The sequence below is a fragment of the Micromonospora sp. CPCC 205539 genome (genome assembly GCF_036906815.1).
Classification (GTDB): Bacteria; Actinomycetota; Actinomycetes; order Mycobacteriales; family Micromonosporaceae; genus Micromonospora.
In genome coordinates, this window is record NZ_JBAKHW010000021.1 from 56,523 (window position 1) to 141,486 (window position 84,964).

Here is an 84,964-nt window from a genome sequence, read left to right on the forward strand (position 1 = left end):
TTGGTCGCGGACGGCTTTCCGGGCGCCGTCGCCTACGGTCGTGTCGACCGCCGGCGGTGGCAGGTGGCGGCGGGAGTGGCCGACCGGGCCACCGGGGCAGGGGCCCGGCCGGACGACCGGTTCCGGATCGCCAGCAACACCAAGGCTTTCGTGTCGACCGTGCTGCTGCAACTGGTCGGCGAGAGCCGGCTCACCCTCGACGACCCGGTCGAGCGGTGGCTGCCCGGAGTCGTACGGGGCAATGAGAACGACGGTTCGACGATCACTGTCCGGCAGTTGCTGAACCACACCAGCGGCATCTGGGACCCGACCGGCGAGCGGAGCTTCTGGGCTCCGTACCTGGACGATCACGACTGGGACCGGGTGATCCCACCGCGCGCGGTGATCGCCGCGGCGATGGCGCACCGGCCGGACTTCGCCCCCGGCACCTCGTGGGGCTACTCGAACACCAACTACCTGTTGGCCGGCCTGGTCATCGAGGCGGTCACCGGCCGGGACGCGGCAGGCGAGGTACGGCGGCGGATCATCGGCCCGCTCGGCCTGAGTCAGACCTCGTTCCCGGTGACCGACCCGGAGATTCACGGCCGGCACCTGCACGGCTACGACCTGACCGGCCGGGATGTAACCCGGTTCAGTCCGTCCTACGACTGGACCGCCGGGGCGATGATCTCGACGGCGGCCGACCTGGCGCGGTTCCACCGGGCACTGTTCGACGGACGGCTCCTCGCGCCGGCACAGCAGCGGGAGCTGGAGACCGTGGTGCCGACCGGCGACTCGCCGGTCAGGTACGGCCTGGGCGTTCAACGGTTGGAAGTGCCCTGCGAGTCGGGAGAGACGCCGGTGTGGGTGACCGACGGCGGTGGACCCGGCTTCACCAGCATCGCCGCGACCAGCCTGGACGACTCCCGGCAACTCGTCCTCGCCGTCAACGTGTACGACATCGACCGGGACGTCCGGGGGCAGCTCCCGGTGCCGGCGAGCGCTGGCTTCCCGGCCGCCCTGCAATCGGTCTTCTGCGCCAACTGATCAGTAGCGCACGGCGATCCGGCGTTCGACGGCGTCGACCCGGATCTCGCCGCCGTACGGAATGATCAACTGGGGGTCGGTGTGCCCCAGGTCGACGTCGAACACCACCACCGCGTCCGGGGCGTACGTGGCGAGCGCCCGGGTGATCGCCTCCCGCTGGGCAACGGCCCACGCCAGCCGCTCCGGCACCGGGAGCGGCTTGCCGAAGTCCCAGGCCTTGGGGCGGCCGACGACGATCGCCGGGAAGCCGGCGAGCAGCCCCCGCTCCCCCAGGTTCCGCACGATCCGGAAGACCTCGGTCGCGGTGGGCAGCTCGTTCGAGGTCTCGAAGACCAGGATCGACCCGGCCAGCTCCTCGGCCGAGGGCACCCGGTCGGTGGCCAGCAGCCAGTGCAGGATCTCCAGGCAGCCGCCCCAGGTACGGCCCTGCACCACCCGCGCCGGCCCCTGCCAGCGCCAGCCCTCGCCGGGCAGCATCTCCGGCTCGTACGCCAGCGTCTCCGGCTCGGCCCACGGGTTCGGTCGGTCACCCCACTCCGGGGCCGGCGTCAGCTCGTACCAGTCGGAGGTGAAGAGAGCCGCGCGGAGCGAGTCGAAGGTCAGCGGGTGCGGCCGGCCGGGTCGTCCGAGGTGCACCAGGACCGAGCCGCCGTGGTACGCCACGATCCCCAGCCGGTACAGGTGGTTGAGCACGTTGGTGTTGTCCGAGTAGCCGAAGTAGGGCTTGGGGTTGGCTCGCAGCACCGCGTCGTCCAGGTGCGGGGTGACCGTGATCAGGTCGTCGCCGCCCACCGTGGCCAGCACGGCGGTGATCGTCGGGTCGGCGAAGGCCGCGGTCAGGTCGCGCGCCCGGTCGCGGGGGTCGGCGCCGGAGATCCGGGTGGTCGGATACTCCACCGGCTCCAGGTCGAACTCCTCGCGCAGCCGGCGCAGGCCCAGCTCGTACACGTGGGGGAAGAGAGCCGGCAGACCGGCGGAGGGTGACACGACGGCGACCCGGTCGCCCGGCTTCGGCTTTCGGGGGTACTGCGGCACGTCCATGATCGAACGTTAGCCGCCCCCACCAGCGGTTTTTTGGGTCGGCGAAACGCTCCAAACCCGGCAAATGCGGCCCTAGGCTGGCCTGGTGGACGAGGAGGCGGAGGCCCGGGTACGCGACTGGCTGCCCCGCACCGCCGGCCTGCTGCTCGGCACGCTGGCGCTGGCCACCGCGTTCATCGCCGCCTATGTCGGCGCGCTGCACCAGCCCACACCCCGGGACGTGCCGGTCGGGGTGGCGGTGAGCGACCAGCGCGCGCGGGCCGTCCTGGCCGGTGTCCGCGACCGGACCGACAAGATCAAAGCCATCGAGTACGACGACCCGGGCGCCGCCGACGACGGCCTGACCAGCCGCGAGGTGTACGCGGTGCTCGGCTCCACCCCCGACGGCGGGCTCGTCCTGACCACCGCCAGCGCCAGCGCCCCGGCCGCCAGCGAACTGGTCGTCCAGGTGCTCACCCCCGCCGCCCAGCAGGCCCGGTTGCCGCTGCGGGTGACCGACGAGGTGCCGGTGGCCGACACCGACCCGCGCGGCCTGGTGCCGTTCTACCTGGCCATCGGGTACGTCCTCGGCGGCTACCTGGCCTCGACCGCGCTCGGCCTCTCCCTCGGCACCACCCCGCGTAGCCTGCGCCGCGCCGGTCTGCGGATCGGCGCGCTCGCGGTGTACAGCGTGGTGCTCGGCATCGTCGGCGCGGTGCTCGTCGGCCCGGTACTCGACGTCTGGAACCACGATCTGCCGGCCATCGCCGCCACCGGGATGCTGGGCGCCTTCGCCGCCGCGATGGTCGCCGCCGCGGTTCAGGGCTGGCTGGGCGTGCTCGGCACGGGGCTGGTCATCCTGCTGCTGGTGGTGCTCGGCAATCCGGGCTCCGGCGGCATCTACGCCCCCGAGTTCCTGCCCACCTGGCTACGGGGGATGCACCGGTGGAACGTGCCGGGGCTGACCACCGACCTGATCAAGTCAGCGGTGTACTTCGACCGGCGCTCGATCGGTTGGCCGCTCACCGGGCTGGCCCTCTGGGCGGTGCTCGGGCTGGCCGCGTTGGTCGGCGCGACGCTGGTACGGGGCCACCGGGCGAACGCCCGCGCCGGCCGCTGAGTGATCTACTGGGTGTTCCGCGTCACGGCAGACCGTCTGGAGAGCCCCTCCTGCCATCCGGTCCGGCGCGGATACCATCCAGGGAGTCGGACAGCGCTGTCCTTCGTACTCACGTAAGGAGCGCATCGTGACCGACCAGCACGACCACGACGGCCCGGACGCCGCGCTACGCGCAGACATCCGCCGACTCGGCACCCTGCTCGGGCAGACTCTCGCCCGCCAGGAGGGCCGGCCGCTGCTCGACCTGGTCGAGGAGATCCGCGCCCAGGTCCGCACCGACGTCCCGGCAGCCGCCCAGCGGCTCGGCGGACTGGACGTGACCACCGGCACCAAGCTGGCCCGCGCCTTCTCCACCTACTTCCACCTGGCCAACATCACCGAGCAGGTGCACCGGGCCCGCGACCTGCGCCGCCGCCGCGCCGTGCAGGGCGGCTGGCTGGACCAGGCGGCCAAGATGATCGCCGAGCGCGGGGTGCCGGCCGAGGAGATCGCCAACGCCGCCCGCCGGCTCGCGGTCCGACCGGTCTTCACCGCCCACCCGACCGAGGCGGCCCGCCGCTCGATCCTGTCCAAGTTGCGGGCCATCGCCGACGAGTTGGACACCGAGACCGCCAACGCGATCCTCTACGGCGCCAGCGACGAGGGCCCAGCCAACCGCCGCCTGGCCGAGCTGCTGGACCTGATGTGGCAGACCGACGAGCTGCGGCTGGACCGGCCGGACCCGACCGACGAGGCCCGCAACGCCATCTACTACCTGCGCGACCTGTACGCCGAGGCCGCACCTCAGGTGCTCGACGACCTGGCCGACACGCTGCGCACCCTCGGCGTGGAGACCTCGCCGACGGCCCGCCCACTGAGCTTCGGCACCTGGATCGGTGGCGACCGCGACGGCAACCCGTTCGTCACCCCGGCGGTCACCCGCGACGTGCTGGCGATCCAGCACGAGCACGGCATCGCGGCCACCGAGAAGGCGATGGACCACCTGATCAACGAGGTCTCGGTCTCCCGCCGGCTGCGCGGGGTGTCGCTGGACCTCTCCGCCAGCCTCGCCGCCGACCTGGACGCGCTGCCCGAGGTGGCGCCCCGGTTCCGCCGGGTCAACGCCGAGGAGCCGTACCGGCTCAAGGCGCGCTGCGTGAAGGCGAAGCTGGCCAACACCAGGCTGCGGCTGCGGCAGGGCACGGCGCACGTGCCGGGCCGGGACTACCGAGGCTCCGCCGAGCTGATCGCCGACCTGGAGCTGCTGCGCGCCTCGCTGGCGCGCAACTCCGGGCAGCTCACCGCCGTCGGCCGGCTGGCCTCCACCATCCGTACGGTGTCCGCGTTCGGCCTGCACCTGGCGACCATGGACGTCCGGGAGCACGCCGAGGCGCACCACGCGGTGCTCGACCAGCTCTACGGAGCCGTCGGGGAGGTCTCCGACTACCCGGCGCTGAGTCGACTGGAACGCACCAAGCTGCTCGCCGACGAGTTGACCGGCCGGCGGCCGCTGTCCACCCTGGACACGCCGCTCACCGAGCCGGCCCGCAAGACGTTCGACGTGTTCAGCACCATCCGCGAGGCGCAGGACCGGTTCGGCGCCGAGGTCATCGAGTCGTACATCATCTCGATGACCCTGGGCGTGGACGACGTGCTGGCCGCCGTGGTGCTCGCCCGCGAGGCCGGCCTGGTGGACGTGCACAGCGGGCGGGCTCGGGTCGGTTTCGTACCCCTGCTGGAGACCCCGGCCGAGCTGAACGCCGGCGGTGAACTCCTCGACGAGCTGCTGTCGCTGCCCGCGTACCGGTCACTGGTGGCCGCGCGGGGCGACGTACAGGAGGTCATGCTCGGCTACTCCGACTCCAACAAGGAGGCCGGGATCACCACCAGTCAGTGGTCGATCCACCGGGCGCAGCGCGCGCTGCGCGACGTGGCCGCCCGGCACGGGGTGCACCTGCGGCTGTTCCACGGCCGGGGCGGCACGGTCGGGCGCGGCGGCGGGCCGACGCACGAGGCGATCCTCGCCCAGCCGTACGGCACGATGGACGGCGCGATCAAGGTGACCGAGCAGGGTGAGGTCATCTCCGACAAGTACACCCTGCCGTCGCTGGCCCGGGAGAACCTGGAGCTGACCCTCGCCGCGGTGCTCCAGGCCACGCTGCTGCACACCGCGCCGCGCCAGCCCGCCGAGATGCTCGAGCGCTGGGACGCCACGATGGACGTGGTCTCCGAGTCGGCGTTCCGGTCGTACCGGTCGCTGGTCGAGGATCCGGACCTGCCGGCGTACTTCTGGGCTTCCACCCCCACCGAGCTGTTGGGCGCCTTGAACATCGGCTCCCGGCCGGCCAAGCGCCCGAACACCGGGGCTGGGCTGTCCGGGCTGCGGGCCATCCCGTGGGTGTTCGGCTGGACGCAGACCCGGCAGATCGTGCCGGGCTGGTTCGGCGTCGGCTCCGGTCTGGCCGCCGCCCGGGAGGCCGGGCTGGCCGACGTGCTGGCCGAGATGCACCGCAACTGGCACTTCTTCCGCACGTTCCTGTCGAACGTCGAGATGATGCTGACCAAGACCGACCTGAGCATCGCCCGCCGGTACGTCGAGACGCTGGTGCCGAAGAAGCTGCACCCGATCTTCGAACAGATCGAGCAGGAGTACGAGCTGACCAAGCGGGAGGTCCTGGCGGTGACCGCCTCGCCCGCCCTGCTGGAGAACTCACCGGTGCTCCAGCGCACCCTCGCGGTCCGGGACACCTACCTGGAGCCGCTGCACCACCTTCAGGTGGCGCTGCTGCGGCAGTACCGGGAATCCGGTGCCGCCGGCCGGGCGGTGGCCACCGCGCCGGGCGGCCGCCGCGCCCCGAGCGACGGTACGGCCCTGGAGCGGGCGCTGCTCACCACGGTGAACGGCATCGCCGCCGGAATGCGCAACACAGGCTGACACTCCCGTCCGACCCGGCTCCCTCGCTGCCCGGCCGGGTCGATCATGGAGTTGTGGTGCCGCGCGAACGGCGCGAACAGCGGCAAACCGGCCACCACAACTCCATGATCGACCGGCTCAGCGGGGGTTACCAGTCGCCGCCGCCGCCGAAGTCGCCGCCTCCGAAGTCGCCGCCACCGCCGAAGTCGCCACCGCCGAAGTCGCCGCCCGCGTAGTCGCCGCCGCCCTGGTCGCCGCCGCCGAAGTCCTGGTCGCCGCCCTGGTCGCCCTGGTCACCGCCGTCGCCGCCCTGGTCGGCACCGTCGCCGAAGCCCTCCTGGTAGCCGGCGTCGTAGCCGTACCCCGGGTCGGCGAAGGCCGGCGAGAACAGCGCGTCGGCGATCAGGATGCCGCCGAGCACGCCCGCGCCGGCACCCAGCGCCGTCTTCCACCACGGCGTCGAGTACCAGCCGGCCGGGACCGCCCGACCCTGGTACCGGCCACCGGGGTAGTAGTAGGGCGTCTCCCGACCGGGCTGCGGACCAGCCCGGAAGGTTTGCCCCTGCACGTCGACCTGGCGCTCCTTGGTGAGCTGCCCGACGCCACGCGCGGCGGCCAGCGGCGGCAGCTCGGGGCCGGGGTCGATACCCAGGGCCGTCCGGGCCGCGCGGATGTACGCCAAACCCTCCAGCGCGGTCTCCCGGGCCAGCCCGAACTGGTGTGCCGTCCGCGCCTGCTCCAACTGCGAGCCCGCCGCGTTGTACCGCTCACCGGCGTCGGCCAGCGCCTGACGGACGGCCGTCTCCTCGCCCTGCAGGTTCAGCAACTGGCCGCCGAGGCGCTCGTACCAGCGCTGCGCCTCCGCGCGGGCGTCCGAGAGTTCGTTGCCCCGGCGGGCGGTGGCCGACGAGCGGGCGATCACCGCGGCGATCAGCGCGCCGACCACCACGATGGCGAGGCACAGCACAAGTTCCATGTCTACGAACGTACTCCCGGCTGTCTCGTCGCATCGGTCTGGCAAGCTCCGGTGATGGACGTCTCGACGCTGTTCGTGGTGGTCGTGTGCCTTGGCGCCGGCGGGGCGGTGGGCTGGTTCGCGGCCCGGTCCCGGTCGGTGGCCGAGATCGCCCGGCTGGACGCCACCCTGGCCGCTACCCGGGAGGGCGAGGGGCGACTGGAGCAGTCCATGCGGGCGCTGAGCTACGAGGCCACCGCACAGTCGCAGGAGGCGGTGGCCCGAGCGGTGGCGCCGCTGCACGACACCCTGCGCCGCTACGAGCAGCGGGTGGCCGAGCTGGAGCACGACCGGGTGGACGCGTACGCCGAGCTACGTGAGCAGGTCCGCTCGATGAGCGCGGTGTCCGGCGAGTTGCGCACCGAGACCAAACAGCTCGTGGCGGCACTGCGCGCGCCGCAGGTGCGGGGCCGCTGGGGCGAGCACCAACTGCGCCGGATCGTCGAGGCGGCCGGCATGCTGGAGCACTGCGACTTCTCCGAGCAGGTCACCTCGGCCACCGACCAGCAGGTGGTCCGCCCGGACCTGGTGGTTCGGCTGCACGGCGGCCGGTCGGTCGTGGTGGACGCCAAGGCGCCCTTCGACGCGTACCTCACCGCGATGGAGGCCCGCGACGAGCGCGGCCGGGACACCTACCTCGACGCGCACGCCCGGCACCTGCGCGGGCACGTCGACGCCCTGGCCGCGAAGACCTACTGGGCCGCGTTCGACAACTCGCCGGAGTTCGTGGTGCTGTTCGTCCCCGCTGACCCGTTCCTCGACGTCGCGCTCCAGCGTGACCCGACGCTGCTGGAGCACGCCTTCACCCGCAACGTGGTGTTGGCCACACCGGCCACCCTGGTCGCCCTGCTGCGTACGGTGGCCTACTCGTGGCGCCAGGAGGCGCTGGCCCGTAACGCGCTGGCGGTGCACACGCTGGCCCGGGAGCTGTACGGCCGGCTCGCCACCCTCGGGGACCACGTGGGCAAGCTCGGGTCGTCGCTGGCCGGGGCGGTGACCGCGTACAACCGGGCGGTCGGCTCCCTGGAGGCCCGGGTGCTGGTGAGCGCCCGCAAGCTCGCCGAGCTGGGTGTCTCGGACGAGGAGCTGGCCAGCCCGGCCCAGGTCGAGCTGACGCCCCGCCAACCGCAGGCACCCGAGTTGCTGGACGACGTCGTGCCCGCCGACCGCGACCGCTGACCGCCTGGGTCAGCGGCCCCGGTCAGTTGCGGTGGGCACCCTCGACGACGAACGGGGTGCCCTGCTGGCAGGTGGTCATCATGCCCGGCTCCACGCGGCCGGTGACGGTGACGCGGGCGCCGGCGGCCAGTACGTCCCGGGGGCCGCCGAGCAGCAGGTAGCCGTCGAGCAGCAGACAGTTCGGCTCCACTCCGCTGGCGATCGTGCCGGTGATCTCGGTGGCCCCGACCTGCGGTGGGACGGAGGGACCACCGGGCTTGATCGTCGGGGAGGGTGTCGCCGCCGGTGGGCCGGGGGTCGTGGGGGCGGGCGCGGACGGGGTCGGTTGCCCGGTCACCGGGGACGAATCGCTCGGGGTGGGGGTGGCGGGGCCGTCCGTTCCGCCGCAGGCGCTGAGCGCGGCGCAGAGCAGCAGGGCGGGGACGACAAGCCGAAATGTCCTCATGCCGGGTTCGACGCGCCGGGGAGGCCCGGCGTTCCCTCCGGACCTCGACCGACGCCGCTCAACCGCGGGCCGCCGCGGCCTTCATGTCGCGCTTCAGCTCCTGCGGCAGCGAGAAGGTGAGCCGCTCGTTGGCGGTGGTGATCTCCTCGACGTCGGCGAAGCCCCGCGCGGCCAGGTGCGCCAGCACCTCCCGGACCAGCTCCTCCGGGACGCTCGCGCCGGACGTCACTCCGACCGTACGGGCGTCGGCCAGCCACGCGTCGTCGATCTCGGAGGCGAAGTCGATCAGGTGACCGGCGCGGGCGCCGGCGTCCAGGGCGACCTCGACCAGCCGGACCGAGTTGGAGGAGTTCGTCGAGCCAACCACGATCACCACGTCGCACTCCGCGGCGATCTCCTTGACCACGTGCTGCCGGTTGGAGGTGGCGTAGCAGATGTCGTCGCTCGGCGGGGACTGGAGCAGCGGCAGCCGCTGCTTGAGGCGGGCGACCGTCTCCAGCGTCTCGTCGACCGAGAGCGTGGTCTGGGAGAGCCAGACGACCTTCTCCGGATCGCGGACAGTGATCTTGTCGGCGCCGTCCGGCCCGTCGACCAGTTGGATGTGCGCGGGGGCCTCACCGGCGGTGCCGATGACCTCCTCGTGCCCCTCGTGGCCGATCAGCAGGATGTCGTAGTCCTCGGCGGCGAACCGCTTGGCCTCCTGGTGCACCTTGGTGACCAGGGGGCAGGTCGCGTCGATCGCCTTGAGGGAGCGCGCCTTGGCCTGCTCGTAGACCTCGGGGGCCACGCCGTGCGCGGAGAAGATGACGGTGGCGCCCTCCGGCACCTCCTCGTTCTCCTCCACGAAGATCGCGCCCTGGGACTCCAGGGTCTGCACGACGTGCTTGTTGTGCACGATCTGCTTGCGGACGTAGATCGGGGCGCCGTAGAGCTTCAACGCCTCCTCGACCGTCTGCACTGCGCGGTCGACGCCTGCGCAGTAGCCACGGGGCTTGGCCAGGAGCACGCGCTTGCCGGTCTGGGGAGTCGCCTGAGCCTCGGTCACGGGCCCATCGTACGTGCCTCCTTTCCGCTCGGCAGCGGCCGAGACCCGAACCACAACGCTCGGCCCAGTCGGGTTGATCAAGAGGTTTGCGTCAGAAACGCGCTCAAGAATGACGCGAACTTCTTGATCACCGCGGGAATCCGTAGGGTGGGCGGGTGAGTGACAGTGGGCGGGCCAGCAGCGCGGAGGAGCCGTGGCCGGTTCGGGTGGTCAGCCAGAAGGTGGGCGCCTGGATCGCGAAGCTCGGCTGGGTGTGGGTGGACGGGCAGGTGGCGCAGATCAGCCGCCGACCCGGTGCCAGCACGGTCTTCCTCACGCTGCGTGACCCGTCGGCCGATCTGAGCCTGACCGTCACCACCAACCGGGACGTGCTGGACGCGGGTGCCCCGGAGCTACGCGAGGGCGCCCGGGTGGTGCTGCACGCCAAGCCCGAGTTCTACGCCGCCCGGGGCACGCTGAGTTTGCGGGCCGACGAGATCCGCCAGGTGGGGCTCGGTGAGCTGCTGGCCCGGCTGGAGAAGCTCAAGAAGCTGCTCGCCGCCGAAGGGCTGTTCGACCGGGCCCGCAAGCGCCGGCTGCCGTTCCTGCCCGGGCGGATCGGTCTGATCACCGGCCGGGCGTCCGCTGCCGAACGGGACGTGCTCACCAACGCGCGGCGGCGCTGGCCCGCCGTGGAGTTCCGCACGGTCAACGTGGCCGTGCAGGGGCCGTCCGCGGTGCCGCAGATCATCGACGCGCTGAAGGTGCTGGACGCCGATCCGAGCATCGAAGTGATCATCATCGCCCGGGGCGGCGGCGGCATCGAGGACCTGCTGCCCTTCTCCGACGAGGCGCTCTGCCGTGCGGTGTTCGGCTGCCGTACCCCGGTGATCAGCGCGATCGGCCACGAGACCGACGCGCCGTTGATCGACTACGTCGCCGACGTCCGCGCCTCCACCCCGACCGACGCGGCCAAGCGGGTCGTCCCCGACCTCACCGAGGAGGTACGCCTCATCGGTCAGGCCCGGCACCGCCTCCAGCGGGCCGTACGCAACCTCGTCGACCGGGAGTCCCACCGGCTCGACGGGCTGCGCTCCCGCCCGGTGCTGGCCCGCCCCCAGGTGATGGTGGAGCAGCGAGCGACCGAGCTGGCAGCGCTGCGTCAGCGGGCCGGGCGCTGTCTGGATCACCGGCTCGCCGCGGCCGACGACGAGCTGCGGCACACCCTGGCCCGGTTGCGCGCCCTCTCGCCCGCCGCCACCCTCGAGCGGGGGTACGCGATCGTGCAGCGCGCGGACGGCCACGTGGTCCGGGCGGCCGCGGAGGTCGGCAAGGGTGACCCGCTGCGGGTCCGGTTGGCAGACGGCGAGCTGGCCGCGACGGTGGACAGCTGAGTGGCGGGCGCGGCGACTCGCGGGGCGGTGTGCTGAGATGGACGCGATGACTGACGACACGAAGGCCGGGCCGGACGAACGGCTCAGCTACGAGCAGGCGCGCGCCGAGCTGGCCTCGGTGGTGGAACGGCTGGAGGCCGGCGGCACGTCCCTGGAGGAGTCGCTCGCGCTCTGGGAACGCGGCGAGGCGCTGGCGGTGGTCTGCCAGCGCTGGCTGGACGGGGCCCGCGCGCGGATCGACTCCGCGCGGCAGGAGCCCACCTCCTGAGCGCCGGTGGGGCGACCGGAGTCGCCCCACCCGTGCGGCGCCGTCAGTTGAACAGGCTGTACAGCTCGGCCGGCGCCTCGACGACCTGGTCCGCCGGCGGCTTCTGCGCAGCGGTGGCGACGCCGTAGTCGGAGTACGTCATCCGGATCTCCTGGGCGGCGGTCTGCCCGGCGGCCGGCAACTGCAGCACCAGTTCGCTGAGCCGGCCCTGCGGGTCGACCTTCGCAGTGAACGGGACCGTCTTCGCCTGCGTGCCCAGCGCGGCGATCGTGGCGGCGTTCAGCGAGCCGGCCTCGGCCGCCTTCGAGACGTCGATGGTGCCGGCGTACGTGCCCGTGCCGGTGCTCCGGACCTCGGTGATGCCCTGGGTCAGCACCGCGCTGCCGGCGGGGTCGACCTTGTCGAAGTCGAAGCCGAGGCTCCGGTTGCCCTTGATGCGGGTCTGGTCCAGGTGCTGGTACTTGCCGAGGTTGAGCTGCTTGATGGCGGGCAGGCTGTTGGCGGTGGGGCCGGTCAGCTCCAGCTTCACCCAGCTGTCCGGCTTGAAGTGGATCACGTCGAGCTTCATCGCCAGGTCGGACGAGGGGCCGCCGATGGAGACCTTCATGGCCGCGCTCTGGCTCGGCTCGTGCACCTGCCCCTCGGCCGTCGACCCGGCGCCGGCCAGGGTGAACCGGAAGTTCCCGTTGCTGACCTCCTTGGTGGAGTCGAGCAGCGCCTGCTTGGCGTCGCCGGCGACGGGGGCGCCGGATGGGCCCGCCGTGCCGGAGGCGCTCGCCGTCGGGGACGCGGTCGATCCGGCGGTGCCGGTCCCGCTGGCGCAGGCGGCCAGGCCGGGCGTGAACAGGGCGGCGGCCACCAGACCGGCACTGAGTCGTCGAACAGTCATGCGTGTCTCCCCTGAGGGTCACCCGACAACCTGGACGGCGCCGGAACCGGGCGACGCGGCAGCACCGTCGGCCGCGCCGCGCGATCCGGGTCGAGCAGCGCACCCGGGTCGCTGTCTCTCTGTTCCCTGTCGACGGGTCGAACAATCACCCAATCTGCCCGGTTGTCCAGTCCCGGAGGACGCGACCGGTCAGCGCACCGACCCGGCGAGCTGACGCAGCTCGTTCTCCCGTGCGTCGCCCACGACGATCACCGTCCGGGTCGGCTCCAGCAGGACCAACGCCTGCTGGTTGCCCCGGGCGGTGTAGCGCTGCCAGTTGCGTCCGGCCAACTCCGTCGGGCCCTGCGGTTGGCTCTGGTCGGTCAACTCGGCCGGGATCAGCCGCTCCGCCGGCACGCTGCTCTGCAGCAGTTGGACACCCCGCCCCTCCGGCGACAGGTAACCGAGCCGCAAATTCGCGCCGCCCTCGACAGTCTGGTAGCGGGCGCTGACCGTGCGCCAATCGGAGCCGAGCCCCTCTGGCTGGCTGACCGGGAAGACGTTCGCCGAGCGGGCCTGCTCGATCGCCGGGGCCGGATCGACGGTGTTGGCCTGGTCGCCACCGAGGAAGCCCCGGTAGAACGCCAGCAGCAGCGCGATCGGGACCAACAACACCAGCAGCGAGATCGCCATGTCCTTCGGCGACCGCTCGGACTTGGCGGGCTCCGCCCGCGGCGGAGGGGCGAGCCGCTCGCCGGTCTCCGCGACGGGCTCGCCGCGTTCGGGTGAGTCGGCGCCGGCGACCAGGGCCGGCTCGGCGCCACTGGCCGGCGGGTTCGTCGGGCCGGTCACCGGGCCGGCGGGGAGGTCGGCCGGCGGTTGGCCGTCCGGCGGCGTGCGGTCGGTGGGTACGCGGTCGGCTGGCTGGGCGGGTTCCACCCTGACATCTTCGCAGCAGCCCGACCGGCGGTATCCGGGCCATCGCCGCCCCGGCCCGACTTCGGGTGGAGGATCGTGTGAGGATCAGCGACAGAGCCGGCAGCGGGGACCGCCCCACCGCCGGTCCACCCCGCACCGTCGCGAGGAGGAGCCGTCATGACGACCACCAGGACGCGGATCCCACAGGATCTCGACCGCAACCTTGCCCTCGACCTGGTCCGGGTCACCGAGGCCGCAGCAATGGCAGCCGGCCGATGGGTCGGCCGGGGCGACAAGGAGGGCGGCGACGGCGCCGCCGTCGACGCCATGCGCAAGCTGATCAACTCGATCCAGATGCGCGGCGTCGTGGTGATCGGCGAGGGCGAGAAGGACAACGCCCCGATGCTCTTCAACGGCGAACATGTCGGCGACGGCACCGGCCCGGAGGTGGATGTCGCCGTCGATCCGGTCGACGGCACCACGCTGATGAGCAAGGGCATGCCGAACGCGGTGGCGGTGCTCGCCGTCTCCGAGCGAGGTGCGATGTTCGACCCGAGCGCGGTCTTCTACATGGAGAAGCTCGCCGTGGGGCCGGCGTACGCCGACGTGGTGGACATCAACGCCGGCGTGGCCGACAACCTGCGCCGGATCGCCAAGGTCAAGGGCACCGACATCTCCGAGGTGACCGTCTGCGTGCTGGACCGCAGCCGCCACGAGGACCTGGTGGCACAGATCCGCCGGGCCGGTGCGGGCATCCGTTTCATCTCCGACGGCGACATCGCCGGCTCCATCGCGGCGGCTAGGGGCGAGTCGGACGTCGACGTGCTGATGGGCATCGGCGGCACTCCCGAGGGCATCATCTCCGCCTGTGCACTGAAGTGCATGGGCGGAGCCATGCAGGCCAAGCTCTGGCCGCGCGACGCCGAGGAACGGGAGAAGGCGCTCGCCGCCGGGCACGACCTGGATCGGGTGCTGGGCACCGACGACCTGGTCACCGGGGACAACTGCTTCTTCGTGGCGACCGGGGTCACCTCGGGCGACCTGCTGCGCGGGGTGCGGTACCGGGCTGGCGGCGCGTACACCCAGTCGATCGTGATGCGGTCGAAGAGCGGCACCATCCGGGTGATCGACTCGTACCACCGGCTGGAGAAGTTGGCGCTCTACTCGGCGGTCGACTTCGACGGTCGGCCGCTGGCCGAACAGGAGTGAGCGACGCCGGGACGCTGGCCCCACCGACCCTGTCGGCCGCCCGTCGGATCGCCGGTGTCGCACTGGCATCGGCGTCCGGGCTCGCGGTGGCGGTGCAGTCCCGGATCAACGGCGAGCTGGGGGTACGCCTGGCCGACGGGTTCGCCGCCGCGGTGATCTCGTTCGGGGTGGGCCTGCTGGTGCTGCTGGTGCTGGTGCCCGCCCTGCCCGGCGGTCGGCGGGGCCTGGTCGCGCTGCGGCGCGCGCTGGCGGCGGGCGCGCTGCGGCCGTGGCAGTGCCTGGGCGGCGTGTGCGGCGCCTTCCTGGTGGCCACCCAGGGGCTCACCATCGGCTCGTTGGGCGTGGCGGTCTTCACCGTGGCGGTGGTCGCCGGCCAGTCCGGCAGCAGCCTCGCGGTGGATCGGGCGGGCATCGGGCCGACGGGTCGGCAGCCGGTCACCCGGCAGCGGTTGGCCGGTGCGGTCCTCACCGTCCTGGCGGTCGGCCTGTCGGTCGCGGACCGGCTCGGCGACCCGGGCGCGCTGGCGCTGGCACTGCTGCCGCTGCTGGCGGGAGTGGGCATCGCCTGGCAGCAGGCGGTCAACGGCCGGGTCCGGATGGCTGCGGGCAGCGCGCTGACCGCGACACTGGTCAACTTCGTCGTGGGTACGGTCGCCCTGCTCATCGCCTTCGGGGTGGATGTCGCCGTACGCGGCGGCCCGACCGGGCACCTGCCGACCGAGCCGTGGCTCTACCTGGGTGGCCCGATCGGCATCGTGTTCATCGCGATCGCCGCGGCGATCGTGCGCTTCACCGGGGTGCTGCTGCTCGGCCTGGCCACCATCGCCGGCCAGATCGTGGGTGCCGTCCTGCTGGATGTGGCGCTGCCCACCGCGGCCTCGCATCCCGGTCCGGCCACCCTGCTCGGGGCGGCGCTGACCATGGTGGCGGTGCTCGTCGCCGCGCTCGCCCCGCCGGCCCGCCGCTGAGCCCGGCAACGGGCTGGCGGCGGGGACCGACAGGGTCAGCGGCGGAGGGCCTCGACGGTCTCCGTGAGGGCGTCGTCCAGCGAGGTCGGTTCGATCCCCAGGGCCGTCGTGGCGGCGGTCGAGTCCATCAGGAACGGCCGGTCGAACTGGTAGGCGGTCTCCCGCAGTTCGCGGGTGAACGGGCTGGCCAGGCCGCCCAGCCACAGCACCGGGTAGGGCATCCGGGTCAGCCTCGGCGCGGGTGCGCCGGCCAAGGTCGCCGCCCGGATGGCCAGTTCGCGCATCGGTGCGGCCGGCGCGCTGGGCACGTGCCAGGCCCGTCCCCAGGCCCGTGCGTCGCCGGCGGCGGCGACGAGGGTACGGGCGACGTCCGGGATGTACGTCCAGGTGTGCGGGGCGTCCCAGTCGACCGGCAGGAAGACCCGCTGCCCGGCGAGCACCCGGGGCAGCACCAGCATCGCCAGTGAGGTGCCGTCGGCACCGAGATAGTCGGAGCCGCGTACCTCGACGACCCGGGCTCGACCGGCGCGGTGGGCGGCGAGCGCGTCGGCCCACATCTGGTTGCGGACCCGCCCCTTGGTGCCGGTCGCGCCGGGCCGGGTCTGCTCGGTCATCGGGCCGTCGACCGGCCCGTACCCGTAGAGGTTGCCGACTGTGGCGAGCACCGCGCCGGACCGCTCGGCGGCGGTGAGCAGCGCGCCGGCCAGCGGCGGCCAGTCGATGGGCCAGCGGTGGTACGCCGGGTTCGCGCAGTTGTACAGCGCCTGCGCACCGCTGGTCAGCGTGCTGAGCCGGTCGGCGTCGGACGCGTCGGCGGCGATCCGTTCGATGGCCGGGTGCTCCGGCCCGGCACCACGGCGGCTGATGACCCGGACCTGCTCACCTCGGTCGGCGAGGAGCCGGGCCGTCGCGGTGCCGACCGGGCCGGTACCGACGATCACGTGCAGTGCCATGGGAAGCCTCCAAAGCAGGGGTACGAATCGAGAGCAGTGCTCTCGGCTGCCTCCCCAGCATGGCCCCGGATTGGCGCTCCGAAACGTGGCAGAGTGGTCCCATGCCCGCCCCCTCGATCCGCGCCCGCGTCCGCGCCGAGATGCTCGACGAGATCAAAGCGGTGGCCCTAAGGCATCTCGCCACCGACGGCGCCAACCTGTCTCTGCGGGCGGTGGCGCGGGACATGGGCATGGTCTCGTCGGCCATCTACCGCTACTTCCCCAGCCGGGACGACCTGCTCACCGCGCTGATCATCGAGGCGTACGACGCACTCGGCGAAGCGGTGGAGGCGGCCGCCGACGACCCCGACCTGCACGACCTACGCGCCCGCTGGATGGCGGCGTGCCGGGCGGCCCGGGGCTGGGCGCTCGCCCACCCCGCCGAGTACGCGCTGCTCTACGGCAGCCCGGTCCCCGGCTACGCCGCCCCGGACGACACCGTCGGCCCGGCCCAACGCCCCCCGCTGACCCTGGTCGGCCTGCTCCGCGACGGGCTGGCCGCGGGCCTGCTCAGCCCGCCGCCCGCCGGTGAGCTGACCGCGTCGCTGCACGACGACCTGACCGACCTGGCCGACGTCTTCTTCCCCGGGCTGCCGCCGGCCCTGCTGGCGAGGGGCATGGCCGGCTGGACCCAGCTCTTCGGGCTGATCAGTTTCGAGCTGTTCGGTCGACTCAACCGGACCATCGAGCACCGGGACGAGTACTTCGACCACCAGGTCGGACTGCTGGCCGACCTGATCGGCCTGCCCCCACCGCGGTGATCGCAACGGTCAGCCCGGCGGCGCCGGTGCCGTCGGCGGTGGATAGGGCGGATCGCCCCTTGGCGGGACGGGGTCCGGCGCTCGCGCGGCCCGCCACGCCAACACGAGACCTGGCACTGTTGCCGCCCCGGCCAGCAGCAACGCTGCCCGGCTATCCGGCGGTCTGCCGAACAACCAGCCGGTCAGCGGCAGGCCAACGAGGAGCAGGGTGAGCACGAACGCACCGAACCAACGAGCGGTCCACCGGTAGGTCGCATCCTTGCGCCACGCGACGACCAGCAGCGTGAACGCGGCCACCGCACCCAGCGGCAGCACGAATATCAGCACATCCAGCACAGTGCCGAAGTCGTCGTCGCGGGGCCAGGTCTTCGTCAACAGCACCCCGACGGCGAGTAGGGCCAGCCCACCGGCAAGGCCCCACCCAAGGCTGCCGCCCCGACGGCGGACGTGCAGGTGAGCGGCGACGACGGTGACCAGGAACCCGAGGGTGAGCGCCACCGCGACAGCGAGCAGCACGTCGGTCCGCCGCTGACCCGGCCCGCCATCGTTCGACACGGGCGGCCCCTCCCACAGCATGGCGCGGCCTTGAGCGGCCTCGCCTGGGAAGCCGTCACGCCGCCACTGACCGTCCGGTAGCCGGCGCACGAAGCCATCCCGGCCGTTCGCGACCAACACTCCGTGGCCACCGTTGGCGGTGGGGTAGACGATCAGCTCGCGGGAGGCGAAGTGCCGGTCGAGGTCACCCGGGCTCGAGTATTGACGGGCCAGTTTCTCCCGCTGCCCGTCGGACAGCTCCCAGGCCACCCGCCAACTCGCGCCGGCGTCGTCACTCTGCTCGACCCGTAGGTGGCCGACAACCACCCGGTAGCACCGCCGGGGCTCGGCCGCCACGCACGCCTGCCGGTACGACGTATCCGAGCCGGACAGTCGCCGCTGCTCACCATCGGTGGCGACCCGCCACGTGGTCGCTCCGTCGGTGCTGACCGTCCAGTGCCCGTCCGCCCGGCTGCCCGGCCAGTCCCGGGGGTTGTAGCCGTAGTCGATCGAGATTGCCGGCTGCTCGTCGAGCAGGGTGGCACCGACGGCGTAGGGGTAGTAGACCGCGCTGGTCGCCGTCACCGCCACCAGCGCCGGTGGCAGCACCACCAGCAGCCGGACGGTCCGCTCCAGCCGGTAACGCAACGGGCCCTGCCGGGCCCGCGTCCAGGTCCACCAGGCCAGGGCGAGTGCCGGCAGGACGAGCAGGTCAGTGCGGTCGGCCAGGACCAGCGACGGGCCGGCCGACGCGCTCCAGGCCGAGGACGCGAGCTCAGCGGCGTACCCGCTGGATTTGACGAGCGTGAACCCGGCGCCCACCGCGACCAGCCCGGCCACGACGGCGGCCCGGGCCGGCAGCCGCGGCACCAGGAGGGTCAGCAGCACCGCGACCAGCGGCGGCGTGAGGAGCAGGCCGGCGATGTCGCTCAACTTGCCGGTCAGTGGACCGGGGAAGGCCTGCTTCAGCAGATGGTCGTTGACCAGCAGCAGGACCAGAGCGAGCAGGGTGATCGGAGAGCAGAGCCAGGCCAACGTCGAGGGGGAACCGGCCCGCTGTACCTGGGGAACATTCACGCACCCAGGCTCCCGGGCCCGCGTCTCGGCACGGACTCAAGCCGGTCCGCATCCGGTATCGGCGATCGTCAACCGGCGTCGGAGGAGTGCCCGGGGAACAGGTGGGCGGTCGGATCGATGGCCACCGCCGCGTTGTTGACCGCCGTCGCGGCCTCACCGAAGCCCGTCGCGATCAGCCGGACCTTGCCCGGATATTCGGTGATGTCACCGGCCGCGAAGACCCGGGGCAGGTTCGTCGCCATCGCGCTGTCCACCAGGATGTGCCGGCGGTCCAGCCGCAGCCCCCACTCGGCGAGCGGGCCCAGGTCGGCGGTGAAGCCGAGCGCGGCGACCACGGTGTCCACCGGCAGCGTCTCGGTCGCGCCGCCACGTACGGTCACCTCGGCGCCGGTCACCGTGCCGTCCCCGAGCAGGCGGGTGACCTCGGCGTTGACCACCACCCGAACGGGCAACGCCAGCACCCGCGCGACTGTCGAGGCGTGCGCCCGGAACTTCTCCCTCCGGTGCACCAGGGTCACCGAGCGGGCGAGCGGGTGCAGCGCCAACGCCCAGTCGAAGGCGGAGTCGCCGCCGCCGACGATCAGCACGTCCCGGTCGGCCAGCTCGGCCGGCTCGGTGACGAAGTAGATGATCCCGGCACCCGGTGCCCCGTCGGCGCAGGGCAGCGGACGAGGGCTGAAGCTGCCCAGGCCACCGGTGACGACGACCGCGCCGCAGGCGAGCTGCGCGCCGTCGGCCAGGCCGAGCACCGGCCGGCCGTCGGCGTACGAGAGCTTCTCCGCCCGCATGCCGAGCAGGTAGAGCGGATTGAACGGGGCCGCCTGGGCGACCAGGTTGGCCACCAGATCGCGGCCCTTGACGGCGGGGAAGCCGGCCACGTCCAGGATCAGCTTCTCCGGGTACATGGCGGTGACCTGTCCGCCCGCCTCGGGTAGCGCGTCGATCACCGCGACCGACAGCCCCCGGAACCCGGCGTAGTACGCGGCGAAGAGACCGACCGGGCCGGCCCCGATCACGGCGACATCGATCTCACGCATGGCGTACCGTCGCTTTCCGCTCACGGATTAACGCGTGCTGATCACGACGGTAGGCTGGTGGCAGCGGTCCGGCAAGGACGTGCAAGGGGCGCGCCGAGGCTTTCCCTCAGGGCAGGCTCAACGTGGACCCGGAGTAGTCGGGGCCATCGACGACCGGCCGGCGACGACGGAACAGGATCGCGGCCACCACCCCGCCGAGCAACCCGAACAGGTGCCCCTGCCAGGAGATCCGCTCGTCGGTGGGGAGGATGCCGACCAGTTGCCAGCCGTAGAGCAGGCCGACCAGCAGGAAGACCGCGAAGTTCCACCAGCTGCGTTCGACGATGCCCCGGGTGAGCAGGATGCCCAGGTAGCCGAAGATCACCCCGCTGGCGCCGACCACCACCGAGTTGGGCGAGCCGGTGAACCACACGCCGAGACCGCTGACCAGGATGATGACCAGCGTCGACCAGAGGAACCGGCGGGCGCCGGCGGCCAGCACGAAGGTGCCCAGCAGGATCAGCGGGATGCTGTTGCTGTAGAGGTGGTCGAAGCCGTGGTGCAGGAACGGCGAGAAGAAGACCCCGTCCAGCCCGTCGATGCGGTGCGGAATGATGCCGGCGGTGGCGTCCAGACCGAACTCGAGCCCCTGGTCGACAGCCTCGATGAGAAAGAGGAACGGGACCACCGCGCACATCGCTACGAAGGCCCGGCCGAGCGCGGCGTAGAACGCCTCGGTGCCGAACCGGAAGGGGTCGCCGCTTCCAGGCTGGAGGGTCACCCCCCAACTGCTATCAGCAAACCGAGCTGACCGCCACTCGCATCCCGCCCGAACCCCCGGTACGCGCGACGGCGGGGCAGGTGGTCGCCCACCTGCCCCGCCATCAGAACCGTCAGTAGTGGCCGTTGTTCTGGAAGTAGCGCCAAGCCCCGCAGGGTGTGTCGTACTTGCCCTTGATGTAGCCCAACCCCCACTTGATCTGGGTGGCCGGGCTCGTCCGCCAGTCGCTGGCGACACTGCCCATCTTGCTGCCGGGCAGGGCCTGCGGAATCCCGTAGGCACCGGACGAGGAGTTGTTGGCCTTGTGGTTCCAGCCGCTCTCCTTGGTCCAGAGCTTCTCCAGGCAGGGGAACTCGGCGATGCCGAAACCCTTCTCCAGCATCAACGCGCAACCGATCTCCCGATTACCGCTGTACTCCTGGCAGGACTTCGGGATCGGCCCGTCGTACGGCTTGGTGGGCACGTTGGCGGTCTCGCGGTCGCGTTTGCGGGACGCCGCCGCGGCCTCGGCCTTGCGGGCCCGCTCGGCGGCTTCCTTGGCCGCCGCCGCCGCTCGCAGCTTGGCCTGGTACTCGGCGGCCCGCTGCTTGGCGAACTTGACCTGGTGGGCGGCCTGACGCTCCCGCTGGTAGGCGAGATCGGCACGGTCGACCTCGAGGCCGACCTGCGCGGTCAGGCCCTGTTGCTGGGTTTCCCGGTCTTCGCCCAGGTAGAAGCCACCGGCAACGCCCACGGAGAGCAGCGCGACAGCGGCCGTACGGGCACCCAACCGGCTCCACAGCCGACTCACGAAGTGGTCCCTTCGTCGGGGGCAAGGACACGACCCGGCGCCGGCCACACGAGGCCGCCAGCCGTGCCGCGAGCGCCCCGACCGGTACCGGTCGCACCGACCACCGACCCGCGCCGATGCCCGCCCGTCCCAGGACGAACGATCACCAACGATGTCTGGTGGTGCGTGAGCGCTCGTGGGACACCATCGCGCACAGTGAGTCGGTTGGGAAACCAACGGGCGTGTTTGTGACCTGCACCACAAAGAGAATGCGGACGAAACCCCCCATAAGTATGCTCAGAGCGGTATGTCCTCCAACAGATCCGTCACCATGGCGGCGATCGGCGACCGCTCCGAACGGCTGAGCGTGACGTGGGCGAAGAGCGGATGGCCCTTCAGCGCCTCGATGACCGCGGTCACCCCGTCGTGCCGGCCGACCCGCAGATTGTCGCGCTGGGCCACGTCGTGGGTGAGCACCACCCGGGAGCCCTGCCCGATCCGGGACAGCACGGTCAGCAACACCCCCCGCTCCAACGACTGGGCCTCGTCCACGATCACGAAGGCGTCGTGCAGGCTGCGGCCGCGGATGTGGGTCAGCGGCAGCACCTCGAGGATGCCCCGCGAGGTGACCTCCTCCAGCACGTTCTCGTGCACCACGGCGCCGAGGGTGTCGAAGACCGCCTGGGCCCACGGCGACATCTTCTCCGACTCCGAACCGGGCAGGTAGCCCAGCTCCTGGCCGCCGACGGCGTACAGCGGGCGGAAAACGATCACCTTCTTGTGCCGGCGGCGCTCCATGACCGCCTCCAGCCCGGCGCAGAGCGCCAACGCCGACTTGCCGGTGCCGGCCCGGCCGCCCAGTGAGACGATCCCGATCGACTCGTCGAGCAGCAGGTCGAGGGCGACCCGCTGCTCGGCCGAGCGGCCGTGCAGCCCGAACGCCTCCCGATCGCCCCGGACCAGGCGGACCGACTTGTCCGGCAGCACCCGCCCGAGTGCGGAGCCGCGCGTCGAGTGCAGCACCAGGCCGGTGTGGCAGGGCAGCCCCGCCGCCTCGTCGAGGTCGAGCGACTCTCCCGCGTACAGCTTGCCGATCTGCTCCTCGCCCAACTCCAACTCGGACATGCCGGTCCAGGTGGGGTCGCTGGCCTGGCCGTGCCGGTACTCGTCGGCCCGCAGGCCCACCGAGGCGGCCTTGACGCGCAGTGGCATGTCCTTGCTGACCAGGGTGACCTCCCGACCCTCGCCGGCGAGGTTGAGCGCCACGGAGAGGATGCGGGCGTCGTTGCTCTCGGTGCGGAAACCGGGCGGCAGCACCCCGTCATCGGTGTGGTTGAGCTCGACCCGCAACGTGCCACCGGCGTCGTTGGCCGGCACCGGTCGATCCAGCCGGCCGTGCTGGATCCGCAGCTCGTCGAGCATGCGCAACGACTGCCGGGCGAACCAGCCCAACTCCGGATGGTGCCGCTTTCCCTCCAGCTCGGTGATCACCACCAGTGGCAGCACCACCTCGTGCTCGGCGAACCGGTGGAACGCCGCCGGGTCGGAGAGCAGCACGGAGGTGTCCAGGACGAAGGCCTGGCCGGCTGGTCGGGGCTCCTTGGCGTCGGCCGGCGCCGCGGCCGCCGTACGGCGGCTCCGGGTGGCGCGGCGAGTCGTGGCAGACGCGGCCGGGGTCTGGTCGGCACCGGCGGTGGTACGGCGAGTCGTCACAGGCCTGCTCCGACGGATGGGCACCCGGCCACCCGTGTTCCGCCTCGTCCGGTGCCCGGAGACACGGGGTCGGATGCGGGCCCCATGCGCGAGGTCGCAGGTCCGGGCGGACCGGTTGGCTCGGGAGAACCCCGTGCCATGCCTAGACGCTAGCGGCGGCGGACCGTCCCGGCTAGAGGTCGATCGTGGATCTTCGAAGTCACCCACGTGAACAGGTACGCGCCAGGAACACCACGCCCCCGAAGGAGCGGCGGGCCCGGCCGGGATGCATGCCCCCTGCGCGCATCCCGGCCGGTGGGACCACCGTCACCGGTCTGACGTGGCCCCGACGGTGCGTGTCCGCCGCGGACGTCGCACCGTGCTCGGGTGGCCGGTCGACGGAACCGCGTCCAGCGGCCCGCCGACCGGCCTCAACCGGTTCGTCGCACGAGCGTGCCGGTTGGGTGCCGCCCGGTGATCGGGGCGGCCGGCGCGGTGAACGACGAGCCGGTATAGGTCGTGCCGGGTCGGGCCACGGTGGCGGGGCGGGTCACGGTGCCGGCGGAACGGACGACGCCCGCCGTCGAGACCGAGAGTGCGGACGCGATCGCGGCCTGGGCGTCGCGGCGTCGTCGGTTCCAGGCGCCCCGGTCGCCGTCGAAGTAGCCCTGCCGGTAGCCGAAGCGGTAGCCGATGCGGTAGCTGAGCTGGCCGTGCAGCCGGCCCGCCGCATAGCTGGTCGCCCCGAGCACCAGGACGAGGAAGACCGCGAGGAACGGGCTCATCGGGCGGCTCCGAACCGCCCCGGGGACCCGGTCATCGCTCCTCCGGCTCGACCGTGGTGGGCTCGACCGTCGTGGGCTGAACCGTCGTGGGATCCGCGACCAGCAGTCGGTCCAGGTCGTCGGTGCTGACCTCCTCGACCAGCTCGACGCTGATCCGGCAGCCGTCCAGCACGACCTCGGCGACCGAGGACCGACGGATCTCGCCGCCGGCGTCGTACACCCGGACACTGAGTTCCGGGCAGCCGAGATGGGTACGCCAGGCGTTCCACTCGGCGCGGTCGCCGACGCTCAGCGACAGGTAGCGGCAGCCTCGGGCGAGGTAGAGCCGCCATGGGGCACTCAGCCCTGCGGCGACCCCCTCGGCGATCAGCCCGAAGGCCTGGCCACGGGTGGCGAGTTCGGTCACCACACCCCCCTGGCTCCGGGGTGGTGACGCATGTGAGCAACAGTCGTCTCATGCACGTGACACACCGTAGGTTGTCCCATGAGCGTGACAGTATCAGCTTTTCGTACGTTTACCGCGGCCTCTAAAGGCATCTATTCTGCCCGCGTGAGACCCCTCCACAACGGCACTGGATCGTTTACCGGAAATCCGAATGAATCGTCACGTCTACGTGACAGTGGCGTGCCAGGGCCCCCATCAACGACTGAGTGGCCGTACCGTCACGGGGTGACCGAGACGGCCAATGCGCGGAAGATCGCCTTCGCCACCTTCGTCCGGCGCGCGCTCGACGAGGCTCGAGCGACCCGCGCCTGGAGTGGCACCGAGGTGTCCCGACGCACGGGCGTCTCCCGACAGACCATCAACCGCTGGGTCCGCGGCGACTGGGCCAGCGATCCCGAAGCCGAGCGCGTCGTCGCGTTCTGCGAGGGCCTGGGCCTGAACCCGGCCGCGGCGTTCGCCGCGCTCGGCTGGGACCGCACCGCGGCCGGCCCGCGCGCCGGTCAACCAGCCCCGCCGATGGACCCGGACGTGGAGGCGCTACTGCGCCGTCTGGTCGATCCCAACGTGTCGGACGCGGAGAAGTTCCACATCCGCGAAACGATTAGATACCTCGCATATCGCCCAACGCTGCCGGTCGATGTCCGAAAAAGAGGCAATCAGGCCGGCTAGTTCCTCAGATGGCGAAAGAACGGCTGATCAGGTTCATTCGTTTGGCTCCGGGGCCGGAACGAGCAGACTAGCGTCCCTATTCGTACTGCTTGGGCTCGTCGTCGGCGGGGGGACGGGACAAGGCCGAACCCAGCCCTGCGGGACAGAAGGAGGGGTCTGTCCATGACCCTGAAGTGGTTGGCAGTCGTGGTCGCCACGGTGTCGATGACATTGTGGGCGACCGGCAACATCGTGACCCTCGCGGTCAACGGCGGGCAGCTGCCGCTGCTCGTCAACCTTTTCGTGCTCACCACCGCCGGCACCGCCGTCATCCTGGCTGTCGTGGCCGAGCTGCACGAACGACTCAACAACCGGCTCAGCGCGCTCACCGAGTTCCTGGTCGCCCGGCTCAACGAGATCGAGCACCACACCGGAGATCGCAACACCGGCTTCGTGGAGGGCTATCTCCTGAGCCATGGCCAGGAGGCGGCGGTCGTGCCGTTCGGGCGTCGCGGACGGGGAGCCGCCGAACGCTGACCGCGCGCCACCGAGCGGGTCCACTCGGCCAGGATTGAGCCTCCAAAGCCGGGGTACGCTGACGCGCGTGCCGCCGTTGAATCTAGGCAATCAGCAGCCTCGGACCCCGTTGAACGCCGACCAGGCATGGCGGATAACCGCCGGCCGGGCAGCCGGGACCGTGCTCTTCTTCGACTTCGACGGCACGCTCGCGCCCGTCGACGACGACCCGACCGCGGTCTGGCCGGCCCCGAAGGTGCTGGCCGCGATCGAGGCGCTGGCGCTGGTGGTGCAGCGGGTCGCGATCGTCTCCGCCCGACCGGTGGAGTTCCTCCGGGACCGCCTCGGCGGCCTGACCGGGGTAGACCTCTACGGCCTCTACGGGCTGGAGCACAGCCACTCCGGTGGCGAGACCGTCACCGAGCCGGCCGCGCTGCCCTGGGTGCCGACCATGGCGGAGCTCGCCGACCTGGCCAGGGCGGAGCTGCCGCCCGGCAGTCTGGTCGAGTTCAAGCGGCTCTCGGTCGCGCTGCACTGGCGTACCGCGCCGCAGCTCGGTGCGACCGTCCAGCAGTGGGGGCAGGCGCAGGCCGACCGGCTGGGGCTGCGGGTGCAGGCCGGGCGGATGGTGCTGGAGCTCAAGCCGCCGGTCGACCGGGACAAGGGCATGGTCATCGGCGAGGTGATCCGCGACGCCACCGGCGCCTGGTACTTCGGCGACGACGTCTCGGACATCAAGGCGTTCGCCGCGCTGCGCGCCCGGGCCGCCGCCGACCCGGACTTCCTCGACGTCTGCGTCGCGGTGGCCAATCCGGAGACCGGCCACGAGGTGGCCAACGCCGCCGACCTGACGATCGAGTCTCCGGCCGCCCTGGGCGACTTTCTCACCCGGGCGCTCACGCACCTGCCCTGAACGGGCCCGTCCACTGAGCGCGCAGTCGCCCCGACGGGCGCTGCCGCTCAGACGCCGTAGCGGCGCTGACGGGTGGCGTACGAGCGCAGTGCCCGCAGGAAGTCGATATGCCGGAAATCCGGCCAGTTGAGCTCGCAGAAGTAGAACTCCGAGTGCGCGGACTGCCAGAGCATGAAGCCGGACAGGCGCTGCTCGCCGCTGGTGCGGATGACCAGGTCAGGGTCGGGCTGACCGCGGGTGTAGAGGTGTTCCGCGATGTGCTCGACGTCCAGCACCTCGGCCAACTCCTCGATGGTGCCGCCGGTGGCGGCGTGCTCCAGGAGCAGCGACCGGACCGCGTCGGTGATCTCGCGCCGACCGCCGTAGCCCACCGCGATGTTGACCTCCGCGCCGCCGCTGCGCTCCCGGGTGCGTTCCTCGGCACCCTTGAGCGCCGCCGCGGTCTGCGCCGGCAGCAGGTCGAGCGCCCCGACGATGCGCAGCCGCCAGGGGTTGCCCTCCTCGGCGAGCTCGACCACCAGGTCCTCAATGATCTTGAGGAGCGGATCAAGCTCGCTGGCCGGTCGGCGCAGGTTGTCGGTGGCCAGCAGGTAGAGGGTGACGTGCCCGACACCGGCCTGGTCGCACCAACCGAGAAGATGCTTGATCTTGGCAGCGCCGACCCGGTGCCCGTCGTTCGGGTCGAGGAAGCCCATTTCCTTCGCCCACCTGCGGTTTCCGTCGCACATGACCCCGACGTGCCGGGGCACCGGCTTACCCGCGAGCTTCGCCGTGAGCCGGCGCTCGTACACGGAGTAGATAAGATTCCGCAGCGTCATCACCTAGCAGCGTAGCGACCCACCGGACGGATCACCGCCGGGGAGCCCGATCCCCGACGGGCAGTCCGATGCCGATCATGGTCAAGGTACGGGCGGTGAGCCGCCCGTCGCCCAGCCCCAACTCGACCACGTCGTCGAATACCCGGTCGTCCCGACGCGCTGCACGGACCGCCGCGTCGACCACCCGTCGACGCCGCGCCAGCCAGGCCGCCACCGAGCTGTGGCGCAGGTGGGTGCCGAGGCGACGACGGAGGGCGCCGGCGTAACGGCGGGCGGCACCCTCGGGCGATCGGGCCGCCGCTTCCCCGGCCAACGCGCCGGAGAGCAGCGCGTAGAAGATGCCCTCCCCGGTGAACGGATTGATCAGCGACAACGCGTCCCCCGCCAGCAGGGTGCGGCCCCGCCCCGGAGCTGGCCGGTGCGTGGACAGCGGCAGGTGGTGGGCGCGCAGCGCGGTCACCGTCGCCGGGTCGGTGCGCGGCAGCAGCGCGGCCAGCCGGTCCAACAGGTACGCCCGGCTCAGCGGCTCGCCGCGCAGCACCTCCCCGTACCCCACGTTCGCCCGGCCGTCGCCGATCGGAAACGACCAGGCGTACGCCGGCCAGCGCGCCTGCGAGGTGACGATGAGCTGCTCGGGCGGCCCGGGCAGTGCCGGCGCGTACCCCCGGATGGCCAGCGCCAGGTGCCGGTCGGGGTTCGCCGGGTGGCCGAGCGCCCGCCGCACCACCGACGCCGCGCCGTCCGCGCCCACCACGACCCGGCCGGACAGCTCCCCGTCGAGCACCACCCGGTCGACGCGCGGCTCGACCCGGCGGACGGTGTGCCGGCGTAGCTGCGCGCCCGCGGCCACCGCGGCCGCCACCAGCCGCGCGTCGAAGACCTCCCGGGGCACGGTGTACGCGGGACGGGGCAGCGCCCGGGCCACCGCACCGCCACCCGGGGCGACCAGGCGCAGCGCGGGCAGCGGGGCGTAGCCCGCCACCGCCTCGGTCACTCCCAACTCGGCGAGCACATCCACCGAATGCGCGGCGATGCCATCGCCGCACGCCTTGTCCCGGGGGAAGTCGGCCCGGTCCAGCAGCAGCACGCTGGCACCTGCCCGTCGGGCCGTCAGCGCGGCCGCCGCCCCGGCCGGCCCCGCGCCGACCACCACCACGTCGAACTCGTCGCTCACCGGACGTCTCCCTCCGACTGGCACCGACGCGGCCGTCCTCCGGCCCCGCCCGACGATCCGCCTGCGCCGGTCGACGCCGACCGCTGTGACGGACGCCACCGCCATCCTGCCCCCTGCCCGGCCGAGCCGACCGGAACCACGGGGCCCGAATTGCAAACGACCGCCTCGACGCCCGGCGGTGCGGGTCCGGGGCAGTGGGACAGACCGTGCGGGCGTCGGTCAGGCCGGGGCCGGGGCGGCGGTGTCGGCGCGAGCCGCGCGCCAGAGTCCGTACATCGTCAGGGCGGCTGCCGCGAGCAGTGGGCCGCCGTCGCGGACCAGGCCGTCCACGCCCAGCAGCCACCAGCAGAGCGGCAGGTCGACGGCGAGCACGGCCGCCGTGACGACGATCAACAGGCCACGCGCCCAGCGTTTGCCGCGCATCAGGAACGCGGTGCAGAACAGCACCGCGTAGCTCGCCGCGATGCCCGCGCCGAACCAGAACAGCACGGCCGGCACAGCGGCCAACCGACCGTCCAGGATGGAGCCGCCGGCCACCAGCGCCGGCACCAGCATCAGCGGGCTGTAGGTGAAGGAGGCCACCCGACTGGTCAACAACCAACCGCTGACCTGGGGGCGACGCGGCGGGGTCTCCCGCCAGGAGACGCCGGCCCGGTCGATGACCAGCCGGGGCCGGTGCCGGACCAGGTGCCCGGCCAGGGCCGACGAGCGGTAGAGCAGCAGGACCACCGCCGCACAGAGCGCGGTCAACGCCGCGAAGCCCAGCAACCCGGGCAGCGGTGGCATCCCCTGCCGGGGCACGATCAACCGCCCGACGGCGAAGATCGTGGTGACCGCGAGGATCAGCCCGAACGGGCGGGCCACCGTCCGGCCCCGCCGCACGTGCCCGATCAGCAGGAGGAAGCCGAACGAGCGCAGCATCGCCCAGCCGGTGCGGACCGCCAGCCCGAAGCCCTGCTCCGGGGCGTACCACCAGTTGAGCAGCTCGACCACGACGGTCGCCGCGGCGGTCGTCGCGAGCAGGATGGTGAGCACCCGGACGGCGGACGGCCGCCGAACCTCGGTCTCGGCGGCCGTCCTCATGGGATCCGGTGATGCCCGCGCTGGGCGGGGTTCACACCTAGCGTTGCGGCTGCGCGGCGTCCAGGCGGGCCCGCAGCGCGTCCAGTTCGGCCCAGAGCACGCCGGGCAGCTTGTCACCGAACTTCTCGAACCACTCGGTGACCAGCGGCAGCTCGTTGCGCCACTCGTCCGGGTCGACCTTGAGCGCGATCCGGACGTCCTCCGGGGTCATGTCCAGACCCTCGACGTCCAGCGCGTCCGGGGCCGGGACCATGCCGACCGGGGTCTCCACCGCGTCGGCGCGACCCTCGAGCCGCTCGACGACCCACTTGAGCACCCGGGAGTTCTCGCCGAAGCCCGGCCAGAGGAAGGAGCCCTCCGGGTCCTTGCGGAACCAGTTGACGTAGTAGATCTTCGGCAGCTTCGCCTCGTCGCCGTCGGTGCCCTTGCCCATCTCGATCCAGTGCCGGAAGTAGTCACCGGCGTTGTAGCCGATGAACGGCAGCATCGCCATCGGGTCACGGCGGACCACGCCGACCGCGCCGGAGGCGGCGGCGGTGGTCTCCGACGAGAGCGTCGCACCCATGTAGACGCCGTGCACCCAGTCGCGGGCCTCGGTGACCAGCGGGATGGTGTCCCGACGGCGGCCACCGAAGAGGATCGCGTCGATCGGCACGCCGTTCGGGTCGAAGTACTCGTCGGCGAGGATCGGGCACTGGGTGATCGGGGTGCAGAACCGGCTGTTCGCGTGCGAGGAGAGGCTGTCGCTCTCCGGCGTCCAGTCGTTGCCCTTCCAGTCGATCAGGTGCGCCGGCGGCTCACCCATTCCCTCCCACCAGATGTCACCGTCGTCGGTGAGGCCCACGTTGGTGAAGATGGAGTTGCCCCGGTCCAGCGTGCGCATCGCGTTGGCGTTGGTCTTCCAGTCGGTGCCGGGTGCGACGCCGAACAGGCCGTACTCCGGGTTGACCGCGTACAGCCGGCCGTCCGGGCCGAACCGCATCCAGGCGATGTCGTCGCCGATGGTCTCGACCTTCCAGCCGGGGATGGTCGGCTCCACCATGGCCAGGTTGGTCTTGCCGCAGGCGGACGGGAAGGCGCCAGCGATGTGGTGGACGCGCCCCTCCGGTGAGGTGATCTTCAGGATCAGCATGTGCTCGGCGAGCCAGCCCTCGTCCCGGCCCATCACGCTGGCGATCCGCAGCGAGTAGCACTTCTTGCCCAGCAGCGAGTTTCCGCCGTAGCCGGAGCCGTAGGACCAGATCTCCCGGGTCTCCGGGAAATGCGAGATGTACTTCGTCTCGTTGGCCGGCCAGGGGACGTCCTGCTGGCCGGGCGCGAGCGGAGCGCCGATCGAGTGCAGCGCGTGCACGAAGTTCGCGTCGTCACCCATCGCCTCGAGGACCTTGGCGCCCATCCGGGTCATGATGCGCATCGAGGCGACCACGTACGGGCTGTCGGTGACCTCGACGCCGAACATCGGGCTCTCCGCTTCGACCGGACCCATGACGAACGGAATGACGTACATGGTGCGACCGCGCATCGAGCCGCGGTACAGCTCGGTCATCGTCCGCTTCATCTCGGCTGGCGCCATCCAGTTGTTGGTGGGGCCGGCGTCCGCCTCGTCGACAGAGCAGATGAAGGTGCGCTCCTCGACCCGGGCGACGTCCGTCGGGTCGGTGCGGGCATAGAAGGAGTTGGGCTTCTTCTCGGGGTTGAGCCGGATCAAGGTGCCGGCCTCGACCAGCTCGTCGGTGAGGCGACGCCACTCCTCGTCGGACCCGTCCACCCAGACGACCCGGTCGGGGGTGGTCAGTTCTGCGACCTCACGGACCCAGGCGAGCAGTTTGGGGTGGGACGTCGGGGCCTGATCAATACCCCGAACAACAGCCGGAGCAACCATGACACATCTCCTTGTGGTCGACGCTGACCGATCTATGGGATGCACGAGTCTCGACGTCGCGATGCGGCGCCTTCGTGGAAACCTGGGATTGGGCTCAGCGTAAACCGGGCGGCCTGCGGAGTCAGTGGGACTGGTTGTGAAGAACTGCACAAGCTACGGTCACGCTGCGGCATCACGATCTGATACCCGCTTTTCTGCGCAGTTTCACGCAAATCATGTTGTGCACCCCCGGCGAACGCGTGTGCGGTGGGGCCACGGACCGGCCCCGCCGACCGATCCGTGGATTCCCGTTCCGGGGCGCGTCACTCCTCCCCGTTAGTTACGCTGCGTGCAACGGCCGTTGCTACCCCGCGCGCGTGTCATCAGCCGGTAGGCTCGGCCCGTGGCCGAGACGATGACCGGGGAGCAACCGGGTTCCCGGCAGACCCGACCGGGTCTGGTTGGCGCGCTGATCGACCGCTTCGGTCACCTCGTCCGCGAGCTGAGCAAGTTCGCCACGGTGGGCGGCATCGCCTTCCTCATCGACTTCGCGCTCTTCAACTACCTGACGAGCGCGCGCGGCGTCGAAGAGCTGACGGCCAAGACGATCTCCACCATCCTGGCGGCCACTGTCGCCTTCGTCGGCAACCGCTTCTGGACGTGGCGACACCGTCTACGGAGCAACCCGGCGCGCGAGTACGCGCTGTTCTTCTTCTTCAACGCGGTCGGCCTCGGCATCGCGGTGGCCTGCCTCGCGATCAGCCGCTACGGGCTGGGCAGCATCTGGCCGGCCGTGTTCCAGACGCGGCTGGCCGACAACGTCTCCAGCTTCATCGTCGGCACGGGCCTCGGCACGCTGTTCCGATTCTGGTCGTACCGGCGGTTCGTCTTCATCGAAGCGGGAACCCCGATCGTTCCGCAGGTGAAGCACGACCGAGACCACCGGGCGTGACCTGCCGCCCACCACGTCCGGCCGGTGATCGCCGGCCTCTCCGACTGCCTTAAGGTGTTCCGCATGCGTCTTGTCCGTCTGCTGCCTGAGCGCTGGCAGAAGTTCATCCACGAGGCGCTCAAATTCGGCATCGTCGGCGGCATCAACACCGTCATCAATTACGTGGTGTTCAATGTCCTTGCACTCACCGTCTTCCACGACGGTCAGTTGAAGGCCACCGTGATCGCGACCATCGTGGCCACGATCACGTCGTATCTAATGAATCGCCACTGGACGTACCGGGATCGCCCGAAATCGGCGCTTCGCCGCGAATACATCCTATTTTTCCTGTTCAACGGTGCTGGCCTGCTCATCGAGCTGGGAGCCGTGGCTGCGGCCAAGTACGGATTTGGCGTGACCGGCCTGCTGGCGCTGAACGTGGCCAAGACCGGCGGCGTCCTGCTGGCCACCCTGTTCCGGTTCTGGTCGTACCGGACCTTCGTCTTCCAACCCGTCGAGCCGGCCGAGCCCGAGCCGAGCTGGCACGACATCCCGCGTGACGAGTGGGACAACCTGGCCGAGATGGACCCGGTGGCCGAACTGGCCGAGACGGTCTCCGAGCTGGAGGAAGACGAGCTGGCGGAGGAGCATCCGCCGCCCGCCGCACGCCCGCCAGGTGTGAACGGCACGCCAGCTCAGGGGCGGCAGGCGCCGTTGAACGACATGACGGCCGACCTGGACGCGGAACTCGCCGCGGAGCTGCACACCGCCGCCACCCGCCGCGCGCCCCGCCGGTGATTCCACCCACCACGCGCTCCGGCACCGGAGGCACCGCCGAACTGTTCTTCGAAGACCTCGTGCCCGGGCTCACCGTCGACCTCGGCGTGGTGACCGTGGACGGCGACGAGATGGTCGCGTTCGCCCGCCGCTTCGACCCGCAGTGGTATCACGTCGACCCGGAACTGGCCGAGGCGAGCCCGCACGGCGGGCTGATCGCCAGCGGCTTCTACACGGTCAGCCTGTTCATGCGGGCGTACGTCGACCATCTGTTGTCCCGGGCGGCGGCGGACGCCTCCCCCGGCCTGGAGGAGCTGCGCTGGCTCGCCCCGGTACGCGCCGGGGACCGACTCGCCGTACGGGTCGACGTGATGGGCGCACGGCCCTCCACCGCCCGACCGGGTCTCGGCACCGCCAGCCTGACCGGCACCATGCTCCGCCTCGGCGCGGACGACCGGCCCGAGCAGGAGGTGCTGCGGCTCCGCTTCCGTGGCTGGTTCGCCCTGCGCCCGACCGAGCTCCCTGCCGAGACCGAGTCACCGGACTGAGCTCCCCCGCTCCGCCCCAGCGCGGTGGCCGAGACGGTCGCGGGGGCCAGCGAGATCAGCTCGTGGTGTCGCGCAGCGGCTTGCCCTCGCGCATGTCGGCGAGGATGTCGCGCATCTCCCCGTCGCCCAGCGAGTGCTTGTCCTGCTGCGCCTCGACCAGCTCGTACAGGCGGGTCTGCACCTTGCCGACCGACGGCACGTCCTCGAGCACCGACTGGCCGCGCTCGCCTGCGGACTCGATGGTGAGCGTGCCGCAGCCGAGCATCCGCTCGAGGAAACGCTGGTTCATGGAATGGTCGTTGATCCGGGTGAGCGGGATGTCCCGCCGATCCCGGGAGAAGACACCCTTCTGGAGCAGCACCCGCTCGTTGGTGAACAGGTAGTGGGTGGTGCGCCAGATCAAGAACGGCCGCAGCCCGAGCCAGACCACCGCGATCAGGGCGATCAGCCCGATCACCGCCAGCCCGATCGAGCCACCGCTGGTCTCGGGCAGCAGGAGTACGCCGACCACCACCGCGGCGATGGCCAGCACCAGCACCGCGATCGGCCGGATCAGCGCCTTCCAGTGCGGGTGCAGGTGCAACACGACGTGCTCGTCTTCAGTGAGCACGTCTTCGGGGAAAGCCACGGCAACCTCCAACGCAGAAACAGACGCGCTGACCGTAAACCCCCCAGCTCCCCCCACAACATCCGCCACGCGGCCCGACCACACACTTAGTGATCTTGCAACCCGCTGGTAATCCCAGCTCCCGCCGCGAGCACGGATCAGCGCAGGTGGAGGACGTCACCGGCGGCCAGTGCACGATCACCGGCGGCGGTGGTGACCAAAAGCTGACCGTCGGGGTCGACCCCGGTGGCGGTGCCGGTCAGGTCGTCGCCACCGGGCAGCAGGACCCGCACCTCGCGGCCGACCGTGGAGCAGGCCGCCAGGTAGGCGTCGCGCAGGCCACTGGCCACCGCGTCTCCACCGGCGGCACGCCAGCGGTCGTACCAGTCGGCGATCCCGCGCAGCAGCGCCCGCAGCAGCGGATCCCGGTCGGTGGCCGTCGCGCCGGCCAGTTGCAGCGAGGTCGCCGGCAGCCCGGTGGGATTCACTGGCAGCTCGTCGGCGCGCAGCGTCACGTTGAGCCCGATGCCCAGCACGATGGCTGGCGGCTGGGCCGGCGAACGCCCAGGCACCGCTTCGGCCAGCACACCCGCGCACTTGGCGTCACCGATCAGCAGGTCGTTGGGCCACTTCAGGGTGGCCTCCAGCTCGGCCAGGCGGGCCACCGCCTCGACCAGCGCGACGCCGGCCAGCAACGGCAGCCACCCGTACCCCGTGGGCGGCGCTGGCGACCAGCCGCGGCCCGGCAGGGCCTCGCCGGGCCGCAGCAGCACACTGGTGGCGATGCCGGCCCGCGGCGGCGACTGCCACACCCGCCCGCGACGGCCGCGCCCAGCGGTCTGCCGCTCGGCGACCACGACCAGGCCCTCCGGTTCGCCGGCCTCGGCCGCCTCGGCCACGTCGGCGTTCGTGGAGCCGGTCTCGGCGCGCAGTTCCAACCGGGCCCACGGGCCGTGCGGGGCGACCAGCGCACGCCGCAGCCGGGCCGCCGACAACGGCGGGCGGTCAAGGTCGGAGTACGGGGAGCCCGGCATCCCGTCAGCCTACGGCGGTGATCGCAGCCGCACTGAGGTGTACTGCACAGCCGCGTCGACCTGAACCATCGTTATATTCCCTGGGTGACTACCGAGACCGGGATCAACATCCACAGCACCGCGGGCAAGCTGGCGGACCTGGAGCGCCGGGTTGACGAGGCGGTGCACGCCGGATCGGCGCGCGCGGTCGAGAAGCAGCACGCGCGGGGCAAGAAGACGGCCCGCGAGCGGATCGAACTGCTGCTCGACGAGGGCTCCTTCGTCGAGCTGGACGAGCTGGCCCGGCACCGGTCGACGGCCTTCGGGTTGGAGAAGAACCGCCCGTACGGCGACGGCGTGGTCACCGGCTACGGCACCGTGGACGGCCGGCAGGTCTGCGTCTTCGCACAGGACTTCACGGTCTTCGGCGGTTCGCTCGGTGAGGTCTTCGGCGCGAAGATCGTCAAGCTGATGGACCTGGCCATGAAGATCGGCTGCCCGGTGGTCGGCATCAACGACTCCGGCGGGGCGCGCATCCAGGAGGGTGTGGTCTCGCTCGGCCTCTACGGCGAGATCTTCTTCCGCAACGTTCGGGCCTCCGGCGTCGTCCCGCAGATCTCGCTGGTCATGGGGCCCTGCGCCGGCGGCGCGGTCTACTCCCCGGCGGTCACCGACTTCACCGTGATGGTCGACCAGACCTCGCACATGTTCATCACCGGTCCGGACGTGATCAAGACGGTGACCGGCGAGGACGTCGGCATGGAGGAGCTGGGCGGGGCCCGTACGCACAACACGCGCAGCGGCAACGCGCACTACCTCGCCACCGACGAGGAGGACGCGGTCGACTACGTCAAGGCGCTGCTGTCGTACCTGCCGTCGAACAACCTCGACGAGCCGGTGGTCCTGGAGGCCACCGCCGACCTCGCCATCAGCGACGACGACCGGGAGCTGGACACGCTGATCCCGGACTCCGCCAACCAGCCGTACGACATGCACACCGTCCTCGAGCACGTCCTCGACGACGGGGAGTTCCTCGAGGTCCAGCCGCTCTACGCGCAGAACATCGTCGTCGGCTACGGCCGGGTCGAGGGGCGCCCGGTCGGCGTGGTCGCCAACCAGCCGATGCACTTCGCCGGCACCCTGGACATCGCCGCCTCGGAGAAGGCCGCGCGGTTCGTCCGCACCTGCGACGCGTTCAACATCCCGGTGCTGACCTTCGTGGACGTACCCGGCTTCCTGCCCGGCACCGGCCAGGAGTGGGACGGCATCATCCGCCGGGGCGCCAAGCTCATCTACGCGTACGCCGAGGCGACCGTCCCCAAGGTCACCGTGATCACCCGCAAGGCCTACGGCGGGGCGTACGACGTGATGGGCTCGAAGCACCTCGGCGCGGACCTGAACTTCGCCTGGCCGACCGCGCAGATCGCGGTGATGGGCGCGCAGGGCGCGGTGAACATCCTCTACCGCTCCGAGTTGGCCGGCGCCGAGGACCCGGCGGCGGTGCGCGCCGAGAAGATCGCCGAGTACGAGGACACCCTGGCCAACCCGTACGTGGCGGCCGAGCGGGGGTACGTCGACTCGGTGATCGCGCCGCACGAGACGCGGACCCAGATCGTCCGGGCGCTCCGCGTTCTCCGCACCAAGCGCGAAACCCTTCCGCCGAAGAAGCACGGCAACATTCCGCTCTGACCTTCACCCGCCCTTGGCCTCGCCGCCTCGCGCGAACTGCGCGCCGCTTGCGCGCGCCGCGTCCTTGATCCGCGCAACTTCGGGAAAACTGCTGCCTCCGGCCGCCGCGAGGCAGCAACATCCCTGAAGTTGTGCGGATCAGGACCGACTCACGGTCAGCAGGGCGGGTTGGCGGCCAGGCACATGCGACGGGCCGCCACCGCGGCGATCCGGCTCAGGTCGCGCTCGGTGCCTTGCCGGCCCAGACTCAGCACCGCGATCAGGTCACCCACCCTGACCACGGCCGTGCTGGTCGGTGCGGGCGCGCCCCCAATGGCCTTACCGGTCTTCTGGTCGCGTGGTGGCGACACCGTGTGGCGCAGCAGGGCCGCCCCGTCGCCGGCAAAGTCCCGCTGGACCACCGTCCAGCGGTGCACCGCCTCTCCGGTGCCCGACACTCCCGCCACCTCGTACGGTCCGACGCTGCGCCACTCGGCGCAGGGTGCCAGCAACCGGTCGAGGTCGGTGAAGAACGCGTCCGCCGCCTCGGGGGTCACCCGATACAGGTCCTGGCTGAGCAGCACGTCGTTGGAGGTGCCGACGTCGCCTGCGGGGCGTACCCGTAGGAGGGTCTGCGACCTTGACCACCGGGATGCCTGCCATACCGGCAGCATTCCCTGGCTTGATCGGCAGTAGCCCAGCACATCGTCGAGGCGGAGCGACTCCCGCAGCCCGGACTCGCTGAGTGCCATCTGCGCGGGCTGCGGCAGGTCGGCGGGTTGCAACAGCGAGTCGGCCGTGATCTCACCACGGACAGGTGCGGTCAGCGAGGGCGGCGCTGACTCTCGCTCGGCTGAGACGAGGGTGAACGCGGAAACCCCTGCCAGCGTCAACACCACCGTCGCCGCCACAGCGGTCCGTCGGCGGCGCCGCCGCGCTCGGGCCCGGATCTCCTGCGGCTCGGGCCACCGTACGTCCGACAGGTCCCGGTGGATGCGTTCGACGATCATCAGCTCGTCACGCATCGGTTGCCTCCTCAAGGTCAGAGACGGCGAGCAGCCCGGCGAGCGCGGTGCGCCCTCGGGAGAGCCTGGCCTTCACCGTGCCGACCGGGGCGGCGGTCTCCCGCGCCACCTCGGCGACCGGCATACCGACCAGGTAGTACAGGGCGATCGCGGTGCGTTGCTCCTCGGGCAGACGACGCAGCGCGGCCACCACCTCGACGGTGTCGGTGCCCGGACCGGGAACGGTCTCGGTGGCGCCGTGCCGCAGGTACGCGCGAGCACGGCTGCGCAGACTCCGCCACCGGCTGACCGCGATCCGGCTGGCCACCACCCGCACCCACGCCTCCGGCTCGTCGTACCGGCTGACCATCGACCAGCGCTGCCACGCCCGGATGTACGCCTCCTGCACGGCGTCCTGCGCCTCACCCCGGTCACCGGTGAGCGCGTAGACGAAACCGAGCAGCCGTTGCCGGCTCGCGCGGTAGAACTCGTCGAATCCGTCGACGTCCGGCACCCGCTACCTCCCCGTGTCGGTCGCAGGGAACACGCGCCAGGTGGGGCCGCCGGTTGCCGCGGTCAGGGAATCATCTTCTCCACGTCGGCGAGCGGAAACCCGCCGGCCGGGATCCGGTCCCGGGCAGCCCGGCGTACCGCCCGTTGCACGGCCACGTTGACCGGCGTCGGTACGCCGTGCAGCCGACCGAGCAGCGCGATCTCCCCGTTCAGGTGGTCGACCTCGGTGGAGCCGACGCCCCGGGCGAGGCTCTGCCAGGTGGAGCCACCGGAGCGCTCCTCACCCCGGACCGGGCGCTGCTGGACCAGGTCGCCACGTTCGGCCGCCTCCTCCTCCGACGAGGTGTACGCGATGCCCGCGCCGGTGAACGCGGCGACAGCTTCCGCACGTACCCGCTCGAACAGCTCCTCCGGGAAATCCCGGCCGAGCAGCGCCTGGAGGCCGTTGCCGACGTTGTTGAGCAGCTTGCCGTACTTCCAGCGCATGACATCCGGGCGGATCGGCGCGACGAACCCGGCCGCGGTCAGGTCGGCGGCGATCGCTTGGTCGGTGTCGTCGGCGCCGCTCGGGTACCGCCCGATGTGCAGCATCCCCGGGTGCGGGTGACCGTTGGCCACCACCACGCCCGGGTCCAGGTGGGTGGCCGGCAGCCAGACGCAGACCGGGTGCACGTCGGCGAAGAGCCGCAGCGCGACCCGCTCGTTCGCCACCCCGTTCTGCGCGGTGACCAGCGGGAGCCGCTCCCCCGCCGTACCGCCGCCCGCCACCGGCGCGTCCACCCACGTGGCGAGCGCCCCCTCGGTGTCCTGCGACTTCACGGTGAGGACCAGCACCGTGTCGGCGGGCAGCGGCTCGTCACCGGGGCCGTCCACGGCGGCGAGCCGAGCGGTGACCTCCCCGTCGGGCTGGCGCAGGGTCAGACCCCGGGCGCGGATCGCGTCCAGGTGCGGCCCGCGCGCCACCAGGGTCACGTCGTGACCGGCCTCGGCCAGCCGTACGCCGATGGTCCCGCCGACCGCGCCGGCCCCGATGATCACGTATCGCATGGCCTCATTCTGCCCGCCCCCGGTCAGACCGTCAGGCCTGCGTCGGTGAGGATCGGGCCGGCCAGGAGCAGCGCGCCGGCGACGAGCGCGACCAGGTTGACCAGGGCGAAGACCGTGACCCAGAAGAACGCCGGGAACGGGGTCAGGCCGGCCAGCTGATCGGCGTCGGAGGCGGGCATCCGGCCGCGCGAGCGGAGCTGCTGCAGCTCCACCACCGGCCGCACCCCGCCGAGCAGCAGGAACCACACCCCGGTGTACGCGAACGCGGCCTGCACCTGCGGAGTGGCGTACCAGGAGACGGCGAGCACCAGCGCGCCGGTGACCAGCAACGACACGACGCCGAAGACGTTGCGGATCATGACCAGCATGGCGAGCAACAACGCCACGGCGACCCAGAGCAGCAGGGTGATCCGGTTGCCGCCGAGCAGCCAGGCACCGGCCAGCCCGACCAGCGGCGGAGCGACGTAGCCGGCGAGCAGGGTGAGGATCATGCCGGGCCCGGTGGGCCGACCCGCCGAGAGCGTCAACCCGCTGGTGTCCGAGTGCAGCCGGATGCCCCGCAGCTTGCGGCCGGTGAGCAGAGCCACCAGCGCGTGTCCACCCTCATGCGCAATGGTGATCGCGTTGCGGGCGATCCGCCAGGGCAGCCGGGTGGCGACCACGAGCAGCGCGACCGCCGCGGTGATCAGCACCAGCAGCGGGGGCGGGTCCGGCTGTGCGCCGAACAGCGTGTCCCACAGGTCGCCCAGCCCGTCGATCGACATCATGGGGCGCGAGCCTACCGGCGGCGTTCCGGTGTCGGTCCCGGGCCATCGGCTCATGTTGTTGGGGACTGATCGGGTGGCGAGCGGAGCGGGAGGTGACCGTCGGTGAGTGCGGAATCCCTGCACCACCACGCCGAGCCGTTTCGCTGGCAGCTCGACCCGGCCACCCTGCGCTGATCGGTTTCGGTCTGTTCAGTAGCACAGCCGTCACTCCCTGATGAAGCTTTCTTCTACCATGCTTGCGATCAAGGGCAGTTATCTCCAAAGATGAATATCGATGAACCGACGTCTTTGGAGGCAGCCATGGCCCGTACCAGATCACCGCTGCGCCGCGTGCTCGCGGCCGGCCTCACCGTGCTCGCCGCCGCTGCGGCGACCGTGGTCGCGACCGCCGGCCCGGCGGCCGCCGCCACCACGCCCGGCGTTGACGTGTCCCACTACCAGGGCAGCATCAACTGGACGAGCGTCCGCAACGCCGGCATCCAGTTCGCCTTCATCAAGGCGACCGAGGGCACCAGCGTCAAGGATTCGAGGTTCAACGCGAACTACGTCAACGCGTACAACGCCGGGGTGATCCGGGGCGCGTACCACTTCGCGCGACCGAACATCTCCGCCGGCTCGACCCAGGCGAACTACCTGGCTTCCAATGGTGGCGCCTGGTCGGCGGACAGCCGCACCCTGCCGGCCGCGCTCGACATCGAGGCCAACCCGTACAGCGGGGGTTACTGCTACGGGCTGAGCACCACCGGGATGCGCAACTGGGTCCAAGACTTCCTCAACACCTACCGCTCCCGCACCGGCCGGTACGCGGTCATCTACACCACCACGAGCTGGTGGAACCAGTGCACCGGCAGTTGGACGGGCCCGTGGGCGAATCACCCGCTCTGGCTGGCCCGCTGGTCGAGCACGCCGGGCGCCCTGCCGGCCGGCGCACCGGTGTGGAGCTTCTGGCAGTACACCAGCACCGGAGCCGTCTCCGGAATCAGCGGCAACGTCGACCGCAACTACTGGAACGGCGACCGGAGCCGGCTCATCGCGCTGGCCAACAACACCTGATCGATCGGCGGTTGGCGGCAGCGGGATCGACGGTCACTCGAAAGTCGACAGTCGGTCCGGCTGCCGCCACGCCACCGGTACGGCGGTCAGGCGCGACGCCGATTCACCACCGGCACCCGGACCGGCGATGCCACTGTCCCCTCGCGGGCCAGATCGACCCTGCGGCCCAGCCGCCAGCCACCCACCGCCAGACCCGTGACCGTCAACACCCCGAGCAGCGCAACCATTGCCGGCACACCGGCGGCGACGAGCAGCAGGACGAGGTCGCCGAGCGCGACGAGCATCCACAGTGCCAAGCGGGGCTTCGCCGCCTTGCGTCGGTAACTCATCGGTCGTACCTCCTTCCGTCGTGAGGTACTGGTACCCCCGTCGACGCAAGGTCATGCGAACAAGGCTCGCACTAGTTGATTTTCAGTTCTTGCGGTCGGGCACGAAGCCCGCGGCGATCCGGTTGAAGTTCGGCACGTTGGCCTCCCAGTCCTTCGCGGCGACCTCCCAGCGCAGGGCGTAGCCCCGGTTGGTGGCGGTCACGAAGCCCCGGTTGCGGACGTGGATCCGGGTGCCGTCGCGGGTCTCCAGCCAATCCCAGTCCGCGCAGGTCCGCCAGAAGTTGCATTTCTCGATGCCGAGCTTCTGGTAGTCCTTGACGATCTTGCGGCGATCACCCTCGATGCTGTTCCAGTCGGCGTACGCGTCCTTCTTCGGCGTGGAGGTCCACTGCACGAGCAGCTCACCAGGCCCGTTGGTCTGGTCGAAGACGATCGTGTTGTCGCCGACGTCCTTGCGCACCCAGCCATTGGGCAGCGGCAGGGAGAAGCCGGTCGGGTCCTTGTGCAGCGTCCAGCCCGCTGGCAGCGCGTTCGGGTCGACCGACGGCGTGGCCGAGGGCGTAGGACTGGGCGCACCGGTGGTGGGCGGGGGCACCGCGGGCGCGGACGTCTGCGCCGGCGCCGACGTCACAGCCGCACCGGTCGGCTTGGCCTGCGGCGTATCACCGTCGCCCTTGGTCAGCAGCGGCACGATCACCACGAGGCCGATCAGCAGCAGAGCCACCACGGCCCCGATCAGCAGGTTGCGTCGGGTGTTGGTCGGCTTCGTGCCATCCGACAGCGGCACCGGCGCGCGCCCCGTCGGGCTGGTCTGGGCCGGAATGACCGACGTTGGAGTGGTCGGCGGCCTGCGCTGCACCGGCGGCAGCGGCTCGACCGCCGGACCGTCGACCGCGGTCGGCTCGTCGTCGGCTGTCGTCGTACCGTCGACGACCGTGTCGCCCGAAACCGTGACGCCCGCGGCGGGCTCGGCCTCCGACGCGGACGGCTCGTCGATCGTGGCGGCCGGCTCGGCCGGCACCTTCGTGGTCGGGTCGGCCTCCGGACCGGCCGGCACGATGGCCGTCGGCGTGGCGTCGACGGCGGAGACCGAAGCCACCGACGGCGCCGGGGGCGCGGGTGGGGACACCGGCTTGTCGGTGGCGTCCTCGGCGGGTCGCGGCGCCGGCACGAGCGGCGGGCGCGGCTCGCGCGGGCCGTTCGGCCCGGGCCGGCGTACGCCATCCAACAGCGAGATGCCGCGAGCCCGCTTGCCTCCGGCGCGGCGCAACAGACGTTCCGCCACCTCGGCGTTGATCCGCTCGTTCGGGTCCTTCTGCAGCAGGCCGTTGAGCACCGCCCGCAGCGGACCGGCGTTCTTCGGCGGCGGCATCGGCTCGGTGGCCAGCGCCGCGAGGGTGCCGATCGCCGACGGCCGAGCGTACGGCGATTTGCCCTCGACCGCGGCGTAGAGCGTGGCGCCCAGCGACCAGAGGTCGGCCTCCGGCCCGGCGGTGCCGTCCCGGGCCCGCTCCGGCGAGATGTACGCGGGCGAACCCAGCACCATGCCGGTGCGAGTGACGTTCGGGTCGCCCGGGATGGTGGCGAGACCAAAATCGGTCAGCACCACGCGGCCGTCGTCGCCGAGCAGCACGTTGCCGGGCTTGACGTCGCGGTGCATGACGCCGGCCTTGTGCGCCGCGTTGAGGGCACCCAACACGCCGAGACCGATCTCCACCGCCCGCGCTGGTGACACCGGCCCGTCCGTGGCCAGAGTGTCCTGCAACGACTTCGACGCCACGTACTCCATGACGATCCACGGGTCGCCGTCCGTGCGGAGCACGTCGAAGATGCGAACCACGTTGACGTGGTTGAGCCGGGCGATGGCCCGCGCCTCACGCAGTGAGCGCTCCCGCATCTCGCGGCGCTCCTCGTCGGTGAGGCCGGGCGGGGGCACCAACTCCTTGATGGCGACGTCACGGTGCAGCACCTCGTCGCGTGCCTTCCACACTCGGCCCATGCCACCCTGGCCGAGCGGCGAAAGAAGCCGGTATCGGTCAGCGACAAGTTGGGGGAGCGGGTTCGACATCGGTGAGACGGTACCCGGCGGGTCCGACCCTCACACCGCCGGCACGCCACTGTGCGCTCCGCGCAACTTCGCGCCGCGTACCCTGGCGTCATGTCTGCCGAAGAGCCGCTGTTCCGGGTCGTCCGCGGCGTGCCCACCGCCGAGGAACTGGCCGCACTGGTGGGGGCGATCATCGTCCGGTCCCGCCCGGCCGCCGCCCCTGAGCGCGTGACCACGTCCGCCTGGGCCCGCAGCGGCCGACCGGCTGGTGCGGCCGGATGGCGCTCCGCCGCACTGCCTCGCTGATCCGACCCGCCGCACGGGGGGCTGCCAGGGTCGCTCTGAGCCGTTAACCTCACTGAGGGAGACGGTGCCGTGACAGGTAGGGAGGATCGATGATCCCCGAAGAGGACCGGCCAGCGCCCTGGCTGCGCAACTACGGCGGCATCGAGGCCGACATCCGCCAGCTCCGGGAGTTCGCCGACCGACTCGCCGCCGAGGTCGAGAGCAACTACGCGCCACACCTGTCGTACATCGCCGACGACATGTCCGCCAAGCTGCCCAATCCGTGCGACGCCTTCATCGAGCTGGTCACCTTCCTGCACGCACACCACGAGACGCAGCAGGCCACCACCGACATGGTGTACGCCGTCCGGGGCGCCACCGGCCACCTGGCCGCCGCCGCCGACCGCGTCGCCACGCAGTACGCCGACAGCGACGTCTTCTCCGCCGCCCGCGTCGTCGACGTGCAACAGGCCCTCGCCGACCCGCGCACCGCCCTGCCCGGTGGCCCGACGCCCACGCTGATCGACCCGACCGGCCCCGACAGCGAAAGCCCGGTGGTGCTGCCATGATCGAACGGGGCAGCGGCCGCACGTCCGGCCTCACCGACTGGCAGCTCATGACCGTCGACAACATGTGGGCCTGCCTGCAGGACCACGACACCGCCAACCACTGGAAGCAGGTCGCCGGCTGGCGCAAGGTCTGCGACCTGGCACAGATCCACCTCGGCCGGCTTCAGGAATACCGGCGCGGGCTGGCCGAGGCATGGCCGCCAGAGACCAGCGCCGCCTCCGGCGCGTACCTCGCCGAGCTGGACGAGCTCATCGACAAGGTGCGGCACACCCACGATGCCGCCGCCGCGAACTACACCGCGCTGTCCGCCGCCACCCATGCCATCGGCACCACCCGAGCCGAACTCCGCAAGGTCTACGAGGAGTACGCGACCAAGCGCCAGCAGAAGCAGGCGTACGACGCCACGGTCAGCGACCCGAAGGCGGTCATGGGCAGCCGCGTCACGGAATCACCGGTGACCGACGCCGAACTGGAACGGCTGAACGTGCAGGCGCGCGGAATGATGTTCAACCTCAGCGGCGAACTCCAACAAGCCCAAGCCACTCTCCGTCAACCTCCGCCAAGGCCGAGAGCTAATCCAGGCATCGACCAAGGCGACCCGGACGTGTACGGCGGAACTTCTGCCGCTCCCGTCATCCCTCCCATCGTCTCAGTGCCGCTCCCAACGTCATCGGAAACCCGCTCAGGTTCGGCTAGCAAGTCAGTGCCGGCACCGACTGCGCCCGGCCTTGGTCCAGTGCTTGGCGGGATAGGCAACGCAGCAACCCCCGGCCTGACAAATCCTGGCCCGCCGATTGGTGCCGCGCCACCAACGACACCAGGCCCAACACCTGGACTCGGGGTACCACCGTTCTCTCGGGCTGCTCCTGCACGAGGAAATGCGCCAGGGGCACCACACGGCCAGCCCTACCCTTTAAATCAGCCTGGCAGCGCAACGGGCGCTAATGGGAATCCTAATGCAAAACCGCGACCATTGCCTCCTGGTGGCCTAATTGGCGGAGTCCCAGGAATGGGACTTAGCCAACCAGGAGGTGGAGCAAGCCCCCCTCGCCGCATCAACCCTGTGGGAGGCGTAATTGGCGGTGGCGGTGCCGGCACCGGACCCACAGGCGGGGCGGGATCCCGTCCAAGGAGCGGACGTGGCGCAACTGCCGTGCACGGACTTTCGCCGATGGGCTCCGGCCCAATCGCCAGCAGTGGCGCCGGCGTATCCCCCGGTGGTCAGTCATCCTTGCGACCCGATGGTCAAGAAACGCTCAGCGACGATAAGCGCCGCTGGGATCCCGACCAGCCGTGGAAGGTCGACGAGGGCGTCCCCCCGGTTGTTCAACAGTCGGACGAAGAAGGGCCTATTGACCCCGGCCCGGCCATCGGTATTGATCGTTGATCCTGCAGACCTTCGGGGTAGCGCTAGCTGGCTCATGCCTGGCGTTTGCACTGGGCCCGTCTATCCCGGAAAGAGTGCAAGGCGACCCTGATTTCGCTGGGACCGAAATGGTGCGCAAAGATCAGTGGCACTTAGGCTATCTCGGCGTCAGCGAGGCGCAGCAAATTAATCGCGGCGATGGAGTTGTTGTAGCCGTGCCAGACACCGGTGTCGAACCGCACCCTGACCTACGCGAGAACCTCTTGGCCGGCACCGACATTCTCTCCGCCGGCAGTAGCGATGGTCGACGAGACGAGAACAGCCACGGCACTGGAATGGCTGGATTGATCGCCGCGCACGGGCAAGGCGCAAATGTCGGCGCACTAGGCATCGCCCCGGGGGCGAGAATTTTACCCATTCGAACCAGTCTAACCGATCAAGATGGCGATAGCGATAATCTCGCCGCTGGAATCGAGTTTGCCGTCAGCCAACGGGCTGGTGTTATCAGCGTCTCCTCTGTCGCGGGGCCAAATACCCGGCTGCAACGCGCTGTCGAAACAGCCCTGCACGCAAATATCGTTATCGTTGCAGGGGCGGGCAACGCACCACGCGACGGATCTGTCGGCTTCCCCGCCGCGTACCCCGGGGTTATTGCTGTCGGGGGAATCGACCGGAGCGGGAATCACGCAGCGGTCTCAGTAACCGGGCCCGAGATCGATGTGGTCGCACCCGCCGTCGACATCTACAGCACCAGCATTGACGGCAAGTACCGCAGAGGCACCGGCACCTCCGACGCGACCGCGATCGTGGCAGGGGCAGCGGCCCTGATCAGGTCCAAATATCCGTACCTGCCTGCCCGTGAGGTGGCGCACCGACTCACCGCCACGGCCATCGACAAGGGGCCGCCCGGGCGCGACGACGAGTACGGCTATGGCGTGATCGATCTTGTAGGGGCGCTGACTGCGGACGTACCCCCGCTGGGTTTTGAGTCAGTGAGCGCGCCGGCCGGTGGTGGCTCAAGCACGACGGCCGGTGCTCGGCAGGGCGAGGACGGCAGTGCGACCGTGCGTGGCCTGGCGACGCTTGGGGTGATCGTCGCCGCCGGGGTGGGATGGGCGCTGGTACGGCGGCGGCGTCGTAGAGACGATCCGCCGCCGCGAATCAGTCACTGACGGGCGGCAGCACGCTGATCGACTCGACGTCAGTGATGTTGGGGTATCGGCGGCGGTGGGATGGGCCGACATCAGCGAAGTCGAGTCGATCGAGGACATGCGGCGGGTCGGCGGCCGAATGATCGACTCGGGTTCGGCGATCTGGGGGTGTCCGGGCGGGTGGGACAGCCCGATATCCGGGGATCTCGAGTCGATCAAGGCCCGAGCCAAGCCCGCGCCACCCGAGCCAGGCGCGAGCCAGGCCCGCGCCACCCGAGCCAGGCCCGCGCCACCCGAGCCAGGCCCGCGCCACCCGAGCCACGCCCGCGGCACCCGCGCCGCCCGCGCCAGCCACGACAGACACCGGGCGAGGCCGACGCGGGCAACGCCGGCGGGTGAGGGTGGTCAGGGTCTTTTGCCGGTAACGTCGGTCCGGTGTCTGCTTCCGTGCCGCTGCGCCTCGTGCTCGCCTCGGCGAGCCCTGCCCGACGTAAATTGCTGCAAGCCGCTGGGATCGAGCCGGATGTGCTGGTCAGCGGGGTCGACGAGTCTCTGGTGGTGACCGATCGGGCCGAGGATCTGTGCCTGGAACTGGCTCGCCTCAAGGCGCAGGCGGTGCTGACCCGGCTGAGTCCCGCCGCCGACCAGCGGACCTTGGTGATCGGCTGTGACTCGGTGCTCGCGTTCGACGGGGAGATTCTCGGCAAGCCGGCGGATTCGGCGGACGCCACCCGACGCTGGCAGCGGATGCGCGGGCGCAGCGGTGTCCTGCACAGCGGGCACTGCCTGGTCGACGTTGGCGCTGGTCGGCGGGCGGAGGCGGTCGCCTCGACCACCGTCCACTTCGCCGACATCAGCGACGACGAGATCACCGCGTACGTGGCCAGTGGTGAGCCGCTGGCGGTGGCCGGGGCGTTCACCATCGACGGGTTGGGCGGGCCGTTCGTGGAGCGGATCGAGGGTGATCCGAGCACGGTGGTCGGGCTCTCGATGCCGCTCCTGCGTCGCCTCCTCGCCGAACTGGGCCTGCAGATCACCGACCTGTGGACAAAGATCGCGCCGGGCGGCCAGTCGGTTGAATCGCTCGGTAGCGTGCGCTCATGACCACCAAGTCGATTCCACTCACCGAGGAACTGCACGCGTACCTGGTTGCGCACGGTGCCCCGCCGGACGAGATCATTCAGGATCTGGCCGAGGAGACCCGCTCGCTGCTGCCCGAGCACGCCAGCATGCAGGTGGCTCCGGAGCAGGCCGCGTTCCTGACCTTCCTCACCCGGCTGCTGGACGTTCGGCAGGCTGTCGAGGTGGGCACGTTCACCGGGCTCTCGTCGCTGGCGATTGCCCGAGGGCTGCCCGAGGGCGGGCGTCTGACCTGCTTCGACATCTCGGATGAATTCACCGGCGTCGCCCGGCGCTACTGGGCTCGGGCCGGTGTGCAGGACCGGATCGAGCTGCGCATCGGCCCGGCCGGGGACACGCTGCGGGAGCTGCCGAACGAGCGTTACCTGGACTTCGCGTTCATCGACGCGGACAAGACCGGCTACCCGGTCTACTGGGCGGAGCTGGTGCCCCGGATGCGCCCCGGCGGCGTGATCGCCGTCGACAACGTGCTGCGCGGCGGCCGGGTGATCGCACCGCAGAACGAGGGCGACCGGGCGATCGCCGCCTTCAACGACGAGGTGCTGGCCGACGTGCGGGTCGACCCGGTGATGCTGCCGGTCGCGGACGGCCTGACCCTCGCCCGGGTGCGCTGACCACCACGAGCCAGAAGCAGAACCGCGCCGCAAGCCAGACGGACGCAACACCGCGCCACGAGCCGGACGCAACACCGCGCCACGAGGCCGGACGCGAGACCACGCCACGAGGCCGGACGCAAGACCGCGCCGCAGAGCGCCCCTTACGGCACGGGAATCGGGGTGTCCTCTACTGAGGACACCCCGATATCGCGCAGCAGGTCAGCGGACGCTGCGAGCGAATTGGCGGGCCGCCCAGACGACCCCCGCGACAGCGAGAACCGCGGTGATGGTCAACCCCTGCCAGACCTTGTCGTTGCCCAGGTCGCCGGCGAAGAGCGCACGGGTGCCGTCGACCGCCCAGGAGAACGGGTTCCAGTCGGCGACGCCCTGCAGCCAGCCGGGGGCGTAGGTCAGTGGCAGCAGGATGCCGGAGAGCAGCAGCACCGGCTGAGCGACCGTGTTCATGAGTGGAGCCAGCGCGTCCTCGCTCTTGACCTTGAGCGCGACGCCGTACGAGACGGCCGAGGTCATCAGCGCGATCAGGGCGAGCATCAGGTACGCCAGCAGCAGGTCCCCGATGTACACCCGCAGGTCGAACAGGAGCGCCAGCAGGGTGATGATGACCGCCTGCACCATGAGCGAGACCACGTCGCGCAACGAACGGCCGAGCAGCAGGGCGAGCCGGCTGACCGGGGTGACCCGGGAGCGTTCGATGACCCCGGCACGCAGCTCGGCGATCAGGCCGAAGCCCTGGAACAGGCCACCGAAGATGGCCAGCAGCACCAGCAGACCGGGCACGAAGATCTTGTAGGCGGCGGCCTGGGTGGGCGCGTTCAGCGCCGGCTTGAGCAGCGGGGCGAAGAGCAGCAGGTACATCACCGGCTGGAAGACACCGACGAAGACCCAGACCGGGTTACGCAGCAGCAACTGGATCTGGCGCTGGAAGATCAGCCAGGTGTCGCGGGCGAGTTTCATGACGATTCTCCTGTGGTGGGTGCTCAGGACTCGCGCAGCGAGCGGCCGGTCTTGGTGAGGAAGACGTCGTCCAGGCTGGGCCGGTGCAGCTCGATCGAGCGCAGCTCCAGCCCGGCGTGGTCGAGCCTGCGCAGCACCTGCGGGATCGCGGTGGCGCCCTCGTCGACGTAGAGCCGCAGGCCGCCCTCGTCGGCGGTCTCCAGCTTGTTGACGTACGGCTCGGTGTCGAGCACCTCGGCGGCCTGCGGGGTGGCCGCCAGGTCCAGGCCGATCAGCAGCACGTCGCCGGAGATCTCCCGCTTGAGATCGGCCGGGGTGCCCTCGGCCACGACCTCGCCGTTGTCCATGATCGCGATGCGGTCGCAGAGCGCGTCCGCCTCGTCCAGGTAGTGCGTGGTGATGAAGACGGTCATCCCGTCGCTGCGCAGCCGCCGGATCTCGTCCCACATGTGCGCACGGCTCTGCGGGTCGAGGCCGGTGGTCGGCTCGTCCAGAAAGACGATCTTCGGCTCGTGGATGATGCCGAGTGCGATCTCGACGCGTCGGCGCTGGCCGCCGGAGTAGGTCTTGCACTTGCGGTCGGCGTACTCGGTGAGTTGAAAGGCGTCCAGCGCGCGGGCGGCGCGGCGCTGCGCGTCGGCCTTGCCGATGCCGTACATGCGGGCGTGCAGCACCAGTTCCTCACGGGCGGTGGACTCGTCCCAGGTGCTGCCGCCCTGCGGGACGTAGCCGATGCGACGGCGCACCTCGGCCGGGTCCTTCCGCAGGTCCGCGCCGGCGATGGTGGCTTCGCCGCCGTCCGGCTCGATCAGCGTGGCGAGCATCCGCAGCGTAGTGGTCTTGCCGGCGCCGTTCGGGCCGAGGAAGCCGAAGATCTCGCCTTCGGCGACGTCGAGGTTGACACCCCGCACGGCGTCCACCGTCTTCGTCTCTCGACCCGCGCGGGAGCGGAACGACTTCCGCAGCCCCCTGGTCTCGATCATTTCTGCTCCTGGTCGTTCGGGCCGGTCGAGCCGGCCGTCGAGTGGGACGACGCCGGACGGCGCACTCCCCCGCTGTGCCGCCAGCAGGCTAACGCGATATAACGCCTGTAGTCAACGTTGATTATTTCGCAGCGAAGCCGGGCGGCTCCCCGCCCTCTCGCCACGCAGACCAGCCCTCGGCGTTCTCCAGCTCAGCAGGCAGGTACGACACACCGGACTCGATCCGATCCGCGATCCGCTCGCACCAGCTCAGCTCGGCCTCGGCCCGCTCGGACCAGAGCTCGAACAACCAAGCGACGTGCACCGGCTTGCTCTTGCGTATCCAGTCGGACTCCAACGAGCCCCGCATCGAGGCGACACTGGCGCGCAACAGGTTGGCCCGGTTCCGCAGCGCCGCCGCCGCCTCGGGGCGGGGCAGCGCCGGCAGGAAGCCGAACGCCGCGGAGAACGGGTCCAGCGGCTCCGACAGGCCCCACCAGAAGCCGCGCAGCACTGTCTGGAACTCGTCCTCCCCCACCGCTGTCACCTCGTACGTCGTGCGCGCCGGACGAGCGCCGACCTGTTCGGTGGCAACGGCCCTGAGCAGGCCTTCCTCCGTCAGCTTGCGCAGGGCGTGGTAGATCGAGCCGGGCTGCACGTTCGCCCACTTGTCGGCACCCCAGCTCAACAGTTCGCGGCGCACGTCGTAGCCGTGCACCGGCTGCATCCAGCGCACCAGACCGAGGATCATCATTCGAGTCGCAGACACCCCCCAAGCGTAATAGGCAAGTTTGACTAAAGCGCGGTGGCGCAGTGCGGCATCCCACACTGAGCGATCGTTAGGGTCGTCTGGGTGGCCGATACACTCCCGGTCAGTAACCTGCCGGGAGGAGCCACGAAGGTGCGAAAGGTACTCATCGCCAACCGCGGCGAGATCGCCGTGCGGGTGGTCCGAGCCTGCCGCGACGCCGGCCTGGGCAGCGTCGCCGTCTACGCGGACTCCGACCGCGACGCGCTGCACGCCACTCTGGCGGACGAGGCGTACGCGCTCGGCGGGGACAGCGCGACCGAGACGTACCTGCGCATCGACAAGTTGCTCGACGTGGCCACCCGGGCCGGCGCCGACGCCGTGCACCCCGGCTACGGCTTCCTGTCCGAGAACGCCGACTTCGCCCAGGCGGTCATCGACGCCGGGCTGACCTGGATCGGCCCCACCCCACAGGCGATCCGCGACCTTGGCGACAAGGTCACCGCCCGGCACATCGCCCAGCGCGCCGGCGCGCCTCTCGTCCCCGGCACCCCCGACCCGGTTGCCGGGCCGGACGAGGTGATGGCGTTCGCCGTCGACCACGGCCTGCCGGTCGCCATCAAGGCCGCCTTCGGCGGCGGCGGTCGCGGGCTCAAGGTGGCCCGGACCATGGAAGAGATCCCCCAACTGTTCGAGTCGGCCACGCGGGAGGCGGTTGCCGCGTTCGGCCGGGGCGAGTGCTTCGTCGAGCGTTATCTGGACCAGCCGCGGCACGTCGAGGCGCAGGTGTTGGCCGACCAGCACGGCAACGTGATCGTGGTAGGCACCCGGGACTGCTCGTTGCAGCGGCGGCACCAGAAGCTGGTCGAGGAGGCGCCCGCGCCGTTCCTCACCGACGCCCAGCGGGCGCAGATCCACGACAGCGCCAAGGCGATCTGCCGCGAGGCCGGCTACCACGGCGCCGGCACGGTCGAGTACCTGGTCGGCGCCGACGGCACCATCTCCTTCCTGGAGGTCAACACCCGGCTCCAGGTCGAGCACCCGGTCACCGAGGAGACCGCCGGCATCGACCTCGTCCGCGAGCAGTTCCGGATCGCCGACGGTGACAAGCTGCGCAGCACCGAGGACCCGACGCCGCGCGGGCACTCCATCGAGTTCCGGATCAACGGCGAGGACCCGGGCCGCAACTTCCTGCCCGCTCCGGGCACGGTCACCGCCCTGCGGCTGCCCACCGGCCCCGGCGTACGGGTGGACACCGGCATCTCGGCCGGCGACGTGATCGGCGGCAACTTCGACTCGCTGCTGGCCAAGGTGATCATCACCGGTGAGACGCGGACCGAGGCGTTGGAGCGGGCCCGCCGCGCGCTGGACGAGATGGTGCTCGACGGGATGGCCACCGCGCTGCCGTTCCACCGGCTGGTGGTGCGGGACGAGGCGTTCACCGCCGAGCCGTTCACCGTGCACACCCGCTGGATCGAGACCGAGTTCCACAACACCGTGCCGCCGTTCGCCGCCGCCGCCGGCGCCGCCGAGGCGCCGGCCGACCGCGAGACCGTGGTGGTCGAGGTCGGTGGCAAGCGGCTGGAGGTCAGCCTCCCCGCCGGCTTCGGCGGGGGTACGACCACCGCGCCGCCTGCCGCCCGTAAGGCGACCCGACGCGGCGGAGCCAAGGCCGGTGCCCCGGTCGGCGGCGACGCGCTCACCTCGCCGATGCAGGGCACCATCGTCAAGATCGCGGTGGCGGACGGCGACACGGTGGCCGAGGGCGACCTCGTGGTGGTGTTGGAGGCGATGAAGATGGAGCAACCGCTGCACGCCCACAAGGCGGGCACGGTCAGCGGGCTCACCGCCGAGGTCGGCGCCGTGATCACCGCTGGCGCGGCGATCTGCACCATCGCCTGATCCGCCTGGGCCCTTCTGGACGATATGCCCCTCGGTGCGAGCCTCGGCGGGGGTGGTTTGCGGCACCGACATGGGCGAAGGTGGCCGGGGGCGGGAATGATGGCCGGGTGCGGTTCCTAAACGGCGCGGTTCCCGCGCACGACCTGACCTACACCGACGTCTTCATGGCGCCGGCCCGCTCCGATCTGGGCTCGAGGCTCGACGTCGATCTGTCCACCGGCGACGGCACCGGCACCACCATCCCCCTGGTGGTGTCGAACATGACCGCGGTCGCCGGCCGGCGGATGGCCGAGGCCGTGGCCCGGCGGGGCGCGATCGCGGTGATCCCGCAGGACATCCCGATCGAGGTGGTGGCGACCGTCGTCGCCTGGGTCAAGCAGCGGCACCTGGTCTACGACACGCCGATCACCCTGGGCCCGACCGACACCGTGGGCGACGCCATCCACCTGCTGCCCAAGCGTGCGCACGGTGCGGTGATCGTGATCGACGAGGCGGGGCGCCCGATGGGCGTGGTCACCGAGGCGGACACCACCGACGTGGACCGGTTCGCCCAACTCCGCCACGTGATGTCCACCGAGCTACACACCGTCCCGGCGGACGCAGACCCGCGTACCGGCTTCGACCTGCTCTCGGCGGGCCGGCGCCGGCTCGCTCCGGTGGTGGACGCCGACGGCCGGCTGATCGGGGTGCTGACCCGGCAGGGCGCGCTGCGGGCCACCCTCTACACGCCGGCGGTGGACAACCGGGGTCGGCTGCGGATCGCTGCGGCGGTCGGGATCAACGGGGACGTCACCGGCAAGGCCGCCGCGTTGCTGGAGGCGGGGGTGGACACGCTGGTCGTGGACACCGCGCACGGTCACCAGGAACGGATGATCTCCGCGCTGCGGGCGGTCCGCAAGCTGGACCCGGGGGTTCCGGTGGCGGCCGGCAACGTGGTCACCGCCGAGGGCGTACGCGACCTGGTCGAAGCGGGCGCCGACATCATCAAGGTCGGCGTCGGCCCGGGGGCGATGTGCACCACCCGGATGATGACCGGCGTGGGTCGGCCACAGTTCTCCGCCGTCCTCGACTGCTCGGCGGCGGCCCGACAGCTCGGCCGGCACGTCTGGGCCGACGGCGGCGTGCGGCACCCGCGCGACGTGGCGCTCGCGCTCGCCGCCGGCGCCTCGAACGTGATGATCGGTTCCTGGTTCGCCGGCACCTACGAGTCCCCCGGCGACCTGTACACCGACGCGGACGGCCGGCGGTACAAGGAGAGCTTCGGGATGGCCTCGGCACGGGCGGTCAGTGCCCGTACCGCCGATGACAGCCCGTACGACCGTGCCCGCAAGGCGGTGTTCGAGGAGGGCATCTCCTCGGCCCGGATGTACCTGGACCCGGCCCGGCCCGGCGTCGAGGACCTGATCGACGAGATCATCGCCGGGGTGCGCAGCGCCTTCACCTACGCCGGCGCCCGGGACCTCACGCAGTTCCACGAGCGGGCGATCGTCGGCGTCCAGAGCGCCGCCGGCTTCACCGAGGGAATGCCCCTCCCGACAAGCTGGTGACGCCGGGGCGGCTACCGGGCTAGTCGCTTGAGGACTTCCCGGGCCGCATCTCGGGGCTCTTCACCGACCCGGCCCGGCAGTGCGCCCGCCAGCCAGAGGGTCGCGAACCCGTGCGCGATCGACCAGGCGGCGAGCGCGTCCCGGTCGGCGTCGCCGGGCTCGCCCCGGCTGGGCAGGGCGGACACCCCGGCGCGGAGCGCGGAGCCGGCACGCTCCCGAGCGGCGACCAGTTCGGCGTCGTCGGCCCGGTAGAGCTCGGGCCGGAACATCACCTCGAAGTGCGCGCGGTGCCGAACGGCGAAGTCGACGTACGCGACGCCAGCGGCCAGCAGGTCGTCGCCCGATGCGGCCAGCACCTCCGCCAACGCCTCGAAGCCCTGCGTGGCCAGCGCGGTGAGCAGGCCCGCCTTGTCGCCGAAGTGGTGCGCCGGCGCGGCATGTGACACGCCGGCCCGCCGGGCGAGGTCGCGCAGGCTCAGCGCGGCCGGCCCGACCTCCTCGATCGCCTCCAGCGCGGCCGCCAACAGTGCGCGGCGAAGGTCCCCGTGGTGGTAGGTGCGCGTTCCGGTCATGCCCGAATCCTATCTTGACGTTGACAAGATGCCATCCTGGGCGGCAATCTTGTCGGTGACAAGTTCACCCGAGGAGGATTCCGATGGCACCCCTGATCGCCCTGGTGGTCGGCACCGCACTGGCCCGACTGGCCGGCCTGGTCGGCGTCACCGCGCTGGACGGCTGGCACCCCGCACTGCGGGTCGGGCTGGCGCTGATGTTCGTGCTGACCGGCGTCGCGCACTTCGTCGGACAGCGGCGCGCCGACCTGATCGCGATGGTTCCGCTCGGCCTACCCCGACCGGAACTCCTGGTCACGCTCACCGGCGTGCTGGAACTGGTCGGCGCGGTCGGCCTGCTCGTCCCGGCCACCGCCCGCTGGGCAGCGGCGGGGCTCGGCCTGCTGATGCTCGCCATGTTCCCGGCGAACGTCTCGGCTGCCCGGCGCGGGCTGACCCTGGCCGGCAGCCCGGTGCCCCCGCTCGGGCGGCGCACCGCACTACAGGTCGCGTTCGTCGCGGCGGCGGCGGCTATTTCGTTTGGCCCCTGACAATCAGGTGGCTAATCTATCAACCGTGGATCTCGTGACCCTCCAGGACGTGCCGCTCGGCCGGCTGCTCGGGGTGGCCGGGCACCTGGTCGGGCAGCGGTGGAACCGCTACCTCGCCGAGGAGCACGGCCTCACCCAGGCCGGCATGATCACCCTGATGACGCTCGCCCGACACGGCGAGCTGCCCCATCGGCAGGTCGCCGAGCGGTGCTTCGTCCGCCCGGCCACGCTGACGGGCATCGTGGACACGCTGGCCCGTGAGGGGCTGGTCGAGCGCCAACGCGACGACAGCGACCGGCGCAGCGTCCGACTCGCCATCACCCCCGCTGGGCGGGAGCGAGTGGAGGCACTCTCCAAGATGATCCACTCCGGACGCCCACTCACCTCGGTCGACGCCGACCCGGCAAAGGCCCAGGTGATCCGGGAGTTTCTGCTCGAAGTCATCGGCAGCGGGGACGACCCGCGGATGATCGGACGCGTCACCGAACCGAAGGACCCGGCGTGCTGATCCGACTCCTGCGCAATCAACTGCGCCCCTACCAACGACCGTTGTTGGCCGTGGTGCTGCTCCAGTTCGTGGGCACCATGGCGTCGCTCTACCTGCCCAGCCTGAACGCCGACATCATCGACCAGGGCATCGCCCGGGGCGACACGGACTACATCGTGCGTACCGGCGGCTGGATGCTGCTGGTCAGCCTGATCCAGATCATCTGCTCGATCGCCGCGGTCTATCTGGGCGCTCGGATCGCGATGGGCTTCGGCCGGGACGTCCGGGCCGAGTTGTTCGGGCACGTCAACCGCTTCTCCGCCCGCGAGGTGGCCCGATTCGGTGCCCCGTCGCTGATCACCCGCAACACCAACGACGTGCAACAGGTGCAGATGCTCGTCCTGATGAGCTGCACCATGCTGGTCGCCGCACCGATCATGAGCGTCGGCGGCGTGGTGATGGCCCTCCGGGAGGACCTCGGGCTCTCCTGGCTGATGCTGGTCAGCGTGCCGGTGCTGGCCGTCGCGCTCAGCATGATCATCAGTCGGATGGTGCCCGGCTTCCGGCTGATGCAGACACGGATCGACACGGTCAACCGGGTGCTCCGCGAGCAGATCACCGGCATTCGGGTGGTGCGCGCCTTCGTCCGTGAGCCGTACGAGACGGATCGCTTCGCCGTCGCCAACGCCGACCTCACCGCCACCGCGCTGCGAACCGGGCGGCTCCTGGCGCTGATCTTCCCGGTGGTCATGCTGGTGCTGAACGTCTCCAGCGTGGCGGTGCTCTGGTTCGGGGCGCAGCGGGTGGACGCCGGTGCGATCCAGGTCGGCGCGCTCACCGCCTTCCTGCAATACCTGATGCAGATCCTGATGGCCGTGATGATGGCCACCTTCATGCTGATGATGGTGCCCCGGGCCGCGGTCTGCTCCGAGCGGATCGGCGAGGTGCTCGACACCGACTCCTCGGTGGTCCCCGCCGCCGAGCCGGTCACCGAGCCGGTCGGCCGGGCCGAGTTGGAGCTGCGTGGGGTGCGCTTCCAGTACCCGGGCGCGGTCGAGCCGGTGCTGCGGGACATCTCCTTCCGGGCCACCTCCGGCACCACCACGGCGATCATCGGCAGCACCGGCGCCGGCAAGACGACCCTGCTGTCGCTCATCCCCCGCCTGGTCGACGTCACCGACGGCGCGGTGCTGGTCGACGGTGTGGACGTACGAGAGCTGGAGCCGGACGAGCTGTGGCGCCGGATCGGCCTGGTGCCGCAGCGGCCGTACCTGTTCACCGGCACGGTCGCCAGCAACCTGCGCTACGGCAACCCGGACGCCACCGACGAGGAGTTGTGGACAGCGTTGGAGATCGCCCAGGCCCGGGACTTCGTGGCGCAGATGCCCGAAGGGCTGGACGCCCCGATCGCCCAGGGCGGCAGCACCGTCTCCGGCGGACAGCGGCAACGCCTGGCCATCGCCCGAGCCCTGGTCCGGCGGCCGGAGATCTACCTCTTCGACGACTCGTTCTCCGCGCTCGACCTCGGCACCGACGCGCGACTACGGGCGGCGCTGCGCCCGGTCACGGCGGACGCCGCGGTGGTGATCGTGGCCCAGCGGGTCTCCACGATCATCGACGCCGACCAGATCATCGTGCTCGAGAACGGAGGGGTCGTCGGCGTGGGACGACACCAGGAACTGCTCGACGACTGCCCGACGTACGCCGAGATCGTGGCCTCCCAGCAGACGACGGAGGTGCCGGCATGAGCGAGCCCGACGAGACGCGGACCGCGGCCGTACCCGCGCAGAAACCCGGCGGCGACGCGCGGACGCCGAAGCGGCTGCCGCCCGGCCGGCAGGGCGGCGGACCACCGTGGATGGGCGCCGGGATGCCCGCCGAGCGGTCGATGACCTTCGGGCCGTCCGCCCGGCGGCTGCTCGGCCGACTGCGCCCGCACCGGCTGCACCTGGCCGCGATCATCGCGCTGGCCGTGGTGAGCGTGGGGTTCAGCGTGGCCGGGCCGAAGATCCTCGGCCACGCCACCGACCTGATCTTCAGTGGGGTGATCGGGCGGCAACTGCCGGCCGGCACCACCGCCGACCAGGCCGTCGCGGCGGCGCGGGCCAGCGGCAACGACAACTTCGCCGACATGCTGGCCCGGATGGACGTGGTGCCCGGTGCGGGCATCGACTTCACCGCCCTGAGCCGGGTGCTGCTGCTGGCGCTCGGGCTCTACCTGGCGGCGAGCCTGCTGATGTGGTGGCAGGGTTGGCTGCTCAACGGGGTCGTCCAGCGCACCGTGCTGCGACTGCGCGCCGAGGTGGAGGAGAAGCTCAACCGACTTCCGCTGCCCTACTTCGACCGGCAGCCCCGCGGTGAGCTGCTCAGCCGGGTCACCAACGACATCGACAACATCTCCACCAGCCTCCAACAGACCCTCAGTCAGTTGCTCACCTCACTGCTGACCGTGGTCGGCGTGCTGGCCGCGATGTTCTGGATCTCGCCGCTGCTGGCCCTGGTGGCCCTGGTCGCGGTGCCGCTGTCGGTGCTGGTCACCCAACGCATCGCCAAGCGCTCCCAGCAGCAGTTCATCGCCCAGTGGAAGCACACCGGCGAGCTGAACGGCCAGATCGAGGAGGCGTACACCGGTCATGAGCTGGTGAAGGTCTTCGGCCGGCAGCGCGAGGTCGAGGCCGCGTTCGCGGCGAAGAACGAGGAGCTGTTCCGGGCCAGCTTCGGCGCCCAGTTCATCTCCGGGATCATCATGCCGTCGATGATGTTCATTGGAAACCTCAGCTACGTGGCCATCGCCGTGGTCGGTGGTCTGCGGGTGGCCTCCGGGACGATGAGCATCGGCGACGTGCAGGCGTTCATCCAGTACTCCCGCCAGTTCACCCAGCCGCTCACCCAGCTCGCCTCGATGGCCAACCTGCTCCAGTCCGGGGTGGCCTCGGCCGAGCGGGTCTTCGCGGTGCTCGACGCCGACGAGCAGAGCACCGACCCGGTCACGCCCGCACGGGTCACCGACCCGCACGGGCGGGTCGAGTTCGAGCACGTCTCGTTCCGGTACGAGCAGGACAAGCCGCTGATCGACGACCTGTCGCTGGTCGCCGAGCCGGGGCACACGGTGGCCATCGTCGGCCCGACCGGTGCCGGCAAGACCACCCTGGTCAACCTGGTCATGCGGTTCTACGAGCTGGACGCCGGCCGGATCACCCTGGACGGTGTGGACATCACCGAGATGCGCCGCGACGACCTGCGGGGCCGGATCGGCATGGTGCTCCAGGACACCTGGCTCTTCGGGGGCACCATCCGGGACAACATCGCCTACGGCCGGCCGGACGCGACCGAGGACGAGATCCTCGCCGCGGCCCGAGCCACCTTCGTGGACCGGTTCGTGCGCAGCCTGCCGGACGGCTACGACACGGTCATCGACGAGGAGGGCAGCAACGTCAGCGCCGGCGAGAAGCAGCTCATCACCATCGCCCGGGCATTCCTCGCCGAGCCCTCCCTGTTGATCCTGGACGAGGCGACCAGCTCGGTGGACACCCGGACCGAGGTGCTACTGCAACGGGCGATGGCCGCACTGCGCTCGGACCGGACCAGCTTCGTCATCGCGCACCGGCTCTCCACCATCCGGGACGCCGATCTGATCCTGATGATGGAGAACGGCCGCATCGTCGAGCAGGGCACCCACGAGCAGCTACTAGCCGCGCAGGGCGCGTACCACCAGCTCTACCGTTCCCAGTTCACCGGCGCCGCGATCGACGAGGAAACCACCACTCCCCACCCCACCCCCACCCCCACCCCCACCCCCCAGCCCGCGTCGATCTAGGGCGAATCGTCGTGCACAGAGATCATCTGACGACGATCCGCCCTAGATCGGCGGGCGGAACGGGTGGGGCGGGGTCACTCCGGCGGGAGCGGCGGGAGCAGGTCGGCGGCGCGGGTGGCGACCTGTTGGGTGATCAGGGTGAGTGCGGCGGGGGCGGGCATCGGGGGCAGTGCTCGGCCGCCGCGCAGGCGCAGCGCGAGACGGCCGTCGGCCGCCTCGCGGGGACCCAGCACCCCGAGGTACGGGACGCGGCGTCGGGCCGCGTCCCGGATCCGGGCGCCCAGCGAGCCGGCGGCATCGACCTCGACCCGCAGCCCGGCGTCGACGGCACGCCGGGCCAGGTCGGCCGCCGCGTCGGCCTGAGCCTCGTGCACCGGCAGCAGCACCAGCTGCACCGGCGCGTACCAGGCCGGGAAGGCACCCTCGTGCACCTCGATGAGGTACGCGAACAGCCGCTCCATGCTGCCGACCAGGCTGCGGTGCACCATGACCGGCCGTCGCCGGCTGCCATCCGAGTCGGTGTACGACAGGTCGAACTTCTCGGGCTTGTCGAAGTCGAGCTGGATGGTGGAGATGGTCGACTCCCGACCGGCCGCGTCGACGATCTGAATGTCGATCTTCGGCCCGTAGAAGGCAGCCTCCCCCGGCGCCTCCACGTACTCCACGCCGGCCAGTGCGCCCCGGAGCAGCTCCTCGGCCAGGGCCCACTGCGCGTCGTCACCGACGTACTTCTCGCCCGGCCCACGCAGCGACAACCGGAAGCCCGCCGGGCGGACACCGAGCGCGGCGTGCGCGGCGCGAATCAGCCCGAGGATCTCGACGACCTCCTCGCCCACCTGCTCGGGCGCGCAGAAGGTGTGCGCGTCGTTGAGCGAGATGGCACGTACCCGGGACAGCCCACCGAGCACCCCGGACCGCTCCGAGCGGTACATCCCGCCCAGCTCGGCGATCCGCAGCGGCAGCTCCCGGTAGGAGCGGCCCCGAGCCCGGAAGACCAGCGCGTGGTGCGGGCAGAGCGCCGGTCGGAGCACGAACTCGTCGTCGGCGCTCAGCCGCATCGGCGGGAACATGTCGTCGGCGAAGTAGCCGAGGTGGCCGGAGAGTTCGAAGAGCTCGCGCTTGCCCAGCGGAGGCGAGTAGACGTGCTGGTGGCCGGAGCGGCGCTCCAGCTCCCGGACGTACTCCTCGACCGCGTGCCGGGCGGCGGCGCCCGCCGGCAGCCAGATCGGAAAGCCAGCGCCGGCCAGCGGATCGGAGACGAAGAGGTCCAGCTCACGGCCGAGCTTGCGGTGGTCGATCATGTCGCGCTCCTGGATCGGGTACGACCCGGAGGCGACCTGGTCACCGAACGCCGCGCGGCCCTCGGGGGCGGATCGCCCCGGGGCCTGGTCGACGGTGGTTACGTCAGAGCGGCGCGCCGGGGACACCCGGCGTCGTGGTCAGCACTACCGCTTTGCGCATGTGGCGACCGTACTCGTGGGGCGGTCGAGGACGCACCCGGATTTGCGACGGTGGCCGCGGTACAGGAGGGGCGGGCCGCCGGCGCGGGACCCGCCGGCGGCCCTGGGCGGCCCGAATCGTCAGGAACGGGGGACCCGACGGTGCTGGGGCCGCGACGACAACGGTACGCCGACGGACGCCGATCCGCCGACCGGCATGGGCCCGGCGAAAGGCCGCCGAGCCATCACCGAGCGGTGGGGCGACTCGTTACACCCGGGTGGCCCAGTGGTGTCGGCGGTCACGACGGGACGGGGCTGTCGACGGTGACGCCGGACACGCCGTCAGGCTCGGTACACCCAATCGGCCGCATCCGGCGAGGTGGCAGGCGTGCCCGAACTACTGACTGACGTCGCGTCGCCGACGTGGGCCTATCTTGCGCTGCTCGGCCTGCTGATCGCGGACGCCTTCGTCCCGGTGATCCCCACCCAGGTCGTCATGATCACCAGCGGTGCGCTCACCGTCTACGGCGGCCTCAGCCTGCCGGTCACCATCGGCGTCGGCGCGCTCGGCGTCTTCGCCGGTGACCTGGCCTGTTACCTGCTCGGCCGAGGTGCACCCGACCGGCGGGAGCCCCGGCACGCCGAGCCGAGTCGGGCCCGCCGGATGGCCAGCCGAGTCACGCAGGGCCTCCGCCAACCCGGGCCACTGGTGATACTGCTCTGCCGATTCGTCCCCGGCGGTCGGATGGCGGCCTGTTTCTCGGCCGGCCGCAGTCGCTACCCGTACCGGCTCTTCCTGCTCTACGAGACGGTCGCGGCGCTGGGCTGGGCCACCTACGGCGCGCTGGTCGGGCACCTGGGCGGCACGGCGCTGACCGAATCCGCGTGGCGGCTGGCCATCATCGCCACCGCCGCGGCGGGCGGCTTCGCCATCGCCGGGTGGGCCATGACCCTGGTCAGCGCCCGCCACGCCCGCACCGCCGCCGCGGACATCTCCATCGACTGAGTGTCGACGGCCCTGCGGGTATAAGCTGGCCTTATATTGACACGATGTGGGACGTCAAACTTCATCCTGCGGTCGAGGAGTGGTTCCTCGACCTGTGCAGGACGGATTCTCCCAGCGCCGACCTCATCAGTGAGGCCATCGATCTCCTCGCCGAACACGGGCCGGCACTGGGGCGTCCCCTGGTCGACCGACTCAAGGGGAGTTCCTTCCACCACATGAAGGAGCTTCGTCCTGGATCGGCCGGCGCCACGGAGGTCCGCATGATCTTCGCCTTTGATCCACTTCGAGAAGCGGTCTTCCTGGTCGCCGGCGACAAGTCCGGCCAGTGGCAGAGTTGGTACCAGACGGCCGTCCCCTTGGCGGACGAGCGATTCCAGGAGCACCTCTCCAGCTTGAAGGACGCACACAAATGAGCGGTGGAGTTGACTGGCGGGACGTCCAGGCGAAGGCCCGAGAAATCGATCCAGCCTGGGAGCACCCGGACCGGGTCACGCGTCGGGCTCGCCAACGTGAGCAGATGGTGGCATCGGTAAGCGGGGCGCGACTCGGGGAGATCCGCAAGCAACTGGGCATGACCCAGGCCCAACTGGCCGAGGCCGCAGGTTTGACCCAGGCGAGGATCAGCCAGATCGAGAATGGCGAGCACACCGGCCTGGAGACGCTTCGCGCCTACGTCACCGGCCTGGGGGGTCACCTCGACGTCGTCGCCCGCATCGGGAACATCCATCTGAACGTGGCCTGATCGGTCGGCTGCCGCCCTCCCCGGAGGGCCCCAGACATTGACGCCCCGGGTGATGTCCGGGTGCCTCTAGGGGTGGTCCCGGGGAAGAATTTCGGTGGTCGTCCCGGATCCGGCTGGGGCCCGTCCGGCGACAGGCTGAGGCATGCCTGGAACCCGGAACACCGGACTACTGGCCCTCGGCGGGATCGCCCTGGCGGCGCTGCTCGCCGTGGTCGGCCACCTCGACGTTGGCGACAATCTCGATCCGTTGACGCAGACCGTCAGCGACTTCGCGGTCTCCGACCGGGGTGGCGTCATCGACGTCGCCATGGTGCTGCTGGTGCTCGTCACCGTGGCGCTGCTGCACGGCCTGCGCCGCACCGGTCCACCCGGGCCAGGCTTCGGCTGGGCGGCCGAATTGCTGCTCGGCGCGTGGGCGGCCGGGCTGCTGCTGGCCGCGGTGGTACCCACGAACGACTTGGGCACGGCCATGAACACCGCCGCCTACGTGCACCGGTACGCCTCGGTGGTCGCCTTCCTGGCGTTGCCGGCCGGGGGCTGGCTGCTCGCCCGCCAGCGCGAACTGGCCCCCGCCGCCCGGACGCTGCGCACCCTCGTCCTGCTCAGCCTGGCCCTGGCGGCAACGATGATCGGGTCCGCCTACCTGGGCGACCGCATCCTGATCGGCCTGGTCGAACGCCTGCTCATCCTCACCGAAGTAGCGGTCCTCGGCACGCTCGCCTTGACCCTGACCCTGACCCGAACGCCCACCTCCGTCGATCATGCAGTTGCGGTCTCCCACAAAAGGGGCATAGCCGCATAAAAAGGCGACCATAACTGCATGATCGACGAGGCGGGGGGGCGAGGGCGGGGGCGGGGTGGGGTGGGGTGGGGACGGGCGGGGCGGGGACGGGCGGGGCTGGGGTTACTCCAGTTCGTGGAGCATTAGTTGGCGGGCTGCTTCGGTGATCGAGCCGGAGAGGCTCGGGTAGATGGTGATGGTCTGGGCCAGCTCGTTGACGGTCAGGTTGTTCTCGACCGCCATCGTGATCGGCAGGATCAGCTCGCTGGCCTTCGGAGCGACCACCACGCCGCCGATCACCTGACCGCTCGCCGGCCGGCAGAACAGCTTGACGAACCCGTCGGACAGGTCGTCCATCTTGGCCCGGGCATTGCCGGACAGCGGCAGCATCACCTGCCGGGCGGGCACCTTGCCGGCGTCCACCTCGTCCTGCGAGACGCCCACGGTGGCCAGCTCCGGGTCGGTGAAGACGTTCGCCGCGACGGTACGCAGCCGCAGCGGGCGGACCGCCTCGCCGAGGGCGTGCCACATCGCAATCCGGCCCTGCATGGCGGCGACGCTGGCCAGCAGCAGCACCCCGGTGCAGTCACCGGCGGCGTAGATGCCGGGCACGTTGGTCCGGGACACCCGGTCGACCGTCACGTAGCCACCCCGGCCCAGCTCCACGCCGTACTCGGCGAGGCCCAGGTCGGCGGTGTTGGGGATCGAGCCGACCGCGATCAGCGCGTGCGAGCCGGTGACCTTGCGGCCGTCGGAGAGCTCCACCTCGACACCATCGGCGGTACGCCGGACCGCGTCGGCCCGGGAGTTGTTGAGGATGCTCATGCCCCGGTTACGGAACACGCGCTCGATGGCCGAGGCCGCGTCGGCGTCCTCGTGTGGCATCACCCGGTCCCGGCTGGAGACCAGGGTCACCTCGACTCCCATCGCCAGGTATGCGCTGGCGAACTCGGCGCCGGTCACGCCGGAGCCGACCACGATCAGGTGCTCGGGCAGCTCGGGCAGGTCGTACACCTGGCGCCAGGTCAGGATGCGCTCACCGTCCGGGACGGCGGTGGGCAGCTGACGGGGCGTCGAGCCGGTGGCCACCAGCACGGAGGACGCGGCGATGGAGTATTCCTCCCCGCCGTCGGCGGGGGTGACGATGACCAGGTGGGTGTGCCCGAGGGCGTCCTCACCCAGCCGGGCGGTGCCGGCCACGAAGGTGACCCCCGCCTTGAGCAGCTTGGCGTGGATGTCCGCGGACTGGGCCAGCGCCAGCCGCTTGACCCGCTCGTGCACCGCGCGCGCGTCGACGGTGACCGCTTCCAGGCCATCCGAGTGCACCCCGAACTCCTCGGTGTCCCGGTAGCCGGTGACAACCCCCGAACTGGCGATGAAGGTCTTCGACGGCACGCAGTCGGAGAGCACGCAGGCCCCGCCCGCGCCGTCGGCCTCCACCACGGTGACATCGGCGTCCAGCTGGGCGGCGACCAGCGCCGCCTCGTACCCGGCCGGCCCCCCGCCGATGATCACGATCCGGCTCACAGCGTTCGCCCTTCGTCCATGCTCACAGTGACTTTCTTCTCCCGACCAAACCCGACACGCACCGTCGTATTCTCCCCCACCCGTCCGCCGGGCTATCGTCATCGCCGTGCGTCATCACGCCGCCTACGGCTCAAACCTGGACCCCGCCCGGATGCGCGCCTACTGCCCGCATTCGCCGATGGTGGGCACCGGCTGGCTGGAGGGATGGCGGCTGACCTTCGCCGGGGCGGACGTGATCGGCTGGGAGGGTGCGGTGAGCACCCTGGTCGAGTCCCCCGGTGACCGCGTCTTCGTGGCGATCTACGACATCCACCCGTACGACGCCGCCCAGCTCGACGAGATCGAGGGGGTGACCGCCGGCACGTACCGCAAGCTGCACGTCCGGATCTCCACCCTCGACGGCGATGTGACCGCGTGGATCTACGTCTTCAACGGGTACGAGGGCGGGCTGCCGACCTCGTGGTATCTGTCGGAGATCGCGAACGCCGCCGAGAAGGCGGGCGCGCCGGACGACTACGTCACCGAGCTGCGGGCCCGCCCCACCGGCACCGCGTCGGCCTAGAGGCTGTCGCACACCTCCAGTCTGCAACCGCAACCGGCTGGAGCGCCCGTCGGGCCCGACCGGGGTCGTCAATCACACACCAGCCGCCGGGACGACCAATTCGTACATGTCGGTCCACCGGGTCTCCCGCAGCCCCACCGAGTGGTAAAGCGACAGCGGGGCGGTCGGGTTGCTGAGATCCACTCCCAGGCCGGCCGTGTGCCGGCCCTTCCCGGCGTAGCAGGCGAAGGCGCGGCGCAGGAGCGCGGCACCCACACCGCGTCGACGGTACGCGGGCAGCACCGAGAGGCTCCGCACCCAGCCCTCCTGCCGGTCGAGCGCCTGATCCGACGACTGCAACGCGCCGGCCGGCACCCCGTCCACCTCGGCGACGAACCACTCGTCCCAGGCGGTCACGTCGCCGACCCGGGCCCGCCAGCGCTCGTACGACAGCGGCTCGTGATCGGGGGTGTCGCGGAACGCGACGTCATGGATCCGATGGAACTCCCGCAGGTCGGCCTCGTCGTCCGAGCGGACCGGGCGCACCGTCACCCCGGGCGGCGGGGACGGTTCGACGGGCAGGTCGGTCAACGGGCCACTCATCCGCACATACCGCTTGGTCAGGGTGAACCCGACCGCCCGCAGGTCCCGTTCCCAGTCGCGTTCCGGCGCGAAGACGGAGCACCGGACGGTGAGCGCGGGCAGGCCGCGCTCGGCCGCCCGCTCGGCGGTCCGGTCCAGTTGCCGGGCCAGCAGTGGCGCCCGGACGACGGCACCCCGCGTCGGATCGACGTACACCTCGACGAACTCCCGGCCGACCCCGGTCGGGTTGTCCACGGTCGACCAGCCGACGACCACGTCGTCCGGGTCGGTCGCCAGCCAGGAGTCCCGGGACGGGTCGACATAGGGGGCGGTCAGCGACGCCACCACGTCCTCCGCGTCGAAGTCGGGATAACCGATGGCGAAGGTGTCGGCGGCGTGCACCACCGCGAGGATCGCCGGGACGTCGTCGAGAATGGGCCGACGCGCGGTCCAGCCAGCGGGAAGGGTCACGGCAGGTCATCCTGGCAGCCGCCCGCGGCCAGCGCCGCCCATTTTCGCCGGCCCGGCGGTCAGGCTCGTACGGGGGCCAGGTCGGCGCGGGTGCGGTGCAGCAGCTCCACCAGCTCGGCGCCGTCGGCGGGCCCGAGCGCAGCGAACGCCGGAGCGGCCAGCCGGTCGGTCACCGCTTCGGCCCAGAGTCGGCGACGCACCAGCGGCCCGACCGGCGGGTACGGTGGCGGCCAGCCGCAGGCCACCGCCCCGGCCTCCCCCTCGGGCCCGGCCAGCACCGCCTCCAGCGGGGACATACCGCTGGCCCGCACCGCCAGCAGATAGGCGCCGGTGAAGTGTTCGCGGAGCAGTCGCAGCCCGGCGGCGCTCCGGGCGCCCGGGGACAGATCCGGCAGCGGCATGGCCCGCCAGGCGGCGAAGAGCGGCATGCCGCTCGCCTCCGCCGCCGCCACCACCCGGTCGACCAGCCCGGCCAGGCGCTCGGCCCCGGGCAGTGGGCCCAGGTGCTGCGCGCCCCAGCGACAACACTCGGCGAGGCTCGCAGCGGCCACCTCGGCCGGGCGGACGACCCGGGCCGCGGCGTCCCAGCCGTCGGCCACCGCGTCCGGGGCGATGAAGCCGAGGGCAGCGGCAGCCGTCTCGGCCCGTACGGCGCCGAGCGCGCCGGCCCGGCCGCTGATGTAGAAGGCCCAGCCGGAGATGCCGAGCAACCGGGCCCGGCGCAGCGTGGTCGGGCACCGGCTGAACGCGTCGCCCAGGTCGAGCGCGACCGGCTTGCTGGCGGCGGCGACCTGCTCCGGCGTCATCCGGGCGCCACCACGCCGCGCCCCGACCGGTCGCTCGCCGTGGCACGAGACCCGGCCACCCGGGTCGGGGTCGCCGGCTGGGGACGGGTCGCCCGCTCGTCGTCGTCCATCGATGTCAGTCTGCCGGGCCGCCGCCCGTGTCCGCAGTCCCCTCTTCGGCCTCCAACGCCTCGACGGCCGCCTCGACCTCGCCCGCGCGCCGACGGGCCACGGTGACCGCCCGCTCGGCCGCGCGTCGGGCCAGCTTGGCCCGGCTGAGATCCTGCTCGGCGACCGCCCGCCGCCGCTCCAGCTCAGCCAGCTCGGTCTCGATCGCGTCGAGTGCGGTGGCGCCGTCCCGCTCCTGCCCGGCCGCCTCGGTCAACTCGGTCTCGGCCCGCTCCTGGTCGGTCCGCGCCCTGGTCAACTCCCGTTCCAGTGCCCGCCGCTGCCGGGCACGCTCGGCCCGGGCCGCCCGCTGCGCCGCCCGTTCCGCCTGCGCGGCACGCTCCGCGGCCCGGTCGGTCGGCGCGGCCCGGTCCGTCCGCGGCGTCGCGTCGGGGTTCGCCCGCTGTGTGCCGGGTCGGCGGGCCGGGCGTTCCACCGCCGGCTCCTCGTCGTCGCTGGTGACCAGCCGCAGTTGTGGGCGGGGCACCTCACCGAAGCCGGCATAGCTGGCCGCCCGGAGCAGGCGGCCGGCCCGGACCTGCTCGGCGACCTCGGCATCGGAGAGTGCCGCGTTCAGGGTCGCCTCGACCTCGCCGAGCGGCAGCTTGCCGGTCGGCGGTGCGTCCGGCTCCGCGGCGGCGAGCTTGCGGACCTCGGCGACCAGGGCACCGACCACCGCGCGGCGCTGGGCGGACAGCTCCCGGAGCCGGGGCCCGCGTAGCTCCCGCTGGGCGGCGCGCAGCGCGTCAGCGAGTTCGACCAGGTCGGCGACCAACTCGGGTCGGTGGATGGCGAGCAGGTTCACCAGCCACGCGGACACCGTGGGTCGGCGCAGCCGGGCCAGCTGCCGGGCGGAGGTCGGATCGCCGGCACGTCGGGCCTCGGCCACGGCGGCGTCCCGGGCGGCCACGAACCGCTCCGGTGGGGTGCGGTAGAGCTGCTGCACCAGCTCCGGGGAGGGGCCGGCCATCGCGTCAGACGTCCACCCGGCTGCCGGGCTCCAGCCGCTGGTACTCGGTGCCCGACAGAGCGGTGTACTGCCGGTCGAGGACGCCCAGGCCGTTGTCGTTGAGCAGCGCGTCGTGCAGCGCGTACGCGCGTCGGGGTGCGACCGCCCGGATGAAGTCGACCACTTCGGAGAACTTCGACCAGGGCGCGTGGATCGGTGCGAAGAGCGTGTCGATCGGCGTGTCCTCGGGCACCACGAGGGAGTCGCCCGGGTGGTAGACCACGTCGTTGATCAGGAATCCCAGGTTGTCCACCACGGGGATGTCCGGGTGGATCACGGCGTGCCGCCCGCCGTAGGCGCGGACCGCCACTCCGGCGGCGGTGAACGACTCGCCGGGCGCGACGGGGCGCAACGCCTCGGCCGCGTCACCGAGGGTGTCGGCGAGCGAGGCGGGCCCGTGGATTGGGAACGGCCGCCGGTCGAGCTGTCCGCGTACCGCCGCCACGTCGAGGTGGTCGGGATGTTCGTGGGTGATCAGCACCGCGTCCGCCCCGTCCAACGCCGCCGGATCGCTGAACACACCGGGGTCGACGACGAGCACTCCCCCGTCGTGTTCCACCCGCAGGCAGGAATGGGCGTACTTGGTGAGCCGCATCGTGACTCCTCGCATATCGAATCGTGACGTCCTCAGCGCAGTCTGCCGGAACCAGCCGGCGAGCGCGCCGCGTCCGAGGTATCGCCACACCGGTTGACGACGATGGGAGCGGGGATGGACGGACGGGTAGGGCAGCGCCGCGTCGCGCTGCTTGCGGCATTGGGAATGACGGCGGCGCTGGCGCTGGCGGGCTGCGGCTCCAGCGACAGCGGGCAGGACGGTGCGAAAGGCACGGCGGCCGAGGCACCGGCGATCGGCAACGGGTCGCAGGGCCTCAGCGACGCCGACAAGGGCAGCGGCGCGAAGGCGGCGGAGGCGGCCGGGGCCGGTGCCCCGGACCTGCGGGTCGACCAACGGGCGATCATCTACACCGGAACGATGCGGGTGCAGGTGGACGATGTGGACGCTGCCGCTCGCGAGGTCACCGCCGCGGTCACCCGGGCCGGTGGCTTCATCGGCGGTGACCAGCGGCGCAGCGCCGAGGCCGACGCGGTGGCGGAGTTGGAGCTGCGGGTGCCGGCCGCGAAGTTCGCCGGCGTGGTGGAGGAGGTCGCGAATCTCGGCCGGCAGCAGAGCCGGGAGATCAACACCCAGGACGTCACCGAGGAGACCGTCGACCTGGATGCTCGGATCACCAGTCAGCGGGCCAGGGTGGACAGCGCCCGTCGGCTGCTCGCCCGGGCCAGCTCGATCACCGATCTGGTGTCGCTCGAGAACGAGCTGGGTCGCCGGGAGGCCGACCTGGCCTCGCTGGAGGCCAAGAAGCGGCGGCTGGCCGACCTGACCGCCCTCTCCACGATCACCGTGTCGCTCGCCGGGCCGGCAGCGAAGACCGACGACGAGGAGGACGAGACCGGCTTCCTGGTCGGGCTGCGCAACGGCTGGAAGGCGTTCGTCGTCTCGCTGACCGTCCTGCTCACCGTCCTGGGCGCGCTGCTGCCCTGGATGGTCGCGCTCGGCGTACCGCTGGCGCTGCTCTTGCTGGTGCTGCGCCGGCAGCGGCGGAAGGCGCCGGCTCTGGTGGCGACCCCGGCCGCTCCGGTCAGCGCACCGCCGCCAGTGCCCGCAGCGCGGTCTGGACCATGACGCGTACGCCGGCCGGGATGGCCCGCTCGTCCACGTCGAAGGACGCGCGGTGCAGGTCGACGTTGGGGCCGGAGCGGCCCACGCCGAGCCGGGCGAGGGCGCCGGGGACGTACTCCAGATACCAGGAGAAGTCCTCGCCGCCCATGCTCTGCGGCGTCTCGGCGATCCCCTCCGGGCCGAGCGCGGCGGAGGTGGCCGCGGTCAGCACCTGAATCGCCCGGGAGTCGTTGCACACCGGCGGCCGGCCGCGCAGGTACTCCAGGTCGACCGTGGCGCCGGTCGGGGCGATCACGTCCCGGACCACCTGGGCCACGATCTTCGGAGCCTGCTCCCAGGTGTCGCGGTCCATCACCCGAAGGGTGCCGGAGGCGCAAGCCTCGGAGGGGATGACGTTGTAGCGGGTGCCGGCCGACGCGTGGCCGAAGACCAGCAGCAGCCCGCTGTTGGCCGGCACCCGGCGGCTGACCAGGGCCGGCACCTCGGTGATCAGGCGGCCGAGCGCGTCGACCAGGTCGACGGTCAGGTGCGGACGGGCGGTGTGCCCGCCGGGGCCGGAGAGCCGGACGGTCACGTTGTCGGCGGCCGCGGTGATCGGGCCGACCCGCAGGCCGACCTGACCCACCGGCAGGTTCGGGTCGCAGTGCAGGGCGAAGATCTGCACCACGTCGTCCAGGCCGCCGGCCTCGATGACCTCCAGCGAGCCGCAGGGCAGGATCTCCTCGGCCGGCTGGAAGATGAGCCGGACCCGGCCGTCCAACTCGCCAAGGTCGGCGAGCTGGGCCAGCAGCATGCCGACGCCGAGCAGGATCGACGTGTGCACGTCGTGCCCGCAGGCGTGGCAGACGCCTTCCACGGTGGACCGGTACGGCACGTCCTTGGGATCGTCGAGCGGCAGGGCGTCGATGTCGGCGCGCAGCGCGACGACCGGGCCGTCGGGACGGCCGTTGACGTCGCAGATCACGCCGTTGCCCTTGGGCAGCAGCCGCGGGTGCAGACCGGCCAGCGAGAGCTCCCGGGCGATCAGGGCGGCCGTCTCGAACTCCGTGCCGGAGAGCTCGGGGTGCGAGTGGAGGTGACGGCGGGTGGCGATCAACCCGGGTACCCGGAGCGCGAGGAGGTGGTCCAGGTCGCGGGGCAGCGGCTGGGACCCGGACGGCAGCTCCGGCAAGGACGACGCCAGCTGGCTACCGGTGGGCAGCGTCAACGCACTCGTCACGTCGAATTCTCGATCACTAGAGATGGATGGATCATCGGGGACAGCAGACAGCCTAGACCTCCGGCGGTGACGCTGCGCAACCTCGTTACGGTAATGATCAGGGAGCACAGCGTCACGTATGCCCTGCTCGGAGCGCTCAGAGGTGAGTGGGACAGCAGGTAGATCGCGGTCGAACCCCATCACCTGCCCCTCACCTCCTACAACGCGTAACCGACCCGGGCGATCAAGAATGCCGGCGCGGCTCACCGACCCTCGTTGCGAATTGTCGCATTAGTCGGTCTGGTGAACTGACAGTCCGTCAATTAGCCGACCACTCTCCACAACCGGCCGAAAAGACGCTCACACACGCGGACCTGTCACGACCGCACAGGGTGTGCGTCCCGGTTCACCCGGTCGAGGTACCCGTAAACCTGGCAGGCACACCCCGATCGGCGCCAACGGCCGGTCGGTCAGAACCGGTCGGTGGGCCGGTACAGCCCCCACGCCTCGCGCAGCGTCCCGCAGACCTCGCCCACCGTGGCCCGGGCGCGCAGCGCCTCCCTCATCGGGTAGAGCACGTTCTCGGTGCCGTCCGCGGCGGCCCGCAGCTCGGCGAGAGAACGCGCCACCGCGTCGCCGTCCCGCTCGGCACGCAGCCGGGCCAGCCGCTCGCCCTGCGCGGCCTCGATCGTCGGGTCCACCCGCAGCGGCTCGTACGGCTCCTCCTCGTCCACGGCGAACCGGTTGAGCCCGACCACCACCCGCTCGCCCGAGTCGATCTCCTGGGCGATCCGGTACGCCGACTGCTCGATCTCCCGCTTCTGGAACCCGGCCTCGATCGCATCCACCGCCGAACCGTGGTCGGCAACCCGCTCCATCAGCTCGATGACCGCGGCCTCGATCTCGGCCGTCATCGCCTCCACCACGTACGAACCGGCGAACGGGTCGACGGTGGCGGTGAGGTCCGTCTCGTACGCCAGCACCTGCTGGGTACGCAGCGCGAGCCGCGCGGCCTTCTCGGTGGGCAGCGCGATCGCCTCGTCGAAGCTGTTGGTGTGCAGCGACTGGGTGCCGCCGAGCACCGCGGCCAGCCCCTGCACCGCCACCCGGACGAGGTTGACCTCCGGCTGCTGGGCGGTGAGCTGCACACCGGCGGTCTGGGTGTGGAAGCGCAGCATCATCGACTTCGGGTTCTTGGCACCGAAGTCGTCGCGCATGAGTCGGGCCCAGATCCGCCGGGCGGCGCGGAACTTCGCCACCTCCTCCAGCAGCGTGGTGCGGGCCACGAAGAAGAACGACAGCCGGGGCGCGAAGTCGTCCACCGCGAGCCCGGCGGCCAGCGCGGCCCGGACGTACTCCACGCCGTTGGCCAGGGTGAACGCGATCTCCTGCGCGGGCGTCGCGCCGGCCTCTGCCATGTGGTAGCCGGAGATGGAGATGGTGTTCCACTTCGGCACCTCCTTGCGGCAGTAGGCGAACGTGTCGGCCACCAAGCGCAGTGAGGGCTTCGGCGGATAGATGTACGTCCCGCGGGCGATGTACTCCTTGAGAATGTCGTTCTGGATGGTGCCGTTGAGCGCCGCGCCGGGCACCCCGTTCTCCTCGGCGACGAGCTGGTAGAGCAGCAGCAGCACCGATCCGGGCGCGTTGATGGTCATCGAGGTGGAGACCTTGTCCAGCGGGATGTCGGCGAAGAGCAGCCGCATGTCCTCGATGGAGTCGATGGCCACACCGACCTTGCCGACCTCGCCGTGCGCGATCGGGTCGTCGGAGTCGTACCCCATCTGGGTCGGCAGGTCGAAGGCGACCGAGAGGCCCATCGTGCCGGCGCGCAGGAGCTGGTGGTACCGCGCGTTCGACTCGGTGGCGGTGCCGAAGCCGGCGTACTGCCGCATCGTCCACGGACGGGAGGTGTACATCGTGGGGTAGACCCCCCGGCTGTACGGGAATTCGCCGGGGCCGCCCAGCCGGGAGTCCAGGTCCTCCGGAAGGTCGGCCGCCGTGTAGACGCCCTTGATCGGGAAACCGGACTCGCTTGACCGCCGTTCGTTCATCCCCGGATGGTAGGACGCGCGGCCGTGCCGTCGGGTGAGGGATACCGCACAGCGAGTCCCGACCGGTCGACAGGAGGTGAACGGCCGGCCACGTTCTGTCGTCCTGGATAAACGTCCGTCGCGTCGGCTTTCGCATCGGGCGTCGGAACCAGCAAGATAGGGGGGTTGTGTCCCAGCCCCCCTCGATTTCCCCCGGTGGCTTTTCTGTGACTCAGATCCCGACGTGGAGCGGCGGACCAGTCAGTCCCGCCAACGGACGCGCGGCACCCGGCACCACCATCGGTGGCCGGTACTCGCTGCGGTCCTCGGTGGGCAACGGCGGCATGGGTACGGTGTGGCGCGCCACCGACACCCTGCTCCGCCGGGACGTGGCGGTGAAGGAGGTCGTCCTGCCCCCGGGGCTGGCCCCCAGCGACCGCGACGCGATGTACGAGCGCACCCTGCGCGAGGCCCGCGCCGCCGCCGCCATCCAGCACCCCGCGGTCGTGCAGGTGTACGACGTGGTCACCGAGGCCGGTCGGCCGTGGATCGTCATGGAGCTGCTGGACGCCCGCAGCCTCGCCGACATGGTGATCGAGGACGGGCCGGTCGCGCCCCGCGCGGTTGCCAAGATCGGCATCGCGTTGCTCGGCGCGCTGGAGGTGGCCCACGCGATGAGCGTGCTGCACCGCGACGTCAAGCCCGCCAACGTGCTGATCTGCTCCGACGGGCGCTGCGTGCTGACCGACTTCGGGGTCGCGCGGATGCCGACCGACGTGCAACTCACCACCCCCGGCATGGTGCTCGGCTCGCCGCACTTCATCTCGCCGGAACGCGCCATGGGGCAGGATTTCGGCCCGCCCAGCGACCTCTTCTCGCTCGGTGTGACGCTCTACACGGCGGTGGAGGGGCGACCCCCGTTCGACAAGGGCGACCCCATCGAGACCATGCACGCCGTGGTCGAGGACCCGCCGGCACCGCCGCAGCGCAGCGGGCCGCTGACCCGGGTGCTGATGGGGCTGTTGGAGAAGGACCCGGCCCGCCGGCTGGACGTGCACACCTCCCGGGCCATGCTGCGGGAGCTGCTCGCCGGCCCGCTGGGCAGCACCGCCACCGCCGTGCACTCGGTCACCGACCCGTACGCGGTGGTGCCGGTGCAGCAGCGCCCGGCGCCCGTGCCGCCGCCCCAGCCCGAGCCCAAGCCGGACAGCCAGATCGGCGGCCGGGCGATGCTCGCCCCCAACGAGTCGCTGACCGACCGGTTGGCCGCGCCACGCAGGGGCGACCGTCCGCAGCCGGCCGCCGCCGGCGCCACCGGCCTGGACGACACCAGCGCCGACGCGCTCGCCGGCCCACTGCACACCCCCACCGGCGCGATGCCGGTCCCCGGCCGACCCGCCGGCGGGCGCACCTATGGCGGCAACGCCGACGCCACCCAGCGAGTGGACGCCGGTGGGCACCCGGACGCCACCCAGCGGGTCACCTACGGCAGCCGGCCGGACGCCACCCAGCAGGTCAGCTACGGCGGCGCTCCGGACGCCACGCAGCGCGTCGGCGGCACCTACGGCGGCGGCAACCAGTGGTCGGTGCCCGGCACCGGCCAGCCCTGGGCCACCCCGGGCGACACCTCGGGCGGCGGCGCACTCGGCAAGGTCCGCGCCACCGGCGGCCAACTGGTCACCACGGTCAAGGGCTGGCCGCGCAAGGTGCAGCTCGCCGCTGCCGGCGGGGTGGCCGTGGTGCTGCTGCTCGTCATCGTGGCGCTGTCCAGCGGCGGCGACGAGCCTCCGCCGAGCGTGCCGCAGGCGCAGCCCACCCCGTCGGCCCCGGCCGGCCCAGGGGTGGAGATGCAGGAGCACTCCGCCCGAGGCGTGCAGGTGATGGTGCCGAAGGGCTGGAAGAAGGCCACCGGCGGCAGCTACACCGATTACGTCGACCCCGAGGACGACGGCCGCAAGATCCGCATCCTCACCGAGAAGTGGACCGGGACGCCCACCCGCTGGGCGGAGAGCGCACAGAATTTCCTCCGCACCAAGAGCACGACCTGCAAGAAGCCGTACGAGCAGGTGGCCCTCAACGAGCAGGAGTGGGCGGGCGGCCCGGGCGTCGAATTCGAGTACACCTGCGGCACCGGTGGCGACATGCGCCACGGGGTGTGGCGCGCGATGGTCAAGGACGGCAAGTCCTACTCGTTCTACCTCTCCGCCACCGAGGAGAAGTTCGCCGAGAGCAAGCCGATCTTCGACGAGATGGTGCACACGTTCCAGCTCACCGGGAACGGCTGAGCCGGAGGGAACCGACAGCGGTGATCCGCCGCCGTGCTATCAAGAGGCATGGCGGCGGACACCACTGACATCGACGACATTCGCGAGCAAGCCCGGCGCTGGCTGGCCGACGACCCCGATCCGGCCAGCCGGGCCGAGCTGACCGCGGTGCTCGACGGCCTGCCGGCGAGCGCACCTGAGCTGGCCGACCGGTTCGCCGGGCCGCTCACCTTCGGCACCGCGGGCCTGCGCGGCCCGCTGCGCGCCGGCCCGAACGGCATGAACCTCGCCGTGGTCACCCAGGCCGCCGCCGGGCTCATCCGCTGGCTCGCGGCCCAGGGCGGCACCGGCCCGCTGGTGATCGGGTACGACGCCCGGCACGGCTCCCGGGCGTTCGCCGAGCGGACCGCCCAGGTGGCTACCGGAGCCGGCCGGCCGGCACTACTGCTGCCCCGCCCCCTGCCCACCCCGGTGCTGGCGTACGCGGTGCGTGAACTCGGCGCGGTTGCCGGCGTGATGGTCACGGCCAGCCACAACCCGCCGCAGGACAACGGCTACAAGGTCTACCTCGGTGCCGAGCTGGGCGGCGAGCTGGGCGCGGGTGCGCAGATCGTGCCACCGGCCGACGCCGGTATCGAAGCCGCCATCCGGGCGGTCGGCCCGCTGATGCAGGTGCCGCTGGGCCAACCCGGTCAGGTGCTCGGTGACGACCTGGTCGCCTCGTACGTCGAGCGGGCCGTCGCGGTGATCGCGCCGGACGGCCCCCGGGACCTGACGGTGGCGTACACGCCGCTGCACGGGGTGGGCGCCACGGTGCTCACCGCCGCCTTCGCCCGGGCCGGCTTCCCGGTGCCCGGCGTGGTGCCCGAGCAGGCCGAGCCGGACCCGGCGTTCCCCACCGTGTCGTTCCCCAACCCGGAGGAGCCGGGTGCGGTGGACCGGCTGATCGCCCTGGCCGATACGACCGGCGCCGACCTCGCCATCGCCAACGACCCGGACGCGGACCGCTGCGCCGTGGTGGTCCGGTCCGCTGCGGCGAGTTGGCGGATGCTGCGCGGGGACGAGGTGGGCACGCTGCTCGCCGACCACCTGATGCGGCGCGGCGTGACCGGCCTCTACGCCACCACGATCGTCTCGTCGTCGCTGCTGCGGGCGATGTGCGCGGCCCGCGGCCTGCCCTACGACGAGACGCTGACCGGCTTCAAGTGGATCGTCCGAGCCGGCGGTGGAAGCGCACCGCTGGTCTTCGGCTACGAGGAGGCGCTCGGCTACTGCGTCGCCCCGGACCACGTACGGGACAAGGACGGCATCACCGCGGCGCTGACCGTGGCCGAGCTGGCCGCCGGCCTCAAGGCGCAGGGGCGCACGCTGACCGACCGGCTGGACGAGCTGGCCGCCGAGTTCGGCGTGCACCACACCGACCAGCTCTCGGTCCGGGTGGACGACCTGCGGGAGATCACCGATGCGATGGCCCGGATCCGGGCCGTCACCCCAACCACCCTGCTGGGCGCGCCGGTGACCGAGACGCAGGATCTGCTGCCCGAATCGGACGTGGTGATCCTGCGTACCGGAAAGGCCCGGGTGGTGATCCGCCCCTCCGGCACCGAGCCCAAGCTCAAGTCGTACCTCGAGGTGGTGGAACCGGTCACCGACGGCGACGTGCCCGCGGCCCGCACCCGTGCGGACGCGGCGATCGCGCAGCTCCGCAGCGAGATCGCCGACGCCCTCGGCCTCTGACCCCCGGGTCAGGCCCGCTTGCCCAGGGCCTGGTCCACGGCTATGCCGAGGGCGGCCACCACCAGGCCCACGGAGGGGCGGACCACCGAGTCGTCGACGCTCACCTCACCGGAGAAGCCGGCACCGGTGGCGATCTCCGCCAACCGGAGGCGGGCGTCGCCGGCGGCCTCGTCGCTCACCCCGAGCGCGGATTCCATCCGCAGCACCGCGACCAGGGTGGCCAGCGCGGCGGTGCGCTCGTCCGGTGCCGCCGCGCCGGTCAGCGCCTCGGCCAGCCGCTGCCGGGTGTCCGCCTCGACGGAGGCGTCCACCACCGGGTAACGGTGGACGTGGATGAAGCCCAGCTCGGTCTCGTCGACGTCGCGGATCACGCCCTGTCGGCACAGGTCACCGAGGATCCGGTCCCGCAGACCGTGCCGCAGCCGCTGCACCCAGGAGGCCGGCGTGTGCGGAGTGTCGGCGGCGATCCGGCCGAGCACCTCGTCGGTGACCGGCTCGCCGGTGGGCGTCGGGTCGACCACCGACAGGGACCCCTGGTCGTACGCGATCCGACCGGCCAGAGCCAGCTCGACCAGCACCGCCGCGGCCATGCCCAGGTCCAGGCTGATCCGCGGCATGGTGGCCTTGCCGGTCGTGTCGTCGTACGCGAGCAGCAACAGCTCTTCGGCGAGCGCAACACCAGTCATGGCCGCAGACGGTAGCGGGTCCGCGCACCCCGTGCGCGGACCCGCCCGGACTCGGCACCGACGGATGGCGGATCAGAACCGGGGCATGCCGCCGAACTGACGGTCGCCAGCGTCACCGAGGCCGGGGACGATGAACATGCGGTCGTTGAGCCCCTCGTCGATCGCGGCGGTGACCAGCCGCAACGGCAGGCCGGAGCGTTCCAGCCGCTCGATGCCGACCGGAGCGGCGAGCACGCAGAGCACGGTGATGTCCGTGCAGCCGCGGTCGGCCAGCAACTGGCAGCAGTGCTCCAAGGAGCCGCCGGTGGCGAGCATCGGGTCGAGCACCAGCACCGGCAGCCCGGCCAGGTCGCGCGGCAGCGACTCCATGTACGCGCGGGGCTCGTAGGTCTCCTCGTCGCGGGCCAGGCCGACGAAGCCCATGGAGGACTCGGGCAGCAGGCCCAGCGCGGCGTCCGCCATGCCCAGGCCGGCCCGCAGCACCGGCACCAGCAGCGGCGGGTTGGCGAGCCGGGTGCCCTCGGTGCCGGTGACCGGCGTCTGCACCGGGTACCGCTCGACCGGGAAGGAGCGCGCTGCCTCGTACACCAGCATGGTGGTCAGTTCGTGCAGCGCGGCGCGGAAGGTCGAGGAATCGGTGCGCGCGTCCCGCATGGCGGTCAGCCGAGACTGGGCCAGCGGGTGGTCAATGACGTGTACATCCACGATCGCTCAACCTACCGGTCCGTTCGGTACGGCGTTGCGGGTGCGGTCGGACCAGCGACGCCGCTCACCCTGGCACCTCCCGCTGGCCGCTCGTGAGCAAGATCACTCGGCGGTCCGGTGCGTAGACTTCGGGGCATGACGGCGACAGCGACGTCGGCCCGGTCGGAGCTCTCCGAGCTGGGACGATCCGAGACCGCTCTGCGGACCTTCCTGCACGGCCTGCCGGGCGTGGACCAGGTCGGCGCGGAGCAGCGGGCGGCACAGCTCGGCACCCGCTCCATCAAGACCACCGCCAAGGCCCAGGCGATCGACCTGGCGATCCGGATGGTCGATCTGACCACCCTCGAAGGGGCGGACACCCCGGGCAAGGTGCGCGCTCTCGCCGCTAAGGCGCTGCGACCAGACCCGGCCGACCCGTCGTGCCCGCACGTCGGCGCGGTCTGCGTCTACCCGGCGATGGTCCCGTACGTGGCCGAGGTGCTGCGCGGCTCAGGCGTGCACCTGGCCAGTGTGGCGACCGCGTTCCCGTCGGGTCAGGCCCCGCTGGAGATCAAGCTGGCCGACACCCGGGCCGCCGTCGCGGCCGGCGCCGACGAGATCGACATGGTGATCAACCGGGGTGCGTTCCTGTCCGGGCGGTACAAGGAGGTCTACGACGAGATCGTGGCCACCAAGGAAGCCTCCGGGGACGCCCACCTCAAGGTGATCCTGGAGACCGGCGAGCTGGCCACCTACGACAACGTCCGGCGGGCCTCCTGGCTGGCCATGCTGGCCGGCGGCGACTTCATCAAGACCTCCACCGGCAAGGTCCCGATCGCGGCGACCATGCCGGTGAGCCTGGTGATGCTGGAAGCGGTCCGCGACTTCCGCGAAGCGACCGGGCGGCAGGTGGGCGTCAAGCCCGCCGGTGGCATCAAGACCACCAAGGACGCGATCAAGTACCTGGTGATGGTCAACGAGACCGTCGGCCCGGACTGGCTCGACCCGGACTGGTTCCGCTTCGGCGCGTCCAGCCTGCTCAACGACCTGCTGATGCAGCGCACCAAGCTGACGACCGGCACCTACTCCGGTCCCGACTACTTCACCCTGGACTGATAGCCGATGTTCGAATATGCACCCGCCCCCGAGTCCCGCTCGGTGGTGGACCTCAAACCCTCGTACGGGCTGTTCATCGACGGTGAGTTCGCCGACCCGACCGACGGCGGCAGCTTCAAGTCGATCAACCCCGCCTCCGAGGAGGTGCTGGCCGAGGTCGCCGAGGCCGGCGCCCAGGACGTGGACCGCGCGGTCCGCGCCGCCCGGAAGGCGTACGACAAGGTCTGGGGCCCGATGTCGGGCCGGGACCGGGCGAAGTACCTGTACCGGATCGCCCGGCTCATCCAGGAGCGCTCCCGCGAGCTGGCCGTTCTGGAATCGCTGGACAACGGCAAGCCGATCCGCGAGTCCCGCGACGTCGACCTGCCGCTGGTCGCCGCGCACTTCTTCTACTACGCGGGCTGGGCCGACAAGCTGGAGCACGCCGGCTTCGGCGCGAACCCGCGACCCATCGGCGTGGCCGCGCAGGTCATCCCGTGGAACTTCCCGCTGCTCATGCTGGCCTGGAAGATCGCCCCGGCGCTCGCCGCAGGCAACACGGTGGTGCTGAAGCCGGCCGAGACCACCCCACTGACCGCGCTGCTCTTCGCCGAGATCTGCCAGCAGGCCGAACTGCCGGCCGGTGTGGTCAACATCCTCACCGGCGCCGGCGACACCGGCCGCGCGCTCGTCGAGCACACCGGCGTGGACAAGGTGGCGTTCACCGGTTCCACCGAGGTCGGCCGGGCCATCGCCCGATCGGTCGCCGGCACCCGCAAGAAGCTCACCCTGGAGCTGGGCGGCAAGGCCGCCAACATCGTCTTCGACGACGCCCCGATCGACCAGGCAGTCGAGGGGATCGTGAACGGCATCTTCTTCAACCAGGGCCACGTCTGCTGCGCCGGTTCCCGCCTGCTGGTCCAGGAGAACGTGGCCGACCGGGTGCTGGAGTCGCTGAAGCGGCGGATGGCCCAGCTCCGGGTCGGCGACCCGCTGGACAAGAACACCGATGTCGGCGCGATCAACTCCGCCGCGCAGTTGGAGCGGATCCGCGAGCTGTCCGACGCCGGCTCGGCCGAGGGCGCCGAGCGCTGGTCGCCGCCCTGCGAGTTGCCCGACCGGGGCTTCTGGTTCGCGCCGACCATCTTCACCGGGGTCACCCAGGCGCACCGGATCGCCCGCGAGGAGATCTTCGGTCCGGTGCTGTCGGTGCTCACCTTCCGCACCCCGGCCGAGGCCGTGGAGAAGGCCAACAACACGCCGTACGGGCTGTCGGCGGGGATCTGGACCGACAAGGGCTCCCGGATCCTTTGGACGGCCGACCGGCTGCGCGCCGGGGTGGTCTGGGCCAACACGTTCAACAAGTTCGACCCCACCTCGCCGTTCGGCGGCTACAAGGAGTCGGGCTACGGTCGCGAGGGCGGCCGCCACGGGCTGGAGGGCTACCTCAATGTCTGAGCGGGTCGCGGTACGCAAGACGTACAAGCTCTTCATCGGCGGGAAGTTCCCGCGCAGCGAGTCGGGACGGTCGTATCTCGTGCAGTCCTCGAATGTGTCACTGGCCTCCCGCAAGGACGCCCGGGACGCGGTGGTCGCCGCCCGCGCCGCCGTCAAGGGCTGGGCCGGGGCGACCGCGTACAACCGGGGTCAGATCCTCTACCGCGCCGCCGAGATGCTGGAGGGCCGCCGCGAGCAGTTCGTCGCCCTCGGCGTACCGGGCGACGAGGTGGACGCCGCGGTGGACCGTTGGGTCTGGTACGCGGGCTGGTCCGACAAGCTCCCCCAGGTGTACGGCGGCGCCAACCCGGTCGCCGGGCCGTACTTCAATCTGTCCGCGCCCGAGCCGACCGGCGTGGTCGCGGTGGTCGCCCCGGAGCGCCCGGCGCTGCTCGGCCTGGTCAGCGTGGTCGCCCCGGCGATCGTCAGCGGCAACACGGTGGTGGTGGCGGCCTCGTCCTCCGAGCCGCTGGCGGCGGTGACGCTGGCCGAGGTGCTGGCCACCTCGGACCTGCCCGGTGGGGTGGTCAACATCCTCACCGGCAGGATCACGGAGACCGCACCGACCCTGGCCGCGCACATGGACGTCAACGCGATCGACCTGAGCGGGGTGAGCGACACCTCGCTCGCCACCGAGCTGGAGGTCAAGGCCGCGGAGAACCTCAAGCGGGTGCTCCGGCCGGTCCCGGCCGACCACGACTGGTCCGCCGACCCGGGCCTGGCCCCGATGACCAGCCTGCTCGAGACCAAGACCGTGTGGCATCCCAAGGGGGTGTGATCGCTTCTCGGGCTACGGGTCTTCGGGTCTTCGGGGGAGCCCCACTCACTCCGGGCGGTCAGGCTTGATCGCTCCGCGGGTGGGACTTCCCCGGAAACCCTGACCTGGAGCTTCGTCGTGCTGGCGCTAGTGCTGGCGCTGGCCCGGCCATCGGCCAGCGGCCAGCGAGGCGCGTCTGCCGTCTCAAGATCCACGCAACTTCAGGGATGTTGCTGCCTCCTGCACGTTGGAGGCAGCAACATCCCTGTTCTTGTGCGGATCTTGCGCTGACCCGCCGCCTCCGGCGCGGTGCGCCGCCTCCGGCCGCGGTGCGCCGCCTCCGGCCGCAGTGCGCCGCCTCCGGCCGCAGTGCGCCGCTTCCGGCTGCCGGCCCGCCGCCTTCGGCCGCGGTGATCATGGGGTTGGCGGGGGGATTGATCTCTTCGGGCACGGTCAACCTCATGATCGACCCGGTCGGGTGGGTGGGGGGTCTACTACGGGGGGTAGGATTGGTGGGTGACTCGGCTGGGCGATCTTGAGCGTGCGGTGATGGACGTGCTGTGGGACGTGGTCCCGGGCACGTCGGACGGGGTGACCGTGCGCGAGGTGGCCGACGCACTCGACGGCCGCGAGCTCGCGTACACCACGGTGATGACCGTGCTGGACCGGCTCGCCGGCAAGGGCATGGTGCAGCGGGAGCGAGAGGGTCGCGCCTGGCGCTACCGGCCGGCGGCCAGCCGCGAGGCGCACATCGCCCAGCTCATGCTCGATGCCCTCGACCTGGGCGGCAGCCGAGACGCGGCGCTGGTGCGCTTCGCCCGCTCGGTGACCGGCACCGAGGCCGAGGTGCTGCGCGCCGCCCTGGGCGCCGACGCCGAGCTGACCGGGCTGGGCTCCGCCGATGGCGGCAGGGCTCCGGCCAGGCCGGGTGTCGAACTGACTGACCGGGTGGACGGGCCGACTGGCCGACGGCCGGCCGACGAGGCAGTGGAGCGGTAGGGCAGCCGCCATGGCCTACGCCGTGCACTTCACCGCCACCATGGTGGCCTGCTATCTGACCGCGCAGGTGCTGGCCCGCTCCACCTGGCCGTGGCGCAGCCCTCGAGTGGCAATCGTCTGCTGGCAGGCGATCGGGTTGGCGCTGGGCCTCTCCGCGATGGGCCTGCCGATGGCGCTCGGGCTGACCGCGTACAACCTGCCGACCGGGAGTGCCCTGCTCGCCCTGGCCACCGATCTCGCGCACGGCACTCTGCCGGTCGGGCTGGGCGCCTTCCACCTGGCCGGCGTCGGAGTGGGCTTCGGCATCGGGGCGGTGCTGATCACCACGACCGTGCGCAGCATCCACGGCACCGTCCGCGCCCAGCGCCGCCACCGGGACCTGCTCACCCTGGTCGCCCGGGACGACCCGGCCGCGCCTGGCGCGCTGGTGCTCGATCACCCGAGCGCGGCGGCGTACTGCCTGCCGGGGGTGAAGCCGCGGGTCGTGGTCAGCGCGGGCACGTTGAGCATGCTGGACCGGGCCGAGTTGGCCGCGGTGCTCACCCACGAGCGGGCGCACGCCGACGAGCGGCACGATCTGGTGCTGCTGCCGTTCACCGCGCTCTGCCGCGCACTGCCGTGGTTCCGCTGGGTTCGCGACGCGCACGAGCGGGTCGCCCTGTTGGTGGAGATGCGCGCCGACGACAAGGCGCGTGAGCTGCACGCCGAGGCACCACTGGCGGGCGCGCTGCGCCGATTCGCCGCCGCTGGCCACCGAATCACCCCGGCTGGCGCGCTGGGCATGGGCGACCGGGATCTGGACGCACGGATGCAGCGCCTACTGGTCAGCGACCGGCCGCCCCGGGTGCTCGGCGCCACCGCACTCGCGGTGGCCGCCACGCTGGTCGCTCTCCCGATCACGCTCTTCCTGAGCTGACCCGCCCGCCCGGCTCACCCGCACCCCGCACCCCGCACCCCGCCCGCCCGGCTCACCCGCACCCCGCACCCCGCCCGCCCGGCTCACCCGCACCCCGCACCCCGCACCCCGCCCGCCCGGCTCACCCGCACCCCGCACCCCGCACCTCGCCCGCCCGGCTCACCCGCACCCCGCACCCCGCATCCCGCACCCCGCACCCCGCACC

Annotated in this window: 82 protein-coding genes (1 of these 82 running past the window's edge); 42 read left to right on the top strand and 40 right to left on the bottom strand. The window is 71.5% G+C overall.

All coding sequences use genetic code 11. The features are described from left to right. On the top strand, positions 1-1,026 hold the 3' portion of the coding sequence (locus V6V47_RS19740) for a serine hydrolase domain-containing protein (RefSeq protein ID WP_334629758.1). 132 nt of this gene lie to the left of the window's left edge; only the last 1,026 of its 1,158 coding nucleotides appear in the window; its start codon lies beyond the left edge, outside the window; its stop codon occupies positions 1,024-1,026. Here the strand turns inward: V6V47_RS19740 and V6V47_RS19745 are convergent, their stop codons facing one another. Then, complete coding sequence (locus tag V6V47_RS19745) at positions 1,027-2,067, bottom strand: S66 family peptidase (protein WP_334629759.1); 1,041 nt, start codon at positions 2,065-2,067, stop codon at positions 1,027-1,029. 85 nt (positions 2,068-2,152) lie between these two features. Between V6V47_RS19745 and V6V47_RS19750 the strand changes: the two genes are divergently transcribed. Together V6V47_RS19750 and ppc are read left to right on the top strand one after the other, a co-directional pair. Continuing rightward, positions 2,153-3,166, top strand: a complete 1,014-nt coding sequence (locus V6V47_RS19750; protein WP_334629760.1) for a hypothetical protein — start codon at positions 2,153-2,155, stop codon at positions 3,164-3,166. Between the two features lie 127 nt (positions 3,167-3,293). After that, complete coding sequence (gene ppc / locus V6V47_RS19755; RefSeq protein ID WP_334629761.1) at positions 3,294-6,080, top strand: phosphoenolpyruvate carboxylase; 2,787 nt, start codon at positions 3,294-3,296, stop codon at positions 6,078-6,080. 127 nt (positions 6,081-6,207) lie between these two features. On the opposite strand, the gene V6V47_RS19760 is transcribed toward ppc, so the two are convergent. Further along, positions 6,208-7,035, bottom strand: a complete 828-nt coding sequence (locus V6V47_RS19760; protein ID WP_334629762.1) for a hypothetical protein — start codon at positions 7,033-7,035, stop codon at positions 6,208-6,210. A 54-nt stretch (positions 7,036-7,089) separates the two neighbouring features. On the opposite strand from V6V47_RS19760, the gene V6V47_RS19765 reads away from it, so the two are divergent. Further along, a complete protein-coding gene (locus tag V6V47_RS19765) occupies positions 7,090-8,253 on the top strand; it encodes a DNA recombination protein RmuC (protein ID WP_334629763.1) in 1,164 nt (387 codons plus the stop codon). A gap of 22 nt (positions 8,254-8,275) precedes the next feature. Here the strand turns inward: V6V47_RS19765 and V6V47_RS19770 are convergent, their stop codons facing one another. Together V6V47_RS19770 and V6V47_RS19775 are read right to left on the bottom strand one after the other, a co-directional pair. After that, a complete protein-coding gene (locus V6V47_RS19770; protein ID WP_334629764.1) occupies positions 8,276-8,698 on the bottom strand; it encodes a hypothetical protein in 423 nt (140 codons plus the stop codon). Positions 8,699-8,756: 58 nt separating this feature from the next. Next, positions 8,757-9,743 carry a 4-hydroxy-3-methylbut-2-enyl diphosphate reductase gene (locus V6V47_RS19775; protein WP_334629765.1) on the bottom strand — a complete coding sequence of 329 codons (987 nt, stop codon included), beginning with the start codon at positions 9,741-9,743 and terminating at the stop codon, positions 8,757-8,759. Between the two features lie 155 nt (positions 9,744-9,898). Between V6V47_RS19775 and xseA the strand changes: the two genes are divergently transcribed. Both xseA and V6V47_RS19785 read left to right on the top strand, forming a co-directional pair. Then, positions 9,899-11,116 carry an exodeoxyribonuclease VII large subunit gene (gene xseA / locus V6V47_RS19780; RefSeq protein WP_334629766.1) on the top strand — a complete coding sequence of 406 codons (1,218 nt, stop codon included), beginning with the start codon at positions 9,899-9,901 and terminating at the stop codon, positions 11,114-11,116. A 46-nt stretch (positions 11,117-11,162) separates the two neighbouring features. Further along, on the top strand, positions 11,163-11,384 hold the full coding sequence (locus V6V47_RS19785; protein ID WP_334629767.1) for an exodeoxyribonuclease VII small subunit: 222 nt from the start codon (positions 11,163-11,165) through the stop codon (positions 11,382-11,384). A gap of 43 nt (positions 11,385-11,427) precedes the next feature. Here V6V47_RS19785 and V6V47_RS19790 read toward each other — a convergent pair whose 3' ends face one another. Both V6V47_RS19790 and V6V47_RS19795 read right to left on the bottom strand, forming a co-directional pair. Further along, entirely contained in the window at positions 11,428-12,273 is an 846-nt protein-coding gene (locus V6V47_RS19790) for a hypothetical protein (RefSeq protein WP_334629768.1), read from the bottom strand. 189 nt (positions 12,274-12,462) lie between these two features. After that, a complete protein-coding gene (locus V6V47_RS19795; RefSeq protein ID WP_334629769.1) occupies positions 12,463-13,191 on the bottom strand; it encodes a DUF4245 domain-containing protein in 729 nt (242 codons plus the stop codon). A gap of 156 nt (positions 13,192-13,347) precedes the next feature. Between V6V47_RS19795 and glpX the strand changes: the two genes are divergently transcribed. Then, a complete protein-coding gene (gene glpX, locus V6V47_RS19800; protein ID WP_334629770.1) occupies positions 13,348-14,379 on the top strand; it encodes a class II fructose-bisphosphatase in 1,032 nt (343 codons plus the stop codon). Further along, entirely contained in the window at positions 14,376-15,347 is a 972-nt protein-coding gene (locus tag V6V47_RS19805) for a DMT family transporter (RefSeq protein ID WP_334629771.1), read from the top strand. Before glpX ends, V6V47_RS19805 begins: the two co-directional genes overlap by 4 nt. A 35-nt stretch (positions 15,348-15,382) precedes the next feature. Here the strand turns inward: V6V47_RS19805 and V6V47_RS19810 are convergent, their stop codons facing one another. After that, positions 15,383-16,300: an NAD-dependent epimerase/dehydratase family protein gene (locus tag V6V47_RS19810; RefSeq protein WP_334629772.1), complete on the bottom strand. Its 918-nt coding sequence runs from the start codon at positions 16,298-16,300 to the stop codon at positions 15,383-15,385. Between the two features lie 101 nt (positions 16,301-16,401). Between V6V47_RS19810 and V6V47_RS19815 the strand changes: the two genes are divergently transcribed. After that, the gene (locus V6V47_RS19815; RefSeq protein ID WP_334629773.1) at positions 16,402-17,100 is read left to right on the top strand and encodes a TetR/AcrR family transcriptional regulator; all 699 of its coding nucleotides are present in this window, start codon (positions 16,402-16,404) and stop codon (positions 17,098-17,100) included. 9 nt (positions 17,101-17,109) lie between these two features. Here V6V47_RS19815 and V6V47_RS19820 read toward each other — a convergent pair whose 3' ends face one another. The 7 genes from V6V47_RS19820 to V6V47_RS19850 form a co-directional block, all read right to left on the bottom strand. Further along, the gene (locus tag V6V47_RS19820) at positions 17,110-18,711 is read right to left on the bottom strand and encodes a hypothetical protein (protein ID WP_334629774.1); all 1,602 of its coding nucleotides are present in this window, start codon (positions 18,709-18,711) and stop codon (positions 17,110-17,112) included. 68 nt (positions 18,712-18,779) lie between these two features. After that, positions 18,780-19,748, bottom strand: coding sequence for an NAD(P)/FAD-dependent oxidoreductase (locus V6V47_RS19825; protein ID WP_334629775.1), 969 nt, complete (start codon positions 19,746-19,748; stop codon positions 18,780-18,782). A 106-nt stretch (positions 19,749-19,854) separates the two neighbouring features. After that, positions 19,855-20,508, bottom strand: coding sequence for a rhomboid family intramembrane serine protease (locus V6V47_RS19830; RefSeq protein ID WP_334629776.1), 654 nt, complete (start codon positions 20,506-20,508; stop codon positions 19,855-19,857). A gap of 112 nt (positions 20,509-20,620) precedes the next feature. Further along, positions 20,621-21,298, bottom strand: coding sequence for a lytic transglycosylase domain-containing protein (locus V6V47_RS19835; protein WP_334629777.1), 678 nt, complete (start codon positions 21,296-21,298; stop codon positions 20,621-20,623). Positions 21,299-21,574: 276 nt separating this feature from the next. Next, positions 21,575-22,990, bottom strand: coding sequence for a PhoH family protein (locus V6V47_RS19840; RefSeq protein WP_334629778.1), 1,416 nt, complete (start codon positions 22,988-22,990; stop codon positions 21,575-21,577). A 410-nt stretch (positions 22,991-23,400) separates the two neighbouring features. Beyond that, positions 23,401-23,754 (bottom strand): hypothetical protein, encoded by a 354-nt coding sequence (locus V6V47_RS19845; RefSeq protein WP_334629779.1) that lies wholly within the window; start codon positions 23,752-23,754, stop codon positions 23,401-23,403. A gap of 31 nt (positions 23,755-23,785) precedes the next feature. Next, on the bottom strand, positions 23,786-24,160 hold the full coding sequence (locus V6V47_RS19850) for a hypothetical protein (RefSeq protein WP_334629780.1): 375 nt from the start codon (positions 24,158-24,160) through the stop codon (positions 23,786-23,788). 264 nt (positions 24,161-24,424) lie between these two features. Between V6V47_RS19850 and V6V47_RS19855 the strand changes: the two genes are divergently transcribed. From V6V47_RS19855 to otsB, 3 genes are all read left to right on the top strand, one after another. After that, the gene (locus V6V47_RS19855; protein ID WP_089021730.1) at positions 24,425-24,868 is read left to right on the top strand and encodes an XRE family transcriptional regulator; all 444 of its coding nucleotides are present in this window, start codon (positions 24,425-24,427) and stop codon (positions 24,866-24,868) included. A gap of 162 nt (positions 24,869-25,030) precedes the next feature. After that, the gene (locus V6V47_RS19860; RefSeq protein ID WP_334629781.1) at positions 25,031-25,384 is read left to right on the top strand and encodes a hypothetical protein; all 354 of its coding nucleotides are present in this window, start codon (positions 25,031-25,033) and stop codon (positions 25,382-25,384) included. A 67-nt stretch (positions 25,385-25,451) separates the two neighbouring features. Continuing rightward, positions 25,452-26,276 carry a trehalose-phosphatase gene (gene otsB, locus V6V47_RS19865; protein WP_334629782.1) on the top strand — a complete coding sequence of 275 codons (825 nt, stop codon included), beginning with the start codon at positions 25,452-25,454 and terminating at the stop codon, positions 26,274-26,276. 47 nt (positions 26,277-26,323) lie between these two features. Here the strand turns inward: otsB and V6V47_RS19870 are convergent, their stop codons facing one another. The 4 genes from V6V47_RS19870 to V6V47_RS19885 form a co-directional block, all read right to left on the bottom strand. Next, positions 26,324-27,094: an isoprenyl transferase gene (locus V6V47_RS19870; RefSeq protein WP_334629783.1), complete on the bottom strand. Its 771-nt coding sequence runs from the start codon at positions 27,092-27,094 to the stop codon at positions 26,324-26,326. Between the two features lie 31 nt (positions 27,095-27,125). Beyond that, on the bottom strand, positions 27,126-28,268 hold the full coding sequence (locus V6V47_RS19875; protein WP_334629784.1) for an NAD(P)/FAD-dependent oxidoreductase: 1,143 nt from the start codon (positions 28,266-28,268) through the stop codon (positions 27,126-27,128). 219 nt (positions 28,269-28,487) lie between these two features. Beyond that, complete coding sequence (locus tag V6V47_RS19880) at positions 28,488-29,351, bottom strand: hypothetical protein (RefSeq protein WP_334629785.1); 864 nt, start codon at positions 29,349-29,351, stop codon at positions 28,488-28,490. Positions 29,352-29,388: 37 nt separating this feature from the next. Then, positions 29,389-31,233 (bottom strand): phosphoenolpyruvate carboxykinase (GTP), encoded by a 1,845-nt coding sequence (locus V6V47_RS19885; protein WP_334629786.1) that lies wholly within the window; start codon positions 31,231-31,233, stop codon positions 29,389-29,391. A 394-nt stretch (positions 31,234-31,627) separates the two neighbouring features. Between V6V47_RS19885 and V6V47_RS19890 the strand changes: the two genes are divergently transcribed. The 3 genes from V6V47_RS19890 (at position 31,628) to V6V47_RS19900 (ending at position 33,468) form a co-directional block, all read left to right on the top strand. Then, positions 31,628-32,164 carry a GtrA family protein gene (locus V6V47_RS19890; RefSeq protein WP_442934269.1) on the top strand — a complete coding sequence of 179 codons (537 nt, stop codon included), beginning with the start codon at positions 31,628-31,630 and terminating at the stop codon, positions 32,162-32,164. A gap of 63 nt (positions 32,165-32,227) precedes the next feature. Then, on the top strand, positions 32,228-32,941 hold the full coding sequence (locus tag V6V47_RS19895; RefSeq protein WP_334629841.1) for a GtrA family protein: 714 nt from the start codon (positions 32,228-32,230) through the stop codon (positions 32,939-32,941). Beyond that, positions 32,938-33,468, top strand: coding sequence for a MaoC/PaaZ C-terminal domain-containing protein (locus V6V47_RS19900; RefSeq protein ID WP_334629787.1), 531 nt, complete (start codon positions 32,938-32,940; stop codon positions 33,466-33,468). The genes V6V47_RS19895 and V6V47_RS19900 overlap by 4 nt, the downstream gene beginning before the upstream one ends. A gap of 55 nt (positions 33,469-33,523) precedes the next feature. Here V6V47_RS19900 and V6V47_RS19905 read toward each other — a convergent pair whose 3' ends face one another. Next, on the bottom strand, positions 33,524-34,096 hold the full coding sequence (locus V6V47_RS19905; protein WP_334629788.1) for a PH domain-containing protein: 573 nt from the start codon (positions 34,094-34,096) through the stop codon (positions 33,524-33,526). 137 nt (positions 34,097-34,233) lie between these two features. After that, complete coding sequence (locus V6V47_RS19910) at positions 34,234-35,109, bottom strand: biotin--[acetyl-CoA-carboxylase] ligase (protein ID WP_334629789.1); 876 nt, start codon at positions 35,107-35,109, stop codon at positions 34,234-34,236. An 84-nt stretch (positions 35,110-35,193) separates the two neighbouring features. Between V6V47_RS19910 and V6V47_RS19915 the strand changes: the two genes are divergently transcribed. Next, positions 35,194-36,777 carry an acyl-CoA carboxylase subunit beta gene (locus tag V6V47_RS19915; protein WP_334629790.1) on the top strand — a complete coding sequence of 528 codons (1,584 nt, stop codon included), beginning with the start codon at positions 35,194-35,196 and terminating at the stop codon, positions 36,775-36,777. Positions 36,778-36,932: 155 nt separating this feature from the next. On the opposite strand, the gene V6V47_RS19920 is transcribed toward V6V47_RS19915, so the two are convergent. The 4 genes from V6V47_RS19920 to V6V47_RS19935 form a co-directional block, all read right to left on the bottom strand. Further along, positions 36,933-37,781: a hypothetical protein gene (locus V6V47_RS19920; RefSeq protein ID WP_334629792.1), complete on the bottom strand. Its 849-nt coding sequence runs from the start codon at positions 37,779-37,781 to the stop codon at positions 36,933-36,935. Further along, complete coding sequence (locus V6V47_RS19925) at positions 37,774-38,274, bottom strand: SigE family RNA polymerase sigma factor (RefSeq protein ID WP_334629793.1); 501 nt, start codon at positions 38,272-38,274, stop codon at positions 37,774-37,776. The genes V6V47_RS19920 and V6V47_RS19925 overlap by 8 nt, the downstream gene beginning before the upstream one ends. 62 nt (positions 38,275-38,336) lie before the next feature. Next, positions 38,337-39,320, bottom strand: a complete 984-nt coding sequence (locus tag V6V47_RS19930) for a ketopantoate reductase family protein (protein WP_334629794.1) — start codon at positions 39,318-39,320, stop codon at positions 38,337-38,339. A 23-nt stretch (positions 39,321-39,343) separates the two neighbouring features. Beyond that, a complete protein-coding gene (locus V6V47_RS19935; RefSeq protein ID WP_334629795.1) occupies positions 39,344-40,087 on the bottom strand; it encodes a M50 family metallopeptidase in 744 nt (247 codons plus the stop codon). Positions 40,088-40,387: 300 nt separating this feature from the next. On the opposite strand from V6V47_RS19935, the gene V6V47_RS19940 reads away from it, so the two are divergent. Next, entirely contained in the window at positions 40,388-41,140 is a 753-nt protein-coding gene (locus tag V6V47_RS19940; RefSeq protein ID WP_334629796.1) for a GH25 family lysozyme, read from the top strand. A gap of 86 nt (positions 41,141-41,226) precedes the next feature. Here the strand turns inward: V6V47_RS19940 and V6V47_RS19945 are convergent, their stop codons facing one another. Next, a complete protein-coding gene (locus V6V47_RS19945) occupies positions 41,227-41,469 on the bottom strand; it encodes a hypothetical protein (protein WP_334629797.1) in 243 nt (80 codons plus the stop codon). Between the two features lie 82 nt (positions 41,470-41,551). Then, positions 41,552-43,537, bottom strand: coding sequence for a serine/threonine-protein kinase (locus V6V47_RS19950; protein ID WP_334629798.1), 1,986 nt, complete (start codon positions 43,535-43,537; stop codon positions 41,552-41,554). A gap of 90 nt (positions 43,538-43,627) precedes the next feature. Here V6V47_RS19950 and V6V47_RS19955 point away from each other — a divergent pair, with 90 nt between their 5' ends. The 6 genes from V6V47_RS19955 (at position 43,628) to V6V47_RS19980 (ending at position 48,642) form a co-directional block, all read left to right on the top strand. Beyond that, positions 43,628-43,822, top strand: coding sequence for an acyl-CoA carboxylase subunit epsilon (locus V6V47_RS19955; protein ID WP_334629799.1), 195 nt, complete (start codon positions 43,628-43,630; stop codon positions 43,820-43,822). A gap of 89 nt (positions 43,823-43,911) precedes the next feature. Continuing rightward, entirely contained in the window at positions 43,912-44,370 is a 459-nt protein-coding gene (locus V6V47_RS19960; RefSeq protein WP_334629800.1) for a hypothetical protein, read from the top strand. Then, on the top strand, positions 44,367-45,758 hold the full coding sequence (locus tag V6V47_RS19965) for a hypothetical protein (protein ID WP_334629801.1): 1,392 nt from the start codon (positions 44,367-44,369) through the stop codon (positions 45,756-45,758). Before V6V47_RS19960 ends, V6V47_RS19965 begins: the two co-directional genes overlap by 4 nt. A gap of 107 nt (positions 45,759-45,865) precedes the next feature. After that, positions 45,866-46,909 carry a S8 family serine peptidase gene (locus V6V47_RS19970; protein ID WP_442934270.1) on the top strand — a complete coding sequence of 348 codons (1,044 nt, stop codon included), beginning with the start codon at positions 45,866-45,868 and terminating at the stop codon, positions 46,907-46,909. Positions 46,910-47,323: 414 nt separating this feature from the next. Next, the gene (locus tag V6V47_RS19975; protein WP_334629803.1) at positions 47,324-47,992 is read left to right on the top strand and encodes a Maf family protein; all 669 of its coding nucleotides are present in this window, start codon (positions 47,324-47,326) and stop codon (positions 47,990-47,992) included. Continuing rightward, positions 47,989-48,642: an O-methyltransferase gene (locus V6V47_RS19980; protein WP_334629804.1), complete on the top strand. Its 654-nt coding sequence runs from the start codon at positions 47,989-47,991 to the stop codon at positions 48,640-48,642. The genes V6V47_RS19975 and V6V47_RS19980 overlap by 4 nt, the downstream gene beginning before the upstream one ends. 201 nt (positions 48,643-48,843) lie before the next feature. Here the strand turns inward: V6V47_RS19980 and V6V47_RS19985 are convergent, their stop codons facing one another. The 3 genes from V6V47_RS19985 to V6V47_RS19995 all read right to left on the bottom strand — a co-directional run bounded on the left by V6V47_RS19985 (position 48,844) and on the right by V6V47_RS19995 (position 51,315). Next, on the bottom strand, positions 48,844-49,599 hold the full coding sequence (locus V6V47_RS19985; RefSeq protein WP_334629805.1) for an ABC transporter permease: 756 nt from the start codon (positions 49,597-49,599) through the stop codon (positions 48,844-48,846). A 23-nt stretch (positions 49,600-49,622) separates the two neighbouring features. Beyond that, on the bottom strand, positions 49,623-50,582 hold the full coding sequence (locus tag V6V47_RS19990; protein WP_334629806.1) for an ATP-binding cassette domain-containing protein: 960 nt from the start codon (positions 50,580-50,582) through the stop codon (positions 49,623-49,625). A gap of 121 nt (positions 50,583-50,703) precedes the next feature. Continuing rightward, a complete protein-coding gene (locus V6V47_RS19995; protein ID WP_334629842.1) occupies positions 50,704-51,315 on the bottom strand; it encodes a PadR family transcriptional regulator in 612 nt (203 codons plus the stop codon). Positions 51,316-51,462: 147 nt separating this feature from the next. On the opposite strand from V6V47_RS19995, the gene V6V47_RS20000 reads away from it, so the two are divergent. Both V6V47_RS20000 and V6V47_RS20005 read left to right on the top strand, forming a co-directional pair. Next, positions 51,463-53,211: an acetyl/propionyl/methylcrotonyl-CoA carboxylase subunit alpha gene (locus V6V47_RS20000; protein WP_334629807.1), complete on the top strand. Its 1,749-nt coding sequence runs from the start codon at positions 51,463-51,465 to the stop codon at positions 53,209-53,211. Positions 53,212-53,318: 107 nt separating this feature from the next. Then, a complete protein-coding gene (locus V6V47_RS20005) occupies positions 53,319-54,758 on the top strand; it encodes a GuaB1 family IMP dehydrogenase-related protein (protein WP_334629808.1) in 1,440 nt (479 codons plus the stop codon). Between the two features lie 11 nt (positions 54,759-54,769). Here V6V47_RS20005 and V6V47_RS20010 read toward each other — a convergent pair whose 3' ends face one another. Further along, entirely contained in the window at positions 54,770-55,330 is a 561-nt protein-coding gene (locus tag V6V47_RS20010; RefSeq protein ID WP_334629809.1) for a TetR/AcrR family transcriptional regulator, read from the bottom strand. Positions 55,331-55,413: 83 nt separating this feature from the next. Here V6V47_RS20010 and V6V47_RS20015 point away from each other — a divergent pair, with 83 nt between their 5' ends. The 4 genes from V6V47_RS20015 to V6V47_RS20030 are packed head-to-tail and all read left to right on the top strand — an operon-like array spanning position 55,414 to position 60,164. Beyond that, positions 55,414-55,860, top strand: a complete 447-nt coding sequence (locus tag V6V47_RS20015) for a DoxX family protein (protein ID WP_334629810.1) — start codon at positions 55,414-55,416, stop codon at positions 55,858-55,860. 25 nt (positions 55,861-55,885) lie between these two features. After that, positions 55,886-56,368 carry a MarR family winged helix-turn-helix transcriptional regulator gene (locus V6V47_RS20020; protein ID WP_334629811.1) on the top strand — a complete coding sequence of 161 codons (483 nt, stop codon included), beginning with the start codon at positions 55,886-55,888 and terminating at the stop codon, positions 56,366-56,368. Next, positions 56,362-58,095, top strand: coding sequence for an ABC transporter ATP-binding protein (locus V6V47_RS20025; protein ID WP_334629812.1), 1,734 nt, complete (start codon positions 56,362-56,364; stop codon positions 58,093-58,095). Before V6V47_RS20020 ends, V6V47_RS20025 begins: the two co-directional genes overlap by 7 nt. Further along, positions 58,092-60,164 (top strand): ABC transporter ATP-binding protein, encoded by a 2,073-nt coding sequence (locus V6V47_RS20030; RefSeq protein WP_334629813.1) that lies wholly within the window; start codon positions 58,092-58,094, stop codon positions 60,162-60,164. Before V6V47_RS20025 ends, V6V47_RS20030 begins: the two co-directional genes overlap by 4 nt. 74 nt (positions 60,165-60,238) lie before the next feature. Here V6V47_RS20030 and thrS read toward each other — a convergent pair whose 3' ends face one another. Beyond that, a complete protein-coding gene (gene thrS, locus V6V47_RS20035) occupies positions 60,239-61,465 on the bottom strand; it encodes a threonine--tRNA ligase (protein ID WP_334629814.1) in 1,227 nt (408 codons plus the stop codon). Positions 61,466-61,991: 526 nt separating this feature from the next. Here thrS and V6V47_RS20040 point away from each other — a divergent pair. From V6V47_RS20040 to V6V47_RS20055, 4 genes are all read left to right on the top strand, one after another. Further along, positions 61,992-62,609: a DedA family protein gene (locus V6V47_RS20040; protein WP_334629815.1), complete on the top strand. Its 618-nt coding sequence runs from the start codon at positions 61,992-61,994 to the stop codon at positions 62,607-62,609. A 44-nt stretch (positions 62,610-62,653) separates the two neighbouring features. Further along, a complete protein-coding gene (locus V6V47_RS20045) occupies positions 62,654-63,022 on the top strand; it encodes a type II toxin-antitoxin system RelE/ParE family toxin (RefSeq protein WP_334629816.1) in 369 nt (122 codons plus the stop codon). After that, positions 63,019-63,351: a helix-turn-helix domain-containing protein gene (locus tag V6V47_RS20050; RefSeq protein WP_334629817.1), complete on the top strand. Its 333-nt coding sequence runs from the start codon at positions 63,019-63,021 to the stop codon at positions 63,349-63,351. Before V6V47_RS20045 ends, V6V47_RS20050 begins: the two co-directional genes overlap by 4 nt. A gap of 142 nt (positions 63,352-63,493) precedes the next feature. Next, the gene (locus V6V47_RS20055; protein WP_334629818.1) at positions 63,494-64,153 is read left to right on the top strand and encodes a DUF998 domain-containing protein; all 660 of its coding nucleotides are present in this window, start codon (positions 63,494-63,496) and stop codon (positions 64,151-64,153) included. Between the two features lie 102 nt (positions 64,154-64,255). Here V6V47_RS20055 and V6V47_RS20060 read toward each other — a convergent pair whose 3' ends face one another. Beyond that, positions 64,256-65,659: an NAD(P)H-quinone dehydrogenase gene (locus V6V47_RS20060; RefSeq protein ID WP_334629819.1), complete on the bottom strand. Its 1,404-nt coding sequence runs from the start codon at positions 65,657-65,659 to the stop codon at positions 64,256-64,258. A gap of 106 nt (positions 65,660-65,765) precedes the next feature. Between V6V47_RS20060 and V6V47_RS20065 the strand changes: the two genes are divergently transcribed. Further along, positions 65,766-66,221 (top strand): gamma-glutamylcyclotransferase, encoded by a 456-nt coding sequence (locus tag V6V47_RS20065; RefSeq protein WP_334629820.1) that lies wholly within the window; start codon positions 65,766-65,768, stop codon positions 66,219-66,221. A 72-nt stretch (positions 66,222-66,293) separates the two neighbouring features. Here V6V47_RS20065 and V6V47_RS20070 read toward each other — a convergent pair whose 3' ends face one another. The 4 genes from V6V47_RS20070 to V6V47_RS20085 form a co-directional block, all read right to left on the bottom strand. Then, positions 66,294-67,253, bottom strand: coding sequence for a GNAT family N-acetyltransferase (locus V6V47_RS20070; RefSeq protein ID WP_334629821.1), 960 nt, complete (start codon positions 67,251-67,253; stop codon positions 66,294-66,296). A 59-nt stretch (positions 67,254-67,312) separates the two neighbouring features. Further along, positions 67,313-68,059: an SCO6745 family protein gene (locus V6V47_RS20075; protein WP_334629822.1), complete on the bottom strand. Its 747-nt coding sequence runs from the start codon at positions 68,057-68,059 to the stop codon at positions 67,313-67,315. A gap of 115 nt (positions 68,060-68,174) precedes the next feature. Beyond that, on the bottom strand, positions 68,175-69,176 hold the full coding sequence (locus V6V47_RS20080; RefSeq protein ID WP_334629823.1) for a hypothetical protein: 1,002 nt from the start codon (positions 69,174-69,176) through the stop codon (positions 68,175-68,177). A gap of 4 nt (positions 69,177-69,180) precedes the next feature. Next, entirely contained in the window at positions 69,181-69,810 is a 630-nt protein-coding gene (locus V6V47_RS20085; protein ID WP_334629824.1) for an MBL fold metallo-hydrolase, read from the bottom strand. A gap of 93 nt (positions 69,811-69,903) precedes the next feature. Between V6V47_RS20085 and V6V47_RS20090 the strand changes: the two genes are divergently transcribed. Continuing rightward, complete coding sequence (locus V6V47_RS20090) at positions 69,904-70,896, top strand: DUF4349 domain-containing protein (RefSeq protein ID WP_334629825.1); 993 nt, start codon at positions 69,904-69,906, stop codon at positions 70,894-70,896. On the opposite strand, the gene V6V47_RS20095 is transcribed toward V6V47_RS20090, so the two are convergent. Together V6V47_RS20095 and V6V47_RS20100 are read right to left on the bottom strand one after the other, a co-directional pair. Next, positions 70,853-72,112, bottom strand: coding sequence for an amidohydrolase (locus V6V47_RS20095; protein WP_334629826.1), 1,260 nt, complete (start codon positions 72,110-72,112; stop codon positions 70,853-70,855). The genes V6V47_RS20090 and V6V47_RS20095 overlap by 44 nt on opposite strands. 449 nt (positions 72,113-72,561) lie before the next feature. Further along, entirely contained in the window at positions 72,562-74,145 is a 1,584-nt protein-coding gene (locus V6V47_RS20100; RefSeq protein WP_334629827.1) for an acyl-CoA mutase large subunit family protein, read from the bottom strand. 206 nt (positions 74,146-74,351) lie between these two features. On the opposite strand from V6V47_RS20100, the gene V6V47_RS20105 reads away from it, so the two are divergent. Together V6V47_RS20105 and V6V47_RS20110 are read left to right on the top strand one after the other, a co-directional pair. After that, a complete protein-coding gene (locus V6V47_RS20105; RefSeq protein ID WP_334629828.1) occupies positions 74,352-76,409 on the top strand; it encodes a serine/threonine-protein kinase in 2,058 nt (685 codons plus the stop codon). Positions 76,410-76,457: 48 nt separating this feature from the next. Then, positions 76,458-78,125 carry a phospho-sugar mutase gene (locus V6V47_RS20110; protein WP_334629829.1) on the top strand — a complete coding sequence of 556 codons (1,668 nt, stop codon included), beginning with the start codon at positions 76,458-76,460 and terminating at the stop codon, positions 78,123-78,125. 8 nt (positions 78,126-78,133) lie between these two features. Here the strand turns inward: V6V47_RS20110 and V6V47_RS20115 are convergent, their stop codons facing one another. Then, positions 78,134-78,811, bottom strand: coding sequence for a GOLPH3/VPS74 family protein (locus V6V47_RS20115; protein ID WP_334629830.1), 678 nt, complete (start codon positions 78,809-78,811; stop codon positions 78,134-78,136). 72 nt (positions 78,812-78,883) lie between these two features. After that, entirely contained in the window at positions 78,884-79,516 is a 633-nt protein-coding gene (gene upp / locus V6V47_RS20120; RefSeq protein WP_334629831.1) for a uracil phosphoribosyltransferase, read from the bottom strand. A 135-nt stretch (positions 79,517-79,651) separates the two neighbouring features. Here upp and deoC point away from each other — a divergent pair, with 135 nt between their 5' ends. The 5 genes from deoC (at position 79,652) to V6V47_RS20145 (ending at position 84,759) form a co-directional block, all read left to right on the top strand. Beyond that, entirely contained in the window at positions 79,652-80,611 is a 960-nt protein-coding gene (gene deoC / locus V6V47_RS20125; protein ID WP_334629832.1) for a deoxyribose-phosphate aldolase, read from the top strand. 6 nt (positions 80,612-80,617) lie between these two features. Continuing rightward, complete coding sequence (locus tag V6V47_RS20130; RefSeq protein WP_334629833.1) at positions 80,618-82,048, top strand: aldehyde dehydrogenase family protein; 1,431 nt, start codon at positions 80,618-80,620, stop codon at positions 82,046-82,048. Then, positions 82,041-82,865, top strand: a complete 825-nt coding sequence (locus V6V47_RS20135) for an aldehyde dehydrogenase family protein (RefSeq protein WP_334629834.1) — start codon at positions 82,041-82,043, stop codon at positions 82,863-82,865. Before V6V47_RS20130 ends, V6V47_RS20135 begins: the two co-directional genes overlap by 8 nt. A 495-nt stretch (positions 82,866-83,360) precedes the next feature. Then, entirely contained in the window at positions 83,361-83,843 is a 483-nt protein-coding gene (locus tag V6V47_RS20140) for a BlaI/MecI/CopY family transcriptional regulator (protein ID WP_334629835.1), read from the top strand. Between the two features lie 10 nt (positions 83,844-83,853). Further along, a complete protein-coding gene (locus tag V6V47_RS20145; protein ID WP_334629836.1) occupies positions 83,854-84,759 on the top strand; it encodes a M56 family metallopeptidase in 906 nt (301 codons plus the stop codon). The last annotated feature ends 205 nt before the right edge of the window (positions 84,760-84,964 follow it).

Bases quoted from the DNA above. Each gene is read 5' to 3' on its own strand.
- V6V47_RS19745 (WP_334629759.1), bottom strand. From the start codon at position 2,067: ATGGACGTGCCGCAGTACCCCCGAAAGCCGAAGCCGGGCGACCGGGTC.
- V6V47_RS19760 (WP_334629762.1), bottom strand. From the start codon at position 7,035: ATGGAACTTGTGCTGTGCCTCGCCATCGTGGTGGTCGGCGCGCTGATC.
- V6V47_RS19765 (WP_334629763.1), top strand. From the start codon at position 7,090: ATGGACGTCTCGACGCTGTTCGTGGTGGTCGTGTGCCTTGGCGCCGGC.
- V6V47_RS19770 (WP_334629764.1), bottom strand. From the start codon at position 8,698: ATGAGGACATTTCGGCTTGTCGTCCCCGCCCTGCTGCTCTGCGCCGCG.
- V6V47_RS19785 (WP_334629767.1), top strand. From the start codon at position 11,163: ATGACTGACGACACGAAGGCCGGGCCGGACGAACGGCTCAGCTACGAG.
- V6V47_RS19790 (WP_334629768.1), bottom strand. From the start codon at position 12,273: ATGACTGTTCGACGACTCAGTGCCGGTCTGGTGGCCGCCGCCCTGTTC.
- glpX (WP_334629770.1), top strand. From the start codon at position 13,348: ATGACGACCACCAGGACGCGGATCCCACAGGATCTCGACCGCAACCTT.
- V6V47_RS19810 (WP_334629772.1), bottom strand. From the start codon at position 16,300: ATGGCACTGCACGTGATCGTCGGTACCGGCCCGGTCGGCACCGCGACG.
- V6V47_RS19815 (WP_334629773.1), top strand. From the start codon at position 16,402: ATGCCCGCCCCCTCGATCCGCGCCCGCGTCCGCGCCGAGATGCTCGAC.
- V6V47_RS19825 (WP_334629775.1), bottom strand. From the start codon at position 19,748: ATGCGTGAGATCGATGTCGCCGTGATCGGGGCCGGCCCGGTCGGTCTC.
- V6V47_RS19845 (WP_334629779.1), bottom strand. From the start codon at position 23,754: ATGAGCCCGTTCCTCGCGGTCTTCCTCGTCCTGGTGCTCGGGGCGACC.
- V6V47_RS19860 (WP_334629781.1), top strand. From the start codon at position 25,031: ATGACCCTGAAGTGGTTGGCAGTCGTGGTCGCCACGGTGTCGATGACA.
- V6V47_RS19870 (WP_334629783.1), bottom strand. From the start codon at position 27,094: ATGACGCTGCGGAATCTTATCTACTCCGTGTACGAGCGCCGGCTCACG.
- V6V47_RS19880 (WP_334629785.1), bottom strand. From the start codon at position 29,351: ATGAGGACGGCCGCCGAGACCGAGGTTCGGCGGCCGTCCGCCGTCCGG.
- V6V47_RS19885 (WP_334629786.1), bottom strand. From the start codon at position 31,233: ATGGTTGCTCCGGCTGTTGTTCGGGGTATTGATCAGGCCCCGACGTCC.
- V6V47_RS19890 (WP_442934269.1), top strand. From the start codon at position 31,628: ATGACCGGGGAGCAACCGGGTTCCCGGCAGACCCGACCGGGTCTGGTT.
- V6V47_RS19895 (WP_334629841.1), top strand. From the start codon at position 32,228: ATGCGTCTTGTCCGTCTGCTGCCTGAGCGCTGGCAGAAGTTCATCCAC.
- V6V47_RS19910 (WP_334629789.1), bottom strand. From the start codon at position 35,109: ATGCCGGGCTCCCCGTACTCCGACCTTGACCGCCCGCCGTTGTCGGCG.
- V6V47_RS19920 (WP_334629792.1), bottom strand. From the start codon at position 37,781: ATGCGTGACGAGCTGATGATCGTCGAACGCATCCACCGGGACCTGTCG.
- V6V47_RS19930 (WP_334629794.1), bottom strand. From the start codon at position 39,320: ATGCGATACGTGATCATCGGGGCCGGCGCGGTCGGCGGGACCATCGGC.
- V6V47_RS19935 (WP_334629795.1), bottom strand. From the start codon at position 40,087: ATGATGTCGATCGACGGGCTGGGCGACCTGTGGGACACGCTGTTCGGC.
- V6V47_RS19940 (WP_334629796.1), top strand. From the start codon at position 40,388: ATGGCCCGTACCAGATCACCGCTGCGCCGCGTGCTCGCGGCCGGCCTC.
- V6V47_RS19945 (WP_334629797.1), bottom strand. From the start codon at position 41,469: ATGAGTTACCGACGCAAGGCGGCGAAGCCCCGCTTGGCACTGTGGATG.
- V6V47_RS19950 (WP_334629798.1), bottom strand. From the start codon at position 43,537: ATGTCGAACCCGCTCCCCCAACTTGTCGCTGACCGATACCGGCTTCTT.
- V6V47_RS19955 (WP_334629799.1), top strand. From the start codon at position 43,628: ATGTCTGCCGAAGAGCCGCTGTTCCGGGTCGTCCGCGGCGTGCCCACC.
- V6V47_RS19960 (WP_334629800.1), top strand. From the start codon at position 43,912: ATGATCCCCGAAGAGGACCGGCCAGCGCCCTGGCTGCGCAACTACGGC.
- V6V47_RS19965 (WP_334629801.1), top strand. From the start codon at position 44,367: ATGATCGAACGGGGCAGCGGCCGCACGTCCGGCCTCACCGACTGGCAG.
- V6V47_RS19970 (WP_442934270.1), top strand. From the start codon at position 45,866: ATGGTGCGCAAAGATCAGTGGCACTTAGGCTATCTCGGCGTCAGCGAG.
- V6V47_RS19980 (WP_334629804.1), top strand. From the start codon at position 47,989: ATGACCACCAAGTCGATTCCACTCACCGAGGAACTGCACGCGTACCTG.
- V6V47_RS19985 (WP_334629805.1), bottom strand. From the start codon at position 49,599: ATGAAACTCGCCCGCGACACCTGGCTGATCTTCCAGCGCCAGATCCAG.
- V6V47_RS19990 (WP_334629806.1), bottom strand. From the start codon at position 50,582: ATGATCGAGACCAGGGGGCTGCGGAAGTCGTTCCGCTCCCGCGCGGGT.
- V6V47_RS19995 (WP_334629842.1), bottom strand. From the start codon at position 51,315: ATGATGATCCTCGGTCTGGTGCGCTGGATGCAGCCGGTGCACGGCTAC.
- V6V47_RS20010 (WP_334629809.1), bottom strand. From the start codon at position 55,330: ATGACCGGAACGCGCACCTACCACCACGGGGACCTTCGCCGCGCACTG.
- V6V47_RS20015 (WP_334629810.1), top strand. From the start codon at position 55,414: ATGGCACCCCTGATCGCCCTGGTGGTCGGCACCGCACTGGCCCGACTG.
- V6V47_RS20030 (WP_334629813.1), top strand. From the start codon at position 58,092: ATGAGCGAGCCCGACGAGACGCGGACCGCGGCCGTACCCGCGCAGAAA.
- thrS (WP_334629814.1), bottom strand. From the start codon at position 61,465: ATGATCGACCACCGCAAGCTCGGCCGTGAGCTGGACCTCTTCGTCTCC.
- V6V47_RS20045 (WP_334629816.1), top strand. From the start codon at position 62,654: ATGTGGGACGTCAAACTTCATCCTGCGGTCGAGGAGTGGTTCCTCGAC.
- V6V47_RS20050 (WP_334629817.1), top strand. From the start codon at position 63,019: ATGAGCGGTGGAGTTGACTGGCGGGACGTCCAGGCGAAGGCCCGAGAA.
- V6V47_RS20055 (WP_334629818.1), top strand. From the start codon at position 63,494: ATGCCTGGAACCCGGAACACCGGACTACTGGCCCTCGGCGGGATCGCC.
- V6V47_RS20075 (WP_334629822.1), bottom strand. From the start codon at position 68,059: ATGACGCCGGAGCAGGTCGCCGCCGCCAGCAAGCCGGTCGCGCTCGAC.
- V6V47_RS20080 (WP_334629823.1), bottom strand. From the start codon at position 69,176: ATGGCCGGCCCCTCCCCGGAGCTGGTGCAGCAGCTCTACCGCACCCCA.
- V6V47_RS20085 (WP_334629824.1), bottom strand. From the start codon at position 69,810: ATGCGGCTCACCAAGTACGCCCATTCCTGCCTGCGGGTGGAACACGAC.
- V6V47_RS20100 (WP_334629827.1), bottom strand. From the start codon at position 74,145: ATGAACGAACGGCGGTCAAGCGAGTCCGGTTTCCCGATCAAGGGCGTC.
- V6V47_RS20110 (WP_334629829.1), top strand. From the start codon at position 76,458: ATGGCGGCGGACACCACTGACATCGACGACATTCGCGAGCAAGCCCGG.
- V6V47_RS20115 (WP_334629830.1), bottom strand. From the start codon at position 78,811: ATGACTGGTGTTGCGCTCGCCGAAGAGCTGTTGCTGCTCGCGTACGAC.
- deoC (WP_334629832.1), top strand. From the start codon at position 79,652: ATGACGGCGACAGCGACGTCGGCCCGGTCGGAGCTCTCCGAGCTGGGA.
- V6V47_RS20130 (WP_334629833.1), top strand. From the start codon at position 80,618: ATGTTCGAATATGCACCCGCCCCCGAGTCCCGCTCGGTGGTGGACCTC.
- V6V47_RS20135 (WP_334629834.1), top strand. From the start codon at position 82,041: ATGTCTGAGCGGGTCGCGGTACGCAAGACGTACAAGCTCTTCATCGGC.
- V6V47_RS20145 (WP_334629836.1), top strand. From the start codon at position 83,854: ATGGCCTACGCCGTGCACTTCACCGCCACCATGGTGGCCTGCTATCTG.